Origin of the sequence: Bradyrhizobium sp. ISRA436 (assembly GCF_029910015.1) — a bacterium.
In the GTDB taxonomy this organism is placed as follows: domain Bacteria; phylum Pseudomonadota; class Alphaproteobacteria; order Rhizobiales; family Xanthobacteraceae; genus Bradyrhizobium.
This window is the reverse complement of the sequence record NZ_CP094519.1, coordinates 4364589-4477839: the sequence shown is the minus strand read 5'-3', so window position 1 is coordinate 4477839 and position 113251 is coordinate 4364589. Positions and strand designations below refer to the sequence as shown.

Annotated in this window: 105 protein-coding genes, 1 tRNA gene and 2 pseudogenes (1 of these 108 running past the window's edge); 70 read left to right on the top strand and 38 right to left on the bottom strand. The window is 64.4% G+C overall.

All coding sequences use genetic code 11. The features are described 5' to 3' along the window. The first annotated feature begins 105 nt into the window (after nt 1–105). Nucleotides 106–483, top strand: coding sequence for a VOC family protein (locus MTX23_RS21260; RefSeq protein ID WP_280972152.1), 378 nt, complete (start codon nt 106–108; stop codon nt 481–483). Between the two features lie 160 nt (nt 484–643). Here MTX23_RS21260 and MTX23_RS21255 read toward each other — a convergent pair whose 3' ends face one another. Next, nucleotides 644–1249 carry a TIGR00730 family Rossman fold protein gene (locus MTX23_RS21255; protein WP_280972151.1) on the bottom strand — a complete coding sequence of 202 codons (606 nt, stop codon included), beginning with the start codon at nt 1247–1249 and terminating at the stop codon, nt 644–646. A gap of 231 nt (nt 1250–1480) precedes the next feature. Between MTX23_RS21255 and MTX23_RS21250 the strand changes: the two genes are divergently transcribed. The 4 genes from MTX23_RS21250 to MTX23_RS21235 all read left to right on the top strand — a co-directional run bounded on the left by MTX23_RS21250 (nt 1481) and on the right by MTX23_RS21235 (nt 6129). Then, nucleotides 1481–3469 carry an ABC transporter ATP-binding protein/permease gene (locus MTX23_RS21250; RefSeq protein WP_280972150.1) on the top strand — a complete coding sequence of 663 codons (1989 nt, stop codon included), beginning with the start codon at nt 1481–1483 and terminating at the stop codon, nt 3467–3469. A gap of 54 nt (nt 3470–3523) precedes the next feature. After that, complete coding sequence (locus MTX23_RS21245) at nt 3524–4222, top strand: phosphatidylserine decarboxylase (RefSeq protein WP_280972149.1); 699 nt, start codon at nt 3524–3526, stop codon at nt 4220–4222. 79 nt (nt 4223–4301) lie between these two features. Further along, nucleotides 4302–5177, top strand: coding sequence for a CDP-diacylglycerol--serine O-phosphatidyltransferase (gene pssA, locus MTX23_RS21240; protein ID WP_280978136.1), 876 nt, complete (start codon nt 4302–4304; stop codon nt 5175–5177). 232 nt (nt 5178–5409) lie between these two features. Next, complete coding sequence (locus tag MTX23_RS21235) at nt 5410–6129, top strand: RraA family protein (RefSeq protein ID WP_280972148.1); 720 nt, start codon at nt 5410–5412, stop codon at nt 6127–6129. 105 nt (nt 6130–6234) lie between these two features. Here the strand turns inward: MTX23_RS21235 and MTX23_RS21230 are convergent, their stop codons facing one another. Further along, nucleotides 6235–6855, bottom strand: a complete 621-nt coding sequence (locus MTX23_RS21230) for a TerC family protein (RefSeq protein ID WP_280972147.1) — start codon at nt 6853–6855, stop codon at nt 6235–6237. A gap of 287 nt (nt 6856–7142) precedes the next feature. Further along, the gene (locus tag MTX23_RS21225) at nt 7143–7427 is read right to left on the bottom strand and encodes a hypothetical protein (protein ID WP_280972146.1); all 285 of its coding nucleotides are present in this window, start codon (nt 7425–7427) and stop codon (nt 7143–7145) included. A 372-nt stretch (nt 7428–7799) separates the two neighbouring features. Here MTX23_RS21225 and MTX23_RS21220 point away from each other — a divergent pair, with 372 nt between their 5' ends. Then, the gene (locus MTX23_RS21220; protein ID WP_280972145.1) at nt 7800–8630 is read left to right on the top strand and encodes an SDR family oxidoreductase; all 831 of its coding nucleotides are present in this window, start codon (nt 7800–7802) and stop codon (nt 8628–8630) included. A gap of 122 nt (nt 8631–8752) precedes the next feature. Here MTX23_RS21220 and MTX23_RS21215 read toward each other — a convergent pair whose 3' ends face one another. From MTX23_RS21215 to MTX23_RS21205, 3 genes are all read right to left on the bottom strand, one after another. After that, nucleotides 8753–9349, bottom strand: coding sequence for a DUF2889 domain-containing protein (locus MTX23_RS21215; protein WP_280972144.1), 597 nt, complete (start codon nt 9347–9349; stop codon nt 8753–8755). Nucleotides 9350–9441: 92 nt separating this feature from the next. Beyond that, nucleotides 9442–10998, bottom strand: a complete 1557-nt coding sequence (locus tag MTX23_RS21210; protein ID WP_280972143.1) for a long-chain fatty acid--CoA ligase — start codon at nt 10996–10998, stop codon at nt 9442–9444. Next, on the bottom strand, nt 10928–11689 hold the full coding sequence (locus MTX23_RS21205; RefSeq protein ID WP_280972142.1) for a TetR/AcrR family transcriptional regulator: 762 nt from the start codon (nt 11687–11689) through the stop codon (nt 10928–10930). Before MTX23_RS21205 ends, MTX23_RS21210 begins: the two co-directional genes overlap by 71 nt. A 95-nt stretch (nt 11690–11784) precedes the next feature. Between MTX23_RS21205 and MTX23_RS21200 the strand changes: the two genes are divergently transcribed. The 7 genes from MTX23_RS21200 to MTX23_RS21170 all read left to right on the top strand — a co-directional run bounded on the left by MTX23_RS21200 (nt 11785) and on the right by MTX23_RS21170 (nt 19377). Continuing rightward, nucleotides 11785–12969: a lipid-transfer protein gene (locus tag MTX23_RS21200; RefSeq protein WP_280972141.1), complete on the top strand. Its 1185-nt coding sequence runs from the start codon at nt 11785–11787 to the stop codon at nt 12967–12969. A gap of 8 nt (nt 12970–12977) precedes the next feature. Then, a complete protein-coding gene (locus MTX23_RS21195; protein ID WP_280972140.1) occupies nt 12978–13433 on the top strand; it encodes a MaoC family dehydratase N-terminal domain-containing protein in 456 nt (151 codons plus the stop codon). Beyond that, nucleotides 13430–13837 carry a MaoC family dehydratase gene (locus MTX23_RS21190; protein ID WP_280972139.1) on the top strand — a complete coding sequence of 136 codons (408 nt, stop codon included), beginning with the start codon at nt 13430–13432 and terminating at the stop codon, nt 13835–13837. The genes MTX23_RS21195 and MTX23_RS21190 overlap by 4 nt, the downstream gene beginning before the upstream one ends. 219 nt (nt 13838–14056) lie before the next feature. Then, nucleotides 14057–14884, top strand: a complete 828-nt coding sequence (locus MTX23_RS21185) for an SDR family oxidoreductase (protein ID WP_280972138.1) — start codon at nt 14057–14059, stop codon at nt 14882–14884. A 13-nt stretch (nt 14885–14897) separates the two neighbouring features. After that, a complete protein-coding gene (locus MTX23_RS21180; protein ID WP_280972137.1) occupies nt 14898–16043 on the top strand; it encodes an acyl-CoA dehydrogenase family protein in 1146 nt (381 codons plus the stop codon). A 398-nt stretch (nt 16044–16441) separates the two neighbouring features. Next, nucleotides 16442–18106 (top strand): thiamine pyrophosphate-binding protein, encoded by a 1665-nt coding sequence (locus MTX23_RS21175; RefSeq protein ID WP_280972136.1) that lies wholly within the window; start codon nt 16442–16444, stop codon nt 18104–18106. Continuing rightward, complete coding sequence (locus MTX23_RS21170; RefSeq protein WP_280972135.1) at nt 18106–19377, top strand: FAD-binding oxidoreductase; 1272 nt, start codon at nt 18106–18108, stop codon at nt 19375–19377. Before MTX23_RS21175 ends, MTX23_RS21170 begins: the two co-directional genes overlap by 1 nt. Before the next feature lie 14 nt (nt 19378–19391). Here MTX23_RS21170 and MTX23_RS21165 read toward each other — a convergent pair whose 3' ends face one another. After that, nucleotides 19392–19625, bottom strand: a complete 234-nt coding sequence (locus MTX23_RS21165; RefSeq protein WP_280972134.1) for a hypothetical protein — start codon at nt 19623–19625, stop codon at nt 19392–19394. 564 nt (nt 19626–20189) lie between these two features. On the opposite strand from MTX23_RS21165, the gene MTX23_RS21160 reads away from it, so the two are divergent. After that, the gene (locus MTX23_RS21160; protein WP_280972113.1) at nt 20190–21158 is read left to right on the top strand and encodes an IS481 family transposase; all 969 of its coding nucleotides are present in this window, start codon (nt 20190–20192) and stop codon (nt 21156–21158) included. A gap of 510 nt (nt 21159–21668) precedes the next feature. Here the strand turns inward: MTX23_RS21160 and MTX23_RS21155 are convergent. Next, nucleotides 21669–22646: an NADPH:quinone oxidoreductase family protein gene (locus tag MTX23_RS21155; RefSeq protein ID WP_280978135.1), complete on the bottom strand. Its 978-nt coding sequence runs from the start codon at nt 22644–22646 to the stop codon at nt 21669–21671. A gap of 277 nt (nt 22647–22923) precedes the next feature. On the opposite strand from MTX23_RS21155, the gene MTX23_RS21150 reads away from it, so the two are divergent. The 7 genes from MTX23_RS21150 (at nt 22924) to MTX23_RS21120 (ending at nt 31394) form a co-directional block, all read left to right on the top strand. After that, on the top strand, nt 22924–23697 hold the full coding sequence (locus tag MTX23_RS21150) for a MotA/TolQ/ExbB proton channel family protein (protein WP_280972133.1): 774 nt from the start codon (nt 22924–22926) through the stop codon (nt 23695–23697). Between the two features lie 32 nt (nt 23698–23729). Beyond that, a complete protein-coding gene (locus MTX23_RS21145; RefSeq protein ID WP_280972132.1) occupies nt 23730–24560 on the top strand; it encodes a flagellar motor protein MotB in 831 nt (276 codons plus the stop codon). A gap of 112 nt (nt 24561–24672) precedes the next feature. Next, nucleotides 24673–26571, top strand: coding sequence for a potassium transporter Kup (locus MTX23_RS21140; RefSeq protein WP_280972131.1), 1899 nt, complete (start codon nt 24673–24675; stop codon nt 26569–26571). Between the two features lie 153 nt (nt 26572–26724). Continuing rightward, a complete protein-coding gene (locus MTX23_RS21135) occupies nt 26725–28650 on the top strand; it encodes a potassium transporter Kup (protein WP_280972130.1) in 1926 nt (641 codons plus the stop codon). 119 nt (nt 28651–28769) lie between these two features. Further along, nucleotides 28770–29099 (top strand): rhodanese-like domain-containing protein, encoded by a 330-nt coding sequence (locus MTX23_RS21130; protein WP_280972129.1) that lies wholly within the window; start codon nt 28770–28772, stop codon nt 29097–29099. Between the two features lie 8 nt (nt 29100–29107). After that, on the top strand, nt 29108–30277 hold the full coding sequence (locus tag MTX23_RS21125; RefSeq protein ID WP_280972128.1) for an aminotransferase: 1170 nt from the start codon (nt 29108–29110) through the stop codon (nt 30275–30277). A gap of 7 nt (nt 30278–30284) precedes the next feature. After that, entirely contained in the window at nt 30285–31394 is a 1110-nt protein-coding gene (locus tag MTX23_RS21120) for a polyamine ABC transporter substrate-binding protein (RefSeq protein ID WP_280972127.1), read from the top strand. A 136-nt stretch (nt 31395–31530) separates the two neighbouring features. On the opposite strand, the gene MTX23_RS21115 is transcribed toward MTX23_RS21120, so the two are convergent. From MTX23_RS21115 to MTX23_RS21085, 7 genes are all read right to left on the bottom strand, one after another. Then, complete coding sequence (locus MTX23_RS21115; RefSeq protein ID WP_280972126.1) at nt 31531–32466, bottom strand: lipid A biosynthesis lauroyl acyltransferase; 936 nt, start codon at nt 32464–32466, stop codon at nt 31531–31533. Nucleotides 32467–32488: 22 nt separating this feature from the next. Beyond that, entirely contained in the window at nt 32489–33766 is a 1278-nt protein-coding gene (locus tag MTX23_RS21110) for a beta-ketoacyl-ACP synthase (RefSeq protein ID WP_280972125.1), read from the bottom strand. Nucleotides 33767–33793: 27 nt separating this feature from the next. Continuing rightward, a complete protein-coding gene (locus tag MTX23_RS21105) occupies nt 33794–34981 on the bottom strand; it encodes a beta-ketoacyl-ACP synthase (protein ID WP_280972124.1) in 1188 nt (395 codons plus the stop codon). Further along, nucleotides 34974–35447 (bottom strand): 3-hydroxyacyl-ACP dehydratase FabZ family protein, encoded by a 474-nt coding sequence (locus tag MTX23_RS21100; RefSeq protein ID WP_280972123.1) that lies wholly within the window; start codon nt 35445–35447, stop codon nt 34974–34976. Before MTX23_RS21100 ends, MTX23_RS21105 begins: the two co-directional genes overlap by 8 nt. A gap of 9 nt (nt 35448–35456) precedes the next feature. Next, a complete protein-coding gene (locus MTX23_RS21095) occupies nt 35457–35756 on the bottom strand; it encodes an acyl carrier protein (RefSeq protein ID WP_195789506.1) in 300 nt (99 codons plus the stop codon). A gap of 180 nt (nt 35757–35936) precedes the next feature. Then, the gene (locus tag MTX23_RS21090; protein WP_280978134.1) at nt 35937–36278 is read right to left on the bottom strand and encodes a hypothetical protein; all 342 of its coding nucleotides are present in this window, start codon (nt 36276–36278) and stop codon (nt 35937–35939) included. Between the two features lie 87 nt (nt 36279–36365). Then, nucleotides 36366–36557 carry a hypothetical protein gene (locus MTX23_RS21085; protein ID WP_280972122.1) on the bottom strand — a complete coding sequence of 64 codons (192 nt, stop codon included), beginning with the start codon at nt 36555–36557 and terminating at the stop codon, nt 36366–36368. Nucleotides 36558–36884: 327 nt separating this feature from the next. Here MTX23_RS21085 and MTX23_RS21080 point away from each other — a divergent pair, with 327 nt between their 5' ends. Further along, nucleotides 36885–37511 (top strand): ParB-like protein, encoded by a 627-nt coding sequence (locus MTX23_RS21080; RefSeq protein WP_280972121.1) that lies wholly within the window; start codon nt 36885–36887, stop codon nt 37509–37511. 132 nt (nt 37512–37643) lie between these two features. Here MTX23_RS21080 and MTX23_RS21075 read toward each other — a convergent pair whose 3' ends face one another. Beyond that, on the bottom strand, nt 37644–38222 hold the full coding sequence (locus MTX23_RS21075; RefSeq protein WP_280972120.1) for a peroxidase-related enzyme: 579 nt from the start codon (nt 38220–38222) through the stop codon (nt 37644–37646). A gap of 118 nt (nt 38223–38340) precedes the next feature. Next, on the bottom strand, nt 38341–40029 hold the full coding sequence (locus MTX23_RS21070) for a DUF87 domain-containing protein (protein ID WP_280978133.1): 1689 nt from the start codon (nt 40027–40029) through the stop codon (nt 38341–38343). Between MTX23_RS21070 and MTX23_RS21065 the strand changes: the two genes are divergently transcribed. The 7 genes from MTX23_RS21065 (at nt 39932) to MTX23_RS21035 (ending at nt 47149) form a co-directional block, all read left to right on the top strand. Further along, on the top strand, nt 39932–40159 hold the full coding sequence (locus MTX23_RS21065) for a hypothetical protein (protein ID WP_280978353.1): 228 nt from the start codon (nt 39932–39934) through the stop codon (nt 40157–40159). The two genes, MTX23_RS21070 and MTX23_RS21065, sit on opposite strands and share 98 nt — an antisense overlap. Nucleotides 40160–40479: 320 nt before the next feature. Continuing rightward, nucleotides 40480–40929: a PAS-domain containing protein gene (locus MTX23_RS21060; protein WP_280972119.1), complete on the top strand. Its 450-nt coding sequence runs from the start codon at nt 40480–40482 to the stop codon at nt 40927–40929. A 357-nt stretch (nt 40930–41286) separates the two neighbouring features. Beyond that, nucleotides 41287–42243 carry a catechol 2,3-dioxygenase gene (locus MTX23_RS21055; protein WP_280972118.1) on the top strand — a complete coding sequence of 319 codons (957 nt, stop codon included), beginning with the start codon at nt 41287–41289 and terminating at the stop codon, nt 42241–42243. Between the two features lie 126 nt (nt 42244–42369). Continuing rightward, on the top strand, nt 42370–43578 hold the full coding sequence (locus MTX23_RS21050; RefSeq protein WP_280972117.1) for a cytochrome P450: 1209 nt from the start codon (nt 42370–42372) through the stop codon (nt 43576–43578). Nucleotides 43579–43662: 84 nt separating this feature from the next. Continuing rightward, nucleotides 43663–44940: a sulfite dehydrogenase gene (gene soxC, locus MTX23_RS21045; RefSeq protein ID WP_280972116.1), complete on the top strand. Its 1278-nt coding sequence runs from the start codon at nt 43663–43665 to the stop codon at nt 44938–44940. Then, on the top strand, nt 44927–45472 hold the full coding sequence (locus MTX23_RS21040; protein ID WP_280972115.1) for a cytochrome c: 546 nt from the start codon (nt 44927–44929) through the stop codon (nt 45470–45472). The genes soxC and MTX23_RS21040 overlap by 14 nt, the downstream gene beginning before the upstream one ends. A gap of 189 nt (nt 45473–45661) precedes the next feature. Beyond that, nucleotides 45662–47149, top strand: a complete 1488-nt coding sequence (locus MTX23_RS21035) for an amino acid permease (RefSeq protein ID WP_280972114.1) — start codon at nt 45662–45664, stop codon at nt 47147–47149. 560 nt (nt 47150–47709) lie between these two features. Here MTX23_RS21035 and MTX23_RS21030 read toward each other — a convergent pair. Beyond that, nucleotides 47710–48678: an IS481 family transposase gene (locus tag MTX23_RS21030; RefSeq protein ID WP_280972113.1), complete on the bottom strand. Its 969-nt coding sequence runs from the start codon at nt 48676–48678 to the stop codon at nt 47710–47712. Nucleotides 48679–48898: 220 nt separating this feature from the next. Continuing rightward, a complete protein-coding gene (locus MTX23_RS21025) occupies nt 48899–49225 on the bottom strand; it encodes a hypothetical protein (RefSeq protein WP_280972112.1) in 327 nt (108 codons plus the stop codon). A gap of 296 nt (nt 49226–49521) precedes the next feature. Here MTX23_RS21025 and MTX23_RS21020 point away from each other — a divergent pair, with 296 nt between their 5' ends. Further along, the gene (locus tag MTX23_RS21020; RefSeq protein ID WP_280972111.1) at nt 49522–49800 is read left to right on the top strand and encodes a hypothetical protein; all 279 of its coding nucleotides are present in this window, start codon (nt 49522–49524) and stop codon (nt 49798–49800) included. A gap of 171 nt (nt 49801–49971) precedes the next feature. Further along, complete coding sequence (locus tag MTX23_RS21015; RefSeq protein ID WP_280972110.1) at nt 49972–50499, top strand: DUF4269 domain-containing protein; 528 nt, start codon at nt 49972–49974, stop codon at nt 50497–50499. Nucleotides 50500–50778: 279 nt separating this feature from the next. On the opposite strand, the gene MTX23_RS21010 is transcribed toward MTX23_RS21015, so the two are convergent. Then, entirely contained in the window at nt 50779–51207 is a 429-nt protein-coding gene (locus MTX23_RS21010) for a hypothetical protein (RefSeq protein WP_280972109.1), read from the bottom strand. A gap of 524 nt (nt 51208–51731) precedes the next feature. On the opposite strand from MTX23_RS21010, the gene MTX23_RS21005 reads away from it, so the two are divergent. Further along, nucleotides 51732–54218, top strand: coding sequence for a penicillin-binding protein 1A (locus MTX23_RS21005; RefSeq protein WP_280972108.1), 2487 nt, complete (start codon nt 51732–51734; stop codon nt 54216–54218). Nucleotides 54219–54286: 68 nt separating this feature from the next. On the opposite strand, the gene MTX23_RS21000 is transcribed toward MTX23_RS21005, so the two are convergent. Beyond that, complete coding sequence (locus MTX23_RS21000) at nt 54287–55498, bottom strand: MFS transporter (RefSeq protein ID WP_280972107.1); 1212 nt, start codon at nt 55496–55498, stop codon at nt 54287–54289. A gap of 368 nt (nt 55499–55866) precedes the next feature. Between MTX23_RS21000 and MTX23_RS20995 the strand changes: the two genes are divergently transcribed. The 6 genes and pseudogenes from MTX23_RS20995 to MTX23_RS20970 form a co-directional block, all read left to right on the top strand. Further along, nucleotides 55867–56148, top strand: a complete 282-nt coding sequence (locus tag MTX23_RS20995; protein ID WP_280972106.1) for a hypothetical protein — start codon at nt 55867–55869, stop codon at nt 56146–56148. Nucleotides 56149–56196: 48 nt separating this feature from the next. Further along, nucleotides 56197–56670: a DUF2231 domain-containing protein gene (locus MTX23_RS20990; protein ID WP_280972105.1), complete on the top strand. Its 474-nt coding sequence runs from the start codon at nt 56197–56199 to the stop codon at nt 56668–56670. Further along, on the top strand, nt 56670–58037 hold the full coding sequence (locus MTX23_RS20985) for a sorbosone dehydrogenase family protein (RefSeq protein ID WP_280972104.1): 1368 nt from the start codon (nt 56670–56672) through the stop codon (nt 58035–58037). Before MTX23_RS20990 ends, MTX23_RS20985 begins: the two co-directional genes overlap by 1 nt. Nucleotides 58038–58118: 81 nt before the next feature. Continuing rightward, nucleotides 58119–58331: a hypothetical protein gene (locus tag MTX23_RS20980; RefSeq protein WP_280972103.1), complete on the top strand. Its 213-nt coding sequence runs from the start codon at nt 58119–58121 to the stop codon at nt 58329–58331. Between the two features lie 34 nt (nt 58332–58365). After that, a complete protein-coding gene (locus tag MTX23_RS20975) occupies nt 58366–58815 on the top strand; it encodes a PPC domain-containing DNA-binding protein (protein WP_280972102.1) in 450 nt (149 codons plus the stop codon). A gap of 52 nt (nt 58816–58867) precedes the next feature. Continuing rightward, nucleotides 58868–59064: pseudogene (locus MTX23_RS20970) on the top strand (cytochrome C oxidase subunit IV family protein); the annotation flags it as partial. A gap of 108 nt (nt 59065–59172) precedes the next feature. Here the strand turns inward: MTX23_RS20970 and MTX23_RS20965 are convergent. Then, nucleotides 59173–59246: transfer RNA gene (locus MTX23_RS20965), tRNA-Gln, on the bottom strand. A 502-nt stretch (nt 59247–59748) separates the two neighbouring features. Here MTX23_RS20965 and MTX23_RS20960 point away from each other — a divergent pair. The 5 genes from MTX23_RS20960 to MTX23_RS20940 all read left to right on the top strand — a co-directional run bounded on the left by MTX23_RS20960 (nt 59749) and on the right by MTX23_RS20940 (nt 64620). Continuing rightward, nucleotides 59749–61002 (top strand): ABC transporter substrate-binding protein, encoded by a 1254-nt coding sequence (locus tag MTX23_RS20960; protein ID WP_280972101.1) that lies wholly within the window; start codon nt 59749–59751, stop codon nt 61000–61002. A 298-nt stretch (nt 61003–61300) separates the two neighbouring features. Beyond that, the gene (locus MTX23_RS20955; protein ID WP_280972100.1) at nt 61301–62164 is read left to right on the top strand and encodes a branched-chain amino acid ABC transporter permease; all 864 of its coding nucleotides are present in this window, start codon (nt 61301–61303) and stop codon (nt 62162–62164) included. Then, on the top strand, nt 62164–63147 hold the full coding sequence (locus MTX23_RS20950) for a branched-chain amino acid ABC transporter permease (protein ID WP_280972099.1): 984 nt from the start codon (nt 62164–62166) through the stop codon (nt 63145–63147). Before MTX23_RS20955 ends, MTX23_RS20950 begins: the two co-directional genes overlap by 1 nt. Next, nucleotides 63137–63907, top strand: a complete 771-nt coding sequence (locus MTX23_RS20945) for an ABC transporter ATP-binding protein (protein ID WP_280972098.1) — start codon at nt 63137–63139, stop codon at nt 63905–63907. The genes MTX23_RS20950 and MTX23_RS20945 overlap by 11 nt, the downstream gene beginning before the upstream one ends. Then, nucleotides 63904–64620, top strand: coding sequence for an ABC transporter ATP-binding protein (locus tag MTX23_RS20940; RefSeq protein WP_280972097.1), 717 nt, complete (start codon nt 63904–63906; stop codon nt 64618–64620). The genes MTX23_RS20945 and MTX23_RS20940 overlap by 4 nt, the downstream gene beginning before the upstream one ends. 205 nt (nt 64621–64825) lie before the next feature. On the opposite strand, the gene MTX23_RS20935 is transcribed toward MTX23_RS20940, so the two are convergent. From MTX23_RS20935 to MTX23_RS20925, 3 genes are all read right to left on the bottom strand, one after another. Beyond that, nucleotides 64826–65335, bottom strand: a complete 510-nt coding sequence (locus tag MTX23_RS20935) for an invasion associated locus B family protein (RefSeq protein WP_280972096.1) — start codon at nt 65333–65335, stop codon at nt 64826–64828. A gap of 97 nt (nt 65336–65432) precedes the next feature. Further along, nucleotides 65433–68579: a multidrug efflux RND transporter permease subunit gene (locus tag MTX23_RS20930; RefSeq protein WP_280972095.1), complete on the bottom strand. Its 3147-nt coding sequence runs from the start codon at nt 68577–68579 to the stop codon at nt 65433–65435. After that, nucleotides 68576–69745 carry an efflux RND transporter periplasmic adaptor subunit gene (locus tag MTX23_RS20925; RefSeq protein WP_280972094.1) on the bottom strand — a complete coding sequence of 390 codons (1170 nt, stop codon included), beginning with the start codon at nt 69743–69745 and terminating at the stop codon, nt 68576–68578. Before MTX23_RS20925 ends, MTX23_RS20930 begins: the two co-directional genes overlap by 4 nt. Before the next feature lie 208 nt (nt 69746–69953). Between MTX23_RS20925 and MTX23_RS20920 the strand changes: the two genes are divergently transcribed. The 7 genes from MTX23_RS20920 (at nt 69954) to MTX23_RS20890 (ending at nt 76645) form a co-directional block, all read left to right on the top strand. Then, nucleotides 69954–70415: a MarR family transcriptional regulator gene (locus MTX23_RS20920; protein ID WP_280972093.1), complete on the top strand. Its 462-nt coding sequence runs from the start codon at nt 69954–69956 to the stop codon at nt 70413–70415. 116 nt (nt 70416–70531) lie between these two features. After that, nucleotides 70532–70771 (top strand): hypothetical protein, encoded by a 240-nt coding sequence (locus tag MTX23_RS20915; protein WP_280972092.1) that lies wholly within the window; start codon nt 70532–70534, stop codon nt 70769–70771. 255 nt (nt 70772–71026) lie between these two features. Then, nucleotides 71027–73606 carry a TonB-dependent receptor gene (locus MTX23_RS20910; RefSeq protein WP_280972091.1) on the top strand — a complete coding sequence of 860 codons (2580 nt, stop codon included), beginning with the start codon at nt 71027–71029 and terminating at the stop codon, nt 73604–73606. A 21-nt stretch (nt 73607–73627) separates the two neighbouring features. Then, nucleotides 73628–74317, top strand: coding sequence for a Fe2+-dependent dioxygenase (locus tag MTX23_RS20905; RefSeq protein WP_280972090.1), 690 nt, complete (start codon nt 73628–73630; stop codon nt 74315–74317). A gap of 14 nt (nt 74318–74331) precedes the next feature. Continuing rightward, nucleotides 74332–75369 (top strand): tonB-system energizer ExbB, encoded by a 1038-nt coding sequence (gene exbB / locus MTX23_RS20900; protein ID WP_280972089.1) that lies wholly within the window; start codon nt 74332–74334, stop codon nt 75367–75369. Between the two features lie 3 nt (nt 75370–75372). Next, on the top strand, nt 75373–75840 hold the full coding sequence (gene exbD / locus MTX23_RS20895; protein WP_280972088.1) for a TonB system transport protein ExbD: 468 nt from the start codon (nt 75373–75375) through the stop codon (nt 75838–75840). 16 nt (nt 75841–75856) lie between these two features. Further along, nucleotides 75857–76645, top strand: coding sequence for an energy transducer TonB (locus MTX23_RS20890; protein WP_280972087.1), 789 nt, complete (start codon nt 75857–75859; stop codon nt 76643–76645). Nucleotides 76646–76899: 254 nt separating this feature from the next. Here the strand turns inward: MTX23_RS20890 and MTX23_RS20885 are convergent. From MTX23_RS20885 to MTX23_RS20870, 4 genes and pseudogenes are all read right to left on the bottom strand, one after another. After that, nucleotides 76900–78120 (bottom strand): annotated as a pseudogene (locus MTX23_RS20885) (ABC transporter substrate-binding protein). A gap of 386 nt (nt 78121–78506) precedes the next feature. Next, complete coding sequence (locus MTX23_RS20880) at nt 78507–78917, bottom strand: hypothetical protein (RefSeq protein WP_280978132.1); 411 nt, start codon at nt 78915–78917, stop codon at nt 78507–78509. Nucleotides 78918–78968: 51 nt separating this feature from the next. Then, the gene (locus MTX23_RS20875) at nt 78969–79649 is read right to left on the bottom strand and encodes a site-2 protease family protein (protein WP_280972086.1); all 681 of its coding nucleotides are present in this window, start codon (nt 79647–79649) and stop codon (nt 78969–78971) included. A 96-nt stretch (nt 79650–79745) separates the two neighbouring features. Then, nucleotides 79746–80660, bottom strand: a complete 915-nt coding sequence (locus MTX23_RS20870) for a DMT family transporter (protein ID WP_280972085.1) — start codon at nt 80658–80660, stop codon at nt 79746–79748. Nucleotides 80661–80753: 93 nt separating this feature from the next. Between MTX23_RS20870 and MTX23_RS20865 the strand changes: the two genes are divergently transcribed. Both MTX23_RS20865 and MTX23_RS20860 read left to right on the top strand, forming a co-directional pair. Further along, the gene (locus tag MTX23_RS20865; RefSeq protein ID WP_280972084.1) at nt 80754–81623 is read left to right on the top strand and encodes a LysR substrate-binding domain-containing protein; all 870 of its coding nucleotides are present in this window, start codon (nt 80754–80756) and stop codon (nt 81621–81623) included. 65 nt (nt 81624–81688) lie between these two features. After that, nucleotides 81689–82449, top strand: a protein-coding gene (locus tag MTX23_RS20860; RefSeq protein WP_280972083.1) for an IS5 family transposase whose coding sequence is annotated in 2 segments (ribosomal slippage) — nt 81689–82022 and nt 82022–82449 — 762 coding nt in all. Because the reading frame shifts where the segments join, the coding sequence is not laid out codon by codon here. A gap of 9 nt (nt 82450–82458) precedes the next feature. Here the strand turns inward: MTX23_RS20860 and MTX23_RS20855 are convergent. The 4 genes from MTX23_RS20855 to MTX23_RS20840 all read right to left on the bottom strand — a co-directional run bounded on the left by MTX23_RS20855 (nt 82459) and on the right by MTX23_RS20840 (nt 87238). Next, on the bottom strand, nt 82459–83205 hold the full coding sequence (locus MTX23_RS20855; protein ID WP_280972082.1) for an SDR family NAD(P)-dependent oxidoreductase: 747 nt from the start codon (nt 83203–83205) through the stop codon (nt 82459–82461). Nucleotides 83206–83291: 86 nt separating this feature from the next. Then, nucleotides 83292–84026, bottom strand: a complete 735-nt coding sequence (locus tag MTX23_RS20850; RefSeq protein ID WP_280972081.1) for an SDR family oxidoreductase — start codon at nt 84024–84026, stop codon at nt 83292–83294. 132 nt (nt 84027–84158) lie between these two features. Beyond that, nucleotides 84159–85997 carry an IlvD/Edd family dehydratase gene (locus tag MTX23_RS20845; RefSeq protein WP_280972080.1) on the bottom strand — a complete coding sequence of 613 codons (1839 nt, stop codon included), beginning with the start codon at nt 85995–85997 and terminating at the stop codon, nt 84159–84161. Between the two features lie 212 nt (nt 85998–86209). After that, the gene (locus MTX23_RS20840) at nt 86210–87238 is read right to left on the bottom strand and encodes a LacI family DNA-binding transcriptional regulator (protein WP_280972079.1); all 1029 of its coding nucleotides are present in this window, start codon (nt 87236–87238) and stop codon (nt 86210–86212) included. A gap of 206 nt (nt 87239–87444) precedes the next feature. Here MTX23_RS20840 and ugpC point away from each other — a divergent pair, with 206 nt between their 5' ends. From ugpC to MTX23_RS20765, 15 genes are all read left to right on the top strand, one after another. Further along, a complete protein-coding gene (gene ugpC, locus MTX23_RS20835; RefSeq protein ID WP_280972078.1) occupies nt 87445–88512 on the top strand; it encodes a sn-glycerol-3-phosphate ABC transporter ATP-binding protein UgpC in 1068 nt (355 codons plus the stop codon). Between the two features lie 176 nt (nt 88513–88688). Beyond that, the gene (locus MTX23_RS20830) at nt 88689–90011 is read left to right on the top strand and encodes an ABC transporter substrate-binding protein (RefSeq protein ID WP_280972077.1); all 1323 of its coding nucleotides are present in this window, start codon (nt 88689–88691) and stop codon (nt 90009–90011) included. A gap of 63 nt (nt 90012–90074) precedes the next feature. After that, the gene (locus MTX23_RS20825) at nt 90075–91022 is read left to right on the top strand and encodes a sugar ABC transporter permease (RefSeq protein WP_280972076.1); all 948 of its coding nucleotides are present in this window, start codon (nt 90075–90077) and stop codon (nt 91020–91022) included. Nucleotides 91023–91088: 66 nt separating this feature from the next. After that, on the top strand, nt 91089–92012 hold the full coding sequence (locus tag MTX23_RS20820) for a carbohydrate ABC transporter permease (RefSeq protein WP_280972075.1): 924 nt from the start codon (nt 91089–91091) through the stop codon (nt 92010–92012). 47 nt (nt 92013–92059) lie between these two features. Continuing rightward, nucleotides 92060–93046 carry a D-erythronate dehydrogenase gene (denD, locus tag MTX23_RS20815; RefSeq protein WP_280972074.1) on the top strand — a complete coding sequence of 329 codons (987 nt, stop codon included), beginning with the start codon at nt 92060–92062 and terminating at the stop codon, nt 93044–93046. Between the two features lie 30 nt (nt 93047–93076). Beyond that, nucleotides 93077–94033 (top strand): sugar kinase, encoded by a 957-nt coding sequence (locus MTX23_RS20810; RefSeq protein WP_280972073.1) that lies wholly within the window; start codon nt 93077–93079, stop codon nt 94031–94033. Continuing rightward, nucleotides 94030–94680 (top strand): bifunctional 4-hydroxy-2-oxoglutarate aldolase/2-dehydro-3-deoxy-phosphogluconate aldolase, encoded by a 651-nt coding sequence (eda, locus tag MTX23_RS20805; protein ID WP_280972072.1) that lies wholly within the window; start codon nt 94030–94032, stop codon nt 94678–94680. The genes MTX23_RS20810 and eda overlap by 4 nt, the downstream gene beginning before the upstream one ends. 43 nt (nt 94681–94723) lie before the next feature. Then, nucleotides 94724–95893 carry an acetyl-CoA acetyltransferase gene (locus MTX23_RS20800; RefSeq protein WP_280972071.1) on the top strand — a complete coding sequence of 390 codons (1170 nt, stop codon included), beginning with the start codon at nt 94724–94726 and terminating at the stop codon, nt 95891–95893. Nucleotides 95894–95953: 60 nt separating this feature from the next. Beyond that, nucleotides 95954–97483 carry an AMP-binding protein gene (locus MTX23_RS20795; protein ID WP_280972070.1) on the top strand — a complete coding sequence of 510 codons (1530 nt, stop codon included), beginning with the start codon at nt 95954–95956 and terminating at the stop codon, nt 97481–97483. Between the two features lie 94 nt (nt 97484–97577). After that, nucleotides 97578–97778, top strand: a complete 201-nt coding sequence (locus tag MTX23_RS20790) for a hypothetical protein (RefSeq protein WP_280972069.1) — start codon at nt 97578–97580, stop codon at nt 97776–97778. Nucleotides 97779–97919: 141 nt separating this feature from the next. Beyond that, the gene (locus tag MTX23_RS20785; protein WP_280972068.1) at nt 97920–99122 is read left to right on the top strand and encodes a CoA transferase; all 1203 of its coding nucleotides are present in this window, start codon (nt 97920–97922) and stop codon (nt 99120–99122) included. Nucleotides 99123–99133: 11 nt separating this feature from the next. Continuing rightward, nucleotides 99134–100300 (top strand): acyl-CoA dehydrogenase family protein, encoded by a 1167-nt coding sequence (locus MTX23_RS20780; RefSeq protein WP_280972067.1) that lies wholly within the window; start codon nt 99134–99136, stop codon nt 100298–100300. A gap of 162 nt (nt 100301–100462) precedes the next feature. Continuing rightward, the gene (locus tag MTX23_RS20775; RefSeq protein ID WP_280972066.1) at nt 100463–101599 is read left to right on the top strand and encodes a thiolase family protein; all 1137 of its coding nucleotides are present in this window, start codon (nt 100463–100465) and stop codon (nt 101597–101599) included. Further along, on the top strand, nt 101596–101955 hold the full coding sequence (locus MTX23_RS20770) for an OB-fold domain-containing protein (protein ID WP_280972065.1): 360 nt from the start codon (nt 101596–101598) through the stop codon (nt 101953–101955). Before MTX23_RS20775 ends, MTX23_RS20770 begins: the two co-directional genes overlap by 4 nt. Before the next feature lie 418 nt (nt 101956–102373). Then, a complete protein-coding gene (locus MTX23_RS20765) occupies nt 102374–102901 on the top strand; it encodes a carboxymuconolactone decarboxylase family protein (protein ID WP_280972064.1) in 528 nt (175 codons plus the stop codon). A 205-nt stretch (nt 102902–103106) separates the two neighbouring features. Here the strand turns inward: MTX23_RS20765 and glsA are convergent, their stop codons facing one another. Then, entirely contained in the window at nt 103107–104966 is a 1860-nt protein-coding gene (gene glsA, locus MTX23_RS20760) for a glutaminase A (RefSeq protein WP_280972063.1), read from the bottom strand. 713 nt (nt 104967–105679) lie between these two features. On the opposite strand from glsA, the gene MTX23_RS20755 reads away from it, so the two are divergent. Next, entirely contained in the window at nt 105680–106006 is a 327-nt protein-coding gene (locus MTX23_RS20755) for a YMGG-like glycine zipper-containing protein (protein WP_280972062.1), read from the top strand. A gap of 226 nt (nt 106007–106232) precedes the next feature. Here MTX23_RS20755 and MTX23_RS20750 read toward each other — a convergent pair whose 3' ends face one another. The 3 genes from MTX23_RS20750 to MTX23_RS20740 all read right to left on the bottom strand — a co-directional run bounded on the left by MTX23_RS20750 (nt 106233) and on the right by MTX23_RS20740 (nt 109881). After that, nucleotides 106233–108290, bottom strand: coding sequence for a TRAP transporter permease (locus MTX23_RS20750; protein WP_280972061.1), 2058 nt, complete (start codon nt 108288–108290; stop codon nt 106233–106235). A gap of 52 nt (nt 108291–108342) precedes the next feature. Then, nucleotides 108343–109506, bottom strand: a complete 1164-nt coding sequence (locus MTX23_RS20745; RefSeq protein WP_280972060.1) for a TAXI family TRAP transporter solute-binding subunit — start codon at nt 109504–109506, stop codon at nt 108343–108345. 153 nt (nt 109507–109659) lie between these two features. Then, entirely contained in the window at nt 109660–109881 is a 222-nt protein-coding gene (locus MTX23_RS20740) for an acetyl-CoA carboxylase biotin carboxyl carrier protein subunit (protein ID WP_280972059.1), read from the bottom strand. Nucleotides 109882–110011: 130 nt separating this feature from the next. Here MTX23_RS20740 and MTX23_RS20735 point away from each other — a divergent pair, with 130 nt between their 5' ends. Then, nucleotides 110012–110983 (top strand): IclR family transcriptional regulator, encoded by a 972-nt coding sequence (locus tag MTX23_RS20735; RefSeq protein WP_280978131.1) that lies wholly within the window; start codon nt 110012–110014, stop codon nt 110981–110983. After that, the gene (locus MTX23_RS20730; protein WP_280972058.1) at nt 110913–112472 is read left to right on the top strand and encodes a carboxyl transferase domain-containing protein; all 1560 of its coding nucleotides are present in this window, start codon (nt 110913–110915) and stop codon (nt 112470–112472) included. Before MTX23_RS20735 ends, MTX23_RS20730 begins: the two co-directional genes overlap by 71 nt. 42 nt (nt 112473–112514) lie before the next feature. Here MTX23_RS20730 and MTX23_RS20725 read toward each other — a convergent pair whose 3' ends face one another. Next, on the bottom strand, nt 112515–113251 hold the 3' portion of the coding sequence (locus MTX23_RS20725; RefSeq protein WP_280972057.1) for an MFS transporter. Its footprint extends 574 nt past the window's final position; 737 of the gene's 1311 nt are visible here — the last part of the coding sequence; the start codon falls outside the window, past its right edge; the stop codon is at nt 112515–112517.

The following is a 113251-nucleotide window of genomic DNA, read 5'->3' as shown; positions in this document are numbered from 1 at the left end:
CGTCATTGCGAGCGAAGCGAAGCAATCCATCCCTCCGCGCACGCTGCGGCATGGACTGCTTGGTCGCTTCGCTCCTGGCAATGACGGGGGGAGGGAGAGACTTTCATGATCGACCACATCTCCGTCGGCGTCCGCGATCTCGAACGCGCGGCGCGGTTCTATGAGCCGACATTGGCCGCGCTCGGGCTGACGCGCCTGGTCACCCGGCCGGCGACGATCGGCTTCGGCAAGGCCTATCCCGAGTTCTGGATCAATCTGCGCACCGGCATGCCGCCGGTGCCGCACGAGAGCGGCGTGCATATCTGCCTGCGCGCGAAGACGACCGCCGAGGTCGATGCGTTCCATGCCGCCGCGCTTGCCGCCGGCGGCCGCTCCGACGGCGCACCGGGCCTGCGCCCGCATGATCGCGCCCGCTACTACGCGGCTTTCGTGCTCGATCCCGACGGCAACCGCGTCGAGGCAGTGACGTTTCCGAGCGAGTGAGGTCCGTTGGACCCGCGCTTCTCTCGACCCGTCATCCTGAGGGAGCGCGGCACGCGCGTCTCGAAGGATGCACGGCCACCAGCCGGGCCGTCGTGCTTCGAGACGGCCGCTATGCGGCCTCCTCAGCATGACGAGGAGAGAGGAGAGTGCGCCCTCAAGCCTACAGCCGCCGCGCCACGTCCGGTGCGAGCTCCTTGGCGCTTTCCGGGGTCCGCGCCACCGCGGAGCGCAACCGCGGCAGGATGTCCTCGACGCGGTCGGTCATCAGCACGTTGACGGCCAGCGTCGGGCGGATGAACTCGGTGGTACGCATGTGGTTCAGAAGCGAGAGCAGCGGCTCCCAGAAATTGTCGATGTTGGCGAGCAGCACCGGCTTCGAATGCCGGCCGAGCTGCTGCCAGGTCAATTGCTCGACCAATTCCTCCAGCGTGCCGACGCCGCCGGGCAGGGCGACGAACGCATCCGAGCGCTCGAACATCAGCCGCTTGCGCTCATGCATGTCGGGCGTGACGATCATTTCCTGAACCGATGTCAGCGCGTTCTCGCGCGCCCGCAAGAATTCCGGAATGATGCCGGTGACGGAGCCACCGTGCTGAAGCGTGGATTTGGCAACCGCGCCCATCAGGCCGATCGATCCGCCGCCATAGACCAGGCGGACGTTGTTCTCGGCAAAGGTCTTACCGAGCGCGACGGCAGCTTCAATGAAGCGGGGATTGTTACCGGGGCCGGAGCCACAATAGACACAGACAGTCTTGATTTGGTTCATGCGATCCTTGTGGCACTGCAGCGTAAAAAGGGTCAAGGGCAGGATAAAGGGTCAAGGATAGGATATGGGGATTGAGAACGAAAAATCCCGTAAATTCCCGCGAATCGCGAAAGATTTTCGCCACACGTCTGTACGCTGCAATCAAACGGTCTATATGACCGCCAGAATGTCAAACCGTGAAAAAGATGTGACGGCAAGAGGGCGCGCCGCCCTAGCCCGGGCGGGCTCCTGATGGCGCCCCCGCACCCGCATGCGCCTGCCGTCGAGGCGCCCGCAGCCGCGACGCAGGCGGCCGAAAAGGCGACGCTGATCGGCACGCTCGTTCATCTCTGGCCCTATATCTGGCCGGGCGATCGCGCCGATCTGAAGATGCGCGTGGTCTGGTCGGTGGTGGTGCTGCTGTTCGCGAAACTTGCGACGCTGTCGGTGCCGTTCACCTTCAAATGGGCGATCGATGCGCTGAACGGCGCCGGCTCGGCGCCCGTCGCTCCGTCCAACTGGATGATGTGGCTGATCGCCTCGCCGCTTTTGATGACGATCGGCTACGGCGCGGTGCGCATCATCATGGCGGTGCTGACGCAATGGCGCGACGGCATCTTCGCGCACGTCGCCATGCACGCGGTGCGGCGGCTCGCCTACATCACCTTCGTGCACATGCACGAGCTGTCGCTGCGCTTTCATCTCGAGCGCAAGACCGGCGGCCTGACCCGCATCCTCGAGCGCGGCCGCACCGGCATCGAGACCATCGTGCGGATGGTGATCCTGCAACTCATCCCGACCATCGTCGAGGTCACGCTGCTGGCGGCGGTGCTGCTCTGGCAGTTCGACTGGCGCTACGTGCTGGCGGTGCTGCTCACCGTCGTCGTGTTCATGTATTTCACCTACATCGCGACCGAGTGGCGGATCGAGATCCGCCGCAAGATGAACGATTCCGACACCGAGGCGAACACCAAGGCGATCGATTCGCTGCTCAACTACGAGACGGTGAAATATTTCGGCGCCGAGGAGCGCGAGGCAAAGCGCTACGACCGCTCGATGGAGCGTTACGAGCAGGCCAGCGTAAAGACGTATACCTCGCTCGCGGTGCTCAACACCGGGCAGGCGATCATTTTCACCGTGGGCCTGACCGCGACGATGCTGATGTGCGCGCTCGGCATCCGCAAGGGCACCCATACCGTCGGCGATTTCGTGCTGATCAACTCCATGATGATCCAGCTCTACCAGCCGCTCAATTTCATGGGCATGGTATATCGCGAGATCAAGCAGGCGATCATCGACATCGAGAAGATGTTCGATGTGCTGGCGCGCAATCCGGAAGTGAAGGACATGCCGGACGCCAGGCCGCTCGCCGTGTCCGCCGGCAGCGTGCGCTTCGAGGATGTCCGCTTCGCCTACGAACCCGACCGGCCGATCCTCAAGGGCCTCAGCTTCGAAGTGCCCGCCGGCAAGACGGTCGCGGTCGTCGGTCCTTCGGGCGCCGGCAAATCGACGATCTCGCGGCTGCTGTTCCGGCTCTATGACGTCTCCAGCGGCCGCATCCTGATCGACGGCCAGGACATCAGGTCGGTGACGCAGGCGTCGCTGCGTGCTTCGATCGGCATGGTGCCGCAGGACACCGTGCTGTTCAACGACACCATCCGCTACAACATCCGCTACGGCCGCTGGGACGCCAGCGATGCGGAAGTGGAGGAGGCGGCGCGGCTGGCGCAGATCGACCATTTCATCCGGATGTCACCCAAGGGTTATGAGACCCAGGTCGGCGAGCGCGGGCTGAAACTCTCCGGCGGCGAAAAGCAGCGCGTCGCGATCGCACGCACGGTGCTGAAAGCGCCGCCGATCCTGGTGCTGGACGAGGCGACCTCCGCGCTCGACAGCCACACCGAGGCCGAGATCCAGGACGCGCTGGAGCGCGTCTCGCGCAACCGGACCTCGCTCGTGATCGCGCACCGCCTGTCGACCATTGTCGGCGCCGACGAGATCATCGTGCTGGATCAGGGCCGGATCGCCGAGCGCGGCACCCATGCCCGGCTGCTGGCCGCGGGCGGGCTGTATGCCGGCATGTGGAACCGGCAGCGCGAGGCCGAGGCGGCCCGCGAACGGCTCGCGCAGATTGACGACGACAGCGAGGCGCCCAACCGCCTGCCGCCGCCGGTCGCCGAGCCGGCCCAGGATTCCGCCCCCGTCACGGTCGAGAAGCCCTTGCCGACCGCCGCGGAATAGAGGAAGTAGAGCGCCGATCTCCCGCCGAAGGAGCGGGGAACCCAGCGAGCTCTGATGTCCATCGCCAATTCCATCCGTGCGCAGGTCCCGCCGATCCACCCGGAGGGCTATCCCTTCATCGGCGGCTTCGCACTCGCGAGCTTGATCCTGTTCTGGATCTGGACCCCGCTGGGGTGGATCGGGACGCTGCTCACCATCTGGTGCGCGCTGTTCTTCCGCGATCCGGTGCGCGTGACGCCGGTGCGCGACGGCATCGTGGTGTCGCCGGCCGACGGCCGCGTCTCCATGGTGGGGCAGGCATTGCCGCCGGCCGAGCTAGGTCTCGGCGACAAGCCGCTGCCGCGGGTCTCCATCTTCATGAGCGTGTTCAACTGCCACGTGAACCGCAGCCCGGTGGCCGGCCGTATCGACCGCATCGCCTATCGGCCGGGCGCCTTCATCAATGCCGAGCTCGACAAGGCGAGCGAGGACAATGAGCGCAATTCGCTGGTGATCTCGACGCCGAACGGCCGGATCGGCGTGATCCAGATTGCGGGGCTGGTGGCGCGGCGGATCGTCTGCTTCGTCAAGGAAGGGCAGTCGATCGGCGCCGGCGAGCGCTTCGGCCTGATCCGCTTCGGTTCGCGGCTCGATGTCTATCTGCCCGAGGGCACCAAGGCGCTGGTCTCGGAAGGGCAGACCGCGATCGCGGGCGAGACGATTTTGGCGGATTTCCGGGGTGGCGATCCCGGCCGGACGTTCCGCGCCGATTAACTCTGTTTTGTCGGCCCAATCAGCCGGTTCCTGCCGCATTGGCGGAGCGGGCGCGTGCTTGCTATATTAGTAAGCCATGGTGCCATTCGACCCAGACTCTCCCGAGTTTCGCCGCCGGCGGTTCCGCCCGATCCCGGTGCGAATGCTTGTGCCGAACATGATCACGCTGCTGGCGATCTGCGCCGGCCTGACCGCGATCCGCCTCTCGACGGAAGGGCGGATGGAGCTTGCGGTTGCCGCGATTGTGTTCGCCGCGATCCTCGACGGCATCGATGGCCGCGTCGCGCGCATGATCAAGGGCCAGTCGAAATTCGGCGCCGAGCTCGACAGCCTCGCCGACTTCGTCAATTTCGGCGTCGCGCCGGGCCTGATCCTGTATTTCTGGCAGCTGCACGAGCTGAACAATGGCGGCTGGATCGCCGCGATGGTGTTCGCGATCTCCGGCGGCCTGCGCCTGGCGCGGTTCAACGCCTCGATCGACGATCCGAACAAGCCTGCCTTCGCCGCCAATTACTTCACCGGCGTGCCGGCGCCGGCCGGCGCGATTACCGTGCTGCTGCCGATCTATCTCGCCTTCCTCGGCGTGCCGATGCCGCCGGCGACGCTGACGGCGTTCTATACGCTGCTGATCGCGTTCCTGATGGTGTCGCGGCTGCCGGTGTTCTCCGGCAAGACGGTGAAGATGCGCGTGCCGCCGGAAATGGTGCTGCCGGTGTTCGTCGCGGTGGTGTTCTTCGTCGCGCTCTTGATCGGCTATCCCTGGCACATCCTGTCGGCGGGCTCGGTGCTCTATTTGATCAGCCTGCCCTGGGGCTGGAAGTCGTATCGCGACCAGGAGCGCAGTCTTGCCGCGCAAACGCAGGCGGCGAGCGCACCGGCGCCGACAGCGGCACCGGCCTACACGCCGCCAGCCGCGAGCACCGACCAGGACAACCGTCCGGCAAGGTTGAACTGAGGCCGGCCAAACATCTTCAGTCCCTCATGGTGAGAAGCGCGGCACGCGCGTCTCGAACCATGAGGCCCCGCTGGTGGCCTCATCCTTCGAGACGCGGCTTCGCCGCTCCTCAGGATGAGAAAGAGCACTTCCCAAATATCAGCCATGAGCGTTCGCTCGGTTGGGTTCGCGCCCGATCTCGGCTATAGGCTGAGACCGGCCTGCGCATGCCAAAAATCAGGAGAGAAACGCCGTGACGACATCTGCTTCCGCCCCGCTTCCCGCCTCCGTCCTCGAAGCGTTGGCGCGCTACGACACGCCGACGATCTGCAACGCGATGGAGATCGTGGCGCCGGAGCGCCGGCTGATCGGCTACACGGTGAAGCCGCTGGTCTGCCCGTTTCCGACGCTGCCGCCGATCGTCGGCTTTGCCCGCACCGCGACGATCCGCTCGGTGCTGAAATCCGGCCTCTCCGCCGAGGAGCAGTCGAAGCGCCGCATCGAATACTACGAATATGTCGGGACCGGTGCCGGGCCGCGCATCTCCGTGATCCAGGACATCGACGGCCCCGACGTCGGCTACGGCGCGTTCTGGGGTGAGGTGCAGAGCAACGTCCACAAGGCGCTGGGCTGCCTCGGCGTCATCACCGACGGCTCGATCCGCGATATCCCGCAGTGGGCGCCGGGCTTCCAGGCGCTGGCGGGCTCGATCGGCCCGTCGCATGCCTGGGTGCATGCGGAAAGCTTCGGCGGTGAGGTCCGCGTCGCCGGCATGACGGTGCGCTCCAACGACCTGATCCACGCCGACAGCCACGGCGCCATCGTGATCCCCTATGAGGTCGCGGCAAAGTTGCCTGAAGCCGCCGAACTGTGCGGCCGCCGCGAGACGCCGATCCTGGAGATCGCGCGATCGAAGGATTTTTCGCTCGAGAAGCTGAAGGACGCGCTGAAGCGCTCGGCGGAGATCCACTGAGATCATTGAGATTGAAGTGGCGCGGTAGCGCAAGTTCACCTCTCCCCGCTGGGAGAGGTGAAGGTTTGCGGCACGACCAACGTTCTGACGCTCTACATTCCGTGGTCAGGCCGGGGCGATCCTGGCGACGTCGGAGATGCCGCGAACGGTCATGTCGATGGCGACATAGAGGATCACCAGCAGGCCGACATAGGCGATCCAGCGGTGGGTCTGCAGCAGCCGCGCGATGAACGAGGCCGCCGCGCCCATCAGCGCGATCGAGAGGATCAGGCCGAACACCAGCACGATCGGCTGCTCGCGCGCGGCACCTGCGACCGCGAGCACATTGTCGAGCGACATCGAGACGTCGGCGACGATGATCTGCGTGGTGGCCTGAAGCAGCGTCTTGCGTGGCGCCTCCGCATCGTCAGCACCGTGCCCCGCCGTTTCGTCCGCTGCCGACGCGCGCAACTCGCGCCACATCTTCCAGCACACCCAGAGCAGCAGGATGCCGCCCGCGAGCAGCAGGCCAACGATCTGCATGAGCTGCGTCGCGGCGATGGCGAACAGGATGCGCAGCAGCGTCGCGGCGCCGATGCCGATCAGGATCGCCTTGGTGCGTTGCCGCTCGGGCAGTCCCGCGGCGGCCAGGCCGATGACGACGGCATTGTCGCCGGCCAGCACGAGGTCGATGAGGATGACCTGCAGCAATGCGCTGAAAGTTTCGAGTGTGAGAAGTTCGGACATGGGTCATGCTCCCCTTGAGGTCGGGGAGTGGACCGGTTTCGACGTGTTGGCTGTCGCCATCGGGCGGATGGCGAATCCACCACGACGCGGAGCCGCGTCGCGGGTCGAAGCAGGGCCACTCCAATGTTCCAGTCCGACATCGCAGCTTGTGGCTGCCAGAGGGGCCCGGCCTGGGATTTACGGTCGCTCAATCATGATGCGATTAGATTGAAGCGCATCATGATCTCATCTTTTTGTTTGAGCATGATCTTTTCGGAAAACCGGTTTCCACTTTTCCGGATCATGCTCTAGTCCGGACGCAGCGCGGCCTGCTCCTCGAAGAACAGCGCCGCCTGATCCGGCTCACCGAGGATCGCCGCTGCACACCCCATCAGGGTGAACGCACCGGCAAAATCCCAAAGGTTCAAGTGCGCCGAAGTTGTCCGCACGCGGATTGCGTACGCCACGACCGCGGCGATTGCGGCCTGTGCGAACAGCAGGATGCTGAGCACGGGCAGGACCAGTCCGGGCTCGATCAGGCGGATCGCTGCGATCGCCGGCAGTGCGGTCAGCACGCCGAGCAGGAGCAGCATGCCGAATGGCTCCGGTGATGGAGCATTCCGCGTGATCCTGTTTGGAGCCGATCGGAACATCCTGTGCCCGTTCGCGCATGCCCGGCAGCAACCGCGCGCCATGGCTTCGTCGACTTGCGCCGACGATACCAGAACCGGCTCATGTCGAGACGTGGCGTGGCGCCGCAGGAGAGGGTTGTCCGTGCGGCGATGCGACGCGCGCCAGACTACGCGGGCAGCGGCCGGAATTGAGATCGAGATGCAACCTAAAAATGTCGTGATGTCGACCAGCAGTTACGGGGATGTGCTGGCGCGACGGCCGCACGCCATGGCAAAGTTGATATCGCCAATTATCTTTGATGCTGGTGCAGGGACGACCGAAGGACGATGGCAATGAACATGGAAGGCAAGACGGTGTTGATCACCGGCTCCACCGATGGCGTCGGTCGCTACGTGGCGATGAAGCTCGCCGCCGCCGGCGCCCGGGTCCTGATCCATGGCCGCGACACGACGCGGGCGCAGACACTCGCCGACGAGATCAAGCGGGTGAGCGGCCGCGAGCCGATGTTCTATCAGGCCGATCTTTCCTCGCTCGCGGAGGTCCGCGAGTTCGCCCAGCTCGTGCTCGACGATCAGGAGAGGCTCGACGTCTTCGTCAGCAACGCCGGCATCGGCTCGCAGAACGAGGGGCCGGCGCGGCAGACCAGCAAGGACGGGCACGAGCTGCGCTTCGCGGTGAACTATCTCGCCGGCTTCCTGCTCACGCACATGCTCCTGCCGCGGCTGAAGGCGAGCGCCCCTTCGCGTATCGTCCAGGTCGCCTCGCTCGGCCAGCATCCGATCGATTTCGACGACGTGATGATCACGAGGAATTACAGCGGCGGGCGCGCCTATGCGCAGAGCAAGCTGTCGCAGATCATGTTCACGATCGATCTCGCGGCGGAGTTGCAGGGAACCGGCGTAACCGTGAACGCGCTGCATCCGGCGACCTACATGAACACCACGATGGTGCGCGCCAGCGGCACCACGCCAATGTCGACCGTAGAGCAGGGCGGCGACGCCATCCTGCATCTGGTCCACGGCGACGACGTTGCCGACCGAAGCGGGTTGTTCTTCGACGGCATGCGCGAAGCCCGCCCCCATTCGCAGGCTTATGACGCCGAGGCGCGAAGGCGGCTGCGGGCGTTGAGCCTGAAATTGGCGGGATTGTCGGGTAACCCGTAAGGTGGGTTAGCGAAGCGTAACCCACCATCACGCGGATCGGACGGAAGGTGGGTTACGCCTTCTGCCTTCGCTCGTTGAGCTACGGCGAACGTCGTCGGCTAACCCACCCCGCGACCACGGCTCTATGATTCCTGCGTCGCCCCGACAGCTTTCTTCGCGAACTGCGGAAACATCTCGGCCACCACGGGCCCGTCCAGACGCCAAGAGTAGCAGCCGCCGACGAAGAACGGCGGTTCCTTGAGCTCCTGCTGTTGGTCGAGCGAGTCGCGGCCCTGCGGGTTCTTGCCTGACGTTGCCGTCTGGAACAGCGTCGTCACCGCCGGGCCCAGCAGCTCCGCGAGATGCGTGCAGGTCTCCAGCCGGCCGATCTTGCGCCTGATAATCTCGCGCCAGCCCTTGCCGATGCGTTCGCCGACCAGGCGTTGCAGAATGCCTTCGACATCGAGGCAGGACGGGTAGGGCGTCGAGGCCATCGTCGTGCCGGTCTCGCGGATCGTGAAGCTGTCGTCGACCGCGAGCCGCAGACGGATGTCGTGCACGGGATCGTCGGGCTGCTGCAGGCCGCGATGGCGGTCGTGCCGCGCATAGGGTTTTGTGTCGACCAGCCGCGCCTCGACCTCCCACAGCCCGTCGTCTCTGAGATAGCCGAGACATTCGACGGAGCGGCGGTGCATCAGGCGGCGCGGCTTGCCGTCGGCATTCGTATCGGGTGCGGACATCGGAACTCGCTGGATTGAATCTAACCGATCCAATCGGCCGCTTGCTCCGATGTCAACGCTTGCTGCTGAAACCACGCCATGCAACGCGCGCGTCAGCTGACGCGCCGGTCGCGGTTCTCCCAGTACGGCCGGCGCAGCTCGCGCTTCAGGATCTTGCCGGCGCCGGAGAGCGGCAGCGGTGTCGAGGTAATGTCGACGCTGCGCGGACATTTGTAGCCGGCGATCAGCGTCTTGCAGTGCTCCATCAGTTCTTCCGGCGTGGCGCTGGCGCCGCTCTTCATGACGACGACGGCGTGAACCTGCTCGCCCCAGCGCTCGCTCGGGATGCCGATCACCGCGCATTGCGCCACCGCCGGATGCTGCGCCAGCGCATTCTCGACCTCCGCCGAATAGACGTTCTCGCCGCCGGAGATGATCATGTCCTTGACGCGGTCGACGACATAGACGAAGCCGTCCTCGTCCATGTAGCCGCCGTCGCCGGTGTGCATCCAGCCGTCGATCACCGCGCGCGCGGTTTCCTCCGGACGCTCCCAATAGCCCATCATCACGACGTTGCCGCGCACCGCGATCTCGCCCACGGTGCCTGATGGCACCACCTTGTCGTCGGCATCGACGATCTTGACCTCGCAGCCGAGCGTGGCGCGGCCGGCGGCGCGATGCCGGCCCTTGGCGCGGCCTTCGCCGATATGCTCCTTCCAGTGCAGCAGCGTTGCGATCGGTGACAGCTCGGTCATGCCGTAGGCCTGCGTGAACTCGACATGCGGCAGCGCCTTCATCGCGCGCATCAGCACGGCGTCGCTGATCGGCGAGGCGCCATAGGCGATCCGTCGCAGCGACGACAGGTCGTAATTGCCGAGCGTGGGATGATCGACGAACATCTGGATCATGGTCGGCACCAGCAGGACGTCGGTGACGCGCTCCTTCTGCATGGCGGCGGCGACGCCATCGGGCGTGAAGCCCTGGATCACGACGTTCGAGCCGCCCGACAGCAGCACCGAATACATCGCCGCGCCATTGGCGAGGTGAAACATCGGCGCCGCATGCAGGTAGGTCGACGTGCCCGGCCACAGGCCTTCGCCGAGCGCGTTCAGCGCGTTGGCCATCAGGTTGCCGTGGCTCAGCATCACGCCCTTGGAGCGGCCGGTGGTGCCGCCGGTGTAGAAGATGCCCGCGAGGTCGCTCGCGCCGCGCATCGCGTCCGGGATGCGCTGGTGGCGCGCAATCAGCGTCTCGTAATTCTCCATGCCGTCAGGCGTCGCGCCATCGTCGGCATAGACGAGCTTCAGCCCAGGAATGGCCTTCGCCAGCGTCGCGCCGACCGGCGCAAACGCCTTGTCGACGAACAGGATCTCGGCACGGCAGTCGCGCAGCGCGTCCTCGTTCTCCAGCTGAGACCAGCGGATGTTGAGCGGCACGATCACCGCGCCCGCCCAGCCGACGGCGAGATAAAGCTCGAGATAGCGATCGGAATTCAGCGACAGGATCGCGACGCGATCGCCATCTCTGGCGCCGAGGCCGCGAATGCCGGCGGCGAGGCGGGCGACGCGGTCGCCGACCTCGCGCCAGTTGCGGCGCCGCTCACCGCAGACGACCGCGAGTCCGTTTGGATTGACCTGCAGCGCGCGCCGCAGTCCGTGCGTGATGTTCACTCCTGTCCTCCCTTGATGCGTTTCCCGTGCGAGGCAGTTTGTCCGCCTTCTTGCGCGTCGTTGTGGCGATCCCTTCAGTCAGGCGGATCGCGAATTCCTCGGCCACGGCCTTGCCGGTCATCGAGCCGCCGGGCTGAAACCAATGGCCGATCCAGTTCAGCGAGCCCGCGATCGCGAAGGCCGAGAGTTTCGGATCGCACGGCCTGATCGAGCCGTCGTCGACGCCCTCGGCGATATAGCTGCGGAAGGCGCGGTCGATCCGCCTTTTCGCCATCTGGACGATCTTGCGGTTGTTCTCGTTGAGATCGCGGATGTCGAAGCGGACGAGGCTCTTGCCGTAGTCGGTGGTCATCAGCTCGGCATATCTGACAGTGAGCTTGCGCAGCTTATCAAGGCCGGTGCCGCCGCCGGCCGAGGTCTCGGCGATGCAATCGTCGACCAGCTCGTTGCCGAGCGACCAGCACTCGAACAGGATCTCGTCCTTGCCGCGGAAGTAATTGTAGAGCGCCGGCTTGGTGATGTTCAGCCGCTTGGCGACGTCGTTGAGCGTGGCGCGGTGATAACCCTGTTCCAGGAACAGCGCGACCGCCGCGCGCAACACCGCCTCGCGCTTCTCGTCGCGGGCGCGCCGGCGGCTTTCGAATGGCAGCCAGGGCGACTGGGGGGTGGAGGAGGGGGCGTGGGCGTCCATGGCGTGCGCTGGGTGTCGCATTGACTCCGGGAGGTTGCCCGTATATTACCCATCGGTAATATATAGTCCAGTGGGTAATTTTCGGGAGGACAATAATGACGTCACGCGCCTACGTTGCCGGGGTCGGCATGATCCCGTTCGTCAAGCCCGGCGCCAACGCGCCGTATCACGTGATGGGCGCGGAAGCCGCCAGGCTCGCGCTGGCCGATGCCGGGCTCGACTACGGCCGTGTGCAGCAGGCCTATGTCGGCTACGTCTATGGCGACTCCACCTGCGGGCAGCGCGCGCTGTATCCGGTTGGCATGACCGGCATCCCGATCGTCAACGTCAACAACAACTGCTCGACCGGGTCGACCGCGCTGTTCCTGGCGCGGCAGGCGATTGAATCAGGCGCCGCGGACTGCGTGATGGCGCTCGGCTTCGAGCAGATGAAGCCCGGCGCGCTCGGTGCGGTCTTCACCGATCGCCCCAGCGCGTTCGACGATTTCGATGCCGCCGCAGACAAGCTTGTCGACGCGCCCGGCGTGCCGCTGGCGCTGCGCTATTTCGGCGGCGCGGGCCTCAGCCACATGAAGAAATACGGCACGCCGCTCAATGCCTTCGCCAAGGTGCGCGCAAAGGCGAGCCGCCATGCCAAGAACAATCCGCTGGCGCTGTTTCGCAAGGAGGTCACCGCCGACGACGTGATGAACGACCAGGTGATCTGGCCCGGCGTGATGACGCGGCTGATGGCATGTCCGCCGACCTGCGGCGGCGCCGCGGCGATCCTGGTCTCGGAAAAGTTCGCCGACCAGCACGGCCTCAACAGGCAGGTCCGCATCGCAGCCCAGGCGATGACGACGGACACGCCGTCGACCTTCGCGGCCGGCGACATGATGCAGGTGGTCGGCTACGACATGGCGCGCGATGCCGCGAAGAAGGTCTACGAGGCCGCCGGCATCGGCCCGGAGGATCTCGACGTCGTCGAGCTGCACGATTGCTTCGCCCATAACGAGCTGATCACCTATGAGGGGCTTGGCCTGTGCGGCGAGGGCGAGGCGGCGCGCTTCATCGACGACGGCGACAACACCTATGGCGGCAGGATCGTCACCAATCCGTCCGGCGGCCTGTTGTCGAAGGGCCATCCGCTTGGCGCCACCGGCCTTGCGCAATGCTATGAGCTGACGCGGCAGCTGCGCGGCACCGCGGCGGCCACGCAAGTGGAAGGCGCGCGGATCGGCCTGCAGCACAATCTCGGCCTCGGCGGCGCCTGCGTCGTGACGCTCTACGAGCGCGCCTGAGGTCACGCATGGTCGATCAATCCGCCGTCGGGCGCACCTTCACGCCGGTGACCGCGCGCGTCGAGCCCGGGCGGCTGCGCTTCTTCCTCGATACGCTCGGCGAGCGCAATCCGCTCTATCGCGCCGACAAGGCCGCGCGGGCGGCCGGCTACACGGCGGCCCCGGTGCCGCCGACCTATCTGTTCTGCCTTGAAATGATGGACGCACCCGATCCGTTCGAGTTCCTTAACGCGCTCGATATCGATCTCGCCCGCGTGCTGCATGGCGAGCAGCGCTTCGACTATCACGCGCCTGTGGTCGTCGGCGACACGCTGACCTTCAAATCCCGGGTCGCTGACGTCACCGACAAGAAGGGCGGGGCGATGACGCTGATCGTCGTCGTCACCGAGGTCACCAATCAGAACGGCGTCCATGTCGCCGATACTTCGCGCACCGTGGTGGTACGCAATGTGGTGCCGTTATGAGCGCAAAGCTTCCGTCGGTCGGCGACCGTCTCGTCCACAAGGAGTTTCCGCCGGTCACCCGCCATCGCCTCGCGCTGTATTGCGGCGCCTCCGGCGATCACAATCCGATCCATGTCGACATCGACTTCGCGAAGGCGGCCGGTTTCCCCGACGTGTTCTCGCACGGCATGCTTGTCATGGGCTATCTCGGCCAGGCGCTGACGGACGCGGTCGCGCCGTCGCGCATCCGCTCGTTCTCCACGCGCTTTGCCGCGATCACCCAGCTCGGCGCCAAGCTGACCTGCGAGGGCACCGTGACCGAGCTGATGGAGCAGGATGGTGAGAAGCGAGCGAAGCTTGCGCTCACCACGAAAGACCAGAACGGCGAGATCAAGCTCGCCGGGGAAGCCGTGATTGCGCTGTAGAGGGATGAGGTGAGCTGCGGCGACGAAGGGATAGCTCTCCCTCGCCCCGCTCTTGCGGGAGAGGGTTGGGGTGAGGGGATGCTTCCGCGAGCTCCGCAGGCCCGTGAGACCTGCACCCCTCACCCGGAACGCATCTGGCGATGCGTTCCGACCTCTCCCCGTAGGCGGGGCGAGGTGAAGCGGCACCCACGGAAATCATGTTGCTTGAGGGAGGTTTGAATGTCGAAACTGCAAGGCAAAGTCGCGCTCGTCTCCGGTTCGGGCCGTGGCATCGGGCGCGCGATCGCGTTGAAGCTTGCGAGCGAGGGCGCGCGCGTCGTGGTCAATGACCTTGATGCCGAGCCGGGCGATGCGGTCGCGGCCGAGATCAAGGCCATGGGCGGCGAGGCGATCGCGGTCAACGGCAGCGTGACCGAGGCGGGCTTCGCCGATCGCTTCGTGGGTAGCGCGATGGAGCGCTTCGGCGGTCTCGACATCATCGTCAACAATGCCGGCTACACCTGGGACTCGACGATCCAGAAGATGACCGACGAGCAGTTCCAGGCGATGCTCGACGTCCACCTCGTCGCCCCGTTCCGCATCCTGCGCGCCGCGTCCGAGCCGATCCGCGTGATGGCGAAGCGGGAGGCGGAGGCCGGCCGCGAGGTGTTCCGCAAGGTCGTCAACATCTCCTCGATCGCGGGCCTTTACGGCAATGCCGGGCAGGCGAGCTATTCGTCGGCGAAGGCGTCGCTGATCGGGCTGACGCGGACGATGTGCAAGGAGTGGGGCCGCTACAAGGTCAACGTCAATTGCGTCGCCTTCGGCCTGATCAACACCCGCCTGACCCAGCCGATCGAGGCGCAGCAGAAGACCATCGACGTCGCCGGCCGCGACATCAAGGTTGGCGTGCAGCCGCAGATGCTGGAGGCGATGGGCCGGATGATCCCGCTCGGCCGCGGCGGCACGCCCGAGGAGGCGGCGGACGCGGTCTATCTGTTCTGCTCGCCGGAATCGAACTACATCAGCGGCCAAGTGATCGTCGCCGGCGGCGGTCTGCTGATTTAATTGCGAGGGCATGATGCAATACCGATCGTCCTGGATGACCGAGGAGCTGGACACCTTCCGTGACCAGTTCCGCAAATTCCTCGCCAAGGATCTGGCGCCGCACGCCGAGACATGGCGCGCGCAGAAGCTGGTCGACCGCTCAGCCTGGCGCGCGCTCGGCGAGATGGGCGCGCTGCTGCCGAGCGTGCCGGAGGCCTATGGCGGCCTCGGCACCAGCTTCGCCTATGACGCCGCCGTGCTCGACGACCTCGAGAGCACCGTGCCGGAGCTGACGACCGGCGTCTCCGTGCACAGCGCGATCGTCGCGCACTACATCCTCAATTACGGCTCGGAGGAGCAGAAGAAGCGCTGGCTGCCGAAGATGGCGTCGGGCGAGATGGTCGGCGCCATCGCGATGACCGAGCCCGGCACCGGCTCCGATCTGCAGAGCGTCAAGACCACGGCAAAGAAGCAGGGCAATTCCTACGTCATCAACGGCCAGAAGACCTTCATCACCAACGGCCAGGCCGCCGACCTCGTCATCGTGGTCGCGCGCACCGGCGGTCCGGGCGCCAAGGGCCTCTCGCTGATCGTGGTCGAGACCGCAGGCGCCGAGGGCTACCGGCGCGGCCGCAACCTCGACAAGATCGGCCTGCACGCCTCGGATACCTCGGAATTGTTCTTCGACAATGTCGTGGTGCCGCCGGAAAACCTGCTCGGCGCCGAGGAGGGCAACGGCTTCGTGCAACTGATGCAGCAATTGCCGCAGGAGCGGCTGGCGCTCGCGATCGGCGCCGTCGCCTCGATGGAGCGCGCGGTCAGGATCACGGCCGAGTACACCAAGGAGCGCAACGCGTTCGGCAAGCCGCTGATCGAGTTCCAGAACACCGCTTTCAAGCTCGCCGAGCGCAAGACCGAAGCAATGATCGCCCGCGTGTTCGTCGACTGGTGCGTGGAGCGCCTGGTCGCCGGCGATCTCGATACGGTGACGGCCTCGATGGCGAAATGGTGGTGCTCGCAGAAGCAGGTCGAGACCGCGGACGAGTGCCTCCAGCTCCACGGCGGCTACGGCTACATGCAGGAATATCCGATCTCGCGGATGTTCATTGATTCCCGCATCCAGAAGATCTATGGCGGCACCAACGAGATTATGAAGCTGTTGATCGCGCGCTCGCTGTAGGTGGGCAATCGTCCCTCTGCGTCACAAGCGCCATAACCCCTCATCCTGAGGAGCCGCGAAGCGGCGTCCCGAAGGATGTAGGCCAAAGGCGAGGCCTCATGGTTCGCCTCGCGAGGCGAAGCATCGTCGAGACGCGCGTTCCGCGCTCCTCACCATGAGGGGCAATACGGCGCCCGCAGGCGGGACGCGGCCCGTGCTGGGCCGATCGGGCAGCAACCGCCCGTTCTGCGGAAATCGGCGGCGCCGCCGCGCTGTCCTTCCCCTGCCGCATGGCTCGTCGTCGCCCTGGTATGCCGAGGCGACTTCGGCCTTGCGCCGTATTCCTGTCTATCATACCCCGGTTCGGACCAGATCCGCGCGAAGCCTCGACACGCGTCAATGTCCGTTAGGGAGCCCTCATGACCAAAAGCAATGCCCGCACCGGAGGCCAGATCCTGATCGACCAGCTGGTCGCGCAAGGGGTGGAGCGCGTCACCTGCGTGCCGGGCGAGAGCTATCTGGCGGCGCTGGACGCCCTGCATGACAGCCCCATCGATGTGGTGGTCTGTCGCGCCGAAGGCGGTGCGGCGATGATGGCGGAGGCCTACGGCAAGCTCACCGGATGTCCGGGCATCTGCTTCGTGACCCGCGGCCCCGGCTCGACCAATGCCGCCCATGGCGTGCACATCGCGATGCAGGACTCGACCCCGATGATCCTGTTCGTCGGCCAGGTCGACACCGGCATGCGCGAGCGCGAGGCGTTCCAGGAACTCGACTACAAGGCGGTATTCGGCACCATGGCGAAATGGGCCGTCGAGATCGATCGCCCTGACCGCATTCCAGAACTGGTCGCACGTGCCTTCCGCGTCGCGTTGCAGGGCCGCCCCGGTCCTGTCGTGATCGCGCTGCCCGAGAACATGCTCACCGAGACGGCTGCGGTTGCCGATGCGCCGCGCGTCGAGCCCGCGGCAACCTGGCCCGCGCCGTCAGATCTCGAGCGCCTCGGCGCGATGCTGGCGACCGCCAAGGCGCCGATCGTCGTGCTCGGCGGCTCCGCCTGGACGGCGGACGCGGCCAAGGGGATCGCGCGCTTTGCCGAGCGGTTCGATCTGCCGGTTGCGACCTCGTTCCGCCGCGCCTCGCTGTTTGACGCCGATCACTCGCATTATGCCGGCGACCTCGGCATCGGCCCGAGCCCGAAACTAAAGGATCGCATCACCGGCGCCGACGTCATCCTGCTGATCGGCGGCCGCATGTCGGAAATGCCGTCATCGTCCTACACGCTGCTCGACATTCCGGTTCCGCAGCAGAAGCTCATTCACGTCCATCCCGGCTCCGAAGAGCTCGGCCGCGTCTATCAGCCGGCGCTCGCGATCCAGGCGACGCCCGCCGCCTTCGTCGCCGCCGTCGAGACCATGAAGCCAGGAGCAACGCCGGCCTGGAATGGTGAGGCAGCGAAGGCGCATGCCGACTACGTCGCGTGGACCGAGAAGCCGCGCGAATTGCCGGGCAACTTCCAGTACGGCCAGGTCGTCACATGGCTGCGCGACCGGCTGCCGAAGGACGCGATCGTCTGCAACGGCGCCGGCAATTACGCCGGCTGGCTGCATCGCCACCATCGTTTCCACGCGTTCGCGGCCCAGCTTGCACCGACCTCGGGCTCGATGGGCTACGGCGTGCCGGCCGCCGTGATGGCCAAGCGGCACTTTCCGGATCGCGTCGTCGTGGCGTTTGCCGGCGACGGCTGCTTCCTGATGAACGGGCAGGAGTTCGCCACCGCGGTCCAGTATGATGCGCCGCTGATCGTCGTCATCATCGACAACGCGCAATACGGCACCATCCGGATGCATCAGGAGCGCGACTATCCCGGCCGCGTCGTCGGCACGCAGCTGAAGAATCCGGACTTCGCGCTTTACGCCAGGGCGTTTGGCGGTCATGGCGAACGGGTCGAGCGCACCGAAGACTTCGCGCCGGCGTTCGAGCGCGCGCTGGCCTCCGGCAAGCCGGCGATCCTGCATTGCCTGGTTGATCAGCGCGCGCTGTCGGTCGGCAAGGACTTTGTGCCGCAGCAGGCCGCGCACTGATGGCCCAGCCCGCGGGCCGTCACGTTGCGATCATCGGTGCCGGCGCGGTCGGCGTGATCAGCGCCATCGAGGCGCTGCGCGAAGGCCACCGCGTCACGCTGATCGATCCGGGCGAGCCCGGCGGCACGCAGGCGGCGAGCTATGGCAATGCCGGCTGGCTGTCGTCGCATTCGGTGATCCCGCCGGCCGAGCCCGGCACCTGGAAGAAGGTTCCGGGCTATCTGATGGATCCGCTCGGGCCGCTGGCCATTCGCTGGTCCTATCTGCCGAAGGCCTTGCCCTGGCTGGTCAAGTATCTGCTGTCGAGCTGGACCGAGGCGCAGGTCGAAGCCACCGCGCGGGCGATGCGCGATCTCTTGAAGGACGCGCCGCTGCTGCACAGGCAGCTCGCGGAGGAAGCCGGTGTTCCCGAACTGATCGAGCGGCGAGGGGTGATGCACGTGTTCCCCGCACGCGCGCCGTTCGACCGCGATCTCGGTTGGCGCATCCGCAAGCGCGTCGGCATCGAATGGCTGGAGCTCAATGAAGATGAGATGCGCCAGCGCGAGCCCGATCTCGACCCGCGCTACAAGTTCGGCGTCGTGGTGGAGGAGGCCGGGCGCTGCCGCGATCCCGGCGCTTACGTCGCAGCGCTCGCCAGCCATGCGATTGCGAACGGCGCCGTCCGCGTTCCGGCCAAGGCGACCGGCCTGAAGCTCCAGGGCGGCAAGCTCGTCGCCGTCGTCACCGAGCGCGGCGAGATCGCCTGCGATGCCGCGGTCGTCGCCGCCGGCGCGCGTTCGAAGCAGCTCACCGCATCAATCGGCGATCCGCTGCCGCTGGAAACCGAGCGCGGCTATCACGTCATGATTGAGAACCCGGAGTCAGGACCGCGCAATTCGATGATGGCCTCCGACGCCAAGATGGTCGTCAACTGGACTGACAAGGGCTTGCGTGCCGCCGGCACCGTCGAGATCGCAGGGTTGGACGCCGAGCCAAACTGGAAGCGCGCCGAGATCCTACGCGACAATCTGCTCAGCATGTTTCCGAAACTGCCCAGGAATATTCCCGCATCGCGCATCAAGACCTGGTTCGGCCACCGCCCGAGCATGCCCGACGGGCGGCCCTGCATCGGTTATGCGCGCGCCTCCCGCGACGTCGTCTACGCGTTCGGCCACGGCCATGTCGGTTTGGTCGGCTCGGCGCGCACCGGCCGGCTCGTCGCGCAATTGTTGAGCGGCAAGCAGCCAGAGATCCGGCTCGCGCCGTTTGCACCGTCACGATTCCTGTAGCCGCGGCGCCCGCCTCAGATATTGCCGACCCACGCGGCGATGGCGGCCGGCGCGATCACGCGTCTTGGCTGGTGCGGGTTGATCGTCCCGGCGCTGACGTCTTCCGTTTGATCGAGCAAGCTGCCGGCAAAAACCTTGGCATCACGCTCGCTTGAGAACGTGCGTGTCTGGCGCGGGAAACGTTGTTGCCCGGCGTTGGGGTCGCGCAGAGCGTACGAAACGTACCAGATGGCCTTCTCGGTATTCATCGCGTCGTCCCTCGCGGCAGCGACAGAATCGTCTTGCCGAATATCGGATATGGGACTCGCGTTAGGATAGCTCGTGTAGCGAATATTGGACCGGACGATGGTGCATGTGCGCTGTGCAGCGGGCAGAGAGGTAACTGAATATGGTGCAGGGCCTGTCCACGCGGCGCCTGTAGTTGCCCCTCAACCGAAGGGCGAAATGACAATGCGCAGTTGCAGTGTTGGTTCCTGTGCCCGTCAGAGGTCACGGGGACGCGACCGCGCACGCCAATCACTGAGTTGCCCGACGGCGCAAGACCCTCACGCAAAAATATTTCTGTTTTCCAGAAGCTCAACTCAGTGTATGAATAACCCGTCTCACCCGCTTGAGGGGCGCTTCGCGATCGTCACGAGTGTTGGGTCGGGATGCGGTGGACGCCGCTGTCACGGCTGACGAGCGTGGCAGATTGCGGACGGCGAAGTCGTGCAGGCCTGACGCCCTAGTTGTGAGCTTTCAGGAGGTTGTCCATCTGGTCTGAACCGAGGAAGCTGAGGCTGCGACGCTTCAGGGTTCCCCGGAGAGACCAGATGAACATCCACAAGAATGCGCCTTTGACGCCAAAAGGTCGAGCGGCGATGGCGCGGAGCGTGATCGAGAGCGGCCTGACGAAGGCCGCCGCCGCGCGCCAATTCAATGTTACGGCGAAGACAGTCGCCAAATGGGTCAAGCGCTTCCGCGCAGAAGGCGTCGATGGTTTGCAGGATCGGTCCTCACGGCCGCATTCCTTGCCAAGCCAAACCCCGGCCGCCACATGCGCCGCTGTCGAGACGTTCCGCCGGCAGCGCCACACCGGCAAGCAGATCGCGCGCGAGGTCGGGGTCTCAGCAGCAACCGTCAGCCGGATCCTGCGCCGGCTCGGTTTGAACCGGCTGGCTGCGCTGGAGCCGGCTGAGCCGATCCGGCGCTATGAGCGCCAGCATCCTGGTGAGCTGATCCACATCGACATCAAAAAGCTCGGCAAGTTCAATCGGATCGGCCATCGGATCACCGGCGATCGACGTGGGGCGAGCAACCTGCGTTCTCGCCGTCAAGGACCAGGTTGGGAATACGTCCATGTTTGCATCGACGATGCGTCGCGGATCGCCTTCAGCCAGGTCATGAAGAACGCGCGAAAGGGCTGTGCCGTCGCCTTCCTCAAGGCGGCGGTGGCCTACTACGTGAGCCTGGGCGTGAAGGTCGAGCGCGTCATGACCGACAACGGCGCGTGCTACAAATCCGCCGCCTTCCGAAAGGCATGTCAGCGCCTCGGCCTCAAGCACATCCGCACCAAGCCCTATACGCCCAAAACCAATGGCAAGGCCGAACGCTTCATTCAGACCAGCCTGCGAGAATGGGCCTACGCGCAGGCCTACAACACCTCAACAGAAAGAGCCGCGGAGCTGCCACGATGGCTTCACCGCTACAACTGGCATCGTCCTCATGGCAGTATCGGCTCAAAGCCGCCGATCAGCAGGCTCGGATTAACCGGGAACAACCTCTTGAGGCTCCACACCTAGTGGCAGGTGTCTCACCAGCAGGAGACAAATTCTCTCGCTGATGACGGTGACAACAAAGCCCAGTCTCGCCGGGGAGAGCACGTATAAGCCGTAAACCATCGCGCAGGGAAAGCCGGAGTGTTATTCGGTCTCACCTGTGGTCCTACCTCCCGCGTTTTTTACTGCGCGGGACCCATGGGTGCGATCGGCACCCGGCTTTCCCTGCGCCCTCTGCTTCGAGCGAGGGCGGAACGAAGCGCAAAACTCGGACAAATCATGTCGCGAGAAGGCGAACTTGCGTCCTCGAAGCTGCCTAGCAATTGAACCGCAGGGCCAACCACGTCATTGCGAGCGGAGCGAAGCAATCCATTGTGGAGCATACGCGGGACGATGGATTGCTTCGTCGCTTCAGCGCAAAATTGCTTTGCAATTTTGTCGCGAGCTCCTCGCAATGACGGAGCGTGACGTTGGACCGCGCCACACTCTCGTTGTCGTCCCGTTGAAGGTGAGGCGACCGCAGTGCTTCTCTCGCTATCCGATCCGCACCACCATCTTCCCCAGCGCGGCGCGGGTCTGCATGGTCTTGAACGCCGCGCGGAAGTCGTCGAATGCGAACACCTTGCCGACCACCGGCGTCAGTTGTCCATTGTTCAGCCAGGCCGACAATTGCGTCATCACGCGCGCCTGTGCGTCCGGCTCGCGGCGGGCGATCTGGGCGGCGTCGACCCCGATCAAGAGGCCGCCCTTCAGGAGCGGCAGGTTGAAGGGCAGCGCAGGGATGTGGCCTGCGGCAAAGCCGACCACGAGATGACGGCCGTTCCAGGCGATCGAGCGGAAGGCCTGCACCGACACCTCGCCGCCGACCGGATCGAAGATCACGTCGGCACCGTGACCGGCGGTCGCGTCCTTCAGCGCATCGCGCCAGTCGGGCCTTGTGTAGTCGATCACTGCATCGGCGCCGAAGCTTGCGGCGAAGTTGCGCTTCTCCTCGGTCGAGGCCGCGGCGATGACGCGCGCCCCGAGCAGCTTGCCGATCTGGATCGCGGCAATCCCGGTGCCGCCGGCGGCGCCGAGCACGAGCAACTGCTCGCCGGCGCGGAGCGAGCCGCGCTCGCCGAGCGCGTAGAGCGCGGTGAGGTAGTTGGTGCGGAAGGCGGCGCCGGCCTCCATCGACAGCCCATCGGGCATGGTCTCGACCGCTGTGGCCGGTACGACGATTTGCTCGGCCAGTGCGCCCGAGCGCGCCGCGCCCATCACCCGCATGCCCGGCGCAAAGCCGGTGACGTCATCGGCGACGGCGTCCACCACACCGGCGAACTCCGCGCCGGGGGTGAAGGGCAGGGGATCCTTGGTCTGGTAACGGCCCTCGACCTTCAGTCCATCGACGAAGCCGATGCTCGCGGCACGCACCCGCACCCGGAGCTGGCCGGGGCCGGCCTCGGGTATCACGACGTCCTTCAGCCCGATCTGATCGATGGGCGCATATTGCTCGACGACAACGGCCTTCATCATGTCTTTCTCGCTGGTTCGCTTCCTCACAGACGCGAAGCTATCTCATGTCCGTTGTTCTACGGGGAGGGCTTTTGCGATGCCGCAGCGGGGGTCGCAGTGGAAAGCCTGCATCTTCAACGACATCCTGCGGAGGAAGGTGTTTACCCGTTGTTATGCCTACCGAATTCGGTAACGCGTCCTTAATCGCACTAACGTTAGGGTTTTTCCACGTGGCCCGCCCTGGGCCGCGCACCGCCCAGGACAGGCGGGTGTCGCGTTCGCGTTGGAGTTCCTCATGGATATCATGACAGGCGCCGGGCTGTTGGCTGGCATCATCGTCATCTCGGTGATGATGATCATGGGTGGCGACCTGCATATGTTCATCTCCGAGCACGCCATGATCATCATCTTCGGCGGGTCGATCGCGGCGACGATGATCCGCTTTCCGCTCGGCGTGATGCTGCATGGCCTGCCGCTCGGTGCGAAATACGCATTCACGATGAGCCGGCTGTCGGCCCGCGACCTCGTTGACGAGCTCGCCCGCGTCGCCGAGATCGCCCGCAAGCAGGGCCCGGTCGGGCTCGAAAAGGTGGAGACCGACGAGCCGTTCCTTGCCAAGGGTATCCGTTATGTCGCCGACGGTTACGACCTCGAGTTCATCCGCGATAACATGGAGCGCGACCGCGACAATTTCCTGATGCATCTCGACGAGGGCAGCAAGATCTACCGCGCGATCGGCGACTGCGCGCCGGCCTTTGGCATGATCGGCACGCTGATCGGCATGGTGCAGATGTTCGCCAACATGACCGACCCCTCCAAGCTCGGTCCGTTCATGGCGACCGCGCTGCTCGCGACCCTGTACGGCGCATTGGTCGCCAACCTGTTCTGCCTGCCGATCGCCGACAAGCTGCACGGCAAGCTGCTCGACGAGGAGACCAACCGCACGCTGATCATCGACGGCATCCTGATGATCCGCGACTCCAAGAGCCCGGCGCTGGTTCGGGAAATGCTGCTGGCCTATCTGCCGGAGAAGCATCGCCAGGAGGAGGGTGAGCCCGTTCCGGCCTGACGGCCCGGACCGGCGCTCTCGGGACAGCAGCGATGGCCAAGAAGAAGCGCGGCGACGCCCATACCGGAGGTCACGGCTGGTTCGTGACGTTCGCCGACCTGATGGGACTGATGATGAGCTTCTTCGTGATGCTCGTCGCCTTCTCCACCATGGACAACAACAAGCTGAAGATCGTCGCCGGCTCGATGCGCGATGCCTTCGGCGTGCAGACCAGTGTACGCTATTCCGGCATCGTCGAATCCGACGGCCTGCCGACGCGGCCGAGGCTGAAGAATGTCGACCACATCTCGCCGGATGAATCCTCGGCCAATCCGACGCCGGACGAGAAGGAGCGCAGCCAGACCAACGGCGCGCGGCTGAAGATCGACCGCGAGTTCGCGCTGGCCTCCGCCTCGCTCAGACAGGCGCTGCAGGACATGCCGGAGCTGACCGAGATCTCCAAGAACATCATGTTCGAGGAGACCAAGGAGGGGCTCAACCTCGAGATCGTCGACCAGGACGGCCGCTCGATGTTCGCCGACGGCTCCAAGGAGCCGTATGACCGCACCCGCCGGCTGATCCAGAAGCTCGCCGCGCCACTGAAGGCGACGCCGCTCCGGATCGCGATCGTCGGACATACTGCCGCAGGTTTCGTGCCGGCGCACAACGATTACGACGGCTTCGACCTGTCCGCGGACCGCGCCAATGTGGTGCGCCAGATCCTGGAACGGGAGGGACTGCCGCCGTCGCATATCTTCGCGGTGTCCGGCAAAGCCGACGGCGAGCCGCTGTTTCCCGACGATCCGACGCTTCCCGCGAACCGTCGCGTGACCATCACGTTGATGCGCGAAAATCCGCCATTGCCGCCGGACTTGAAGCCTTAAGCTCTAGTTACCATGTTACCGTCGATCTGGCCGTGTTGCTCGGTTGACACGCACGGCCGAAGCGTCGATAGCCGCACGGATCAAATCAACCGATCGAGCGTTCCAACTCGTCATGGCTGTTAGCGTCTCATCCACCGAGGCCCAGGAGGGGCAAGCCACCTCGGGCTTCTGGGCCCTGACGTTGGGCAGCATCGGCGTGGTGTTCGGCGATATCGGAACTTCGCCGCTTTACGCATTCCGCGAGGCGGTCGGCGGCGCCGCGCACGGCCAGCCGGTCACCCGCATCATGGTGCTCGGCGTGCTCAGCCTGATCCTGTGGGCGCTGTTCACCGTCGTCACCGCGAAATACGTGCTGCTGCTGCTGCGCGCCGACAACAATGGCGAGGGCGGCACATTGTCCTTGATGGCGCTCGGCCAGCGCGCGATCGGACGCCGCAGCTGGCCGCTGCTGGTGCTCGGCGTAATCGGCGCCTCGATGTTCATCGGCGATTCGATGATCACGCCGGCGATCTCGGTGCTATCGGCGGTCGAAGGCCTCAAGCTCGCCACCCCGCATCTCGAGCACTACGTTGTACCGCTGACGATCCTGATTCTCGTCTTGCTGTTCTCGGTGCAGAGCAGCGGCACCGCGCGAGTCGCCTCGGCCTTCGGGCCGGTGATGGTGGTGTGGTTCGCCACGCTGGCGGCGATGGGGCTCGCGCATATCTCCGACAATCCGTCGGTGCTGGCGGCGATCAATCCGTATTACGCGGTCCAGTTCATGCTGACCCACGGCACCATCGGCCTGGTGACGCTGGGCGCGGTGTTCCTTGCGGTGACCGGCGGAGAGGCGCTGTATGCCGATCTCGGGCATTTCGGGCGCAAGCCGATCCAGTCCGGTTGGCTGTTCTTCGTGTTGCCGGCGCTGCTGCTGAACTATTTCGGGCAGGGCGCGCTGGTGCTGTCCGATCCGGCGGCGATCGAGAACTCATTCTACCGCATGGTTCCGGATGTGCTGCTGCTGCCGCTCGTGGTGCTGGCAACGGTTGCGACCGTGATCGCAAGCCAGGCCGTCATCACCGGCGCCTATTCGCTGATCAGCCAGGCGGTGCAGCTCGGGCTGCTGCCGCGCTTCGAGGTCCGCTACACCTCGGAGACCCATGCCGGCCAGATCTATCTGCCGCGCGTCAACCGGCTGCTGCTGGTCGGCGTGCTGCTGCTGGTGCTGCTGTTCCGCACCTCGAGTGGGCTCGCCTCGGCTTACGGCATCGCGGTGTCCACGACCATGGTCGCCGACGGCATCATGGGCTTCATCGTGATCTGGAAATTGTGGAACTGGCGTGTGGCGTCGGCGGCGGTCGTGATCCTGCCGTTCGTGATCGTCGACATGACCTTCTTCAGCGCCAATCTCTTGAAGCTGCTCGAGGGTGCCTGGGTGCCGCTGCTGTTCGGCGCGACCGTGGCGATCATGATCTGGACCTGGCTGCGCGGCGCTGCGATCCTGGTTGCGAAGACCCGCCGCACTGAGGTGCCGCTGCGTGATCTGATCCAGAGCCTGGAGAAGCGGCCGCCGCACATCGTGAAGGGCACTGCGGTGTTCCTCACCAGTGATCCAAACTTCGTGCCGACCGCGCTGTTGCATAATCTCAAGCACAACAAGGTGCTGCATGAGCACAACGTGGTCCTGACCATCGAGACGGCGCCGACGCCGCGCGTCGATCTCTCCGAGCGGGTGCACATGGCGAAGATCAGCGACAAGTTTTCCACCGTGCGGCTGCGCTTCGGTTACATGGAATCGCCGAATGTGCCGAAGGCGCTGGCGATCGCGCGCAAGCTCGGCTGGCAGTTCGACATCATGGCGACGTCATTCTTCGTCTCGCGCCGGTCGTTGAAGCCGGCTGCGCAGTCCGGCATGCCGCAATGGCAGGATCACCTTTTCATCGCGATGAGCCGGTCGGCCAACGATGCGATCGACTATTTTCAGATCCCGACCGGGCGGGTCGTTGAAGTCGGTACTCAGGTAACTATCTGATGCGGCTAGAGGAATCAGAAATGTACGCGCGCCGACCCATGCGCGAAATGCATAGCTGGGGCCTGAATGCGCGCTAACCTATGCATTCCGGCCGGGAGTATAGCCCCCGCCTTGTATTGTGCGGTGCGGTAAAAGATAGAGGCGCAGCTTCCCATGTCATTCGAGAGCGCGATCACCGCGGCGGAAACGCCCGCGGCCAATGGGCATGGCGAGGCGCATTCCACTGCGGGCTTCAAGGCCCTGATGCTCGGCAGCATCGGTGTCGTCTATGGCGACATCGGCACCAGCCCGCTATACGCGCTGCGCGAGGCCGTCGTCGCTGCGAGCGGCGGTGAAGCGGGCGTGACCGCCCACGCCGTGCTCGGCGTGATCTCGCTGATCCTGTGGGCGCTGATCATCGTCGTCACGCTGAAATATGTCGTGATCCTGCTTCGCGCCGACAACAACGGCGAGGGCGGTACGCTGGCGCTGATGGCGCTGGCGCAGCGCGCCGCGACCAAGGGCGCCGCCGCGATCGTGCTGCTCGGCATCATCAGCGGCGCATTGTTCTACGGCGACGCCGTCATCACCCCGGCGCTGTCGGTGCTATCGGCGATCGAAGGTATCAAGCTGGTCACGGCGACCTTCGATCCCTACGTCGTCCCGATCACGGTGATCATCCTGGTCCTGCTGTTCTCGGTGCAGTCGCGCGGCACGGCGCGCGTCGCAGCCTTCTTTGGCCCCGTGATGGGCGTGTGGTTCGCGGTGATCGCGATCGCAGCGCTGCCGCAGATCGCGCGGCATCCCGAAGTCTTGTACGCGTTCAATCCGGTCCTGGCGGTGTCGTTCATGCTGCATCACGGCGTGATCGGTTTCATCACGCTCGGTGCGGTCTTCCTTGCCGTGACCGGCGCCGAGGCGCTCTATGCCGACCTCGGCCATTTCGGCAAGCGCCCGATCCAGACCGCATGGTTGTTCATCGTGCTGCCTTCGCTGGCGCTGAACTATCTGGGGCAGGGGGCGCTCCTGATCGGCGATCCCAGGGGAGTCGAGAACCCGTTCTTCCTGATGTTCCCGGACTGGGCGCTGATCCCGATGGTCGCGCTTGCGACGGTGGCGACCGTGATCGCGAGCCAGGCGGTCATCACCGGCGCCTATTCGCTGACGCGCCAGGCGATCCAGCTTGGCCTGCTGCCGCGGTTCGAGATCCGCCACACCTCGGAAGCGCATTCCGGGCAGATCTATATGCCGCGCATCAACCGCATGCTGTTCATCGCGGTCATCGTGCTGGTCCTGATGTTCCGCTCCTCGAGCGCGCTCGCCTCGGCCTACGGCATCTCCGTGACCGGCACCATGGTGGTGACGGCGATGATGGGCTTCGTCGTGATCTGGCGGGTCTGGAGATGGTCGCCGATCGCGGCCGCCGCGCTGGTTGCGCCGTTCCTGTTCCTCGATCTCATCTTCCTTGCCGCCAATCTCCTGAAGGTCTTCGAGGGCGGCTGGGTGCCGCTTGCGCTCGGCGGCGCCATGATCGTCTTGATGTACACTTGGCGCCACGGCAGCCGGCTGCTGTTCGAGAAGTCACGCAAGCTGGAATTCCCGCTCGCCGATCTTGTCGCCATGCTGGAGAAGCGGCCGCCGCAGCGGGTCTCCGGCACCGCGGTATTCCTGACTAGCGATCCCGTCAGCGCGCCGACCGCGCTGATGCACAGCCTCAAGCACTACAAGGTGCTGCACGAGAAGAACGTCATCCTTACCATCGAAACCGCGCCCACGCCGCGCATCGATCCCTCTGAACGCGTCCGGATGGAGCAGCTCAGCGAGACCTTCTCCAAGGTGACGCTGAAGTTCGGCTTCATGGAATCGCCGAACGTACCGAAGACGCTGGCGATCGCCCGCAAGCTCGGCTGGCAGTTCGACATCATGTCGACGTCGTTCTTCCTGTCCCGCCGCGCGCTGAAGCCGGCCGCCCATTCCGGGATGCCGCGCTGGCAGGACCATCTGTTCATCGCCTTGAGCCGCGCGTCCAACGACGCCACCGACTATTTCCAGATCCCGACCGGGCGGGTGGTTGAGGTCGGCACCCAGGTCACGATCTAGCTCAAAGCAAGGCCGTAACCCGTTTCGGACGCTTGATTTTCTCCGCGCAAGAGGCGACTTTGCGGCCCGGACCGGCGGGGGCGCGCAGCCGGCCAAACTGATTTCGGGAGGATTTTTCCGTGGCGGACCACAAGGTGCAAGATTTGCTTCCGGACGAGGTATCAAAGGGAATAGCGGATGGACGCTATCTCCTGGTCGACGTCCGCGAGCCGAATGAGGTCGCTGTCGAGGCCTATCCCGATGGCGTTGTTGTGCCGCTGTCGACCTTCGACCCGGCAGCGATTCCCGATCCAAAGGGCAAGCAGGTCGTGTTCGCCTGCCGCTCCGGCAAGCGCTCGGTGACGGCCTCGCTGGCCGCCCAGGCCGCGGGCCTGCCGTACGACAAGCATCTGGCGGGCGGCATCATCGGCTGGAAGGCTGCCGGATTGCCCACCAGGACGGGCGGCTGATCTCCGAGATGATTTCCATGAACAAGGTCTTCGCGGACCTTCCGGTCACGATCTTCGAGGCGATGTCGCAGGCCGCGCGCGACAACAACGCCATCAATCTTGGACAGGGTTTTCCCGACGATCCAGGACCGGAGGACATCCGCCGCGCCGCCGCGGACGCCTCGGTCAACGGCTACAACCAGTATCCGTCGATGATGGGCATTCCGGAGCTTCGCCAGGCGATCGCCTCGCACTACGGCCGCTGGCATGGCCTCACGCTCGATCCGATGACCGAGGTGATGGTGACGTCGGGCGGCACCGAGGCGCTGACCTCCGCGATCCTCGCCGTCGTCGAGCCCGGCGACGAAGTGATCGTGTTTCAGCCGGTGTATGATTCCTATCTGCCGATCATCCGTCAGGCCGGCGGCATTCCGCGACTGTTGCGTCTCGAGCCGCCGCACTGGCGGCTCAACGAGGAGATGTTGAGGGGCGCCTTCAATCACAAGACCAAGGCGGTGCTGTTCAACAATCCGCTCAATCCGGCAGCGGTGGTCTACCCGCGCGAGGACCTCGAACTGCTTGCGCGGTTCTGCCAGGAATTCGACAGCGTTGCGATCTGCGACGAGGTCTGGGAGCACGTGGTGTTCGACGGCCGCGAGCACATCCCGCTGATCACGATCCCGGGCATGCGCGACCGCACCATCAAGATCGGCAGCGCCGGCAAGATCTTCTCGCTGACGGGATGGAAGATCGGCTTCGTCTGCGCCGCGCCGCCGCTGTTGCGGGTCGCCGCGAAGGTGCATCAGTTCCTCACTTTCACGACGGCGCCCAATCTGCAGGCCGCCGTCGCCTACGGCCTCAACAAGCCGGACGATTACTTCCTGAACATGCGCAACGATATGGCGCGGAGCCGGGACCGCCTGACCAAGGGGCTCGAAAGCCTCGGCTTTCCCGTGCTGAAGTCGCAGGGGACCTACTTCCTCACCGTGGACCTGTCGCCGCTCGGCCTCAACGAGACCGATGCGGAGTTCTGCTGGCGCATCGTCAGGGACTACAAGGTCGCGGCGATACCGGTGTCGGCGTTCTACGAGCAGGACGCGGTGCCGTCGGTCGTGCGTTTTTGTTTCGCCAAGAAGGATGCCACGCTGGACACCGCGTTGGAGCGTCTGTCGGACGCGGTCCAACGCCGCAGGAGGTAAGCCCGGAATGCGAGAGCTGAGCCGCCGTCACTTGTACCTGATCGGTGCCGTCGCCGCGGCTTTGCTGGTGTCCGTCTCCGCCCATGCGCAAGAGCGCACGGTCAATTTCTACAACTGGTCGAACTACATGGCGCCGGGAGTCCTGGAGGACTTCACCAAGGAGACCGGCATCAAGGTCGTCTACGACACGTTCGACGCCAACGAGACGCTGGAGACGCGACTGCTCGCGGGCAAATCGGGCTACGACGTCGTCGTGCCGACCGGCTATTTCCTGCAGCGTCAGATCACTGCCAAGGTGTTCTTGCCGCTCGACAAGTCGAAACTGCCGAACCTCGCCAATGCATGGCCCGTGGTGACCAAGCAGCTCGCGACCTACGACCCCGGCAATACGTACGGCGCCAACTACATGTGGGGCACCACCGGCATCGGCTACAACGTCAGGAAAGCGCAGCAGATCCTGGGGCCCGATGCGAAGATCGACAGCTGGGACATGGTGTTCAAGCCGGAGAACCTCGCCAAGTTCAAGGATTGCGGGATCCACATGTTGGACTCGCCCGACGATATCCTGCCGGCGGCCCTGAACTATCTCGGGCTCGATCCGAATTCGACCAAGCAGGCAGACCTCGAGAAGGCCGCCGAGCTCGTCATGAAGATCCGGCCCTATGTGCGCAAATTCCATTCGTCCGAATATCTCAGCGCGCTTGCTTCGGGCGAGATCTGCTTCGTGGTTGGATGGTCGGGCGACATCATGCAGGCGCGCAGCCGCGCCGCGGAGGCCAAGACCGGCGTCGAGATCGGCTACACGATCCCAAAGGAGGGGGCGCAGATGTTCTTCGACAATCTCGCGATCCCTGCGGACGCGAAGAATGTCGAGGAGGCCTATGCGCTGATCAACTACCTCTACCGTCCCGATGTCGCCGCGAAGAATTCGAATTTCCTTTCCTACGCCAACGGCAATCTGGCGAGCCAGAAGCTGATCGATCCGAAGATCTTCAACGACAAGAACATCTATCCCGACGAGGCAATGCAGAAGAAGCTGTTCGTGATCACCGCGCGCGATCCCGCCACGCAGCGGATCATCAACCGGCTGTGGACCCGGGTGAAGACGGGGCGGTGACGCGAAGCGTCATGGCTGCAGGGGGGGTCATTGCATTGCGAGCGCAGCGAAGCAATCCATCCCGCCACACGGGTTGAAGCATGGATTGTTTCGTCGCTTCGCTCCTCGCAATGACTCGGTGAGGTTTGCCGCAGGACTACCGCCAGCGCCGGTGCAGCCAGAGCCACTGATCCGGATATTCGCGGATCCAGCTCTCGACGACATCGGTGACCGCCTGCATCGTGCCCTGGATGTCGACCTGGCCGGATGCATCGAACACCGGCTTCACTTCCTCGGACAGTTCGGCGCGGAAGCGGCCGTTGGGCAGGCGGATGATGCGCGTGCCGTGGATCGGGCAGTCGACCTGGCGGCGCAGACGCGCCAGCAGCGGATTGGCGGTGGTCTTGCGGCCGAAGAAGGTGACTGGAACGCCGTTGGTCAGATATTGGTCGACCAGCATCGCGACATGCTGGCCGTTCTGCAGGGCCTGTCCGAGCCGCAGCGGTGCGTTGCGGCCGGCTGGGATCAGCGTTCCCATCTTGACCGCGCGGATGCGTTCGATGGCGCGGTCAGCGGATTCGATGTTCGGTCTGCGAAACAGGATCGCGGCATCGAGCCCATGGGCGACCGCGGCGAGCGCGGGAAGCTCCCAATTGCCGAGATGCGCGGCGAAGAACAGCGCCGGCTTGCCGTCGTCGCGGAGTTGGTCGAACAGCTCCTTGCTGCGGGGCGAGAATTCGACCCGGCTGGGCTTTTCCGGATGGTCGAGGTCGTAGTCCCAGATGTGATCGAGATGGGCAAACTCGGCACCGAGGCGGCCGAGATTGTTCCAGACGCCAGCGAGGATTGTCTCGATCTCCTCCGGCGACTTTTCCGGGAAGGCGGCCCTGAGATTCTCACGGCCGATGCGGTCCTCGCGCAACCGGCGGCCGATGAAATGCGCGGCCCGGCCGAAGAAGTCCGCCGTTTTGTCCGGATCGAAATAGCGCGTGGTTCGCAACAGGCCGATCGTCAGCGCGCCGATCGCAGCCTCGGTCACAGGTTTCGCGGCGTCGCGAAGACGCGCCCTGGTGCGAAGGAGCAGGCGATTCATCGCGCGAAGCGAGAGCGTCAGCTCAGGCGGGTTCGCGCGTCAGGATCAGCGAGGCATTTTGCCCGCCGAAACCGAACGAGTTCGACATTACGGCAGTGACACGCGCATCGCGTGCCTTGTTGCCGACCACGTCGAACGGAATTGCCGGATCCGGCACTTCGTAATTGATGGTCGGCGGAATCCGTTGATGCTCGAGCGTCAGCAGCGAGAAGATCGCCTCGACCGCGCCGGCCGCCGAGATGGTGTGGCCGACCATCGATTTGTTCGACGACACCGGGATATTGGGAGTGTGTTCGCCGAACACCGCCGAGGTCGCAAGATATTCCATCTTGTCGTTCTCCGGCGTCGATGTGCCGTGCGCGTTGATGTGGTCGATCTGGTTCGGCTCCATGCCTGCGTCGGCAAGCGTCTTGCGTACGCAGCCGATCGCGGGCTTGCCGTCCGGGCTCGAGCGCGTGCGGTGGAAGGAGTCGGTGAGCTCGCCGCAGCCGGCGACGACGCCGAGGATGCGTGCGCCGCGGGCCATTGCCGCCTCGTAGCTCTCGAGCACCAGCGCGCCGGCGCCCTCGGCCATCACGAAACCGTCGCGGTTCTTCGAGAATGGCTTCGAGGCGCCCTGTGGCGGATCGTTCTGGGTCGAGAGGGCCGACAGCAGCGAGAAGCGCACCATGGCTTCCGGATTGACCGAGCCGTCGGTCGCGATGCACAGCGCCGCATCGGCTTCACCGCGGCGGATCGCCTCGACGCCGAGCTGTATCGCAGTCGCGCCTGACGCGCAGGCCGTCGACAGCGAGATCGGCGACCCCTTGGTGCCGAAGGTCTCCGCGAGCTGGAGCGCGACCGAGCCGAAGGTGAAACGGCGATGAAAGCGGGTGAAGTTACCGCTGCCGCAGGCCGCCAGATACTCGACTATTCCGAAATCCTTTGTCTCGACGGCGCGCGCCACCTCCAGCCGTTGCGGCCATTCGGTCTCGATCGGAGCAACGGCCAGAAACAGCGGACCGGGAAAATCGCCCTTGCTGCCGATCGCGGATTGCCCGAGCGCTTCCTCGGTGGCCATCACCGCGAGGCGCTCGGAAAGACTGGTCGACGAGAACGGGTCGACCGTGACGAAATCAACCGCGCCGGCCATCGTTGTCTTCATGCCGTCGATCGGGAAGCGCGTCACCGTCTTGATGCCGGACTCGCCGGCAGTCAGACGCTTCCAGTTGTCCGTCTTGCCCGCGCCGAGCGAGGTCACGATTCCCATGCCGGTCACGACAACGATCGGCCGGCCGAATTTATCGCGTGGTGCTGTCATGGTTTCCCCGTCGGTGCTGCGCCAGACCTACTTGACGGCCTCGACAAGGGCCATGCCTTCGCCCTGCCAGTGACCGGCTCCCATGACGACAATCTGGGTTGGAGCACCGGCCTTTTCAACCTCGAACCCGGTCGGGTCGTTGGCCGGGTAGAGTGCCCCGCGCGAAATCGACAATGCGGCCAGCGCCAGTCCAAGCGGAAACTGCGCTTCCACCGTATGGCCGAAGGTCGTCCCGGTGGCCCGCACAGCGAGGCCGGGATGTTCGCCCAGGAAGGTGCGCTCTTCCGCGGTGGCGGGTTCGGCGCCGGACGCGCCCGTGATCAGGGCCGTCTCCTCGTCGCTCACGCCGAGCTTCGTCCACATCGCCTGCAGCGATTTCGTCAGGGCGCCGGGCTGCTGGCGTCGGGCCAGATCGGCAACCACCTTGGTCAGCTTGGCGTAGGGCTTCGCACCGCGGGCTTCGGCATGCTCGCGCGATTCCATCACCAGGAATGCGCCAGCCGAGCCGAGTGCGAAGCCCGGCTCGTCCTTGCGAGCCCAGACCGGCACATACTGGTCCTTCAGGCTGAAACCGCCGAATTGATAGAGCATCAGCAGATCACCGCGATCGCCATTGTGGGCGGCACCGACCAATGCGATGTCGCTCTGGCCCGCTCCGATGCGGGCGACCGCGTTGCGCGCCGCGTCGATGCTCGAGGCTTCCTCGCCCATGAAAGTGCGCGAAGTGCCGCACACGCCGTGAACGATCGCGATATTGCCGGCGAGCAGGTTGGAGAGCTGCGCCAAGAACAGCGTCGGACGCAGTTCGTTCATCAGCTTCTCGTTGATGGCGCCGGACGGCAAGTTGCCCTGCGCGTCGGCATTCATGATCGCCAGGTCGACCTTGAGATCGCGTTCGCCGCCGCCGGCCGCGATGATCATGTCCATCCGCGACAGGATTTCCTGATTGCCTTTGACGCCGGCGGAGTCGAGCGCAAGGCCGGCCGCATAGGTGCCGATGCGCTGCCACATCTCCATCTGACGTTGGTCGCCCTTCTTGGGGATCTGCGAGTCGAAGGTGACCGGGGCGATCGGATGGATCACGTAAGGCGCCAGGCGCTGCTTGTCGACGTTGACGCGCTTGGCGGCGAGCGCCTCCCAATGGGTGTCAAGTCCCTCGCCGAGCGAGGAGAGTAGACCGATTCCGGTGATCCAGACTTCTTTCGGCTCAGCCATGGGTCATTCCCTCGAGCGGGAAGCCGATCTTGTTGGCCATCGCATCCATGTACACACGCAAGTCCGGACTGGGGAAGGGGATCGTGCGGAAGGTCAGGTCGGCATTGCACTTGAGGTCCTTGCCGACCCGTATCTTTGCTGACGTGACCGCGAAACCGGAGCCCTCGTGTTCGAGCTTGGCCTCGATCGTCAGGAGGTCGCCTGGATTGACGAAGCCACGCATCTTCGCTTCCCGGATCATCGCCAGAAACGGCATGCGCTCAAACTTCATCAGGCCGAGCAGCAACCAGCCCGAACTCTGCGCCATCGCTTCGGTCAGAAGTACGCCTGGCATGATCGGGTAGCCCGGAAAGTGTCCCTCGAAGATCGTGTTCGCGGTCGGAACCTGGGCTTCGACCATGATCGTCTTGGCGTCGAGGTTGAGGTCGACGATCCGATCAATCAGCTGAAAATATTCAAGCTGCATGGCGGGCGATTACGAGCCCGTGCCCGCGCCCGCGTTCTTGGCCGCGACCAGCTCGTCGATGCGATCGGCGAGGTTCTTCAGCACGAAGTACTGCTCGGTCGTCGCCTTGCCGTCGTTGACCTCCTGGGTCCACTTCTCGAGCGGCATCTTGATTCCGAACGCCTTGTCGATGGCAAAGGCGATGTCCAGGAAGTCGAGGCTGTCGATTCCCAGATCGTCGATGGCATGGCTCTCCGGCTTGATCGTGTCGCGCGGAATATCGCAGGTCTCCGCGATAATGTTGGCGATCTGCTCGAATGTGGAAGACATCATTAAGCCTTTGATATATTGGGGTAATTTAGGAGCGGCTTCGAAGGAAACGGACGCGTCGCCCCAGCATCCCCGAGTTCTGTTGCCGGAGTCGTGTGCCCGTATATCGGAGCGGGGCCGTTAGTTCAATGGAGCTTGGCCGGCTGGGTAGGGGGCTTCCGGGCAGGGGTTCCGGCCGGCCTAGCTTCGCGGCATTACCGAAATCTTCGCGCAGTCGCGCCGGCCCATCAGCACGCAGTCCTGGGTCTTGCGCAGGTCGGCGATGCTCATGGCGAGCCAGATACCGATCGCGGTGAGCGCCACGGTGAAGGCGAAGGCGGCGATGTTGGCAAGCATGCGCTGGCGGAAGTCGTCCGGCTCCTCGCGCGGCTTCTCGTAGCGGGACAGGTCATTGGCGACGGGCGCCGGACGGCCCGACCGGGTTGAATCCTCGCGCTTGCCGGGCGGTTGCGTAGAGGTACGCGGCCGGAATTTGAGCACCACATGCTCATCATCCGAGGTGATTGGCCGCTGCGTTTTCACTGCTGTCAGTCCGGTCGCGTCGCAACCAATATGTAGCATGTTCGCCGCGCTCCTCATCTAAAATCTTAGTGCGCGCGGAGGTGGTATTCATGCCTCATCGTGTGGGAACCGGCCGTTGTCGATCTTGAGCCGTCCATCGTCGGTGGCGCGGAGAATCTCGGCGTAGCGATCGCCGATGCGGATGCTGGAACGTTCGTACGACTTTCGCGCATGCACAGTTTGCGGTGCAACGTCGTCATACTTTGAACCGATGGGGCCGAGCCCTTCCAGGTCCCCCACGTTGAGACCATGGAGCAGGCTGTCCTTAGTTGACGACGTGGATCGTAGTCCAGCCCGCCGGGGTCTCGCTGCGGACAAGCGGCAGTTCATATAGAGCCGGCGACACGCGCATGCCTTCCTCGCTGACGCCATTCTTGAACGGGTACAGCCGTGCGGGTGATGTTGCGCCACTCGTCGGCGTCTGCAGGCCCTTTCAGTCCGAGATCGCGGGATTTCCAGGCGGTTGTCCGGCCGCGAAAATCGCGCGAAGCTGGGTCTTTTACCGGCCTGAGACATCATGTCATAATGGAACCCGTTGCAGATGCCGGCCACAGGGGAGCATAGATCATGGCTCATACGCGCGAACCCTACGTCAAGCCGGTGCCGATCATGTCGCTGCGGCCGACCCAGATGACGGTAGGCATGCACGAAGTGCAAGAGAAGCGGAAGCGCTGGCGCGAGCACGCCTCCGACAAAAAGCGCGCGGAACTGCTTGGCAAGCACATGATCCCGGTGGTCCATGGTCCCGACGACCACTATTACGTGGTCGATCACCATCACATGGCGCGCGCACTGCACGAGGAGGGTGTGAAGGACATCCTGGTGACCGTGATCGGCGACCTCACGATGGTCGAGCGCGATGTGTTCTGGGGCGTGATGGACAACAAGCGTTGGGTCTACCCCTACGACGCCAAGGGCGAGCGTTGTCACTTCAGGGACATACCGAAGTCGATCAAGGGTCTCAAGGACGATCCGTTCCGCAGCCTCGCCGGCGAAATGCGCCGGGCCGGCGGCTTCGCCAAGGACACGACGCCGTTCAGCGAATTCCTGTGGGCGGATTTCCTGCGCCGGCACATTCCGCGCAAGACGGTGGAGAACAACTTCGCCAAGGCGCTGGAGAAGGGCCTGGCGCTCGGGCGGAGCAAGGATGCGGTCTATCTGCCCGGCTGGTGCGGGCCGGCATCGGACGATTGATCAACCTGGGCGTGCGGCGGCGCCGGATCCGGCCGGCGTGGATCCTCCTTGCCGCCGAGTGCGCGGTGCAGCCTCCATTCCGCAGGGCTGCCGCAGGTCAGATGATCTCGTTCCAATCCGCCAACGCGCCCTCTACTTCGGCTGCCGCCCGAGCATGTAGAACTCGTCGTTCGGGCGCATCGCGGTGACATTCGCCATCCGGTTCGAGAGCGCGAAGAACGCCGCGACCGCGGCGATATCCCAGATGTCGTCGTCGCTGAAGCCGTGGACGGCGAGGGTGGTGAAGTCGGCCTCCGAGACCTCCTCGGCCGAACGGCTCACCTTCATCGCGAAATCGAGCATCGCGCGCTGCCGCGGCGTGATATCGGCCTTGCGGTAGTTGACCGCGATCTGGTCGGCGATCAGCGGATTCTTGGCGCGGATGCGCAGGATCGCGCCGTGGGCAATCACGCAATACTGGCACTGATTGGCGGCGCTGGTCGCCACCACGATCATTTCGCGCTCGGCCTTGGAGAGCCCGCTGTCCTTCTCCATCAGCGCGTCGTGATAGGCGAAGAACGCGCGAAACTCGTCTGGACGATAGGCCAGCGACAGGAAGACGTTCGGCACGAAGCCGGACTTCTCCTGCACCGCCAGGATGCGTGTGCGAATGTCGTCAGGGAGCTGGTCGAGAGCGGGCGTGGCGAAGCGTTTTGCGGTCGGCTGCGTCATGAGATGGTTCCGGCATGCCGCAGGAATGCGGCGTCGTCTGAAACCATAGTGGATGATGGCCTCGGTGCAAGGCGCATCAGCGCCCTGGCCATGGTCCTTATTGGCGCATCATCACGCGCTAGCGCAGCGGCTTCTTCAGGAGCGAGAAGCGATCCGGATCGAGTCCGAGCGAGGGCTGCAGCATCGGGGCTTCCGCCGGAGCCATCGAGCGCGACGGCGCCCGGTCGTTGGCGCCGGAATCGCCGAGCGCGTCGCGATGCGAGGTGGCGCCGCGCCAGCGTTCCAGCACGGCGGTGACGAAATGCATATCATGGCCGGCGGTGACCGACGGCACCGTGGCGATCGTGGCCTCGCCGCGCGGCACCTGGTGCGGCGGCACCTCCTTGAAGCGCAGGCGCGTCGGCAGCGCCACGCCTTCGCCGAACGCCAGCACCTCGCGGGTACCGAGCGAGGGCACGAACGACAGCAGATTGGCGGCGGCGTCCGAGACCGCGGAGCGCAGCAGCGCCTGGTCTCGGTCGTTGGCAAGGCGCATCGTGAACAGCGTATTGCACTGGGAGATGATGGTCGCGTCGAGTTCGGCCGGACGCTGGGTGATGAGGCCGAGATAAACGCCGTATTTGCGGCCTTCCTTGGCGATGCGCGACACCGCCTTGCGCGTCGGCCCAAATCCGATGTTGCGGTCGGCGGAGGCGTAGCGGTGCGCTTCCTCGCAGACGAACAGCATGGGCGAGACGCCGTCGCTCCACAGGCCGAAATCGAACGCCATGCGGCACAGCACCGACACCACGGAATCGACGACTTCGGCGGGGAAGCCGGCGAGCTGCATGATGGTCATCGGCTTGCCGTTGGCCGGCAGGCGGAACAAATGGCTGATCACTTCCGCCATGGTGTCGCCGCCGACGTTGGCGTTGTCGAACATGAAGGCGTAGCGCGGATCGTTGCGCACCGTGTCGATGCGCGAGATCAGCTTGTGATAGATGATGCGCGAGGAACGGTTCTCCAGCTTGCCCATGCGCTCGTCGATCAGCGAGATCAGGTCGACGAGGCGATAGGGCACCGGCGTATCCACGGTGTAGCCGATCTGCTTGGGGTCGACGCGCTTCAGCCCGAGGCCCACCCGGTCGGAGCTCTGGTATTGGGTGTAGATGCCCTTTGCGACCGGAATCACTTCGGCGAGGATGTCGAGCTCGTCGGGCACGCCCGGTCGGCCGCCGAACAGCACGTCGACGATCTCTTCGAAGTTGAACAGCCAGAACGGCAGCTTCAGGTTTCGCGGGTTGAGCACCTGTGCGCGCTCGCCGAAGCAGCGGCCATACTCGTTGTGGACGTCGAGCAGGAAGATGCGCAGGTTCGGCCGCGACCTCAGGATCTCGTTGAGCAGCAGCGACACGCCGGTCGACTTGCCGACGCCGGTCGAGCCGAGCACCGCGAAGTGCTTCGAGAGCATTTCCTCGACATCGACATAGGCAATCACCGAGCGATCCTGCTGCAGCGTGCCGACATTGATCTGGTCCGAGCCGCTCGGCGCGTAGACCGTGCGCAGCTCCTGGTTGGTGATCAGCTCGACGCTGTCACCGATGGTCGGATAGTGGGTGACGCCGCGCTGGAACTTGGGGCGCTCGCCGCCGAGGATCTCGCCGAGCAGGTCGACCGAGGCGGTCGCGATATAGGTGTCGGAAGGCGGCAGGTCCTCGCACGATACTTCCGTGATCATGGCAACGATGACCGAGCTGGCGCAACGGATGCTGACGAACCGGCCGACGGTCGCACGCATTTCCGAAAGCGGCATCTGGCCGGCGTCCATCAGCCCGACCCGGGCCTGCGAGCCGCGCACAGAGATCACACGTCCGAAGCATGTCACGGTTGAGGCCTGGTCGTTCCGAAAAATTAAATGCCCGGCCAATATGCCGGGGCGGGGCTGGAAAATCCGTTAAATCTCCACGGTTCCGGATCGGCTAAATCTACCGCGTTCCAGTGACGATTTGTTTTTGTAGCGCGGCAAGGCGCGAGGCCGCTGCTTGGTTTCCGCGGCGAAATCGTCGCTTTCCGGCACAGACGGCGATTGTTTCGCGGTGTTTCCGTTAAGGCGGGATTTACCATGTCCGAAGAGAGCTTCCTGCGGATCATGGTTTGTCGGTGCCTTGCACGATTTTGCCGCGTCTCTTCTCGGTATCGTGTAACCGATTGCTAACTGCGAGTTGTAACGCCCTCTCCATTTGTGCTGAGTAACGATGCGATCTCCGGGGAGACCAGCGTGAGCATCGAGGATCGCAATCCAACGTCTGGGAATGCCGAGGCCGGCTCGACCAAGGGGCTCGCGTTCTGCGCGGGCCTGTTGGTGGGCAGCCTGCTCGGAAGCGCGACGTCGAGCTGGAGCGTACGCGAAGGACTGCTGATGGCAGCGGTCGTGATCCTGACCGTCATCGTCGTCCTGATGCTGAAGCGACATCAGATCTCGGACCAGCGGCTCGCCGCCGAGCGCCGTAATCTCTCGACCGCCGTGAACAACATTCCGCAGGGACTCATTCTCTACGATGCGTCGGCCCGCATCATCATCTGCAACCGGCCTTACCTCGAGATGTTCGGCCTCTCGCCTGACATCGCGAAGCCGGGGCTGCACGATGCAGCGGCTGATCGCGCACCGCCAGGAGACCGGATCGTTCGATGGCGACGTCGACGAATTCTGCAATGCCATCATTCGTAGCGTGGCGCTCGGCGCAACATGCTCCACATCCTCGGCTGTACCGAAATGCAGGGCTATCTGTTCAGCCGCCCGGTGCCGGCGGCCGACATCCGCAAGCTGCTGTCGTCGTATCGCGAGAAGACCGCTTCGGTCGCCTGACCGAATTCCGGCCGCACCCGCCGGCGCCGGTGGTGATGTCGCGCGGCTGAGCGCCAGGCGCGCTGATCGATCCCTAAGCGGTGTCCCGCCGACGCCTACTATTTTGTTGACGAGACCTAATCCTTTGTACACTGGTACAAATAGTCCGCTGTCGCTTGTTCGGTCATAGCGATGACTCGCGAACGCGATCTGGCGTCGCCCGCGGAAGGAGGTCGCCTCATGCAGCCGGAACCGATCTTCGATCTCGCTCATCTCGGCCATATGGAGCTGCTGACGCCGAAACCGGACGAGAGTCTCAAATTCTTCGTCGACGTCATGGGCATGACCGTCAGCGGCCGGAAGGGCGAGTCGGTCTATCTGCGCGGCTGGGACGACTATGAACGCTACTCGCTCAAGCTCACGGCGTCGACGACCTCGGGCATGGAGCACATGGCGTTGCGCGCCCGCAGCCAGCAGGCGCTCGAGCGCCGCGTCGCGGCGCTGAAGGGCTCGGGCTTCGACATCGGCTGGGTCGATGGCGACATGGGGCAGGGACCGGCATTCCGCTGCCGTGATCCCGACGGCCACGTCATCGAGCTCTATTACGAGACCGAGTGGTACGAGGCGCCGGCCGAGCTGAAGCCGGCGCTGAAGAACCAGGCGCAGCGCTTTCCCGCGCGCGGCGTCAACGTCCGCCGGCTCGATCACCTCAACTGCCTCGCGGTCGACATCAAGGCCAACCGTCTGTTCTTCGAAAACTATCTCGGCTGCCGGACCACCGAGCAGATCGTGCTGAATGACGGCACCGAAGCCGCGATGTGGATGACGATGTCGAACAAGAGCTACGACTTCGCTTATACGCGCGATCATTACGGCTTCCACGGCCGCTTCCATCACGTCACCTACGCGCTCGACAGTCGCGAGGAGATCCTGCGCGCCGCCGACATCTTTCTCGAGAATGGCGTGCACATCGAGACCGGGCCGCACAAGCACGCGATACAGCAGACGTTCTTCCTCTACGTCTACGAGCCCGGCGGCAACCGTGTCGAGGTCGCCAATGCCGGTGCGCGCCTGATCCTCGCGCCGGACTGGAAGCCGATCGTGTGGACCGAGGAGGAGCGCAAGAAGGGGCAGGCCTGGGGTTTGAAGACGATCGAGTCGTTCCACACCCACGGCACCCCGCCAGTGACGCGCTGAAACGCCAGTCGGGAGGTTGCAACGCAAGTTCCGACAAGTTGATGCCGCACAGACGTCGGCCGGTCTTGCGCACGCGCCGTCACGCACCATGTTTCGGAGGCCGGAACGGCAGCATGAGGTGGCGCCATGGCGTCGCAACCCGATTTCTCCAGCGAAACCTTCAACCGAGATCCAGCCGCCGGCATCGCCGCGTTGCGCGCCCGCGGCGAGGTGGTCGACGTCAAGTTTCCGATCGTCGGACGGGTCTGGCTGACGATCACCTACGACACGGCCTCGGCGATGCTGAAGGACAGCGCGACCTTCACGCTGCGCAAGGAGGACGGCGAAGTCGCGGGCCTGCGCTGGTGGATGCTGAAGTCGATCGCGACCGTCGCCAACAACATGCTGACGATGGACGAGCCGGACCATACGCGGCTGCGCAGCATCGTCGACGAAGCATTCCGCCGCCGCGCCGTGCTCGGCATGGAGCCGCATATCCGCGCCATTGCCGATCGCCTGGCCGACGAGCTGTTCGCGGCAGGAAGCCCGGCCGATATCGTTCAGCGCTACGCACGGATCCTGCCGGTGTCGGTGATCTGTGAGCTGCTTGGCCTGCCGACGGCCGACCGGCCGAAATTCATCGCCTGGGCCAACGCGATGACACAGCTCAGGGGCCCGATCAGCTTTCTGCGCATGATGGGCTCGCTGTCGAAGATGCGACGATACCTTGCCCAGCAATTGCAGTCGGCGCGCGAGAAGAGCGGCGAGGGGTTGATCGCGGAACTGGTGCAGGTTGAAAAGGAGGGCGGCCGGATCACGGCGGACGAGATGGTCTCGATGATGTTCCTGTTGCTCGGCGCCGGCTCCGAGACCACGACGCATCTGATCAGCGGATCGGTGTTCGAATTGCTGAGGGATCCCGCGCGGCGCGATTGGCTCGCGGCCGATTGGGACCGCGTCCGTCTCGCGGTGGAGGAGTTCCTGCGCTTCGTGTCGCCGGTGCAGTTCACCGAGCCGCGCTATGTCAGGCGCGATGTCGAGCTCGGCGGCGTCAGGCTGAAGAAGGGCGATCGCGTGATGGCGATGATCGCGGCCGCCAACATCGATCCGATTGCGCATGAGCATCCGGAAAGGATGGATCTCGAGCGCAAGCCGAATCGGCACGTCTCGTTCGGGACCGGAATCCATTTTTGCCTCGGTCACCAGCTTGCGCGAATCGAGGCGGCCTGCGCGCTGCAATCCTTGTTCACGCGCTGGCCCCGCCTGCAGCTTGCGGTCAAGCCTGAGCAAATCCGCTGGCGCGGGCGGCCGGGTATCCGCGCGATCGACAAATTGCCGGTCGTCGCGGGCAGCTGATGGGGTATGCGCTGGATCGTTGCTTGACCTCCGGCGTTTGGTGTTAGGCTCGCACCGCGACATGAACGTCAGAGGAAAACGTCGATGAGCGAACAGACGACGGACAAGCGCGTGCGGGAGGCGTCCCGCAGGCATTTCCTTCAGGCGGGTGCGGCGTTGGCCGGCGGCTCTGCGGTGGCGGGGCTCGGCGGCTCGAGCGCGCTTGCCGAAGCCGGGAGCAATCTTCCACCCAACGTGCCCGAATGGATGAAGGCGCCGGGCGATCCGATGGGAAACCAGCCCTACGGCACGCCATCGGTCCATGAGAAGGGTGTCATCAAGAACATCTCGAAGACGCTGCCGCAATACATCTCGGCCTCGGGCCGCACGCCGTTGCAGGAACTCGACGGCATCATCACGCCGAACGGACTGTTCTACGAGCGTCACCATGGTGGCGTGCCGACCATCGATCCGGCCGAGCATCGGCTGATGCTGCATGGCATGGTCGATCGTCCGCTGGTGTTCACCATGGACGACATCCGCCGGTTTCCGTCGCAGTCGCGCATCCATTTCCTTGAGTGCTCCGGCAACCCTGTCTACACCAAGCCCTACGGCAAGACGGCGTCCGACCTTGTCGGTCTCCTGAGCTGCGCCGAATGGACCGGCGTGCCGCTGAAGACGGTGCTGAACGAGGCTGGCCTGCAACCGGGTGCCAAGTGGATCGTTGCCGAGGGCGCCGATGCCGCCGCGCTGACCCGCAGCATCCCGATCGAGAAATGCCTCGACGACGCCATGCTGGTCTACAGCCAGAACGGCGAGCGGCTGCGCCCGCAGCAAGGCTATCCGCTGCGCCTGCTGCTGCCCGGATTCGAAGGCAACATGAATGTGAAGTGGCTGCGCCGGCTGAAGGTGGTGGCGGAGCCCGCCTATTCGCGCGAGGAGACCTCGAAATACACCGATCCGATGCCCAACGGCACGGCGCGCGAATTCACCTTCTACATGGAAGCCAAATCGATCATCACGCGCCCGTCCGGCGGACAGAAGCTGACCACAAGGGGCTTTCACGAGATCACCGGATTGGCCTGGAGCGGCCATGGCAAGATCAAGCGCGTGGAGGTGTCGGTCGATGACGGCAAGAGCTGGCAGGATGCCGCGCTGCAGGAACCGGTACTGACGCGGGCGCTGACGCGCTTCCGCTTGCCCTGGCACTGGGACGGGACGCCCGCGGTGATCCAGAGCCGCGCCATCGACGAGACCGGCTACCTGCAGCCGACGCTTGCTGAGTTGGAGGCGGTGCGTGGCGTCAACTCCTTCTATCACAACAACGCGATCTGGGCCTGGCGGATCGACGCGAACGGCGAGGTGAGCAATGCGCAGGCTTGAGCTTAAAGCCGCGCTGCTTGCGAGCGCGATCGCGGCGATCGGTTTCGCTGCACAGGCCGAGGAGCGCTACGGCATCGGCCGGCCGGCGACGCCTGCCGAGATCGCCGGCTGGAATATCGATATCGGACGTGACGGCTCCAACCTGCCGCCGGGCAGCGGCAGCGTCGAGCGCGGCCGTGTGGTGTTCAGCGAGCAATGCGCCGCCTGTCATGGCGACAACGGGCAGGGCGGCATCGGCGACCGCCTGGTCGGCGGGCAGGGCACGCTTGCGACCCCCAAGCCGATCCGCACCGTCGGCAGCTACTGGCCTTACGCCCCGACGCTGTTCGACTACATCCGCCGCGCCATGCCGCAGAACGCCCCGCAGTCGCTGAGCAATGAGGATGTCTACGCGGTATCCGCCTACATCCTCAGCCTCAACGGCATCGTTCCGGCCAACGCCGTGCTCGATGCCAAGTCGCTTGCCGTGGTCAAGATGCCGAACCGCGATGGCTTCGTTAGCGATCCGCGGCCCGACGTGCATAACCACTGAAGGCCGCTTGCCTCTGCGCCCGGCGGCTTCGGCGGCCGCCGGCGCGCTTGGCAATAGTGCGGCGCCGCGATCCCGACAGTGGATAAAGCCGCCGTTCGTTGCCTGACGCTCGAACGTCTTCGCGCCCAACGCGTTATAGTTGCTGGCATCGTGTCGGGCTCGGTGGGGCCGACGGCGGAGGTGAGAGCTTTGGCCGACGTCTGGGTACGCAAATCGACCACCGAATTGTTGCAAGAAGCCGTTCAGGCGGTCGGCGACGCGGAAGCGCCGCGTTTGAAGCGCTCGCTCTCGGCGCTGCAACTGGTGAGCCTCGGCATCGGCGCCATCATCGGCGCCGGCATCTTCGTGCTGACCGGCCACGCGGCAGCCGCGAATGCCGGTCCCGCGGTCACCATCTCCTTCGTGCTCGGCGCTATCGCCTGCGCCCTTGCCGGGCTGTGCTACGCCGAGATGGCGTCGACCGTGCCGATCTGCGGCAGCGCCTATACCTATGCCTACGCGACGCTCGGCGAGCTGATCGCGTGGATCATCGGCTGGGACCTGATCCTCGAATACGCAGTCGGCGCGATCGCGGTCTCGGTTGGCTGGTCCGGTTATTTCGTGAGCTTCGTGCGCGATTTCGGCATCAACCTGCCGCAGCAATTCACCTCGGCGCCGCTCGCCTACGACGTCAACACCGGCGCTTGGTCGTCGACCGGTGCGATCATCAACATCCCCGCGATGGCGATCATCGTTTTCGTCACCACGCTGCTGGTGATCGGCATCCGCGAGTCCGCGCGCTTCACCAGCTTCATCGTCGCGCTCAAGCTGATCGTCATCGCGCTGTTCCTCGCCACCACCGCCTGGTCGGTGACGACGGCGAACTGGGTCACCGCAAGCAATCCGGACGGTTTGCTGATCCCGCCGAATGCCGGCCCGGGCGTCTACGGCTGGTCTGGCGTGATCCGCGGCGCGGCCGTGGTGTTCTTCGCCTATATCGGCTTCGACGCGGTCTCGACCACGGCGCAGGAGGCGAAGACGCCGGAGCGCGACATGCCGATCGGCATTCTCGGTTCGCTCGTGATCTGCGCCGCGCTCTATGTCGCCGTCGGCTTCGTGCTGACCGGCATCGTGCCGTACGACCGGCTGAACGTGCCCGATCCGATCGCGGTCGGCATCGACGCCGTCGGCGTCCGCTGGCTCGGTCCATTCATCAAGCTCGGAATCCTGTTCGGGCTGACGTCGGTGATCCTGGTCATGCTGCTGGCGCAGCCGCGGATCTTCCGCTCGATGGCATATGACGGCCTGCTGCCGGCCGTCGCCGCAAAAATCCATCCGCGCTTCCAGACGCCCTATGTCTCGACCATCGTGTCCGGTGTGGTCGCTGCCATCCTCGCCGGCCTGCTGCCGATCGGGCTGGTCGGCGAGCTCGTCAGCATCGGTACGCTGTTCGCATTCGCCGTGGTTTCGATCGGCACGCTAGTGCTGCGCCTGCGCGATCCCGACCTGCCGCGTCCATTCAGGGCGCCCGCAATCTGGCTGGTGGCGCCCGCCGGCGCCGCGGCCTCGCTGTTCCTGATGTTCGGTCTGCCGCTCGACACCTGGATCAGGCTGGTGGTGTGGCTCGTGGTCGGGCTCGTGATCTATGCGGTCTATGGCCGACGCCACAGCCGGCTGCGGACGAGTGGCGAGGGGTAGGCCCCACTCAATGCGCGGGATGGTGAAGAACCAACGGACCGCGTGAATCCACGTCCGAGGCCAAGGCCCAGCGACTAAGCTTCGCTCCGCCAGTTCCGTCATTCCCGTGCAAAGGCTGCGCCTTTGTCGCTGGAGGTGCGAGCCTTGCGGCGCAATCGCGCCGCTGGGCGAGCCTCGAAGGATGCGCGGCCTCGCTGGTGGCCGTGCTTCGAGACGGCCGCGATGCGGCCTCCTCAGCATGACGGAGCTGGCTTCGGATCGACTTGTCAAACAACGAGGACGGTATGTGTTCGCATTCTCGCGGCGCATTGCGTCCGAGCTTTGCATCTCGTTTCGCCCTTTCTTGATCAGAGGGCGCAGGGAAAGCCGGGTGCCGATCGCACCCATGGGCCCCGAGCAAATGGAAAGCTCGGGAGGTAGGACCACAGGTGAAACCGGAACGATCCCGGCTTTCCCTGCGCGATGGGTTACGGCTTATACGTGCTCGCCCCGGCGAGACTGGGCTTTGTTGTCACCGTCTTCGCAAAAGCGCTTCGCGCTTTGCAAGGAGACACCTGCCACTAGGTGTGGAGCCTCAAGAGGTTGTTCCCGGTTAATCCGAGCCTGCTGATCGGCGGCTTTGAGCCGATACTGCCATGAGGACGATGCCAGTTGTAGCGGTGAAGCCATCGTGGCAGCTCCGCGGCTCTTTCTGTTGAGGTGTTGTAGGCCTGCGCGTAGGCCCATTCTCGCAGGCTGGTCTGAATGAAGCGTTCGGCCTTGCCATTGGTTTTGGGCGTATAGGGCTTGGTGCGGATGTGCTTGAGGCCGAGGCGCTGACATGCCTTTCGGAAGGCGGCGGATTTGTAGCACGCGCCGTTGTCGGTCATGACGCGCTCGACCTTCACGCCCAGGCTCACGTAGTAGGCCACCGCCGCCTTGAGGAAGGCGACGGCACAGCCCTTTCGCGCGTTCTTCATGACCTGGCTGAAGGCGATCCGCGACGCATCGTCGATGCAAACATGGACGTATTCCCAACCTGGTCCTTGACGGCGAGAACGCAGGTTGCTCGCCCCACGTCGATCGCCGGTGATCCGATGGCCGATCCGATTGAACTTGCCGAGCTTTTTGATGTCGATGTGGATCAGCTCACCAGGATGCTGGCGCTCATAGCGCCGGATCGGCTCAGCCGGCTCCAGCGCAGCCAGCCGGTTCAAACCGAGCCGGCGCAGGATCCGGCTGACGGTTGCTGCTGAGACCCCGACCTCGCGCGCGATCTGCTTGCCGGTGTGGCGCTGCCGGCGGAACGTCTCGACAGCGGCGCATGTGGCGGCCGGGGTTTGGCTTGGCAAGGAATGCGGCCGTGAGGACCGATCCTGCAAACCATCGACGCCTTCTGCGCGGAAGCGCTTGACCCATTTGGCGACTGTCTTCGCCGTAACATTGAATTGGCGCGCGGCGGCGGCCTTCGTCAGGCCGCTCTCGATCACGCTCCGCGCCATCGCCGCTCGACCTTTTGGCGTCAAAGGCGCATTCTTGTGGATGTTCATCTGGTCTCTCCGGGGAACCCTGAAGCGTCGCAGCCTCAGCTTCCTCGGTTCAGACCAGATGGACAACCTCCTGAAAGCTCACAACTAGGGCGTCAGGCCTGCACGACTTCACCGTCCGCTATCTGCCACGCTCGTCAGCCGTGACAGCGGCGTCCACCGCATCTCGACCCAACACTCGTGACGATCGCGAAGCGCCCCTCAGGCGGGTGAGACGGGCGATTCATACATTGAGTTGCGCTTCTGGAAAACAGAAATATTTTGCGCGCGAGGGCTTGACGGGTTTTCGGTGAGTTGCCCGTCGGGTCGTTCTGTCGCACCCGTCACATGCAAAATTCCGTTGCCGGACCTCATTGCTGACCTGTGATCGCCGGCGCGGGTCGCTGTGCGTCATCACTTCAGGAAGTCCAGCAAATGCAACGGCAAGCGTCAGCATGGAGACGAGGAATGCGGACTTGGCGAATATCTTGCTCTTGCGCGCATCAGCCGCGCCCATCACCGCCTCGTGAGCACGGTTGAAGAGTTCTTTGTAGCGATCGTCGTCGGACATGCGAGCGGCCCAGGCGCGTTAGGTTGAGGCCATGTCTTGCATGGAAAAGGGCGCACATAAGGCGCGAGACACCGACCGATGGATCAATACAAGGTGCTGATATCTGCGGCTTGGAATCAGTTGCCGCAACTCGCGTCCCCGCGTCCCTGGCGCACAAGGAGCCAGACGTTCTTCGCTTGCAGCCTTGAGCGAAGCGCATGGCCGTGAGCAGCGCATAGCAGCTCCACCAGAACGTGGGTTAACCCACGGTGAGGAGATGCCACGTCGAGGCGCGGGCTGGCCCAAGGAGAAGAACAATGACAAAACGCAAGGAAGGCTTGGCGGCAACATTCCTGACGCTTGCTTCAGCATCTTTAGCATCCATGATGTTCACGTCTTCCGCATTCGCGCAGTGCGCGGAATGCGCGATCTATCCCAATCGCGATCCCTTCACCCAGGGTTTGGCGACACCGGCCCCGGCGCCGACCGTTGGGCAAAGCCGCGGCGCGTCATCTCGCTCGCCGTATAATGCGCGAGCTGAAATGCGCGGCTATCATGGCCGCTACGGCGGAAACGCGAGCCGTCGATATCGCTGACGGCGCCTGATCGCTGCGGCACTCGCCGAAGGGCCGGGCCCGGCGTGCCGGGGGGCTGGTCATAATATCGCGGCTGACGGGAGCGGCGCGCCAATCGGGGTGCGCCTAGCACAGACATCTCCGGCAAAGGCTGCTATTGCCACTGCTTCAGCAAGCGCGAGCATTTGTCGGATGAGCGTTCCCGACTACCTATCGGCCGTCATGAACTCGGCCGTGACCACAACGCTGAGGCCCTACGCTCCACGGGTCGTCGGCACGCTACCGCTTGGCCTCGCGGTATCGGGCAGCGACATCGACATCGTCTGCCACGCGCCTGACCTGAACGCCTTCGCGGCGGCGGTCTGGGAGCACTACCATCGGGCCGACGGCTTTGTGCTCTACCGCTGGACGTCGGGTACGCGGCCTGCGATTGTCCGGTTTCTGTGGGACGGCTGGCCGTTCGAACTGTTTGGCGACACGCGCCCAGTGGAGGAGCAGCCCGGCTGGCTCCATTTCGAGGTCGAGCGACGGCTGCTGGCACTCGGCGGTGGCCGGCTGCGGCAGGCCGTCAGCGCACAAAGAGCCGCCGGAATGAAGACCGAGCCGGCCTTCGCCGCCGTGCTTGGCATCGGCGGCGATCCCTATCGTGAATTGCTCGCGCTGGCCGCGGCGAGCGACGCGGAGTTGCGCGCGCTGCTCGCGACCGGGGATTTCGCCTGAACGTCAGGCGATCTCGTTCAGGGCGCGGCGGATCGCGGCGAAGATCGCCTCGATCTGCTCCTCGGTGATGATCAGTGGCGGCGAGATCATCAAGGCGCCGCAGCCCCCAATCACTTGGCGATGATCATCATCGGCGCGCCATCGCTGGGCGGCAAGCCGGTCGGCAACAATCGCTTCTATGGCGCGAACGACTCCCGCCTGAACACCGGGCTGGCCGCCGGCTACTGATTGGCATTGCGATGAGAACAGGGCCGAGCCGCTCGCGGAATCGGCGGCGTCTCAAGCGACGGCCGTCGACGTGTCGTGCATTGGCTCGGCCGTGAGGAGCAGCCGCCGGCGAATCGCATCCTCGACCAAAGCCAGGGTCTGGCGGGCTTCGCGTGCCTCGGCCTCGGCGGTCTGGGCACGAAACTCGATCGCCTCCAGTTGCTCCTGCTGGGCTTCGATGCGCTTCTGCGCCTCTTCAAGCGCCCGGGACGCCTCTCTCAGCTTGCATTCGGTCACATTGATGATCTCGAGCTGGGCCCGCTCGGCGGCCTCGGCGCGCGTCTCGGTCGCGCGGGCCCGATCCTCGATGCTGCGGAACAGGTCCGCGGCCTGGTAGACGAGGTCGAGGGCCTGGACGCCCACATTGGGGGCGGGCGACCTTGGAAGGCCGAGAATGTTTTCGCTGGTTACGAAAGGTCTTTTGAAACCGCGCAGTGCCATGGAGGTCAGCCCGTCGCGAGTCATTATGATATGGGACACGATGCGGCTGATATGGCTAACGAATGGTTAATTGCGGCCGATTTCTGGTTGTGCCGACGGGGACCTGAAGCCTTAGTTGGTGTAGTCACTGGAGCCGGCGGCGGCGCGAATCCATTCCCACAACAGGCTCGGCAACACAGGAGGAGGCTGTGAGCGGCGCGGGTCGGCGACATCGCGCGCATGTGATCGATGCGATGACCACAGGAATGTGACGGCAGTCGGACCGGTCACCTGTTCGACAACCTTTCGGAGCCGCCGCATCGGGCGACGGAGCGCCCGGTTCAGCCCACCGATTGCGGCTTCCCGGAACCTCACTGATTTGGCCGGGAGCGCGAACCGCGCTCTATGGCATAAGTTTGGCGCCCGATCCGCTATTTATTCTCCCGCATCGAATTGCAGGTACCGGGAGCGACCGATATACCGACCCCCTGTGTGGCTGGCAGCGGGCTCAGAATGAGCCGCGTATTCGCCACGGGACTTCGTCGATGAGATTGCTGTTACGGTTCTTTGGATTTCTGTTCACCGCAGGATCGATCCTGTTTCTGGCTGGCCTTGCCGCGGTCGCGGGCCTGTTCTGGCATTTTTCCAAGGATCTGCCCGACTATACGCAGCTTCAGAACTATGAGCCGCCAGTGATGACGCGCGTGCACGCGGCCGACGGCTCGCTGCTCGCCGAATACGCCAAGGAGCGCAGGCTTTACCTGCCGATCCAGGCGGTGCCGAAACTCGTGATCAACAGCTTCCTCGCCGCAGAGGACAAGAATTTCTACGAGCATGGCGGCGTCGATTATACCGGCATGGCGCGCGCCGGCCTGGCCTACATCCAGAACTACGGGTCCAACCGCCGTCCGCAGGGCGCCTCCACGATCACCCAGCAGGTCGCCAAGAACTTCCTGTTGACCAACGAGGTGTCGTTCTCCCGCAAGATCAAGGAAGCCTTGCTCGCGATGAAGATCGAGCGGGCCTATTCCAAGGACAAGATCCTCGAGCTCTACCTCAACGAAATCTATCTCGGCCTCGGCGCCTACGGGATCGCGGCGGCCTCGCTGGTCTATTTCGACAAGTCGGTGAACGAGCTCACCATCGCCGAAGCCGCGTATCTGGCGGCGCTGCCGAAAATGCCGGCCAGCCTGCATCCGGTGCGCAACCACGCACGCGCCGTCGAGCGGCGCAACTACGTGATCGACCGCCTGCAGGAGAACGGCTGGATCACCGCGGCCGATGCCGACAAGGCGCGCAAGGAGCCGCTGGTGGTGACCAACCGCGCCAGCGGCGCGCACACCTTCGCCGGCGAGTATTTCTCGGAAGAAGTTCGCCGCGACATCTTCGAGCGCTACGGCGAGAAGAAGCTCTATGAGGGCGGCCTGTCGGTCCGCACCACGCTGGATCCGAAGATCCAGGTGATGGCGCGCAAGACCATGGTGGCGGGGCTCGTGAAATACGACGAGCAGCAGGGCTATCGCGGCCCGATTCAAAGGCTCGACATTTCCGGCGACTGGGGCGTGCCGCTCGCGGAGATCAAGTCGCTTTCGGACATCTCGCCGTGGCGGATGGCGGTGGTGCTGGAGACCAGCCCGCAGTCGGCGCGGATCGGCTTCCAGCCGGGCCGCGAGCTCGGTGGCGCCGTCAGCAAGCAGCGCGAGACCGGCATTGTCACGCTCGATGGCGTGAGATGGGCGAAGGCGGCCTCCGGGCTTCTGAGAGGCAAGACGCCGGCCTCGGTGGCGCAGGTGCTGCAGCCCGGTGACGTGATCTACGCCGACCCGCTCTACAAGGACGGCCATCTCGTCGAAGGCCAGTATCGGCTGCGCCAGATCCCCGAGATTTCGGGCGCGATGGTGGCGATGGATCCGCGAACCGGCCGCGTGCTCGCGATGGTCGGCGGCTTCTCGTTCGACCAGAGCCAGTTCAACCGCGCGACGCAGGCCTACCGGCAGCCGGGTTCGACGTTCAAGCCGATCGTCTATTCGGCGGCGCTCGACAATGGCTACACGGGATCGACGATGATGATCGACGCGCCGATCGAGATCGATCTCGGGCAGGGCAACGTCTGGCGCCCGGAGAATTTCTCTACCGGCCGCTATCAGGGCCAGGTCACGCTGCGCAACGCGCTGCGACTGTCGCTCAACACCGTGACAGTGCGGCTCGCGCAGGAGATCGGCATGCCGCTGATCGGCGAGTACGCAAAGCGCTTCGGCGTCTATGACGAGCTGCCGAACTATCTCTCCTACGCGCTCGGCGCCGGCGAGACCACGGTCATGCGCATGGTCACGGCGTATTCGATGATCGCCAATGGTGGCCGCCGCGTGAAGCCGACGCTGATCGATCGCATCCAGGATCGTTACGGACACACCATCTTCAAGCACGACCAGCGCGAATGCATTGGCTGCGACGCGCCGGAGGGATGGAAGAACCAGCCCGAGCCGCAGCTGATCGACCGCCGTGAGCAGGTGCTCGACGCCATGACCGCCTATCAGATCACCTCGCTGATGGAGGGAGTGGTGCAGGCCGGCACCGGCACGGCGCTGAAGGAGGTCGGCAAGCCGATCGCCGGCAAGACCGGCACCTCCAACGAGGCCAAGGACCTGTGGTTCGTCGGCTTCTCGCCGGACCTCGTCGTCGGTCTGTATGTCGGCTACGACAAGCCGCGCTCGCTCGGCAGGACCGCTCAGGCCGGCCATACCGCAGCTCCGATCGCGCGCGACTTCATGAAGCTAGCGCTGGCCGACAAGCCGCCTGTTCCGTTCAAGATCCCGCCCGGCATCCGGCTGGTTCGCGTCGTGGCCAAGACCGGCGCGCGCGCTGGTCCAGGCGAGACGAGCGGCACGCTGCTCGAAGCCTTCAAACCGGGCCAGGCGCCACCGATCTATGACACCGTCCCGGGCACCGATGTGATCGACGGGACCCAGGCCGGAATCTCGCCGGACGCGGATCGCGCGATCGTGCGGTCGGGGACGGGCGGGCTGTACTGAGGGCTTGAGTGACCCGCTTGCGGGTCACACAGCACCGTGTGGTCACGCCCGGTTGGTCGCGGACGGCCTCAATAGTGCTTCACGACGCTTCGAAGCGAAATCCACAGTGCGACCGAGAGCAGGCCGAAGCCTGCGAGACACAGGAATGCGAGCTGGTAGCCGATCCATTGGGCGATCCAGCCGCCCAGCGCGGGGCTCAGCGAGGCGCCAATTCCCTGCACGGTGATGACCGCTCCCTGGCCGAGATTCACACGGCCGGTTCCGTTGAGCGTGCGCGCCACGATGCCGGGGACGGCCACGCTTTGCAGACCTGCGCCGATGCCGTCGAGGATCTGCACCGGAAACACGCCCCACCAGCCCGACAGGAAATACGCCAGCACGCCGCGCGCGGGCAGGGCCAGAAACGACGCAAGCAGGACCGGCCAGAAATTGCGGCGTTCGGCGGCGTGCATGCCGACGACGGACATGATCACCATGACACCCTGGGCAACCACGATCGTGGTCGCCACAACTCCGGCGCCATTCTTGAGACCGCTCGCGACCGCGGCCAACCCGTAGAGCGGCACGATCGCAGCGTTACCCAGATGGAAGATCGCGAGCGCGACGGCAAGCACCAACAGCGGCTTGTGCCTGATGAGAACGCGAAATCGGTGCGGCTCGCTTTCGGGATCGTCTTCCTTGCCGCGCGCTGCGTGATGATCGATGGCATCGGCGGGAATCAACATCACGCTTGCGATCGTCAGCACGCCGAACGCTGCTGCCAGCAGGAACACCGCGACATACCCGTAGCGCCAGCCGAGATAGCCTGAGGCTGCGGCGCCCAGCATGTTGCCTGCGTGGTTGAAGGCCTGGTTGCGGCCGTTCTGCCGGTTGAAGCCGCGTTGCCTGACCATGCCGAGCGTGATGCCGGTCACCGCCGGAACGATTGCGGCGCCCGCGACCGAGGTTGCGATCTGGGACAGCGCGACGGCCCAGAACGTTTGCGACACGAGGATGATGGCCGATGCCACGACGACCGCGACACCCGGAACGATGACCCACGCGCGCTTGTGGTTGGTCGTATCGATGCAGCCGCCGATCGGCGTGGTGATCAGCATGCCCGCGACGTTCCCGATCGTAAGCGCAGTTCCGATCAATCCGCTGGTCCAGCCGTGACTCTGCAGGAACACCCCGACGAACGGTCCGATCCCGGACTGCATATCCGCCATGAAGAAATTCAGTGCGAGCAGCGCCCACAGCGGCCCCGTCATGGCGAGTGTCTTGGCTTTTCGGCTGGTCATGATCTGATGCGCCCGTCGGTCTCGAGCAGAACTCCCCCGGTGCGCGCTTGTTGCGAAGCGGCAGGTCGGTGCGGTGCACAGGAACAAACGCGACAAGGCAGACTTGGGTCCGATCAACGTTCGAATGAAGGAACGGAACGAACAAAGACGCGCACGGCTCACGGCCATGTCGCGATGTATGATCGTGACCGCTATGCTATTCCCGATATGATGCGGCGTCCGGCCTGCAGCCAACGAATTTGAGCAACCTCAGCTCTGAGCTCCTTCCGCGATCTGCCGAAGGTGCGCCGATGCAACCGCCGCTGTCGTGCCGGTGGCAGCGAGCGAAAGCAGGCTTGGATGGGAAGTTGGGAAGAGGAGGCGGCGTCGTGGTGCTGCCCACAGCGCCTGAGGTCCTCTTGACCTATCTCAATATGATATATGCAACAACGACGATGACCGCTGCGATGATCAGCGAGGTGAGCAGCAGCCCGTACAGGCGCGCCTGCCTGGCTTCCGTGGTTTCTGCGGTGGAGGGTGGCGGCGGTTCAGCGGGACCTTCGCGGACCATGGTCGGCTTCCTGCGCGTGCTGCTGTGGTCTCGACGACAGGTCGACGTCGTTACTGCGCCTTCGTTCCTGCTGTTCCGGATCTGCCGTCGCGTGCCTTAGGAACATCGCCCCAGGCGAGTCGTTGGTGGCTCATCCTGGAGGCTCCGAATGTCAGAGGCAACGCAAGCCGCTACCCGCACAACAAATCCGGACTCGACGGCGCGGATCGCCATGCATCCCATCCATCCGATGTTGGTGCCATTTCCGATCGTGTGCTTCGTCGGCGCGCTGATCACCGACATCGCCTATTGGCAGACCGCCCAGATGATGTGGGCCGACTTCTCCGCATGGCTTCTGTTTGCCGGCCTGGTCCTTGGCGTGCTCGCGGCCATTGCCGGCCTGATTGATTTCCTGGCCAGCCGCCGCATCCGCGAGCTAGCGCCGGCCTGGCTTCACATGGTCGGCAATGCGGTGGTCCTGCTGCTCGCCTTGTTCAATTCGTTCGTTCACAGCCGCGATGCCTGGACTTCGGTCGTTCCTACCGGACTGGTGCTCTCCGTACTCACGGTGCTCGTGATGCTGTTCACGGGATGGCTGGGTTGGGAAATGGTCTATCGCCGCCACGTGGGAGTTGCGGATTGATGCCTGTGGTCAACTGTCCAATCGAGATAAGCCGCATCCGGCTTGCCGCGGTTCTCTCGGCCGCATTATGCCTTGCAGGGTGCAGTGAAACCGCGCCTGATCCCAAGACCCAGATCGGTGCGAAGCCCGATCTGCCGGCGCTGCAGCAGTACCTGATCCCGCCGATGCATGTCGCGCCGGTCGTGGGATGGCAGCAAGGCGAGAAGCCGACAGTGCCTGACGGCCTCCAGATCACCGCGCTTGCCACCGGTTTGCAGCATCCGCGCTCGCCTTATGTCCTGCCCAACGGAGACATTCTCGTCGTCGAGTCGAAGGCGCCTGGTATCGAGCCGATCAAGCGGCCGAAGGACTTCATCATGAAATGGGTGGAGTCGTGGGCGACATCGGGCGGCGATACCGGGGAAAGCAATCGCATCACGCTGTTGCGCGGCGCGAATGGCGACGGCAAGCCGGAACTGCAGAGCGTCTTCCTCGATCACCTCAACTCGCCGTTCGGCGTTGCGTTGGTCGGTAACGATCTGTACGTCGCCAATACCGACGCGATCGTCCGTTATCCCTATCATACCGGTGATACGAAGATCACGGCCCCCGGGCAGACGCTGACGCCGTTGCCGGGAGGGCCAATCGACCATCACTGGACCAAGAGTTTGGTGGCAAGCCCGGACGGCTCGTTGCTCTATGTCGGTGTGGGCTCGAACAGCAACATCACCGAGAACGGCATCGAGGCGGAAAAGAACCGCGCCGCGATCTTGGAGGTCGATCGCGCGACCGGCCGCTGGCGGATCTTCGCAAGCGGATTGCGCAATCCGAATGGCCTGACCTTCGAGCCGCAAAGCCACGCGCTGTGGACTGTCGTGAACGAGCGCGATGAGATCGGGCCCAATCTCGTCCCGGATTATCTGACGTCGGTCAAGGATGGTGCCTTTTACGGCTGGCCTTACAGCTATTTCGGCCAGCATGTCGATCCGCGCGTGCAGCCTCAACGGCCCGACCTCGTGGCGAAGGCGATCGCGCCCGACTATGCCTTGAGTTCGCACGTCGCGCCGTTGGGCCTCGCGTTCTACAACGGCGATGCGCTTCCGCAGCGCTATCGCGGCGGCGCTTTCGTCGGCGAACACGGCAGCTGGAACAGGCCGCAACTCAACGGCTACAAGGTCGTGTTCGTCCCGTTCGCCGACGGGCACCCCAATGGCCCGGCACAGGATGTCGTGACCGGCTTCCTGAACAAGGACGAGAGATCAGGCGGCCGCCCAGTCGGGCTGGCGATCGACAAGTCCGGCGGCCTTCTGATCGCGGATGACGTCGGCAACACCGTATGGCGTGTCACCGGCGCAAACCGGCAGCCGACGAACGCAAGCCTGCGATAGGCCCTGACCACAACGACGGCATCGCCGCTTTTGCGCCGTGCGCAACGTGCCGCAACGAATTGATGCGATGAGGAGATGACGATGGGATTGGCTCAGTACGCAGTGGTTCCGGTGCACGGCGAATGGGGAGTCCTGCACGACGGCAATCTGAACGGCGGATATGCCACCAAGGAGGCGGCGTTCGAGTCGGCGGCGGCCGCCGCGTCGCTGGCGATCCGGGAAGGCCATGAAGTCCACGTCAGCGTGCCCGCAAGGGAGGAGCGCGAGCCCGCTCTGGGCCAGCGCGCGCCATGAGCGTTCGCGAACGCGATCAGACAGAGGTGCTTTCATGAAAGCCAAGCTTGTAGCCGACGAGGCAGGGCAACGGATTCACGTCGCGGTTCTTGATTCCGGTGAAGAGGCGTTTGCAGCGCTCACCGACATCGCAAGGAAGCTGGAGATACCGGCTGCGTCACTGACCGCGATTGGCGCATTCCAGAAGGCGACGGTCGGGTGGTTTGATCTCGAGCGAAAGACGTACAAGAAGATCGAGGTGCGCGAGCAGTGCGAGGTCTTGAGTGCGATCGGCGACGTCGCGGTTGCCGACGACGGTCGGCCGAGCTTGCACATGCACGTCGTGCTTGGGCTGGCTGACGGTACGACCCGAGGCGGGCATCTTCTCGCGGCCACGGTGCGCCCGACGCTCGAGGTCGTGATGACGGAGACATCGGCCTCGTTGAGGCGCACCAAGCGGCCAGACCTGGGGATCGCGCTGATCGATCTCGCAGCGGGCAGCTAGGCGTGCCTCAGGGCTGGTTGGCGCCGCCCGGACATTGTTTTCCATGAACCGATCGATGCCCGTGGCGATCGTCATGCTCGCGATCGCACAGATGGGCGTGCATCTTGTGTTCTTCCTGCACATCACGACGGGGCCAGACAACACCAACAACGTGATGGCGTGTTCCTCGTGACCGGCGGATCGTTGTGGATCATGGCTAACCTCAGCCAGAACATGCCGATGGATCAGATCATGCAGATGCAGCGGTAGCGTCGGGGCGGCGGCATGAGAGGATGCGGTGGCGCCAATCGACGAAGACCGCCGAGCTGCTGCGCGCGCCGGTACCAATCAGGCGGACAGGGGATGGATTGCCAAATCTGGCTGGGGAACCTGGATTCGAACCAAGACAAACAGAGTCAGAGTCTGTTGTGCTACCGTTACACCATTCCCCAAAAATTGCTCAACAGAGTCAATAGCTTAGCTGAATGACTGGGCAATCTTTGCGGCGAAAGCGGCTGGCAAATCAGCGCCTCGCGCGAGTGGGGTCCTTCTACTCGGTTGGTCCCGGACTTGGCAAGCATTGATGACGCCTGATTGGCGTCAAAATACCCGCCTTTGGCGCCGGCTGGCATCGCGTGCGCCCGGCGCCGCCGCCGGTCCCGGTGCCCGCAGCGAAATGGTCGAGATACCGTGTGTCGCGCGGCGACGGCTCCACGCGCTCATTGCGCGTGGAGCCGGGCAAGATCTTCACGCGCCACACGCGCGAGGATCGCCGCTGCACATTCCGGTCGCAGCGACTTTAGTCGCAGGCGTTGGCTGTCGGCGACGCCTTAACTTGCCGGCTCATGGGGCCCGTGCGATGCTGGCACACCAAGAAAAAACAAAGAGGGAGGCGGTGGCAGTTTGCCCGAACGTTTCCCGCCAACACGGCCACGGGATCTCGGAGACGTTCAAATGAGATTGTCGAAACTTGTCGGGCCGCTTGCCGCGGCCGCGATCGCGATGGGTCTGGTTTCCGGCGCGATGGCGCAGCAGAAGACCGTCAAGATCGGCGCGGTGTTTCCCTTAAGTGGCAATGCTGCCAGCGCCGGCGTGCACGCCAAGGCCGCGATCGAGGTCGCGCTCGACATTATCAACAATGCGCATCCCGAGCTCGGCAATTTCCCGCTCGCCAAGAATGCCGGGCTCGCCGGCCTCGGCGGCGCCAAGCTCGAGGTGGTGTTCGCCGACAACCAGGGCAGCCCCGCGACCGGGCAGAACCAGGCTCTGCGGCTGATCACCGAAGAGAAGGTGGTGGCGCTTACCGGCGCCTACCAGTCCGGCATCACGCTGACGACAAGTGCAATCGCCGAGAAGTACGGCATTCCCTTCGTCAACGGCGAGTCGGTTGCGTCCAACCTGACCGAGCGCGGCTTCAAATGGTTCTTCCGCACCACGCCAATCGCGACCGATTTCGCCCAGGTCTATTACGACTTCTTCACCGAGATGAAGGCCTCCGGCGCCAAGACCGACACCATCGCGGTGGTGCATGACACCACCGAGTATGGCGTCTCGGTCGCCAACACCCTCGCCGCGACCTTCAAGGAGAAGGGGCATCCGATCGCGCAGGACGTCGCCTACACCACCAACGCGACCGACGTGCAGAGCCAGGTGTTGCAGCTCAAGGACAAGAAGCCCGACATCGTCATCATGATCTCCTACACGTCGGATGCGATCCTGTTCGCCAAGACCATGCAGGCGCTCGACTACAAGCCGCCGATGCTGCTCGCCGACGACTCCGGCTATTCCGATCCATCCTTCATCAAGGCGGTCGGCAAGATCTCGCAAGGCGTGTTCAACCGATCGTCCTGGAGCGCCGGCCCTGCCGGCTCGCCGACCGCGATCATCGCCAAGCTCTACAAGGAGAAGAGCGGCGACGAGATGGACGACACCGCGGCGCGCGAGATGCAGGCCTTCTTCGTGCTGGCCGATGCAATCGATCATGCGGGCTCGACGGAGCCCGCCAAGATCCAGGCCGCGCTGAAGGCGACCGACCTGAAGCCGGATCAACTGATGATCGGCTACAAGGGGGTCAAGTTCGACGACAAGGGCCAGAACATCCTGGCCTCCGGCCTGATCATCCAGTTGCAGGACGGCGAGAATTACGTCGCGGTGTTCCCGAAGGCGAATGCCGTGAAGCCGCCGGTCATGCCCTTCAAGGGCTGGTGATAATGTGGAGGGTGGGGCGCAGGCCTCCGCCTTGATCGTCTGCCGTCAATCGCGATGGCTTAAGGAAGCGGCACGCTTGAGCATAACGAAGCCCACCCAAATCGGTGCCGCACTGCGAGTGCGCACCTCTCCCATTGGGAGAGGTCGATTTGCGCGAGCAAATCGGGTGAGGGGTTTCGCTCTGTCGATGGATATGATCCCCTCACCCGGCGCTGCGCGCCGACCTCTCCCGATGGGAGAGGCGGTCGAAGCGCTGGCGGCCAGGATCATTCAACCGCTAGACATCGCACGCTGACCCATGTCCATTGTTCTTGTTCAGGTGATCGTGGGTGGCCTCCTGCTCGGGGCCGTCTATGCGCTGTTCTCCTCCGGCCTGACGCTGGTGTGGGGCATGATGAACGTGGTCAATTTCGCCCACGGCGATTTCGTCATGCTCGGCATGTACGTCGCCTATGTGGTCTACACGCTGCTCGGCGGCGGCCCGCTGGTCGGCGCGCCGCTGGCGACGCTGCTGCTCGCCACGCTCGGCATCGCCGTCTATTTCGGCCTGATCCGCGACGTCATGAAGGGGCCGATGCTGGCGCAGATCCTCGGCACGTTCGGGCTGGCGCTGCTGCTGCGCTATTCCGTATTCTGGTGGTTCGGCGCCAACTTCCTGTCGCTGCCGGGAGATCTCGTCGGCGGCACATTCGATGTCCTCGGCATCCGCATCGAGGCCTCGCGGCTGCTCGCCGGCGTCGTCGCGCTGTTGGTGACGCTCGGGCTGCATCTGCTGTTGACGCGCACGACGCTCGGTTCGCGGATGCTCGCGGTCGCCGAGGATTCGACGGCGGCGCAGTTGATGGGCATTCGTCCCGATAGCATGCAGGCAATCGCCTGGGCGATCGCGGCGGGCGCCACCGGGCTTGCTGGCGCGCTGATCGCGACCTTTTTCTATGTCGTGCCGACCGTCGGCGAGACGCTCGGCATCGTCGCCTTCGTCACGGTTTCGCTAGGCGGCTTCGGCAGCGTGCCGGGAGCGTTGATCGCGGGTCTTTTGATCGGCGTGATCGAGTCGCTGTCCGGCTATCTGATCGGCGCCGTCTACAAGGACATGGTGGTCTACGCCCTGTTCCTCGGCTTCCTCTGGTTCAGGCCGCAGGGCTTGATGGGCAAGACGTGATGCGGCGCACCTTCTGGCTCGCAATAGCGATCGTGCTGGTCGTGGCTTACCCCTGGGTGTTCTCCACGCCCTTCCAGCAGCGTCTCGGCGCGCTGGTCCTGCTCTATGCGATTGCGGCGTCGGCCTGGAACATCATCGGCGGCTACGCCGGCCAGGTCTCGGTCGGGCACGCGGTGTTTTTCGGCTGCGGCGCCTATGCCGCGATGGGGGCCTATGCGCATTATGCGCTGTCGCCGCTGGTCGGAATCCCCGTCGGGCTGGTCGCCAGCGTCGCGATCGCGGCCGTGATCGGTGCGCCGACGCTGCGGCTGTCGGGGCATTATTTCAGCATGGCGACGATCGCGGTCGCCGAGCTTGCCCGGCTGATCGTCACCAACACCGACTATCTCGGCGCCGCCGTCGGCCTGAGCGGCCCGACGGTGCCGCGCAACGTGTTCGATCTCTCCTTCATCTCGGCATTGCCGTACTACTATCTCTTCCTCGCCGTCCTCGCGATCACGCTCCTGATCACCTGGTGGATGGCGAGCAGCCGGATGGGATTCTATCTCCGCGCGGTCAAGGACTCCGAGCGTGCAGCGCGCTCGCTTGGCGCACCGGCAAGCCGCGTCAAGCTGTACGCCTACATGCTGAGCGCGGGGCTGACCAGCGTCGCCGGCGCGCTCTACGCGATGATGTTCGGCTTCGTCGATCCGGACTCCGGGCTCGGCCTGCTGATCTCGGTGAAGATCCTGATCATGGCTGCGCTCGGCGGCGCGGGGCTCCTGTTCGGGCCGCTGGTCGGCGCGGCGATCCTGGTGCCGCTGGAGGAGATCTCCAACAGCCTGCTCGGCGGCAAGGGCGCCGGCCTGACCTTCGTCGTCTACGGCGCGATCATCGTGCTGATCGCGCGTTTCCAGCCCGGCGGCATCTTGGCGCTGGTCAACCGCCTGCGAGCCAGGAAGGCGAAGGACGATTCCGCGAAGGGGGTCACCAATGCTCCTTGAAGCGCGCGACATCACCAAGGCGTTCGGCAGCTTCAAGGCCGTGGATGCGGCGAGCGTCACGCTCGAGCAGGGCGACATCCTCGGCCTGATCGGCCCGAACGGCGCCGGAAAATCCACCTTCTTCAACTGCCTGACCGGAGACCTCGCACTGACCTCCGGCAACGTGTTCCTCGAAGGTCACGACATCACCAGCATGCCGCCGGAGGCAAGGGCGCGGCTCGGGCTCGCGCGCACCTTCCAGGTGCCGCAGACCTTCGAGGGCATGACGGTGCTCGAGAACGTCATGATCGGCGCCTTCTTGCGCTCCAGCCATCGCGCCGAGGCCGAGTCCAGGGCGCGCGCCGTGCTTGCGCGGGTCGGCATGGAGCGGCTCGCCGATGCGCCGGCGCGCTCGCTCGGCACGCCGGGCCGCAAGCGGCTCGAGATCGCGCGTGCGCTCGCGACCGAACCCAGGATCCTGCTGCTCGACGAGGCCATGGCCGGGCTGACCCAGCGCGAGGTGCAGCTTGCGATCGACCTCGTCCGCGACATCCATCGCTCCGGCATCACGCTCGTGATCGTCGAGCACATCATGGAAGTGATCATGTCGCTGGCGAGCCGCGTCATGGTGTTTCATCAGGGCAGGGAGATCGCTCGCGGCACGCCGCAGCAGGTCACTTCCGATCCTTCGGTCATTGCGGCCTATCTCGGCACCCGCGCCGCCGCCAAGGTGGCGGCCGGCCACACCCCGATCGAGCTGATGGGTGGGCCAACGACATGACCGGACCGCTGCTGAAGATCGAGCATCTGGAGGTCCGCTACGGCGATCTGATCGGCGTGTCCGATGTCTCGCTCGAGGTGCCGGCGGGCAGCGTCGTCGCGCTGCTCGGCTCCAATGGCGGCGGCAAGACCACGACGCTGAACGCGATCGCGGGCCTGATTCCCGTGCATTCCGGAACGATCAGCTTTGCCGGGGAACAGCTTGCGGGGCAAAGCGCGTTCGCGATCGTGCGCAAGGGGCTCGCACTGTCACCGGAGGGCTGGCGGCTGTTCGTGCAGCAGAGCGTCGAGAACAATCTCTTGCTTGGTGCTACCCCGCTGCGCGACAAGAGCCGCATCAGGAGGCTGCTGGAACGCGTCTACGACATCTTTCCGCGACTGAAGGAGCGCCGCGTCCAGCGCGCCGGCACCATGTCCGGCGGCGAGCGGCAGATGCTCGCGGTCGGCCGCGCGCTGATGAGCGATCCAAAGCTCCTGATGCTGGACGAGCCGTCGCTGGGGCTGGCGCCCGCGGTGGTCGAATCCATGTACGAGACGTTCGGTCGCCTGCACCGCGAGGGGCTGACCATCTTGCTCGCCGAACAATCGATCGAGCTCGCGCTTGAAGTCTCCGACTTCGCGACCGTGCTCCAGGTCGGCAAGAGCGTGCTGTCGGGAACCGCGGCGGCGCTCGCTGACGATCCGCAGGTGCAGAAGGTGTACCTCGGCACGTAGGCGATCATCGTAGGATGGGCAGGGCGCAGCGAAACCCATCACCTTCACGCGGCACGATTGATGGGTATCATCGCTTCGCTTCACCCATCCCACGAATGGCGAGCTACGTCTCCGCTCTCAGCAACAGGCAATCGGCCAGCCGAATTCAACGGCAAGCTTCCGCAGGTGACGGTCGTGATGCATGACGACCGGGAGCTCGTTGTCGCTACTTGATCTTGTCGTACACCGCCGCGAAGTCGGTTAGCGACATCGGGATGGTGATCGTTTCCTTGGCGAGATTCTGGAACGAGACTTTCAGCTGCTTGCCCGATCTCAGAGCATTCAGGATGTCGGCGGCGATCGGGGTGTTGACGTAGCAGCCGCGCGCCTCGCAGGCCTGGATCGCCACGTCGGCGGTCTTGCCATCGTCGATCTGCAGCCTGGCGCCAACCGGAAGGTTGAGCCCGAGCGGCAGCTGGATCAGCGCGACAGGTGTGCGGGTGTCGCCCGGCACGCGAATATTGACCAGCACGACGAGCTGGCCGGTCTTGCTGAGCACGGCCGTCTGCTCCATCGCGCATTCGAGCGGAGCGTCGCGGCTTGCGCTGGTGCAGCGTGCGACCCAGCCGGGATTGTTCGCAGGGGCGGCGTCGGCATGTGGCGCGGCGGGAGCAGGGGCTGGCGCATTCTTGCCCTTGGGAGCCTCGGCGTGGCCGAGGCCGGCCAAGCCGAACACGGTAAACTAGACCAACAGCGACTTTGCGACAATCTTCACGGCACCGGCTCCGAAATGAACGTCTTTCCGGATGTGCCGGGAGGAGTGCAAAGTCAAGTCACTCGGCCGCCTCCTTGACCGATCCATCCCTGCCGTCGTGGGCGTCGTCGCCTGGCCGCTGCGAGCGGCCCCAGTTCGCGAAGGCATTGGAGAGCCGGTCGAGATAGAGATAGACCACGGGCGTCGTGAACAGCGTCAGCGCCTGGCTGACGATCAGACCGCCGACCATGGCGTAGCCGAGCGGCTGGCGGATTTCCGAGCCGGTACCGGTGCCAAGCATCAGCGGCACGCCGCCGAGCAGTGCGGCCATCGTCGTCATCATGATCGGGCGGAAGCGGAGCAGGGCGGCCTGGCGGATCGCCGCCGCCGGCTCCATGTGCTCGTCGCGTTCGGCGGCGATCGCGAAGTCGACCATCATGATGCCGTTCTTCTTCACGATGCCGATCAGCAGGATGATGCCGATCAGCGCGATCAGGCTGAAGTCGAAGCCGGCCGCCATCAGGATCGCCAGCGCGCCGACGCCTGCGGACGGCAGTGTCGACAGAATGGTGATCGGGTGGATGTAGCTCTCGTAGAGAATGCCGAGGATCAGGTAGACCACCACGAGCGCGGCGAGGATCAACAGCGGCACGGTCGACAGCGATTGCTGGAACGCCTGCGCCGTACCCTGGAAGCTCGAGCTCAAGGTCGGCGGCGCGCCGAGTTCGACCATCGCCCTCTGCACCGCCTGCGTCGCCTGGCCGAGCGCCACGCCCTGGGCCAGGTTGAACGAGATGGTGATTGCCGGGAACTGGCCCTGGTGGCTGATCGAGAGCGGCCGGACCGGCACGCTGGTCCATTTCGCGAAGGTCGACAGCGGCACCTGGTCGCCGGTCAACGGCGACTTGACGTAGATCTTGTTCAGCGTGTCGATCGCGCCCTGCAACTCCGGCAGCACCTCGAGGATGACGTGGTAGCTGTTAAGCTGGGTGAAGTATTGCGTCACCTGGCGCTGGCCGAAGGCGTCGTAGAGCGTGTCGTCGATCAGCTGCGGCTGGATGCCGTAGCGCGAGGCGGTGTCGCGGTTGATCTGTAGCTCGAGCGTGGTGCCTTTGGTCTGCTGGTCGGTCGCAACGTCGCGCAGCTCGGGCAACGTCTGCATCTTGGCCAGGATCTTGGGCGCCCATTCGTTCAGCTCGGTCAGATTGGCGTCCTGCAGCGTGAATTCGAACTGGGTGCGGGTCGGGCGGCCGCCGAGACGGACGTCCTGCGCCGCCTGCATGAACAGCCGGGCGCCTTCGACCTTCTCGAGCTTCGGCCGCAGGCGGGCGATGATCTGCTGGGCGTTCGCGTCACGGTCCTTCAAGGGCTTCAGCGTGATGAACAGGTTGCCGTTGTTGCCGGCGCGGCCGCTGCCGCCGATCGCCATCGCCACCGACGCCACGGCCGGATCCTGCAACACGATGTTGCCGAGCGCCTCCTGCTTGCGCTTCATGTCGGCGAAGGAGATGTCCTGGCTGGCTTCCGAAGTCGCCGTGATCAGCCCATTGTCCTGCTGCGGGAAGAAGCCCTTCGGGATGACCGCAAAAAGGTAGATCGACAGCGCCAGCGTTGCGAAGAACACCATCAACGTCGTGAACTTCCAGCGCAGTGCGACGTCGAGCCCGGCCCGGTAGGCGTTGAGCATCGCGTCGAAACCGCGCTCGCTGAGCTGGTATAACCGGCCGTGCCGCTCCTCGCTGTGGACGCGGAGGAACCGCGAGGCCATCATCGGCGTCAGGGTCAGCGACACGAACATCGAGACGAAGATCGTCATCGCCAGCACGACCGCGAATTCGCGGAACAGGCGGCCGATAATGCCGCCCATCAGCAGCAGCGGGATCAGCACCGCGACCAGCGAGACGCTGATCGAAACGATGGTGAAGCCGATCTCGCTCGACCCCTTGAAGGCGGCGGCCAATGGCCTTTCGCCGTCCTCGATGTAGCGGCTGATATTCTCCAGCATCACGATGGCGTCGTCGACCACGAAGCCGACCGCGATCGTCAGAGCCATCAGCGACAGGTTGTCGAGCGTGTAGCCGAAAATCCACATCAGCGCGCAGGCGCCGAGCAGGGCGAGCGGCACGGTCACCGCGGGGATCACGGTTGCCCAGAAGCTGCGCAGGAAGAGGAAGATCACCATCACGACCAGGAAAATGGTCAGGAGCAGGGTGAACTGGACGTCCTCGACCGCGGCGCGGATCGTCGTGGTGCGGTCGCTGATGACGTCGATCTTGATCGCCGGCGGGATCGCCGCGACCAGGCGTGGCAGCGCCTCCTTGATCTTGTCGACGGTGTCGATGACGTTGGCGCCCGGCTGCTTGAAGATGACGAGGAACACGCCGCGCTTGCCGTTCGCCCAGGCGGCCTGCTTGGCGTCTTCGGGACCGTCAATCGCCTGACCAATATCTCGGATCCGCAGCGGTCCGCCGTTGCGGTAAGCGATGATGACGTCGTTCCAGGGGTCTGCCTTGAGCAACTGGTCGTTGGCGTAGATGGTGTAGGCGCGACTGTCGCCGTCGATGTTGCCCTTGGGGCTGTCGACAGTCGCGCTCGCGATCGCGGTGCGGACGTCTTCCAGCGACAGGCCCTTCGCGACCAGCTTGGCCGGATCGATCTGGACGCGGACCGACGGCTTCTGCTGCCCGCCGATGATGACCTGCGCGACGCCGGAGATCTGGCTGATCTGCTGGGCCAGCTGCGCGTCGACGGCGTCGCTGACCCGGATCAGCGGCAGCGTGTCCGAGGTGGCCGACAGCAGCATGATCGGCGCGTCCGCAGGGTTCACCTTGCGGTAGGTCGGCGGCGAGGGCAGGCTCTTGGGCAACTGGCCGCTTGCCGCGTTGATCGCGCCCTGCACGTCATTGGCCGCGCCATCGATGCTGCGGTTGAGGTCGAACTGGATCGTAACCGACGCGGTACCCAGATAGCTCGTCGAGGTCATCTGGGCGATGCCCGGGATCTGGGCGAACTGGCGCTCCAGCGGCTGGGCGACCGAGGTCGCCATGGTCTCAGGACTGGCGCCCGGCAGGCTCGCGGTGATCTGGATGGTCGGGAAGTCGACCTGCGGCAGCGGCGCCACCGGCAGCAGTGGATAGGCGACGAGACCGACGAAGAGGATGCCGGCCATCAGCAGCGAGGTGCCGATGGGGTAGCGAATGAATGGTGCGGAAATTCCGTCGTTCATTCGTCTTTAACCTTCGACTGAGTCTGGTCCGAGCTCGCCACCGCCGTCGTCACCACGGTTCCCGGTGAGACCTTGTACTGGCCTGCGACGATCACCTGCTGGCCCGGCGACAGACCCTCGTCGATCACCGACTTGCCGTCGATCGATTGGCTGACCTTGATCTTGCGGAGCTCGGCCTTGTTGTCCTGATTCACCGAAAACGCATAAAGGCCGTCAGTGCCGTGTTGCACTGCGTCATCTGGGACGACGGTCGCATCTTTCAAGGTTCGGACCAGCAGCCGGGTCGAGACTGACTGGCCCGGCCACAGCGCATGGTCCTTGTTGTCGAACACCGCCTTCAGCCGGATCGTCCCGCTGGTGGTGTCGACCTGGTTGTTGATCAGCGCCAGGGTTCCCGTCGACAAGACCCGCTTGCCGTCGGTCGACAGCGCGATGGTCTTCGGCGGCGCCACGGCCAGCGCGGCCTTGATGTCAGGGAGCTGGTCTTCGGGGGCGGTGAAAATCACGGCAATCGGCTCGATCTGGGTGATCGACACGATCGCAGTCTGGGCCGCAGCGTTGACGATGTTGCCGACATCGACCAGTCGCAGGCCCACGATCCCGTCGATCGGGGACTTCACCGTTGCGTAATCGACCTGCGTCTGCGCGTTGAAGATGGCGGCGTCATCGGCGGCGATCTGGGCGGTCAGCTGCGCCACCGTGGAACGCTGCGTGTCGGTCTGCTGGCGCGTGGCGAATTCGCCGAGCCTGGTGTAGCGCTGCAGGTCCAGATTGGCATTGGCGAGGTTGGCCTCGTCCTGCGCCTTCTTGGCCTTGGCCTGGTCAAGTGCTGCCTGATACGGTCGCGGATCGATCTCGACCAGCGTGTCGCCCGCCTTGACGAACTGGCCTTCCTTGAAGTGGATATTGGTGATCTGGCCGTCGATCCGGGTGCGGACCTGAACAGTGTTGAAGGCTTGCACAGTGCCGAGGCCGGTCAGATAGACCGGGAAATCGGCTTTCTCGACCGGCGCGACCTTGACCGGGACCGCCGGGCGCGTGGCGGCGCGCTTCTGCGCGGCCTCTGCCGCCAGCCTGTTGCCCTGGTATTTCTGCCAGCCAAAATAGCCCGCAGCGCCAATCGCGGCGATCAGTAAAACCCAACGAATTGTGCGTGACTTGGACATGTTGGCTCTTGGTTTGGGACGGCCAATCTTGAGTTGGACCAACAATCTTGGGTGGGACCAACAATAAAGGGTCATGGAAACGGTTCACAGAGCTTGCGGATATAATATGCGTGCACTTAATGTGTAAACACACTACGATTTGAGAATCCTAAACATTTGGAAAGGTTTAGGTCAGAAACAAACGGAAACGTCCCGGCTGGGAAGCGCCATGTCGTCCGATATCAAACGTCAATTTATTGCACAGCTTGTCGAGAGTTCGCGACTGCTACGCAACTACATCGATCACCGCGCCAAGGCGCGCGGCACCACCCGTGCGCAATGGATCGTGCTCTTCCGCCTGCGCGAGCAGGAGGGACTGTCCCAGGTCGATCTTGCCGACGTGCTCGAGTTGCAGCCGATCTCGCTGGTACGGCTGCTCGATCGCCTCGTCGAGCATGGCCTGCTCGAACGGCGGCCAGATCCGAGGGATCGTCGTGCCAATCGCTTGTTCCTGACCAAGCGCGGACGTCAGCTCGTGGATGATCTCGACAGTCTGCGCGACGCGATCGCAAGCGACGTGCTGCGCGACGTGTCGAACGCGCATGTCGAAAGCGGACTAGCCACGCTCCGCTCGGTCAAGGACCGTATCAAGGCTCTCGGCGAGGCGCCCGAGAGCATCGCCGCGAAATAGCCGCGGCGCAGCATTCGTCGAACAACTCGTTTGCATCGATCCATGCGCCTGGTTGAAACGCCGGGCGATGTCGTTCATATCGCGCGCGTCGATACTGCGAGACGGGGAGGGCCGTGATGGATGAATTGAACGGGCGCATGATGGCTTGTCAGATCCTGATCACGGGATTGATCGCGCGCGTCGCCAACGAGCAGCGTGATCCCCTGCGCTTCCTCACCGACTTCCGCGACGAGATCAAAGCCGTCGTCAACGGCGTCAACATCGCCGGCATGGACAACACCGATCGGGTGCGGCAGGTCGCGCAACGCACCGTCGATGAGCTGTTTTCGCTGATGAAGCCGCCAAGCACCGATTGATTGCTGCGCGCCGTCCGGTGCCAGCGACACTTTCGGCCGAAGAGTATCTTCGTACTTTTTAGAACGAATATTAGAACGCTTAGAATCTAGATTTAGAACGATTTCAGACTACAGATTAGAATCGCTTTGAATTGGGGCGATTCAAGCGCGTTGTTGCAGCGATCGCATTGACCCGAAAATTCACGCTCAGTAACCGAAAGAGAAAGTTCGTAGCAGTTCGGTCTCGCGATGAACTTGATTTTCGGGGCGTATGGAATGAGCAATGCAAAGGCGCCAAGGTCGCTGCGTTTCGATGCGGGGATTGGCTCGGCCGACGATAATGCGAGTTATTCGGGTACGAAGGTTTCCGCGGTCGCGGGCCTGATCGCGGTGGCATCATTTTCGGGTGCCGAAGCGCAGCAGGCCAACCTCCCGCCGGTTACGGTCGATGCGCCGGTCGCTCGCCCGCGTCCCGCTACATCCAAGCCTACACCGGACCAGGTCCGCGCCCGCACCGCGCTGCGCCGCGCCGCGCGCCGCAACCAGCAGGCGCAAGTTGCGCCGGTGCCGTTCCCGAATGCCGGCAGCCTTGCCGCCGACCGCAACCCCTACGCGGATGCAGCCGCGCCCTACAAGGTCGACCACCTGCAGGCGTCGGGCAAGTTTCCCGAGCCGATCCTGAACACGCCGAAGTCGGTGACGGTGCTGTCCAAGGAAGTGCTGGAGGACAAGAACGCCACCACGCTGAAGCAGGCCATCCTGAGCACGGCCGGCGTGACGCTCGGCACGGGCGAGGGCGGCAATGCGTTCGGCGACCGCTTCTTCATCCGCGGCTTCGACGCGCGCAACGACATTTTCATCGACGGCGTGCGCGATCCCGGCGTCAGCGTCCGCGAGAACTTCTTCACCGAGCAGGTCGAAATCCTGCGTGGCCCCGGCTCGTCCTTTGCCGGTCGCGGCACCACCGGCGGTGCGATCAACATCGTGACCAAGCAGGCCACTGCGGAGAAGAGCTTCTACAACATGGACACCACGTTTGGCACCGATCAGACCAAGCGTGTGACGCTCGACGTCAACCAGGCGATCAGCCCGACATTCGCGGTACGCGCCGGCGGCCTGTTCCAGGACGCCAACGTCGCCGGCCGCGACTACGTCACCGACGACCGTAACGGTGCGTTCGTCGCCACCAAGTGGACGCCGGTCGACGCGGTCAAGGTCACCGCGGACTACGTGCACACCTACCTGCACGGCATCCCGGATTTCGGCGTGCCGTATTACCGGCCGGGATCGCCGGCGCCGAGAAACATCTTCACCAGCACTGCAGGCGGTCCGTTCCCGGATTTCGGTTCGCCCCGCAACAATTTCTACGGCCTGGTCAATCGCGACTTTTTCAAGGTCCGGCAGGACATCGGTACGGTCAACACCGAAGTCCAGGTGACGCCCGACCTCGTGCTTAGCGACAAGATCAGGGCATCGCGCTCGCTCAACGACTACATCGGCACCCTCGCCGAATCGCCGGTCGTCACGAACCCGCTCTCGGCTTCGACGATCACGATGAATCCGCAGAGCCGCCATCAGGTCACCGATGTGCTCGCCAACCAGAGCGAGGCGACCTACAAGTTCGATACCGGCGGCTTCAGACATACCGCGGTGGGCGGCGTCGAGATCTCGCGCGAGACCTCGTATATCGACAAGTATACCGGGCTAAGTTCGGAATTGACGACCGGTACGCCGTTCACGGGCAGCGGATCGATCCCCGGCGTCAGTGTGTTCGCCCCGCAATACACCAATACGCCGTTCACCACGACGCCGACGCTTGCGGGCCTGCCGACCAATCTCTCGGTCGACACCAAGAGCGTCTATCTGCTCGACAGCGTCAATTACCACGACTTCGCGATCCTCAACGGCGGCATCCGCTACGACGACTACAACATCAGCACCAGCGGGTACGGCACTGTCAGCGGCGCGACGAGGTTCGGTGCGCAGAGCGCGGAGTTCGGCCTGCCGAACTTCAACCTCGGCCTGACGCTGAAGCCCGCGCCGAATGGCAGTGTCTACGCCGCCTACGCGACATCGTCGAATCCGATTGGCGCCGAATTCGACGGCACCAGCACGGCCTATGGCGGCCTTGCTCCTGTGATCAACGGCAATTCGAACCAGATCTTCGGGCCGGAAAAGAACAAGGCGATCGAAGTCGGCACCAAGTGGGAGCTGTTCGACCGTCATCTGCTGGTGACGGCAGCGCTGTTCCAGACCGAAAAGGAGAATGCGCGCGAGGCACAGAACATTACGCCGACGACCGGCACCGCGACATGTCCTTATCCAGTCACCAATCCGCCGACGACCGGCACCGTCTCCTGCATCACGGCTGGCGCTGCCTACCGCATCCGCGGCATCGATCTTGGCGTCGGCGGCAAGATCACCGATAAATGGAGCGTGTTCGGCGGCCTCGTGCTGATGCAGTCCGAGGTGACGAAGTCGCTGGCGCCGTCGCCGCAGCCGCTGCTCTATCCGACCAATGTCGGGCGGCCGCTTGCCAACGTGGCGCACCAGTCGTTCAGCGTGCTCTCGAAATACCAGCTCACCGACATGTGGGAGATCGGCGGGCAGGCGGTCTATCGCTCTAAGGTCTATGGCGGCACGCTGCTCGCGGCGAACCAGGGTACCTCGATCCCGAGCTACTGGCGCTTCGACGCCTTTGCGGAAGCGAAGGTCGACAAGCACTGGACCGTGAAGCTGTTCGTCAACAACATCTTCGACAAGCGTTACTACGATGCGCTCTACCAGAGCGCGACACCCTTCGTGCTGGAAGCGCCGGGACGCGCCGCGTATCTGGTTGTTTCAGCGCGTTACTGAGGGAGGTTTCAAAGCGTCGCGATGCTGGTCTGTGTTCCCAATGTTCTGAGTAAAGCCGATGTGGCGGACTTCCGCCGCATCATGGATGCCAGCGATTGGGAAGACGGCCGCTCGACGGCCGGAGCAGCCTCCGCGCTGGTGAAGCGCAACGAGCAGCTGCCGCCCGACAGCGAGGTCGCGCGGCAGCTCGGCAACCGCATCCTGACCGCGCTGTCGGCGAGCCCGCGCTTCATCTCGGCGGCGATCCCGCTTAGAATCTTTCCACCCTTGTTCAATCGGTACGCCGCAAGCGATAGGCACCATTTCGGCCTGCACGTCGACAATGCGGTGCGCGGCGACCGATTCACCGGCATACGGATCCGCACCGACCTGTCGGTCACGTTGTTTTTATCTGAGCCGGAAGATTACGATGGCGGCGAGCTCGTCATCGAAGACCTTTACGGCTCGCATGAAATCAAGTTGCCGGCAGGCGATCTGGTACTTTATCCTGCGTCCAGCTTGCATCTGGTCACGCCGGTCACCAGGGGGACGCGGCTTGCGTCTTTTTTCTGGTTGCAGAGCATGGTACGGGATGCGCACGCGCGCAGCCTGATCTTTGATCTCGATACGGCAATACAGGCCCTGGTGGAACGGCTGGGGCGCGACGACCCTGAAACGGTCAAATTGACCGGCATTTATCACAACCTGATCCGCCACTGGGCTGAAGTGTAACTATGAAAACATCCATGTTCCGCGCTGCATCCGCCATGGTCGCCTCGCTGGCGATGCTGATGCTGGCTGCCCCGGCCTCGGCGCAGCAGCAGACGGCGCCTGCCGCGCAAGCTGCGCCGGCGGCCAAGCCTCAGGCGGCACCGGTGGCCCAGCCCCAGCCGGTACCGGCGGCCCAGCAGCCCACGCCGGTGGCCCAGCCGGCCCCGGCCGTGCCGCAAGCGCAGGCCGCCCCGGCTCCGGTCGCAACCACCCCGGCGCAGACGTCCGGACCGTCCGCGACCGATGCGCCATCGGCTGCGCCTGCGGGGGGCGAGAGCAGGCCGCTGAAGACGACCGCCACCGGTCTGCACGAATTGTCGCCGTGGACCATGTTCCTGAATGCCGACATCATCGTGAAGGCGGTGATGGTCGGCCTGGCCTTCGCCTCGCTGGTCACCTGGACGGTGTTCATCGCCAAGATGATCGAGCTGACCGTGGCCCAGAGCAAGCTGCGCGGCGCGCTCGCGAAGATCGGTGAATCGCGCTCGCTGGCGGAAGCGCAGTTCGCGCTCGGCGCTAAGGGCAATGTGCTGTCATCCTTCATCGCGGCCGCGATGCGCGAGGGACGGCTGTCTGCCGGGATCTCCAGCGACAGCGGCGTCAAGGAACGCGCCGCGTCGAGCTTCTCCGAGATCGTCCGCGCCGAGGCCCGTCGCATCCGGCTCGGGATGGGCCTGCTCGCAACCATCGGTGCGACGTCGCCCTTCGTCGGCCTGTTCGGCACGGTCTGGGGCATCATGAACAGCTTCATCGGCATTTCGAAGTCGCAGACCACCAACCTCGCGGTGGTGGCGCCGGGCATCGCGGAGGCGCTGCTTGCCACCGCGATCGGTCTGGTCGCAGCGATTCCCGCGGTCATCATCTACAACCACTTCTCGCGCGTGACGAAGAGCTACCTCGAGCTGGTCAACCGCGCCTCGGGCGCCGCGGCACGGCTGCTGTCGCGCGATCTCGACCGCACCCATGGCAGCCTTCCGCAGGGTTCGCACGCGCGCGCCGCGGCGGCGGAGTAGGCGATGGCTTTCTCGGTCGCAGAGAACGATACTGACGACGATTTCGCGGAATCGCACGAGATCAATGTCACGCCGTTCATCGACGTGATGCTGGTGCTCCTGATCATCTTCATGGTGGCGGCGCCGCTCTCGACCGTCGACCTGCCGATCGACTTGCCGACCTCGACCGCGTCGCCGACCAAGAAGCCGGACAAGCCGACCTATGTCAGCATCAAGCCGGACCTCTCGCTCGCGATCGGCGAGACCTTCGTCAAGCGGGTCGATCTGGTGAGTGCGCTCGATGCCATACCAGACATGAGCAAGGACAAGTACATTTTCGTGCGCGCCGATCGGGCGGTCCCCTATGGCGAACTGATGGACGTGCTGGAATTCCTGCGCAAGGGCGGTTATTCCAAGATCAAGCTGGTCGCGCTGGAAGGGGTTCCGGATGCGGCGGCGCAGCAGGGTGCGCCGACGACACAGAACCCATGACGAAGGCCTGACGCCGATGTCCGATCTCGAACAGAAGCCGTCCCGGACGCTGTGGGTGTCGGCCGCGGTGATCGCCCTGGTGCTGCATGTCGGCGGCGCCGCGCTTGCGCTCACCAATCTGCATGGGGAGGAGCCGGAGGACGTCTCCGGCGTGTCGGCCATCGAGGTCGGGGTCGAGTTGGCGGCGCCAAATCGCGAGGTCACCGATTTGCCGGCCGGTCCGGATGCGGATGCGTCCGTGGCTTCGCCGCAGGTCAACGAGCAAAAGGCCGAGGTCAAGGAAACCGACCTGCCGAAGGACACGCCGAACGAGATTGAAGATGCCGATCGGGTGGTGACCGAGAACGACAACAAGAAGCCGACCGAAGAAGAGCAGAAGGTCGCCGCCGTCCAGACCGCGGCATCGCAGGAGTCGGTCGCTGCCGAGGCCACCGCGATGCCGACCGTGGAAGCCGCGCCCGAAGCGCCGCGCTCGGTTGCGCCGGTCATCGGCAATGGCAACGCCCTGCGGCGCGCGCGTGAGACCTGGCAGAAGCGGCTGATGGCGCATCTCGACAAGCACAAGAAGTACCCCGCTGGTGGCGCGCTGAAGTCGGCCGAGATCTATGTCAGCTTCACCCTTGACCGGCTCGGGCATGTGCTCGACATGGCGATCGAGAAGGGGTCGGGTGATGCGGCGTTCGATCAGGCTGCGCTTGCGATGATCAAGCGCTCCGATCCCGTCCCCGCACCGCCACCGCTGGTCGCCGACGAAGGCCTGAAGTTCACGCTCCCGGTGGTCTTCCGCGTCAAAGGCAAGGGCTGACGCATCTACGGTCGTTGGAATACGAGGCCGCTCCGCACCGTGACTGAGCGTATCGCCGCAATCGTCGCGTGATCCAGTGGCGCGCGCCGCAGCCCTCATATGTTCTTTTCCGCAAGGGCTGCTCTATCACCGCGGCGACGAACGCCGCAGATAGAGATTGTTCGGGATCAGGGCGCCGCCGGTGATGCACGCCTTATGTTGCGGAGACGACGGATGGCGCTTTTCCCATCCGCCGTACGCGTCGCGCGAACCAATCAGTTCTTCTTCACCAGCGGGCAGGCGCTCTTGTCCAGCGGCAGGAAGGCTTCATCGGCAGGAATGGTCGCGACCAGCTTGTAATAGTCCCACGGATACTTCGACTCCGACGGCTTCTTCACCTCGAACAGGTAGACGGGATGGATCTTGCGGCCGTCGGCGCGGATCGAGCCCTTGCCGAACAGCGGATCGTCGGTCGGCAGCTCCTTCATCTTGGCGACGACAGCGCGGCCGTCGTGCGGATTGCCGCCCAGCGCCTCCAGCGCCTTGAAGTAATGGATCAGCGATGCGTAGACGCCGGCCTGCACCATGGTCGGCGGATTCTTCTTGAAGCGCTCCATGAAGCGCTTGGAGAAGGCGCGGGTCTGGTCGTTCATGTCCCAGTAGAAGCTTTCCGTGAAGTTCAGGCCCTGCGCGACGTTGAGGCCGAGCGAGTGCACGTCGGTGATGAACATCAGCATGCCTGCAAGCTTCTGGCCGCCCGAGACGATGCCGAATTCAGCCGCCTGCTTGATCGCGTTGGTGGTGTCGCCGCCGGCATTGGCAAGGCCGATGACCTTGGCCTTCGAACTCTGCGCCTGCAGCAGGAACGAGGAGAAGTCGGCGGTATTGAGCGGATGCTTGACGCTGCCGAGCACCTTGCCGCCGCCCGCGGTGACGGCCGCCGTCGTGTCGCGCTCCAGCGCCTAGCCGAACGCATAGTCCGCGGTGATGAAGAACCAGCTGTCGCCGCCGGATTTCACCAGCGCCTTGCCGGTGCCGTTGGCAAGCATATAGGTGTCGTAGGGCCAGTGCACCGTATTGGGCGTACACTGCGAGCCGGTGAGACCGGAGGAGCCCGAGCCGGAGTTCAAATTGACGACATTCTTCTCCTTGGAGAGGTTGGCGATGGCGAGCCCGACGTTGGAGGCTGCGAGGTCGACGAACACGTCGACCTTCTCGACGTCGATCCACTGTTTGCCGATGTTGACGGCGACGTCGGGCTTGTTCTGGTGATCGGCCGAGATCAGGTCGATCTTCCAGCCCTTTGCCAGCAGCCCGGAATCCTCGATCGCCATCTGCGCCGCCACTGTCGAGCCCGGTCCGCCGATATCCTGGTAGAGCCCGGACTGATCGCCGAGGGCGCCCACCTTGACGACCTTGTCCATGGTCCGGGCCAGCGCGCTGCCGCTGATCACCAGACTCGTGGTCACGACAAGGGCTGCAATGGATCGCTTCATCTATCCTCCAGTATGATTTTGTTTTTTGAGTTCCTCATTATGCCCGGCCGCGATGGCGCCGCCTAGGCGTGCGACACAATCGGCCGCGCGCGATATTCCACGGCGCGGCGAATTAGCCGGGTCGATGGCTCGACGCTGTGCTTCTGCAGTCAGCGGCGCCTCGCATGAACGCGATCGGCTCGCTGTCCACGACCAGGGCGCGCAGGATCGACAACGCCATTGCGTCGTCTGATGAGAACAAACGGCCGATCACCGTCTGCCGCGGGAGCCGCGCGCCTTTGACGCAAATGTGGGGCAGGTTACAGCGCTATCGGTCGAGCGCTTTCACGCGAAGCGGATACCGGTTCGCGTGAGGAAACCGAGCCAAACCGAAATAGCTCGTGGTGCTAGCGCCAGTAATAGCGGATCGCGACGTAGACCACGACCAGACAGCAGAAGATCAGCGCGACCGGTAGCGGACGCTGGGCGTTCGGGCCGGATGCGCCGGGCCTCGGCTTGGCGGGCAGGCGGCGGAAGGCGGTGACGTTTCCGCTGTCGGAGACCGGCTCGCGCGAGCGGGCGGGAACCTCAGGCGCTGCGCCGGCCCCGCCCATCTCGGCATAATAGGTCCGGTACATTAGCTGGATGGTGGCTTCGCTCGCCTTGGCGTCGTCCATCTGTTCCAGCAGCTTCTTGTAGCAGGCCAGGAAATTTTGCGCCTCCGGGGGCAGGGCGGACGTGCCGTTCAGCTTGGCCATCATCTTCCAGGTTGCAAAGTCGGCGCGCGCACGCGTATCGGCGCGTCGTGCAATCAGCATATCGGCGGCTTTGATCACCATGGCCTCGAAGCGTTCCTGCCTGAAATCAAGTTATGTGTTCCCGGTTATAAGGAGAAGGGCCTGGATTACATAGCCGGTCAGTGTTCGCAGTATCGTGGAAATAACATCAAGATTTAGGCCGAGGCGGGCGCCGATCATGGGCAGCAGGATCAGGAGCCCGATCAGGATCAGTATGCCAAACGGCTCCAGTCGCGACAGCGGGATCGCCAGCGGGCGCGGCAGCAACCCGACTGCGACCCGGCCGCCATCCAGCGGCGGAATCGGCATCATGTTGAAGATCGCAAGCACGATGTTGATCAGGAACGCGTTTTTCAGGTTGTCTGCGGTCCATTGCGCCGCGTTCGCCGGCACGAAAGGGAGGGCGTGGAATGCCAGCGCGGCCGCGGTCGCAAGGATGATGTTGGTCATGGGGCCTGCCAGCGCCACCCACACCATGTCGAGCTTCGGGTGGTTGAGCTTGCGGAAGTTCACCGGCACCGGCTTGGCGTAGCCGAACAGGAACGGCGAATGCGCCATGAGCAGCACGGCCGGCAAGATCAGCGTGCCGAACGGGTCGATGTGCTTCAGCGGGTTGAAGGTGACGCGGCCGAGCTGCCAGGCGGTGTTGTCGCCGAGCTGGTGCGCGACGAATCCGTGCGCGGCCTCGTGGAAGGTGATGGCGATGACCAGCGGCAGCACCCAGACCGAGACGCTATAAAGGGAGATGTTCAAATGCGCGCCGCCTTGGTTCGCGAGGGATCCAACCATCAGGCTAGCACGATTTGCTAACGTCTGTGCTGGCCGACGCGGCGGCGGTTCCGGGCTCCGTCAACGCGCATCCGGCGCGACGGCGGCTGCATCCGCCTTCCTCGCGCGCGGCTGGGTGGTGGCGATCCAGATGCCGGCGAAGACGGTCACGATCCCGGCCACCACGTTCCAGCGCAGCGGTTCGCCGAGGAATGCGGCGCCGACCAGCGAGGCAGCGATTGGATTGACGGTGACCGATATTGCGACGCGGGTCGGAGTTGTCCGCTCCAGCGCGAAGGACCAGAGGTAGAAGGTCAGGGCGGCGCCGAAGGCACCGAGATAGATCACGCCGAACCATTGCGGTGCGCCGAAATCCGCAATCGGTGCGAAGCTGCCGCGCACCAGCGAGGCCGTGATGAGGAAGGCGCCGCCGGCCGTCATCGCCAGCGTGGTGAAGGGAATCGGACCGGAGCGGCGGATGAAGGGTTTTGACCAGATGCTGTAGAGCGCCATGCAAAGCGCAGCCGCGACCATCAGAAGGTCGCCGCGCCAGGCGCCGGGCGGCGCCGTGGCAAGCCCGGAGAGCAGGGCGAGCGCGACCCCGAGGATCGTGACCAGGACGCCGGTGGTCTTCCGTGCGGTGAGCGGCTCGCTGCCGAGCGCAGCGCCGACCACCATCGTCAGCAGCGGGAGCGTGGAGAGCGCAAGCGCTCCGCGTGCCGCCGTGGTGAAGATCAGCGATGCGTTGAACAGGATCGGAAACACCGCGAAGAACAACAGGCCGAGGCCGGCAACCCCAGGCCAGTCACGCCGCGGCGGCCACGCCCGGAGCTGCAGCAATGTCAGCGGCAGCAACAGCAGAACGCCGATGCCGAACCGGAACGAACCGATCGCCAGCGGATCGATCGAGCCAACCAGAAATCGCGTCGCCCCGATCGAGGTGCCGCCGAGCGCACTCGACAGCACAGCCGCCAACACTCCCCAAGCCTCGCCCATCCCATTCGATCCTTCTGTTTTGCTTGCGTAATCTACGGAAGGGACGATAATCAGAAAATCGAATATATCTGATAGAATGAATCACGGTTTGTTATGAGTGCTCCGGTTCTGGACCCGGATCTGCTGCGGGCCTTCGTCGCGGTGGCGGACCATCGGTCGTTCACCCGCGCGGCCTCCGCGCTGAACCGGACGCAATCAGCCATCAGCATGCAGGTGAAGCGGCTGGAGGAACGGCTGCAGGCGGAGCTGTTTCACCGCACCACGTCCAATGTCGACCTGAGCGCAGCCGGCGAGGGACTGCTTGGCTACGCAAGGCGCATTCTCAGCCTGAACGACGAAGCGGTCGGCCGGGTGCGCGCGCACGGAATGGACGGGCGCGTTCGCCTCGGGGTGATGGACGACTATGGGACACTGATCGTCCCGCCGCTGCTCGCGGGCTTTGTCGCCAACTATCCGCTGATCCATGTTGAGATGGAAACCGGCCTGACATCGTCAATGACCGACCGGCTCGGGGAAGCCTACGACCTCGTCATCGCCATGCATCCGGAAGGCCGCGGCGAGGGCGAGTTACTGAGAACCGAGCAGGCGGTCTGGGCCGCGAGCGCGGAGCATCGCGTCGAGCAGCGCGAGCCGCTCCCGGTCGCGCTTTATCCGCAGGGCTGTCTGTTCCGGAGCTGGGCGATGCAGGCGCTCGACGACGCGCATCGGCCGTGGCGGCTCGCTTTTGTCAGCCACAGCCTGGCCGCGGTCGAGGCCATCGCGGCGCAGGGCCTCGCGGTGACCGTGGTCAAGTCGGGTACGTTTCCGCCGACGCTGCGACGGCTGACCACGCGCGACGGCCTGCCGCCTCTGCCGCGGGCGGAGATCCGCCTGCATCGCGCGGCGAACCTGTCGCGCGCCGCGTCACTGCTGGCCGATTATCTCGCCGCGGCCCTGCGGCAGCCGGCGAGGCGGGGGAGCTAGGGTCTGTACCTAATTAGCGATTTCTGATTCCCTCGCGTTGGATTGATTCGGCACGGGGGAGTTAGGTGCGCAAGGGGCTGTTCTGGCTGAACGACAAGCAGTGGGCTCAGATTAAGCCGCATCTGCCAACGAACCAGACTGGCCCGGCGCGCGATGACGATCGACGCATTATCAGCGGTATCATTCACATGCTTCAGTGCGGCGCACGCTGGCGCGATTGTCCGCCCGACTATGGTCCTTACACGACGATCTACAATCGCTTTAATCGCTGGGCCAAGCGCGGACATTGGCAGGCGATCTTTGAAGCGCTCGCCCGCTGCGGAAAGGATGGCGTGACTTTGTCCATCGATTCCACCTCGATCAAAGCGCATCGCTCGGCGAGCGGCGGAAAAGGGGGGAGCATGAACAGGCGATCGGCTCCTCGCGCGGCGGGCGGACCACGAAAATCCACGCGCTGAGCGACCCTGATTGCAGACCTTGCGCATTTCATCTCACTCCAGGCCAGGACGCAGATATTGCCGCCGCGCCGGCCCTTTTGGAACTCGCGCCACCCATGTCTGCCCTCATCGGCGACAAAGGATACGACGGCGACGGCTTTCGCGCCGAAATCGTCGATCGTGGTGCCAAGCCCGTCATTCCAAACAAATCCAACAGGGTCATCCTCCACAGCTTCAACAAACGCGCCTATAAGGGACGCAACGTCATCGAGCGCTGTTTCTGCCGCCTCAAGGACTTCAGGCGTGTCGCAACTCGCTACGACAAACTTGCCAGAAACTTCTTGGCTGCCGTGCACCTCGCCGCCATCGTCGCCTATTGGATCAATTGAGTCTGAACCCTAGTAGGTCGCGCGGCCGCCGGAGATGTCGAACACCGCGCCGGTCGAGAAGGCGCAGTCTTCGGAGGCCAGCCACGCCACCATCGAGGCGAGCTCCTCGACCAGCACGAAGCGGCCCTTCGGGATCTTCGACAGCATGAAGTCGATGTGCTGCTGGGTCATCTGGTCGAAGATCGCGGTTTTCGCCGCGGCCGGCGTCACCGCATTGACCAGGATGTCGTGCTGCGCGAGCTCCTTGCCAAGCGACTTGGTCAGCGCGATCAGGCCGGCCTTCGACGACGAATAATGCGCGGCGTTCGGGTTGCCTTCCTTGCCGGCGATCGAGGCGATGTTGACGATGCGGCCGTATTTCTGGCCGATCATGGCCGGCACGACCGACTTGCAGCAGATGAAGGGACCGTCGAGATTGATGCGCAGCACCTTGCGCCATTCGTCGAGGTCGGTTTCCCACACCGGCTTGTTGACGCCGGCAATGCCGGCATTGTTGACGAGGATGTCGATCCTGCCGAACGCCTTCAGCGTTGCGTCGCGCGCGGCGTCGACGGCGGCGGGATCGGTGACGTCGGTCTTGATCGCGATCACGCTGTCGCCGATCGCTTTCGCGGTCTTCTCGGCCAGCGGTTGGTCGAAATCCCAGATCGCGACCTTGGCGCCGGACGTGACAAAGCGCTCGGTGATCGCGCGGCCGAAGCCTTGCGCGCCTCCGGTGACGACGGCGCAGCGGCCGTTGAGATCGATCTTGTTCATCGGTTGGATCCTTTGACGTTTGCCTCAGTGCAGCGGCGCTGGAAATCAGCTCCCTCGCCCCGCTCTTCGCGGGGAGAGGTTGGAAACTAAAGCGTCCAACCGCCGTCGATCACATGTGCGACGCCGGTGGTGAACGAGCTCTCGTCGCTGGCGAGATACACCGCGAGCGCGGCGATCTCGTCGGCGGTGCCGAGCCGGCCCATCGGCTGACGCGCGACGAACATCTCAAGGCCATTCGGGCCGGCGGTGGCCGCGCGCTGCAGCATCGAAGGCGTCTCGATGGTGCCGGGGCAGATGCAGTTGCAGCGGATGCCTCCGGTGATGAAATCGGCCGCGACCGACCGCGTCAGCGCTGCCACCGCGGCCTTGGTCGCGCTGTAGACATAGCGGTTCGGCGCCGCCTTCACCGCGCCCGCGGCGGAGGCGATGTTGACGATGGCGCCGCCGCCTTGCGCCAGCATGCCGGGCAGGAAGGCGCGGGTGGTGCGGTGCATCGACTTGACGTTGAGGTCGAAGGAGAAGTCCCAGTCCGCGTCCGAGCAGTCGAGCGCGGTGCCGTGATGCACGAAGCCCGCGGCATTGAGCAGGATGTCGGTCCGGCCGGCTCGTTTGGCCATCGCCTCCACCGCCGCCGTGTCGCGCACGTCGAGCTTCGCCACCTCTGCGACGCCATCCTTCTTGAGTTGGGCGAGCTTGTCCTCGTCGATATCGGTCGCGAACACGGTTGCGCCCTCGCGGGCAAAGGCCAGCGCGCAGGCGCGGCCGATGCCGACGGCCGCCGCCGTCACGAATGCGCGTTTGCCCTTCAGGCGGTCTGACATGCAAGTCTCCTCGAAGTCTTATTGATTGGATTTGTTGCCGCCGTCATTGCGAGGAGCGAAGCGACGAAGCAATCCATGCTGCCGCGATGGAGAAACAGATTGCTTCGCTGCGCTCGCAATGACGATGCGGAGCTAGTGATTATCCCGCGCGACGCCGACCTTGCCGGCGATGTCGTGGTAGCGCGTCGCGAGCTCGAGGCAGGCGCCGGTCGCGTGCTGGCCGACGGTCTGCCGGTAAAGCTCCTGCCACGGCGTCTGGTTCGCCGGATGGGGGAAGCCGCCCTTGGCCTTCAGTTCGGCACGGCGCGTCCGCAGCTCATCCTCTGATATCAGGATGTTGGCGCTGCCCTTGTTGAGGTCGATGCGGACCTTGTCACCGGTCCTGAGGATCGCCAACCCGCCGTCGGCAGCTGCTTCCGGGGAGGCGTTGAGGATCGAGGGCGAGCCCGAGGTGCCGGACTGCCGGCCGTCGCCGATGCAGGGCAGGGACAGGATGCCCCGTTTGATCAGCGCCGCCGGCGGCTGCATGTTCACCACCTCGGCGCCGCCGGGATAACCGATCGGACCGGTGCCGCGGATGAACAGGACGCAGTGCTCGTCGATATCCAGCGCGGGATCCTCAATCCGCTCGTGATAATCCTCCGGGCCCTCGAACACGATGGCGCGGCCTTCGAAGGCGTTCGGGTCCTTCGGGTTGGAGAGGTAGCGTTCGCGGAACTCCTTGGAGATCACGCTGGTCTTCATGATCGCGGAATCGAACAGGTTGCCGCGCAGCACGATGAAGCCGGCGTCCTTCACGAGCGGCTTGTCGTAGCTCCAGATCACGTCGCCATCGGGAGCCGGCGCATCCTTGCAGTTCTCGCCCATGGTGCGGCCGTTGACGGTAATGGCGTTCTCATGGATGCGCTTGTGCTTCATCAATTCGCGCACCACGGAGGGCACGCCGCCGGCGCGGTGATATTCCTCGCCGAGATAGAAGCCGGCCGGCTGCATGTTCACGAGCAACGGCACGTCGTGACCGTATTTCTGCCAGTCGTCGATCGACAGCTCGACGCCGACGTGACGCGCCAGCGCGTTGATGTGGATCGGCGCGTTGGTCGAGCCGCCGATCGCGGAGTTGACCACGATGCAGTTCTCGAACGCCTGCCGCGTCAGGATGTCCGAGGGTTTCAGATCCTCCCAGACCATGTCGACGATGCGTTTTCCCGTCTCGTAGGCGATCTGGCCGCGCTCGCGATAGGGCGCCGGGATTGCCGCACAGCCCGGCAGCGAGAATCCGAGCGCTTCCGCGAGCGAGTTCATGGTCGAGGCCGTGCCCATGGTGTTGCAATGGCCGATCGACGGTGCCGAGGAGGCCACGATCTCGATGAACTGCTCATAATTGATCTCGCCCGCCGCCAGCCGCTCGCGCGCCTTCCAGACCACGGTGCCGGAGCCGGTGCGCTGGCCGTCGTGCCAGCCGTTCAGCATCGGCCCGCCTGACAGCACGATCGCGGGCAGGTTGACGGTCGCCGCTGCCATCATGCAGGCCGGCGTGGTCTTGTCGCAGCCGGTGGTCAGCACTACGCCGTCGAGCGGATAGCCGAAGAGGACCTCGACCAGGCCGAGATAGGCGAGGTTGCGGTCGAGCGCTGCTGTCGGGCGCTTGCCGGTTTCCTGGATCGGATGGGTCGGAAACTCCATCGCGATGCCGCCGGCGGCGCGGATGCCCTCGCGCACCCGATGCGCAAGCTCGAGGTGATGCCGGTTGCAGGGCGACAGGTCGTTGCCGGTCTGGGCGATGCCGATGATCGGCTTGCCCGACTGAAGTTCCTCACGCGTCAGCCCGTAATTGAGGTAGCGCTCGAGATAGAGCGCGGTCATGCCCGGATTGTGCGGATTGTTGAACCATTCCTGCGAGCGGAGTTTGCGGCCTTTGCCTTTGCCGGCCTGGCTCGCGGCGCCGTTCCCGTTGGTGTGGGGTTTTGTCATTGGTTTCTCCCGCAATGCAACTCGTATCGGCCCGTTCTAAGGGCTCTGATTTCGACGTCGCTTCTACCTTGCGCAAATTGTCGCGCATTACAAACCCGGCGATCACGAGCAGATGTGATCGCCGGCGGAATTGGACCTTAGTTGAAGAGTTTTGGTTGCGCTATCATTTTGTCATTCTTGCCGGCCCGTGACGAATCAGTGTCGGGCAGATGTCAGCTGCGGCGCGCCGAGCTTTGCCGCTCGATGATGCTGAAGCCGAGATCGACCACCGGCTCGGCGGGGCGGCGGCCTTCCAGCGCCTCGAGCACCATCGTGGCTGCGTTCCTGCCCATTTCGTAGCGGTTGGTGCGCACGCTGCTCAGTGTCGGCACGCTCGAGGCCATGAATTCGAGATCGTTGAAGCCGACGATCGCCATCTGATCCGGGACCGCCATGTGCCGGCGCTTGCATTCGAACAGCGCGCCGAGCGCGAGGTCGTCATTGACGCAGAATACGGCATCGATCTCCGGGGCCTTCGCGAGCAGGTCGGCGAACAGCGTGCCGCCTAATGTCACCGAGGTCGGCACCGCCGTGGTGACAATCAGCTGCGGATCGAACAACTCGGCCTCGCTCATGGCGGATCGATAGCCGTCGAGCCGCCGCTGCACCCGCGGATCCATCCGCGCGCCGAGAAAGCCGATCCGCCGGTAGCCCCGCTCGAGAAGATGGGAGATGGCGGCTTTCGCCGCGTCAAAATGTGAGAATCCGATCATCATGTCGATCGGCGCCGGACCGGTCTCCATGATCTGGACGATCGGGCAATCGACCGATTCCATGATGGTGCGGGACTCCGCGGTCTGATTGATGCCTGTCACGATCAGTCCGGCGGGCTTCTGTGCCAGGAAGAGACGCAGCAGTCGCTCCTCCTGCAGGATGCTGTAGCGGGTGTTGGCGAGCTGAATGCTGTAACGACTGCCGTCGAGCGCGTCATAGATGCCGCGCAGCACGTCGGCGAACACGTTGTTGGTCAGGGACGGGATCAGGACACCGATCACCTCGGTGCGCTGCGAAGCGAGCGCCCGCGCGGCCAGATTGGGTACATAGCCGAGTTCCTTTGCCGCACTCTCGACCCGAGCGCGCTTTCCGACCGAAAGTGCTTCGGGATTTCTGAAGAAGCGCGAGGCCGTGATCGGGCTGACGCCGGCAAGCTTGGCGACTTCGGTGAGCCGGATTTTGCCTGGCGTGATGCGCTTTCGGGTCATTTATCGCTCATATCACAGGCCTTGCCGCGGACAAACCGATATTGACAGCGCTACCAAGCTGTTGCTAATCGAATGATTGCCAAACCCGGACAAACTGCGGACAATAACGCCAGTCCAATCGGGCCTCGTGAAAGCGAAGCCGGTCGAAAAAAGCAGAGCGGTCGCGGCTCCGTCGTACGCCGCCGGGAACTTGAGGAGGGTAGTGGATGTCGTCGGTCCAGATTCGCGACGTGCGGAAATCTTTTGGCAATTTTGAAGTCCTGCACGGCGTGACGATCCCGATCGAGGACGGCGAATTCGTCGTTCTGGTCGGCCCCTCCGGCTGCGGCAAGTCGACCCTGCTGCGCATGCTGGCCGGGCTTGAGAACATCACCTCTGGCACGATCTCGATCGGCGACCGCGTCGTCAACAATGTCCAGCCCAAAGAGCGCGACATTGCGATGGTGTTCCAGAACTACGCGCTCTATCCGCACATGACCGTCGCCGACAATATGGGCTTCTCGCTCAAGCTGCGCGGCGCCAAGCCCGATGAGATCACAACCGGCGTCAAGCGCGCCGCGGAAATCCTGGCGCTGACGCCGCTGCTCGATCGCTATCCCCGACAGCTGTCCGGCGGCCAGCGCCAGCGTGTCGCCATGGGCCGCGCCATCGTGCGCGATCCGCAGGTGTTCCTGTTCGACGAGCCGCTGTCGAATCTCGACGCCAAGCTGCGCGTTGCGATGCGCACCGAGATCAAGGAACTGCATCAGCGTCTGCGCACCACGACCGTCTATGTCACCCACGACCAGATCGAGGCCATGACCATGGCCGACAAGATTGTTGTGATGCATGACGGCATCGTCGAGCAGATGGGTTCGCCGCTCGAGCTCTACGACACGCCGGCGAACCAGTTCGTTGCCGGATTCATCGGCTCGCCCGCGATGAATTTCCTCAAGGGCAACGTCAAGGTGAACGGCGCAGCCTATTTCGAGGGGCCGAACGGCGTCCAACTGCCGTTGAAAACGGCGCCGGCGAATTCCGACGGCAAGCCCGCGGTCTACGGCGTGCGGCCGGAGCATTTCACCATCGCCGATGACGGCGCGGAGGCCGAGATCGTCGTGGTCGAGCCGACCGGCTCGGAGACGCAGGTGTTCGCCAAGCTCGGCGGCGAGCAGGTGGTCGCGGTGTTCCGCGAGCGGCATATGTTCAATCCGGGCGACAAGGTTCGGCTCAAGCCGGATCCGACGCTCGTTCATCTGTTCGATGATGGAACGGGGAAGCGGCTCGATGGCTGACTGACCTGGAGCTTCGGTTCTGATCGATCAGAACCGAAGCTTCAGATTCTAGCTTTGACGCGTTTTCTTTGCGCGAACCGGTAACCACTTCGCTCGAAAAGCGCTCTAATGATCTCAATGGCCGGCTAACAGGCCAGATCAAAAAACAAAAACACTGTCATAAGGGAGGAAGGACGATGCACGATTTGACTCGCCGCTCGCTGCTTTTGGGCGGCACTGCGCTGGCCGCGGCCGGCACGTTGACCGGGCCGGCGCTGCTCGATTTCGCCAAGGCCTGGGCGCAGACCGCGCCCTGGAAGGCGGAGCCCGGCGCCAAGCTCACCCTGATGCGCTGGAAGCGCTTCGTGCCGGCGGAGGATGACGCCTTCAATGCCATCGTGGCCGCGTTCGAGGGGGCGACCGGCGCCGAGATGAGCGTGTTCAGCGAGTCGTTCGAGGACGTGCAGCCAAAGGCCTCGGTGGCCGCGAATACCGGCTCCGGCCTCGACATGGTCTGGGGCCTGCACGCGCTGCCTCAGCTGTTTCCGACCAAGGTCCTGAAGATGAACGACGTTGCCGATTACCTCGGCAAGAAGTACGGCGGATGGGCCGACGGACCGGCAACGACCTGCAAGCATGGAGATGACTGGCTCGGCATCCCCATTGCGACCGTGGGCGGCTACATGACCTACCGCAAGTCGGCCGTCGAGAAGGCCGGCTTCAAGGAATTCCCAAAGGATTTCCCGGGCTTCCTCGAGATGTGCAAGGCGCTCAAGAAGAACAACACGCCGGCCGGCTTCGCGCTCGGACATGCAACCGGCGACGCCAATTCCTGGTTGCACTGGGTGCTTTGGGGACACGGCGCCTATACGGTCGACAAGAACGACAAGGTCATCATCAATTCGCCGGAGACCATGAAGGCGCTGGACTATGCCAAGGCGCTTTCTGAGACTTTCATTCCCGGCGTCGCGTCCTGGAACGATTCCTCCAACAACAAGGCCTTCCTGGCCGGTGACCTCTATTGCAGCTCGAACGGCATCTCGATCTATGTCGCGGCCAAGGACGATCCAGCGAAGAAGGATCTCGCCGAAGATACATATCACGCGCTGTGGCCGGTTGGTCCGGTTGGCAAGCCGGCCGAAATGCAGCTGCTGACCCCGATGCTGACGTTCAACTTCACCAAGTACCCGAATGCGGCGAAGGCGTTCATCGCGTTCATGCTTGAGAAGGAGCAGTACGACAAATGGCTCACGGGTGCGCGGGGCTATCTGACCGAGACGCTGAACGCCTATGACAACTCGCCGATCTGGACTGCAGATCCGAAGAACCAGGTCTTCTCCCAGGCGAGCAAGCGCATGCTGCCGATCTCGGGCATCGGGACCCCCGGTGAAAAGGCGGAAGCAGCGATCGCCGACTTCATCGTCGTCGACATGTTCGCCAACTACTGCACCGGCGCCAAGGATGCCAAGGCGGCCATGACGGAGGCCGAACGGCAATTGAAGCGCGTCTATCGCGCCTGAGCCTGCATAAGTCGAGCGGACGGCGGTGCCGCCGTCCGCGCTTCCTGGATTCGAGACATCACCATGGCTGATATCGCACTTGCCAAGCCGCAGATTCGCGAGGCGACGACTTGGCAGCAGTTGAAGCACAACCGGAACTGGCTCGGCTTCTGGTTCATGCTGCCGGCCATGGCCTTCCTGATCCTGTTCCTGGCCTATCCGCTCGGTCTCGGCGTTTGGCTGTCCTTCACCGACGCGCGTATTGGCCGCGCCGGCATATTCATCGGGCTCGAGAATTACGAGTGGCTGTGGGACGACGGGATATTCTGGCTCTCGGTATTCAACACGCTGCTTTACACCTTCGTCGCGAGTACCCTGAAATTCGCCATCGGTCTCTATCTGGCGCTGCTGCTCAACGAGCGAATGCCGTTCAAGGCGCTGTTGCGCGCCGCGGTGCTGATCCCCTTCATCGTGCCGACGGTGCTGTCGGCATTGGCCTTCTGGTGGATCTTCGATTCCCAGTTCTCGATCATCTCCTGGTCGTTGAGGCATCTCGGGCTGATCAGCCAGAACATCAACTTCCTTGGTGATCCCACATGGGCGCGCATCTGCGTGATCTTCGCCAATATCTGGCGCGGCGTGCCGTTTGTCGCGATCACGCTTCTGGCAGGTCTGCAAACGGTCTCGCCGTCGCTCTACGAAGCGGCGACCCTGGACGGTGCGAGCTCCTGGCAGATGTTCCGCCACATCACCTACCCGCTGCTCACGCCGATCATCGCCGTCGTGATGACGTTCTCGGTGCTGTTCACCTTCACCGATTTCCAGCTTATCTGGGCGATGACGCGCGGTGGCCCTGTCAATGCGACGCACCTGATGGCGACCTTGTCCTATCAACGCGCGATCATCGGAGGCCAGCTGGGCGAGGGTGCCGCGATCTCGAGCGCCATGATCCCGTTCCTGCTCGGCGCGATCATGATCTCGTGGTTCGGACTGCAACGCAGGAAGTGGCAACAGGGAGAGAACAATGATTGATCCCTGCCGTATTGCGCGTTTGTTTGCGCGAACGGGGCAGGCCCCGCGCGCGCTCGGGAGAGAACAATGACTGATCTCCCTGCATCGAAGTTCGATCTCAAGACCATCCTGTCGACGCCTTCCCGTGTCGACAACAGCGAGGGCATGAGCTACCTGCAGTCGGTGCCGCGGCGCATCGTGACGCTCTACCTCCCGCTGTCGATCATCGTCGTTATCCTGCTGTTTCCGTTCTACTGGATGGCTCTGACGGCGGTGAAGCCGGACGACCAGCTGCTCGACCTCGACAAGTACAATCCGTTCTGGACCTGGAATCCGACCTTCAAGCACATCCACAAGCTCCTGTTCGAGAGCTACTATCCGCACTGGTTGTGGAACACGATGTATGTTGCGGTCGGCGCCACGGTGCTCTCGATCATCGCGAGCGTGCTTGCGGCCTATGCGATCGTGCGGCTGCGCTACAAGGGCGCGAACATTGTCGGCGGCCTGATCTTCCTGGCCTATCTGGTGCCGCCGTCGATCCTGTTCATTCCGCTGGCGACCGTCGTATTCCAGTACGGCCTGTTCGATTCGCCCCTGGCGTTGATCCTGACCTACCCGACGATCCTGATTCCGTTCTCGACCTGGCTGCTGATGGGCTACTTCAAAACCATCCCGTTCGAGCTTGAGGAATGCGCGCTGATCGACGGCGCCAGCCGCTGGCAGATCCTGATCAAGATCGTGCTGCCGCTCGCCGTTCCCGGCCTGATCTCGGCCTTCATCTTCTGCTTCACGCTGTGCTGGAACGAGTTCATCTACGCGCTGACTTTCCTGCAATCGACCCCGAACAAGACGGTGCCGGTTGCCATCGTCAACGAATTCGTCGACGGGGACGTCTATCGCTGGGGTTCCCTGATGGCAGGGGCGCTATGCGGGTCGCTGCCGCTGGTTATCCTTTACGCGTTCTTCGTTGAGCATTATGTCTCCGCGATGACGGGAGCCGTGAAAGAGTGAGCACCTAAGGCCTCGCGTCTGAAGTCCAGGTCAACAGGAGTTGGGTCTTGCATATTCTGATCCTAGGCGCCGCCGGCATGGTCGGCCGCAAACTGACGGAACGTCTGCTGCGCGAAGGCCGCCTCGGCAAGCAAGACATCACCAGGATGACGCTGCAGGACGTGGTGGCGCCGGCCAAGCCGGCGAACGCCCAGATTCCGGTCAACGTCGTCGCCTCCGATTTCGCCGATGCCGGCGCAGCGGCGCCGTTGATCGCCGAGCGGCCCGAGGTGATCTTCCATCTCGCCGCGATCGTGTCCGGCGAGGCGGAGGCCGAGTTCGACAAGGGCTATCGGATCAACCTCGACGGCACCCGCCATTTGATCGATGCGATCCGCGCCGTCGGCGGCGGCTACAAGCCGCGGCTGGTGTTCACGTCCTCGATCGCCGTGTTCGGCGCGCCGTTCCCAGAGAAGATCGGCGACGAATTCTTCCACACGCCGCTGACGAGCTACGGCACCCAGAAGTCGATCTGTGAGCTCCTGATCAACGACTACACCCGCAAGGGCCTGCTTGACGGCATCTCGATCCGCCTGCCGACGATTTGCGTGCGGCCGGGCAGGCCGAACAAGGCGGCGTCCGGCTTCTTCTCCAATATCATCCGCGAGCCGCTCGCGGGCGAGGAGGCGATCCTGCCGGTCTCCGAGGACGTGCGGCATTGGTACGCCTCGCCGAAATCGGCGGTCGGCTTCCTGATCCATGCCGGCACCATGGACCTCAACGCGATGGGCCCGCGCCGCAATCTCAGTATGCCGGGCCTGTCAGCCACCGTCGGTCAGCAGATCGCGGCGCTGGAGCGCGTTGCCGGCAAGAACGTCACCGCGCGCATCAAGCGGGTGCCCGATCCGACCATCATCAGCATCGTCTCGGGATGGCCGCTCGATTTCGCCACGGAGCGTGCGCTCAAGCTCGGCTTCACCACGGCCGAGAAGACGTTCGACGATATCATTCGCATCCACATCGAGGACGAGCTTGGCGGCAAATTTGCCGCCTAAGGCGTTGTTCAGGCGAGCGCGGCTTTCGAGATGACCCGGGTTGCCTGTATCGGCGAATGCATGATCGAGCTGCGCCAGGCCCAGGGCGGTCCGGGCGGCGGCCTGTATTCGCGCGGCTACGGCGGTGACACGCTCAACACCGCCGTCTATTTGTCCCGGCTCGGCGTCGACGTCGACTACATCACGGTGCTCGGCGACGACGCGCTGAGCGACGAGATGATTGCGGGCTGGACGGCGGAGGGCATCGGCACCAAGCGGGTCGCGCGGCTGCCCGGAAAATTGCCGGGACTGTATCTGATCCAGACCGACGGCAAGGGCGAGCGGCGCTTCTTCCATTGGCGCGACGGCGCGGCCGCGCGCAGCCTGATGGACCTACCGGAGACCGAAGACATTCTGAACTCGCTCGCGAGCTATGACGTGGTCTATCTCTCGGCGATCACGCTCTCCATCCTGCACGACGCCGGGCGAGAGCGCCTGATGGCGGCGTTGAAGCGCGCGCGGCTGCTGGGCACCCGGTTTGCGTTCGACACCAATTTCCGGGCCCGCGGCTGGCCCGACCTCAATGTCGCCCGCAAGGTGTTCAGCAGCGCGTTCGAAGGCGCGGATATCGTGCTCGCATCGACCGAAGATCTGGCGCCGCTGTATCCTGGCGAGAGCACTGCGGCGCTGCTTGCCGGCATCTCCAGCCCCGAGGTGGTGCTGAAGCTCGCGGAACCGGCCTGCATCCTGCGCTCTGCCGGCGGATCAGGCGAGGTGAGGGCGGAGCCGCTGACCAAGCCGGTGGTCGACACCACGGCAGCCGGTGACAGCTTTGCCGCCGCCTACCTCGCGGCGCGTCTCGGCGGTGCCGGACCCGAGGACGCGGCCCGCGCGGGTCATCGCCTCGCCGGCGTCGTGGTGTGCTATCCAGGCGCGATCATTCCACGCTACGCCATGCCGCCCAAGCGGGCGCCACGGCCCTCAACATCCCGCAAGGCCTCCTCATGACAGCGACATCAAAGCAGGGCCAGATCGCGGAGCTGATCCGGCAAGCCACCGTGATTCCGGTGCTAACCATCGAGCGGCTGGAGGATGCCGTGCCGCTTGCGAAGGCTCTGGTCGCCGGCGGCGTGCGAACGCTCGAGGTAACGCTGCGCACCGCGGTCGCGGTCGAGGCGGCCAAGGCGATCATTGCGGACGTGCCTGAGGCGATCGTCGGCATCGGCACCATCCTCAATGGCGACGACCTGGCGCGCGCTGAGGCGCTCGGCGCCAGATTCGGCATCAGCCCGGGCGCGACGCCTGAACTGTTGAAGGCGGCCACCGCCAGCCGGCTGCCGTTCGCGCCGGGGATCGCCACCGCCTCCGAGCTGATGCTGGCTCTGGCGCACGGTTTTGACGTCGTCAAATTCTTCCCGGCCGAGCAGGCTGGCGGTATTAAGGCACTGCGGGCGCTGGCCGGCCCGTTCCCCAATGTCAGGGTGTGCCCGACCGGCGGAATCGGCGAGGCCAACGCGGCGACCTGGCTCGCCGAGACCAACGTGCTGGCCGTCGGTGGCTCCTGGCTGTGCCCGGCCTCCGACATCCGCGCCGGCAACTGGTCCGGCATAACCGCCATGTGCGCGCGGACGATGAAATCGCTGAAAGCGGCCTGAAGATAGGTTACATAAATTCCGAACAGGAACAGGGAGATCGGCCATGACAGCCAGCATCGTGGGTTGGGCGCACACGCCATTCGGCAAATTCGACGCGGAGACGGTTGAGAGCCTCGTCGTCAAGGTCGCCAACGAGGCGCTCGCCGATGCCGGCGTTGCCGCCGCCGACGTCGACGAGATCATGCTCGGCCATTTCAACGCCGGCTTCTCGCCGCAGGACTTCACGGCCTCGCTGGTGCTGCAGGCCGATCCGCAGCTCCGCTTCAAGCCAACCACCCGCGTTGAGAATGCCTGCGCCACGGGATCCGCCGCTGTGCACCAGGGCATTCGCGCCATCGAAGCCGGAGCGGCGAAGTTCGTGCTGGTGGTCGGCGTCGAGCAGATGACGCGGACTCCGGGCCCGGAGATCGGCAAGAACCTCTTGAAGGCGTCGTACCTGCCGGAAGACGGCGACACGGTCGGCGGCTTTGCCGGCGTATTCGGCAAGATCGCGCAGGCCTATTTCCAGAAATACGGCGATCAGTCGGACGCGCTGGCGATGATCGCCGCCAAGAACCACAAGAACGGCGTCGCCAATCCCTATGCCCAGATGCGCAAGGATTTCGGCTTCGAGTTCTGCCGCTCGGAGAGCGAGAAGAATCCGTATGTCGCAGGTCCCTTGAAGCGCACCGACTGCTCGCTGGTGTCGGATGGCGCCGCGGCGCTGGTGCTGACCGACGCCGAGACCGCGAAGAAGATGGGCAAGGCGGTGAACGTCCGCGCTACCGCGCATGCGCAGGATTTCCTGCCGATGTCCAAGCGCGACATCCTGCAGTTCGAAGGCTGCACCGTCGCCTGGCAGCGTGCGCTGCAGAAGGGCGGCCTGCAGCTCTCCGATCTCTCCTTTGTCGAGACCCATGACTGCTTCACGGTCGCCGAGCTGATCGAATATGAAGCGATGGGCCTTGCGCCGAAGGGGCAAGGCGCGCGCGCTATCCAGGAGGGCTGGACCCAGAAGGACGGCAAGCTGCCGGTCAATCCGTCCGGCGGCCTCAAGGCCAAGGGCCATCCGATCGGCGCGACCGGCGTCTCGATGCATGTCATGACCGCGATGCAGCTCACCGGGCAGGCGCCCGAGGGCATGCAGCTCAAGAACGCGCAGCTTGGTGGCATCTTCAACATGGGCGGTGCCGCGGTCGCCAACTACGTCTCGATCCTCGAGCCCGCCAAGTAGGCGCTGGAGCATGATCCGGTTTTCCGAAGAGATCATGCTCAAACAAGAAAGTCTTCGGTGATGAACATTGCCGAATGGTTGGCAGCAACCGCGCGGGCGCGTCCCGATGCGCCGGCGCTTTTGACCGGCTTCGACCTCGACGCCGATTATGCCACCTTTGCGCGCCGCGCCGCCTCGATCGGGGCGGCGCTGGCGCGCGATTACGGCATCGCCGAAGGCGACCGCGTCGCGCTGTTTGCCAGCAATTGCACGCAATATCTCGAATGCCTCTACGGCATCTGGTGGATCGGCGCGGCCGCGATCCCGATCAATGCCAAGCTGCATGGCCGCGAGGCCGCGTGGATCTGCGGCAATGGCGGCGCCAAGCTCGCCTTCGTATCCGACGACACGATCGCGGCGCTGACGGAGGCGAAGGACGATTGTCCCGCCGGCATGACCATGCTGTCGGTCGACAGCGACGCCTACCTCGCCATGCGCGGCGGCGAGGGCGCGCCCGCGCCGCTGCCGCGCGAGACCGACGATCTCGCCTGGCTGTTCTACACCTCCGGCACCACCGGCCGGCCCAAGGGTGTGATGCTCAGCCACGGCAATCTGGTCGCGATGTCGCTGTGCTATCTCGCCGACGTCGATCCGGCGACGCCGAACGATGCCTCGCTCTATGCCGCGCCGATCTCGCACGGCGCCGGCCTCTACAATTTCCCGCATGTTCGCATGGGCGGCCGGCACGTCGTTCCACAATCCGGCGGCTTCGATCCGGACGAGGTGCTCAATCTCGGCCGCCAGCTCGACAATGTCGTGATGTTCGCGGCGCCCACCATGGTGCGCCGCCTGGTCGATGCCGCGAAGCGGCGCGGCGAGAACGGCGAGGGGCTGCGCACCATCATCTATGGCGGCGGGCCGATGTATCTTGCCGACATCAGGGACGCGATCGCGACCATGGGCCAGCGCTTCGTGCAGATCTACGGCCAGGGTGAATCGCCGATGACCATCACCGCGCTCTCGCGTGACTGGCACCGGCGCAGCGACCATCCACGCTATCTCGAACGGCTGGCCTCCGTGGGTACCGCGCAGAGCGTCGTCACCGTGCGGATCACCGACAAGGACAGCAAACCCTTGCCCGCCGGCGAGACCGGCGAGATCGAGGTCAAGGGCTTAACCGTGATGCTCGGCTACTGGAACAATCCGAAGGCCAATGCGGAAACGCTGAAGGACGGCTGGCTGCGCACCGGCGATGTCGGCCGCCTCGACGCGGACGGCTTCCTCACGCTGTCGGATCGCTCCAAGGACGTGATCATCTCCGGCGGAACCAACATCTATCCGCGCGAGGTCGAGGAAGCCCTGCTGACCCATCCCGATGTCCGCGAGGTCTCGGCCATTGGTGTGCCAGATCCGGAATGGGGCGAGATCGTCGTCGCCTGCGTTGTACTACAGGACGGCGCCGTGGCCGATGACGGCAAGCTCGATGCGCATTGCCTGGCCTCGATCGCGCGGTTCAAGCGGCCGAAGCGCTATATCTATCTCGATGCGCTGCCGAAGAACAATTACGGCAAGGTGCTGAAGACCACGCTGCGGGATATGATGGCGAAGTAGGCGGGCCTGCCCGCCGCGGACATTTGCGATGGCTATAGGCGGCTGCGCCCCGTCGCGCTAACCTCATGGGCGCCTGTCACCCGGAGAATGAGCCATGGGAATTGAAACCTCTATGTCGCTTTCGGAACTGAACGACCGCATCGCGATCCTCCGGGACAATATCAGGCAGCTGATCGAGCAGGCCGCCGGCGCGGCGGGTGCCGAAGTCGAGGAGCGCATTTCCGAGCGGATCGAGCACCAGAATGCGGAGCTGGAGAAGCTCGTGAAGGCGCGCGATGCGATGATCGGCAAATAGTTCGGGATCTCCGTCTGGCTCGCCCCGGCCGGCGCGGCTGGCGCCGGCACGCATACGCCCATACGCCCGGCGCAGCTTGATCTTGGCAAAAACCTCCCGTTACTAGGTTTCAATCCAGAACAGCCGGGAGCGAACGGAACGATGGGACCACTGCAGGGCATCAAGGTCGTTGACATGACGACCGTGCTGATGGGGCCCTATGCCACCCAGATGCTCGGCGATTACGGCGCCGACGTCATCAAGGTGGAATCGCCCGACGGCGACGTGACACGGCAGATCGGTCCGACGCGGCATCCCGGCATGGGGCCGGTGTTCCTCAATACCAATCGCAGCAAGCGCTCGATCTGTCTCGACCTGAAGAAGCCGGCCGGGCGCGAGGCCGTGCTGCGGCTGATCGCGAAGGCCGACGTGCTCGTCTACAATGTGCGCCCGCAGGCGATGGCCCGGCTGCAGCTCGGCTACGACGTGGTCGCGAAGATCAATCCGCGGCTGGTCTATGCCGGCGTGTTCGGCTTCGGCCAGGAAGGGCCGTATGCCGCCAAGCCTGCCTATGACGATCTGATCCAGGGCGCCACCGCCTTGCCGGCGTTGATGGCGCAGACATCCGACGGCGTGCCGCGTTACGTGCCGAACGCGCTGGTCGATCGCATCGTCGGCCTCACCGCGGTCGGCGCGATCTGCGCGAGCCTCGTGCACCGCGACCGGACCGGACAGGGCCAGCGCGTCGACATTCCGATGTTCGAGACCATGGCCGGCTTCGTCATGGGCGATCACATGGGAGGGCTGACCTACGATCCGCCGCTCGACAAGGGCGGCTATGCGCGCCACCTCTCGCCGGACCGGCGGCCGTACAAGACGTCCGACGGCTACATCTGCGTGATCGTCTATAACGACAAGCAGTGGGAGAACTTCTTCAAGGCGACCGGCCGCGACGACCTGCGCAGCAATCCGAAGTTCGCCACCTTCGCCGGCCGCGCCACCAATATCGACACGGTCTATGCGGAGCTGGCGCGCATCCTGCTGACCAAGACGACCGCCGAATGGAACAAGATTCTCGAAAAGGCCGACGTGCCTGTGATGCCGATGCATGATCTCGAGAGCTTGCTGCAGGATCCGCATATGGTCGCAACCGGCATGTTTCCGGTCGCCGAGCATCCGACCGAAGGCCGCATCCGCAGCATGAAGGTGTCGGCGCGCTGGTCGGAGACCAAGGCGGAGCCGCAGCGGCTGGCGCCGCGGCTCGGCCAGCACGGCGAGGAGATCCTGCGGGAAGCGGGCTACGCCGGCGACGAGATCGCCGCGATGGTGCGCGACGGCGTCACCAAGCTTGCGCACAACACTTAAGGACAGCACCCATGGATTTCGCACTCTCGGCCAACCAGGAATCGATCCGCGACGCCATCGGGAAGATCTGCTCGCGCTTCGACGATGCCTACTGGTTGAAGAAGGACAAGGAGGGCGGCTATCCGGTTGACTTCCACCGCGCGCTGGCCGATGCCGGCTGGCTCGGCATCTGCATCCCCGAGGAATATGGCGGCTCCGGCCTCGGCATCACTGACGCTGCGATCATGATGCGCACGATCTCGGAATCGGGTGCCGGGATGTCCGGCGCATCGGCCGTGCATATGAACGTGTTCGGGCTCAACCCAGTGGTGGTGTTCGGCACCAAGGAGCAGTGCCAGCGCATGCTGCCGCCGATCATCGACGGCCGCGACAAGTCCTGCTTTGCGGTGACCGAGCCAAACACCGGCCTCAACACCACGCAGCTCAAGACCCGCGCGGTGCGCCAGGGCGACAAATATGTCGTCAACGGCCAGAAGGTGTGGATCTCGACCGCGCAGGTCGCCAACAGGATCCTGCTGCTCGCGCGCACCACGCCTCTGGAGGAGGTGCGGAGCCCGACCCACGGCCTCAGCCTGTTCTACACCGACTTCGACCGCAAGCGCGTCACGGTGCACGAGATCGAGAAGATGGGGCGCAAGCCCGTCGATTCCAACGAATTGTTCTTCGAGAACTTTGAAATCCCGGTCGAGGACCGCATCGGCGAGGAGGGCCGCGGCTTCGAATACATCCTGCACGGCATGAACCCCGAGCGTATTCTGATCGCGGCCGAAGCCGTCGGCCTCGGCCAGATCGCGCTGAAGCGGGCGTCGGAATATGCAAAAGGCCGCATCGTGTTTAACCGCCCGATCGGCATGAACCAGGCGATCCAGCATCCGCTGGCGAAATGCTGGATGGAGCTCGAGGCTGCCTGGCTGATGGTGCTGCGCGCCGGCTGGCAGTACGACCAGAATCTGCCGTGCGGCCCCGCGGCGAACTCCGCCAAGTATCTCGCAGCCGAAGCCGGTTTCCATGCCTGCGAACAGGCGGTGATGACCCATGGCGGCTTCGGCTACGCCAAGGAGTATCATGTCGAGCGCTATTTGCGGGAATCCCTGATCCCGCGCATCGCGCCGATCAGCCCGCAGCTCATCCTCAGCTTCATCGGCGAGAAGGTGCTCGGCCTTCCGAAGTCGTATTGAGATGATGCGCTCACGCAGACGCATCGCTCTCGTCGCCCTCCCCCTGAAAGGGGGAGGGCGGGGTGGGGGTCAGCCACGGGTGAGAGCACATGGGGCGGAGACGGATCCCCACCCGGCTTGCTTGCGTAAGCCGACCTCCCCTTTGCAAGGGGAGGTGAACAGATGAGCTTCGTCACCGGCGTCGGCCTCACGTCCTATGGCAAGCATGAAGGCTCGTCCTCGCTCGACCTGATGAGCAAGGCTGCGGAGTTGGCTGTTGCTGATGCAGGCCTGAAGCGCTCCGATATCGACGGCATCCTTTGCGGCTACTCCACGGTCTCGCCGCACATCATGCTGGCCACCGTGTTCGCCGAGCATTTCGGCATTCGCCCGTCCTATGCCCATGCGGTGCAGGTCGGTGGCGCCACGGGCCTGGCGATGACCATGCTGGCGCATCATCTCGTCGATGCCGGTGTTGCCAAGCACGTGCTGGTGGTCGGCGGCGAGAACCGCCTGACCGGGCAGAGCCGCGACGCCTCGATCCAGGCGTTGGCCCAGGTCGGCCATCCCGATTACGAGGTGACGCTGGGGCCGACGATCCCGGCCTATTACGGCCTCGTCGCGACGCGCTACATGCATGAATACGGCGTGACGCAGGAGGACCTCGCCGAGATCGCGGTGCTGATGCGCAAGCATGCGCTGACGCATCCCGGCGCGCAGTTCCACGAGCCGATCACGGTTGCCGACGTGATGGCGTCGAAGCCGGTGGCGATGCCGCTGAAGCTCCTGGATTGCTGCCCGGTGTCCGACGGCGGCGCGGCATTCGTCATCAGCCGCGAAGCGACCGGCGACAGGCAGGTGCGGGTGCGCGGCTGCGCGCAGGCCCACACCCATCAGCATGTCACGGTCGCGCCTGCGCTCAGCGAACTCGGCGCGGAGATTTCGATTGCGAAGGCGAAGCAGGCGGCCGGCCTCGCGATTTCGGACGTCCGCTATGCTGCGGTCTACGACAGCTTCACCATCACGCTTGCGATGCTGCTGGAGGATCTTGGCTTCGCCAGGCGCGGCGAGGCGGCGGCGCGGGTCCGCGCAGGATACTTCGACCAGAGCGGCGAGATGCCGCTCAACACCCATGGCGGCCTGCTCAGCTACGGCCATTGCGGCGTCGGCGGTGCGATGGCGCATCTGGTCGAGACCCATCTGCAGATGACCGGCCGCGCCGGCAACCGCCAGGTCCGCGATGCCTCGGTCGCGCTGCTCCATGGCGATGGCGGCGTGCTGTCATCGCATGTCAGCATGTTCCTGGAGCGCGTACGATGAGCGGGCAGATCGCCGACTGGACCGAGGGCGCGGAAGCTATCGTCTATCAGACCTGCACCGCGTGCGGCGCTCGGCAATATTTCCGCCGCAGCTTCTGCGCTGCCTGCGGCTCTCCCGATCTGACCGAGCATCGCGCCGGCGGGGCAGGGACGGTGTATGCGACCTCGCTGGTCTGCCGCGCCGCCACGCCGGAGACGCGGGCGCATGTGCCCTACAACATCGTGCTCGTCGATACTGATGAAGGATTCCGCATCATGGCTCACGGCGACAACGCCCTTGCCATCGGCGACAAAGTCACAGCCCGCTTCACGCAATTCGCGGGACGGCTGGTTCCCTATTTCGAGAAGGCAAGGTGAGGGACGAGAGCGAGCCCACCAGGACGCGATACCTGCCTGAGTGTTCGCCTTCGCCCTCCAAGTCACGGATACTATCGCCAGTAGAAAATGACACTGGCGATGACGAGCATCGCCGTCACCGCCAGCACTTGCGCAAGCACCTCCGAGGCCGCCCTCTTGGTGGCTTCCTTCATGCGTTCTCCCTAGACCCGGGCATGACTCATCGTTGCGCAGATAGCGCGCAAGACGGCCAGATTTATGTACTCGGAACACCCCGCGACGAGTATTCGCTTTTGACGAGTCCCCACTCAGCGAATATCGACTGCGTCAGGGTTGAACAGCATTGCGGCCGCAATTTGGCTCGGGCGTGTTGCTCGCGCGACGGCCCGCAGATAGTGTTTTGGAACTCGAAAAAGCGACAACGTCACAAGGTTAGGAAATGGCCCGTATCGATTACTCCGATCCCGCAAAGGCAAGCCCGCGCACCCGTGAGATCCTCGACAAGAACCGCAACGCCAACATCTTTCGCATGATGGCGCATTCACCGAGCTATTTTGAGCAGTATTGCCGGCTCGGTGGCGCGATCCGCCACAGGGGCGAGCTTGATCCCGTCGTGCGCGAGCTTGCGATCACGCGCACCGGCATCCTGTGCGAAGCGCCCTACGAGATCGTCGCCCACAAGCGGATCGGCAAGAATGTCGGCGTCACCGACGAGCAGAATGCGGCGCTGGAGAACTGGCAGGCTGCGACTTGTTTCAACGAGGTGCAGCGCGCCGCGCTCGCCTTCACCGATGAGATCGTCAAGCTCAAGAAGCCGACGGACGCCACCTTCGAGGCGATCGCCTCGAAGCTGACGCCGGCGGCGTTGATCGAGCTGCAGCTCTCGGTCGGCTTCTACATCATGACCTCAAAGTTCCTGGAGACGTTCGAGATCGACATGCAGCCGGTGACCGAAGTGGTGAGCTGAGGATTCGAGCAATCGAGCTGTTCCCAAGCGCGTCGTTGTTAGCGTTTGGTGCCGCGCTTTCACACATCATGGCCGGGCTTGACCCGGCCATCCACGTCTTTCTTCATGAACGGCGCCAAGACGTGGATGCCCGGGTCAAGCCTGGTCAAGCCCGGGCATGACGAGATTGTCGAACTGGCAATATCGCCGCATGCGGTGAGGGAATCTAGCCCGACGTCAGCAGTTCGACCTTCGCATTCGCGACGATCAACCGCTCGGCGAGGATCTTTGCCAGGTTGCGCATGATCTGCTCGCCGGCATGGGGGTGCTGCTCGCGGAATCGCTCGAAGTCCTTGATCGCCACCTCATATGTGGTCGCCGACATGTCGGCGAGCACATCGGCGGAACGCCGCGGCTCCAGCAGCGCCATCTCGCCGAATGCCATGCCGGCCGTCAGCGTCGCAAGGCGGATGCCGTCAGGTAGCGTAACATGGACCACGCCGCTGCGCAGGAAGAATAGCGAGGCTGCCTCGTCGCCGGCAGCGATGATCTTCTCGTTCGGCTGGTAGGTCCTGATCGTGCAGAGCGCGGCGAGGCCGGCGAGCTCTTGCTCGCTCAATCCGGCGAGCAGCGGCTGCTCGGAGAGTTCGGTGGTCTCGAGGAAGTCGATCGAGCCGCCATAGCGGTAGACGATTTGGTCCTCGGCCCATTCGATCGCGGTGTCGAGCAGGTAGAAGTCCCTTATATTGCCGAGCCTGCTGGTCCACTCGCTGATCGTCGCCCATTCCCGCGAGGTCCGCTTGATGCCGGAGAGGATCACGATGACGCCGAGCTCGGCCAGCTCCTTGAAGGCTTCCGCCACCAGCCGCGCGCCGGCACGCGTCGTCGCGGTGACGCGGCGCAGGTCGAAGATCACGAACTGCGGACGCGGCCCGCCGGCGAGGCGGCGCGAGACATAGTCGACATTGGAGAGCGACAGCGTGCCGACCAGCTCGATCACGCGCACTTCCTGGAAATGTTTGGCTAGGATCTCCTGTTCCTGTGGCCGGCGCACCCGCCGCGACGGGTTCTTGCCGATGTTGTAATCGGCGATGATGCTGTGGCGCGCATCGTCGCTGCGGTTGAGCATGTGCAGGTCATAATGCGCCGACAGCGCCTCGCACACCTTGATGCCGCGTACGCTGTTGCCGTGCTTGTCGAGCTTCGGCGAATAGCTGCCGAGCCCGAGCCGTGCCGGCAGCGCCGCCAGGATGCCGCCGCCGACGCCGCTTTTGGCGGGGATGCCGACGCGGTAGATCCATTCGCCGGCATAGTCATACATGCCCGACGACGTCATCACCGAGAGCGTGCGCGAGATCGCGTAGGGCGTCACCACCTGCTCGCCGGTCAGCGGATTGACGCCGTGATTGGCGAGCGTTGCCGCCATCACGGCGGTGTCGCGCGCGGTGACCAGGATCGCGCATTGCCGGAAATAGACGTCGAGTACATCAGGCACCTTGTCGACGATCACGCCATTGGTGCGCAGCAAGTAACCGATCGCCCGGTTGCGGTCGCCGGTCGCACTCTCGGATGAGTAGACCGCCTCGTCGACGTTGAGCTCGCGGCCGGCGAAGCGGCCGAGCGCTTGGCGGATGTACGCGAACGCGCCGTCGCCCTTGGCGGCGTGGATCAGGCCGGTGCAGGCGATCGCACCGGCATTGACCATCGGGTTGAAGGGGTGGTTTTCCGCGTTGAGCCGGATCGAGTTGAAGGGATCGCCCGACGGCTCGACGCCGATCACGCTCTCCACCCGTTCGGCACCGAGCGTGTCCAGCGCCAGCGCGAACACGAACGGCTTCGACATCGACTGGATCGTAAAGGTGATCTGGGTGTCGCCGACCTCGTAGACATGGCCGTCGAGGGTTGCGAGGCTGATGCCAAAATGGGCAGCGTCGGCCTTGCCGAGCTCGGGAATGTAGTCGGCGACCGCGCCGCCGGTCTCGGTCAGGAAATCTGCGTAACAAGTGTGCAGAAACCGGAGCAGCGGTGGCTTCGAACTGGACCAGGCCGTGGTGGTGGCGGTGACGGGAGGAGGCGATCGTTTCATCGCCTCCTGTTGTGCAACGCAATCAAGGCGCGCGCAACTGGTCCGGAACGAGATCGTCAAGATCTTGATATTGCTTCAGCCTGCATTGTCGCAACTCGATTTTATTGATCAGTTCTTTCTCGATCGGAAGATACTGAGCGAGGATAGAACTCCGCAGAAATTGGCTCGATGGCTAGCGGGTGCCGACGCCGCGTTAAAGATCGCGGTCGACACTCGGGAAAGGGTTGAAGGCCTCGCGGCCAAATTCGGCCCCCGGGGCGCGCATAATCGGCTGAGGTCTCGCGCGGTCGTATCAGTAGACGTGAATTGTGGTGAACCATGATCGCGCCATCGTCTAGCCAGTGCACCGCCATGATGGCTCGCCACGGTCACAACACCAGCGCGAGTCGTGCGGTCCCGGTTAGTTGCCCCTCAGCCAGCCCCGGCCGGGACCGTACCCTCTCGCTGCCACGGCCCGGCGATTCAAACAGGACTTCCCCAAAGCCCTAGGCGCCGGGCCGTCTTTCGTTCTGTCGCCCTGATGCAGGAAGGCGCGCGCGGCTCGGAGAAACCGCAAGCACTTGTTAACCGATCATCGCAACAGTGTGCTCAGCGGGAGTGCGTAGCGTATAACGCCCGCAAACTTCTGGAAACTCACTCGCAATGAGAAGCCGTCGCGCCGGTCCTCAACCCGGCGCGGCGGCCCTTCATATTCGTCAACGCAAAGGATCATCATGAACATTCTAAAGATCGCCGCCGTCGGCATGGTGGCCCTTAGCACTTTGCTTGCCGGCTGCGCGCAAACCCCGCAAGACCAACGCACATTGGCTGGCGCAGGCTTGGGCGCGGCCAGCGGGGCGCTGATTGGTCAAGCCATCGGCAGAAACACCGCCGGCACGGTTCTCGGCGCGGGTGCGGGCGCCTTGCTTGGTGTCGCTGTCGCCAATTCGACGCAGCAGCAACAGCAGTACGGCGGTCGCACCATGTGCCGCTATCGCGCTCCGGACGGCAGCATCTATGTCGCCGAGTGCGATGAGCGCTATTATCGGGGCCAATACTGAGTGCCGACCAGGAAACAAAGAGGCCCACCATCGGGGCGGGCCTGTGGTGGTGAGCGCGGCTAGTTGACCGACGCTGCCCGCACGTCGTCACCGGCGATCCTAAGTCGCTCGACCGCGCTGAAATTGGATGTTGCCGTGGACAACGGAAAGATACGATCAGCGATAAAGACAAGGATATTAAGTCTGTCGCGCAACAGTTCGCACCAGTTGAAAACTGAAAGAAATCCTACCGGGCTTGGTTCGGAACCAAGGCCTGACGGCGGATTAGCAGCAGCGCGATCAGGGCCGTCGGGACGAGGATCGCGAGCCCCAGCAGTGTCACCTGGACTTGCGACAGCGGGTTGATGCCGCCGCCGGGCGTCGCCACCACGAAGCCGCCGATCACCAGCAGCACGCGCAGCGGCCACTCCAGGGACCCCGTGCCGCGGAGATCGCCGACGAAGGCGAGATAGCCCTGGATACCGCCGCAGATGAACAGCGTGCCGAAGGCGGCGAGCGCCATCAGGCCGAGGCCGGCGAGATAGGGGCTCGGCCCCTGCAGCACCAGCGCCGGATTGAGCACGAAGAAGAATGGGATGAAGTAGATGATGCTGCCGACCCACATCGATTCCCATCCGGTCTTCATCGCAGGCGAGCCGGCGATGCCGGCCGCGGCGAAGGAGGCGATCGCCACCGGCGGCGTGATCGACGACAGCATGCCCCAGTAGAAGATGAACATGTGAACCGCCATCCGGTTAAGCCCGAGCTTCTCCAGCGCCGGCGCAATCAGGATGGCAAGGAAGATGTAGCAGGCCGTCGTCGTCAGCCCGAGGCCGAGGATCAGGCTGGTAAAGGCGCACATCACGAGCAGCAGGAACGCGTTGTTGCCGGCGAGCGTCAGCAGGTCGTTGGCGAGGCTCGACACCACGCCGGTCATCGAGAAGGCGCCGATCAAGAGGCCGCAGCCGGCGAGGATGCCGACCAGCTCGACAAAGGTGCGGCCGTTGACCTCGAGGAACTTGCCGACGGTCGCGAGCGTCCAGCGCGTGTCCTTGGAGAAGATCTGGTTCAGCACCAATAGCAGCGCGGTCGCGTAGAACGGCGCGTGGCTCTCGCGCTTGAAATAGAGCAGCATTACGATCAGCAGCGCGATCACGAAGACGTAGTACCAGCCGTCCTTGATCGTATCCATCACGCGCGGCAGCTCGGCGCGCGGAATGCCCTTCAGCCCGTGGCGCGCGGCGTAGGAATCGACCTGCATGAACAGGCCGACATAGTAGAGCACGGCGGGGATGATGGCGGCGACCGCGACCTCGGCGTAGCTGACATTGAGGAACTGCGCGATCACGAACGCGGTCGCGCCCATCACCGGCGGCGCCAGCACCGCGCCGGTCGAGGCGCAGGCCTCGATCGCGCCGGAATAGGAGGCGCGGAAGCCGCTCTTCTTCATGACGGGAATCGTCATGGTGCCGGCGGTCAACACGTTGGAGACGATCGAGCCTGACATCATGCCGAGCAGGCCTGAGGCGAAGATACACACCTTGGCCGCGCCGCCGCGAAACGTGCCGCAGAGCGCGAAGGCCAGGTTGATGAAGAACTTTCCGGCTCCGGTCATCATCAGCGCGGTGCCGAACACCAGAAAGCCGATCACGGTGTCGGCGAAGGCCTGGATCGGAATGCCGAGCAGGCTCTCGCCCGACAGCACGTGATAGGCCGTGGTCTGGTCGAGCGTGAGCTGAGAGCCCCTGAACGGCCCAAGCCAGCTCGCCTCGGCGAACAAGGGATAGACGGTGAAGGGAAGCACGCAGAGCAGCAGGCTCCAGCCGCCGGTGCGGCGCAGCGCCTCCATCAGCGCGATCCACATCACGAGTCCCGCGACGATGACATTCTGGGGCGCGCCGTCCGACTCCCAGCCGAATTGTGCCGCCTTGCGCACGTTCAGCATCAGCCAGATCGCGGCGGCGAATGTCAGGAGCGATAGCGCGACGTCGTACCAGGGAATACGGTTCAGCGGCGCGCTCTCCGCTCCTGGAAATATCAGGAACGTGAAGGGGAGCATCAGCGCGATCAGCAGATAGAAATACTCGGTGTTGAGCTGGGTGTAGTCGATGAAGAAGCGCAGCGAGAATTGCTGGTTGATACAGAGCAGGATGGTGGCGGCGGTCGCCATGACCAGCGACCAGCGCCAGCCGCCGCGCAGGGTGCGCACGCGGGTGACCTCGGCCTCCTGGAGGTTGCCGAGGCCGGCATGAGGATCTTCAAACTCGATCTTCTTGGCCGACGCAGCCGCGGCGCTATCGGACATCGCAGTCCCCCCAGAATCCTGATTGCCTTGTGCGGTGAGCGGCGTTCGGTCGCTACTCGAAGCCGTCCGGCATGTTGGCCTTGGTGAGCGCCGACGCGCGCGCCTTCATCCAGCCGTCGAGAAAGGCCTTGTCGTCGGAGGGCGGGTTGGATTTGCCGTACTCCGTCCAGGCCGCGGCCAGCACTTCCTGGCGCTTGTAAAGCGCGTTGTTGTGAGCGTCCTGCTCGTCGCTCCAGTGCCCGGTTTCCTTCAGCGCCTTCACCGCGCCGGGATGCACCGGCACGACCCAGTTCTTGGTCTGCCTGTCGGCGCCGAGCCCCGCGGCACCGGGCGCGGAATCCTTGTAGGCGTCGTAGTTCACGATCATCGCCTTGGTGATGGCGTAGATCTGATCGACCGGCTGCGACGCGTAGGCGACGAAGATCGGGTAGGGGTAGTTGCCGAGCTCGATCGGCTTGTCGGGGGAAATGCCGGCGCCGCAGGTCGCAAGCTGCGGGAAGAAGAACGAGCCGACCTTCTGCACCCGCGCCCAGCCTTCCTTGTCGCTGGCAGGCAGCGGCGGCCAGATCAGGCCGCGCGGCGAAGTCTCGGCCTCCTTGGCGGGGCCGGTGATCGTGGTGCCGAAGGCTGCGTCGGCGTCGTTGTTGATCAGGCCTTTCCACATCGCGCCGTAGCTTGCGAATTCGACGATCTTGACGTCCTTCTGAGTAAGGCCGCCGAAGGCGAGCATCGCGAGCGAGTTCTGGTTCAGCGCCGGCGAGCCGACCACGAAGCCGACGCGCTTGCCGCGGAGGTCCTTGATCTCCTTGACGCCGGTGTCGGCGGCCACGCCGAGCGCGCCGCAATTGCAGTCGACCGACGACAGCAGCAATTGCAACGGCTGCGGGCCCCATTCCTTGGCGCCGAATTCGAACACGCCTTCCTGCGCGAAATAGGTACCCGATCCCATCGCCGAGGAGATCGCGCGCTTGGCGCGCAGCGGCGCCAATCGCGCGACGTCGTTGCCGGCCGGCAGCACGCGGACGTCGGTGCCGTATTTGTCCTTCAGCATCTTGCCGACGCCGACCGCGATGTTGAAGCCGGCGGTGCCAGTGTCATAGGCGGTCACAGCCATGGTGGGCGGCAGCTTGATGTCCTCGGCCGAGGCGGGCAGCGCTGCAATTAGAGAAAGGCCGGCAAGAGCGGCAGGCGCGAGCGCCATCAGCCGATGAATCATGGTTCCTCCCAATGTTTCGCTGTGCGAAACTTTTCTTGAAAGAAATGATTGCATCGCGAACTTGCGATGGCAACGCTGGCTCGGGAGCAAGCTGGCGATTTTGCCACGGCATCACCAGACAGATTGTCGCGGGTGAGGTGCGGGCGGCCGCGCTCAGGCCTCGACGATCGCGACGGCCTGACCTTCGGCGATCACATCGTCAATCTTGACCAGAATCGACTTGATTTTCCCTGTCGTTGTCGATGTGACCGGTATTTCCATCTTCATGGCTTCGACGAACGCGATCTCGTCGCCGTCGCCGATGCTGCTGCCGGCCTCAACAGGAAGGGCGCAAATGCGCCCGGCGACTTCGGTCACGATCTTGATGTCTGGCATTCCACTCTCCGATACCGTCTTGCGGAAATTTCATCCGGCGAACGGCTTTTTGTTGTGGCCGCACATTGCCTGAGGTAGCTTGTTCTGCAAGTGGAATTTTATTCCGTGAGACGGAATGGGAGCCAAGAATATGGGACGGCGCTCGGAACGGCTTAGCAGGCAGGGAATGCTCGCCGGCGAGACAGGCGATGGCGATGTCATTCAGGTGGTGTCGCGCGCCTTTGATGTGTTGCGATGTTTCGAGGGCCACGAGTCTCGATTGGGCAATCTCGAGATCTCAAATCGCTGCGGCCTGCCGCGCTCGACGGTGTCGCGCTTGACGCACACGCTGACGCGGATGGGACAACTCGTCTATCTGCCGCGCGATCAGAAGTATCGCATCGGGCCGAGCGCGGTGGCGATGGGCACGACGATGATGAAGGGATTGCAGCTCCGCAATCTGATCCGGCTGCGTTTGCAGGATGTCGCCGAGCAATTGCCCGGCACGGTCGGCTTCGTCATCCCGGATCGCTTTCATCTGGTCTATCTCGAATTCGCGCGCGCGGCCAACGCGCTTGGGCTGCACGAGACCACCGGCAGTCGCATCTCGATGGCGACGACGGCCGCCGGCCATGCCTATACCGCGGCGCTCGATCCCGAGGTTGGTGACGCGCTGATCGCGGAGATGGAGCGCGAGATGCCCGATGGCGCGAAGCTGCTGACGCCGCGCATCGAGGCCAATCGCCGTCATCTGCGCGAACATGGCTATGTCGTCGCCTGCGGCCTCTGGAGCCCGCACATCAATGGCGTCGCGGTGCCGCTGTGGTCGCCGCAATATCAGACCTACGTCGTGACCACGATCGGCCTGCTCTCGGCGATGTATGACGAGAAGCGGCTGCATGCCGAAGTCGCGCCGCAGATGGTCGAACTCGGCGCCGCGGTGGGCAGCCTGCTCGAAGGCGCCGACGGCGACATCTTCTCTAACCGGCTCGATCGTAAATCGCTTCCGGTGACCGCCCATAACAACAAGATGATCAAGACGGAGGCAATGAATGAACTGGAAGCCGGAACTCGACGACCTCGCCCGGCGCGAAGCGTTCGCGCGGGAGATGGGAGGCGTTGACAAGGTCAAGCGACAACGTGACCAGGGCCGGCTGACCGTCCGCGAACGCATCGACAAGCTCGTCGATCCGAGCAGCTTCCACGAGATCGGTGCCATCTCCGGCATCGCCGAATATGACGAGAACAACGAGCTCAAGCATCTGACTCCGGCGAACTGCGTGTTCGGCCGCGCCAGGGTCGACGGCCGCACCGTGGTTGTGGTCGGCGACGACTTTACCGTGCGCGGCGGCTCGGCCGACGCGTCGATTTCCGCCAAGCCGCTGATGGCGGAGGAGATGGCGCATGACTTCCGGCTGCCGATCATCCGCGTGATCGAAGGCTCGGGCGGTGGCGGCTCGGTGAAGACCATCGAGACCAGAGGCGCCGCCAATCTGCCCGGCGGCGTGGGCGGCACGCGCGCGTACTGGTTCACGCTCGCCAATCTGGCGCGCGTGCCCGTGGTCGGGCTCGGGCTCGGCTCGGTCGCCGGCCTCGGCGCCGCGCGGCTGGCGGCGACGCATTATTCGGTGATGACGAACAGCTCCGCGATGTTTGTCGCCGGTCCCCCGGTCGTGAAGCGGCTGGGTCAGGATCTGACCAAGCAGGAGCTCGGCGGCGCCGATATTCAGACCCGCGCCGGCGGGATTGACCAGGCCGTCGAGACGGAGGAGGAGGCGTTCGAATACGCCAGGCGCTTCCTGTCCTATCTGCCGTCGTCGGTCTACGAGCTGCCGCCCACGATTCCCTGCACCGACGATCCTGAGCGCGCCGAGGAGTCGCTGCTGAAGGCGGTGCCGCGCAATCGCCGGCAGGTCTATAAGATGCGGCCGATCATCGAGGCGGTCGTCGACAAGGGCTCGTTCTTCGAGGTCAGCGCCAATTTCGGCCGGCCCATCATCACGGGTCTGGCGCGGATCGAAGGCCGGGCGGTGCTGCTGCTGGCGAGCGATCCGTTCCACTACGGCGGCTCTTGGACGGCGGATGCCTGCCAGAAGGTGGTGCGCTGGGTCGACTTCGCCGAGACCTTCCATCTGCCGGTGGTCTATTTGATGGATTGCCCCGGCTTCATGATCGGGCTCGATGCGGAGAAGTCGGCGACCATCCGCCACGGCGTGCGGGCGATGGCGGCGGTCAACCAGAGCACGGTGCCCTGGTGCACCATCATCATCCGCAACGCGTTCGGCGTCGCCGGCGTGGTGCACCAGCCGGCCAACCGCTTCTCGATGCGCTATGCCTGGCCGTCGGCCTATTGGGGCTCGCTGCCGCTTGAGGGCGGCATCGAGGCGGCCTATCGCGCCGAGATCGAGGCCGCGGCTGATCCCGCCGCCAAGCTGCGCGAGATCGAGGACCGTCTCAACAAGCTGCGCTCGCCGTTCCGCTCCGCCGAGAAGTTCTGGGTGGAGGAGGTGATCGACCCGCGCAAGACGCGCTCGCTGCTCTGCGAGTTCGCGCGCCTGGCCGAACCGATCCGCACGCCGGGCCCGCCCGGCAACATGGCGACGAGGCCGTAGCGGTTGTCCTGGTCTTGGCGCGGATAGCACGACCCAGCCTGATCAGGCCGCGGCTGGCTTGACCGCCGGTTTCACCTCAGGCTGGGTCTTCTGCCGTGCGATCGCCAGCACGATCAGCGAGGCCATCACGCAGAGCGCGCCTGCGATGAAGAAGGCCGGCAGGTAGGTCTGATAGACCGTCCGCGACAGGCCGGCGCCGAACGCGGCGGCGCCGGCGCCGAGTTGGTGGCCGGCGAAGATCCAGCCGAACACCAGATTGGCGCGCTCGGCGCCGAAGCGCTGCGCCGTCAGGCGCACCGTCGGCGGCACGGTCGCGATCCAGTCCAGCCCGTAGAACATCGCAAACAGCGACAGGCTGTAGAACGAGAAATCCGAGAACGGCAGGTACACCAGCGACAGCCCGCGCAGGCCGTAATACCAGAACAGCAAGTAACGATTGTCGTAACGGTCCGATAGCCAGCCGGAGATGATGGTGCCGAAGAAATCGAAGATGCCCATCGCGCCGAGCAGGCTCGCGGCCTGCACCTGCGGAATGCCGTAGTCGAGGCACATCGGGATCAGATGCACCTGCACGAGACCGTTGGTCGAGGCGCCGCAGACGAAGAAAGTCGCGAACAGGATCCAGAATGCCGGTGACTTGGAGGAGTCGCGCAGCGTGCCGAGCGCGGCCGCCAGGATCGGTGCGTTGGCCGGCGGCGGCGCGGGGACGGGCGCGATGCCGTCGTCGCCGAACGGACGCAGGCCGACATCGCTCGGCCGGTCGCGCATCACCATCAGCA

What these genes read in the sequence shown, in the direction of transcription:
- MTX23_RS20730 (WP_280972058.1), top strand. Translation starts at nt 110,913, where the DNA reads ATGAACTGGAAGCCGGAACTCGACGACCTCGCCCGGCGCGAAGCGTTC.
- MTX23_RS21080 (WP_280972121.1), top strand. Translation starts at nt 36,885, where the DNA reads ATGGCTCATACGCGCGAACCCTACGTCAAGCCGGTGCCGATCATGTCG.
- MTX23_RS20865 (WP_280972084.1), top strand. Translation starts at nt 80,754, where the DNA reads ATGAGTGCTCCGGTTCTGGACCCGGATCTGCTGCGGGCCTTCGTCGCG.
- MTX23_RS20840 (WP_280972079.1), bottom strand. Translation starts at nt 87,238, where the DNA reads ATGACCCGAAAGCGCATCACGCCAGGCAAAATCCGGCTCACCGAAGTC.
- MTX23_RS21215 (WP_280972144.1), bottom strand. Translation starts at nt 9,349, where the DNA reads ATGTCCGCACCCGATACGAATGCCGACGGCAAGCCGCGCCGCCTGATG.
- soxC (WP_280972116.1), top strand. Translation starts at nt 43,663, where the DNA reads ATGAGCGAACAGACGACGGACAAGCGCGTGCGGGAGGCGTCCCGCAGG.
- MTX23_RS21030 (WP_280972113.1), bottom strand. Translation starts at nt 48,678, where the DNA reads ATGAACATCCACAAGAATGCGCCTTTGACGCCAAAAGGTCGAGCGGCG.
- MTX23_RS21000 (WP_280972107.1), bottom strand. Translation starts at nt 55,498, where the DNA reads ATGACCAGCCGAAAAGCCAAGACACTCGCCATGACGGGGCCGCTGTGG.
- MTX23_RS20795 (WP_280972070.1), top strand. Translation starts at nt 95,954, where the DNA reads ATGAACATTGCCGAATGGTTGGCAGCAACCGCGCGGGCGCGTCCCGAT.
- MTX23_RS21055 (WP_280972118.1), top strand. Translation starts at nt 41,287, where the DNA reads ATGCAGCCGGAACCGATCTTCGATCTCGCTCATCTCGGCCATATGGAG.
- MTX23_RS21015 (WP_280972110.1), top strand. Translation starts at nt 49,972, where the DNA reads ATGAGCGTTCCCGACTACCTATCGGCCGTCATGAACTCGGCCGTGACC.
- MTX23_RS21010 (WP_280972109.1), bottom strand. Translation starts at nt 51,207, where the DNA reads ATGGCACTGCGCGGTTTCAAAAGACCTTTCGTAACCAGCGAAAACATT.
- MTX23_RS21005 (WP_280972108.1), top strand. Translation starts at nt 51,732, where the DNA reads ATGAGATTGCTGTTACGGTTCTTTGGATTTCTGTTCACCGCAGGATCG.
- MTX23_RS20950 (WP_280972099.1), top strand. Translation starts at nt 62,164, where the DNA reads ATGCGGCGCACCTTCTGGCTCGCAATAGCGATCGTGCTGGTCGTGGCT.
- MTX23_RS21040 (WP_280972115.1), top strand. Translation starts at nt 44,927, where the DNA reads ATGCGCAGGCTTGAGCTTAAAGCCGCGCTGCTTGCGAGCGCGATCGCG.
- MTX23_RS21020 (WP_280972111.1), top strand. Translation starts at nt 49,522, where the DNA reads ATGACAAAACGCAAGGAAGGCTTGGCGGCAACATTCCTGACGCTTGCT.
- MTX23_RS20770 (WP_280972065.1), top strand. Translation starts at nt 101,596, where the DNA reads ATGAGCGGGCAGATCGCCGACTGGACCGAGGGCGCGGAAGCTATCGTC.
- MTX23_RS21190 (WP_280972139.1), top strand. Translation starts at nt 13,430, where the DNA reads ATGAGCGCAAAGCTTCCGTCGGTCGGCGACCGTCTCGTCCACAAGGAG.
- MTX23_RS20955 (WP_280972100.1), top strand. Translation starts at nt 61,301, where the DNA reads ATGTCCATTGTTCTTGTTCAGGTGATCGTGGGTGGCCTCCTGCTCGGG.
- MTX23_RS21075 (WP_280972120.1), bottom strand. Translation starts at nt 38,222, where the DNA reads ATGACGCAGCCGACCGCAAAACGCTTCGCCACGCCCGCTCTCGACCAG.
- MTX23_RS20850 (WP_280972081.1), bottom strand. Translation starts at nt 84,026, where the DNA reads ATGTCAGACCGCCTGAAGGGCAAACGCGCATTCGTGACGGCGGCGGCC.
- MTX23_RS21070 (WP_280978133.1), bottom strand. Translation starts at nt 40,029, where the DNA reads ATGGACGCCGGCCAGATGCCGCTTTCGGAAATGCGTGCGACCGTCGGC.
- MTX23_RS21260 (WP_280972152.1), top strand. Translation starts at nt 106, where the DNA reads ATGATCGACCACATCTCCGTCGGCGTCCGCGATCTCGAACGCGCGGCG.
- MTX23_RS21165 (WP_280972134.1), bottom strand. Translation starts at nt 19,625, where the DNA reads ATGAATACCGAGAAGGCCATCTGGTACGTTTCGTACGCTCTGCGCGAC.
- MTX23_RS21245 (WP_280972149.1), top strand. Translation starts at nt 3,524, where the DNA reads ATGTCCATCGCCAATTCCATCCGTGCGCAGGTCCCGCCGATCCACCCG.
- MTX23_RS20790 (WP_280972069.1), top strand. Translation starts at nt 97,578, where the DNA reads ATGGGAATTGAAACCTCTATGTCGCTTTCGGAACTGAACGACCGCATC.
- MTX23_RS20735 (WP_280978131.1), top strand. Translation starts at nt 110,012, where the DNA reads ATGGGACGGCGCTCGGAACGGCTTAGCAGGCAGGGAATGCTCGCCGGC.
- MTX23_RS20910 (WP_280972091.1), top strand. Translation starts at nt 71,027, where the DNA reads ATGAGCAATGCAAAGGCGCCAAGGTCGCTGCGTTTCGATGCGGGGATT.
- MTX23_RS20855 (WP_280972082.1), bottom strand. Translation starts at nt 83,205, where the DNA reads ATGAACAAGATCGATCTCAACGGCCGCTGCGCCGTCGTCACCGGAGGC.
- MTX23_RS21195 (WP_280972140.1), top strand. Translation starts at nt 12,978, where the DNA reads ATGGTCGATCAATCCGCCGTCGGGCGCACCTTCACGCCGGTGACCGCG.
- MTX23_RS20925 (WP_280972094.1), bottom strand. Translation starts at nt 69,745, where the DNA reads ATGTCCAAGTCACGCACAATTCGTTGGGTTTTACTGATCGCCGCGATT.
- MTX23_RS20820 (WP_280972075.1), top strand. Translation starts at nt 91,089, where the DNA reads ATGACTGATCTCCCTGCATCGAAGTTCGATCTCAAGACCATCCTGTCG.
- MTX23_RS21250 (WP_280972150.1), top strand. Translation starts at nt 1,481, where the DNA reads ATGGCGCCCCCGCACCCGCATGCGCCTGCCGTCGAGGCGCCCGCAGCC.
- glsA (WP_280972063.1), bottom strand. Translation starts at nt 104,966, where the DNA reads ATGAAACGATCGCCTCCTCCCGTCACCGCCACCACCACGGCCTGGTCC.
- MTX23_RS21120 (WP_280972127.1), top strand. Translation starts at nt 30,285, where the DNA reads ATGCGAGAGCTGAGCCGCCGTCACTTGTACCTGATCGGTGCCGTCGCC.
- MTX23_RS21050 (WP_280972117.1), top strand. Translation starts at nt 42,370, where the DNA reads ATGGCGTCGCAACCCGATTTCTCCAGCGAAACCTTCAACCGAGATCCA.
- MTX23_RS21140 (WP_280972131.1), top strand. Translation starts at nt 24,673, where the DNA reads ATGGCTGTTAGCGTCTCATCCACCGAGGCCCAGGAGGGGCAAGCCACC.
- MTX23_RS21125 (WP_280972128.1), top strand. Translation starts at nt 29,108, where the DNA reads ATGATTTCCATGAACAAGGTCTTCGCGGACCTTCCGGTCACGATCTTC.
- MTX23_RS21150 (WP_280972133.1), top strand. Translation starts at nt 22,924, where the DNA reads ATGGATATCATGACAGGCGCCGGGCTGTTGGCTGGCATCATCGTCATC.
- MTX23_RS21255 (WP_280972151.1), bottom strand. Translation starts at nt 1,249, where the DNA reads ATGAACCAAATCAAGACTGTCTGTGTCTATTGTGGCTCCGGCCCCGGT.
- MTX23_RS20800 (WP_280972071.1), top strand. Translation starts at nt 94,724, where the DNA reads ATGACAGCCAGCATCGTGGGTTGGGCGCACACGCCATTCGGCAAATTC.
- MTX23_RS20755 (WP_280972062.1), top strand. Translation starts at nt 105,680, where the DNA reads ATGAACATTCTAAAGATCGCCGCCGTCGGCATGGTGGCCCTTAGCACT.
- MTX23_RS20945 (WP_280972098.1), top strand. Translation starts at nt 63,137, where the DNA reads ATGCTCCTTGAAGCGCGCGACATCACCAAGGCGTTCGGCAGCTTCAAG.
- exbD (WP_280972088.1), top strand. Translation starts at nt 75,373, where the DNA reads ATGGCTTTCTCGGTCGCAGAGAACGATACTGACGACGATTTCGCGGAA.
- MTX23_RS20845 (WP_280972080.1), bottom strand. Translation starts at nt 85,997, where the DNA reads ATGACAAAACCCCACACCAACGGGAACGGCGCCGCGAGCCAGGCCGGC.
- MTX23_RS20985 (WP_280972104.1), top strand. Translation starts at nt 56,670, where the DNA reads ATGCCTGTGGTCAACTGTCCAATCGAGATAAGCCGCATCCGGCTTGCC.
- MTX23_RS21220 (WP_280972145.1), top strand. Translation starts at nt 7,800, where the DNA reads ATGAACATGGAAGGCAAGACGGTGTTGATCACCGGCTCCACCGATGGC.
- MTX23_RS20905 (WP_280972090.1), top strand. Translation starts at nt 73,628, where the DNA reads ATGCTGGTCTGTGTTCCCAATGTTCTGAGTAAAGCCGATGTGGCGGAC.
- MTX23_RS21110 (WP_280972125.1), bottom strand. Translation starts at nt 33,766, where the DNA reads ATGACAGCACCACGCGATAAATTCGGCCGGCCGATCGTTGTCGTGACC.
- MTX23_RS20830 (WP_280972077.1), top strand. Translation starts at nt 88,689, where the DNA reads ATGCACGATTTGACTCGCCGCTCGCTGCTTTTGGGCGGCACTGCGCTG.
- MTX23_RS20775 (WP_280972066.1), top strand. Translation starts at nt 100,463, where the DNA reads ATGAGCTTCGTCACCGGCGTCGGCCTCACGTCCTATGGCAAGCATGAA.
- eda (WP_280972072.1), top strand. Translation starts at nt 94,030, where the DNA reads ATGACAGCGACATCAAAGCAGGGCCAGATCGCGGAGCTGATCCGGCAA.
- MTX23_RS21100 (WP_280972123.1), bottom strand. Translation starts at nt 35,447, where the DNA reads ATGCAGCTTGAATATTTTCAGCTGATTGATCGGATCGTCGACCTCAAC.
- MTX23_RS21105 (WP_280972124.1), bottom strand. Translation starts at nt 34,981, where the DNA reads ATGGCTGAGCCGAAAGAAGTCTGGATCACCGGAATCGGTCTACTCTCC.
- MTX23_RS20930 (WP_280972095.1), bottom strand. Translation starts at nt 68,579, where the DNA reads ATGAACGACGGAATTTCCGCACCATTCATTCGCTACCCCATCGGCACC.
- MTX23_RS20745 (WP_280972060.1), bottom strand. Translation starts at nt 109,506, where the DNA reads ATGATTCATCGGCTGATGGCGCTCGCGCCTGCCGCTCTTGCCGGCCTT.
- MTX23_RS21175 (WP_280972136.1), top strand. Translation starts at nt 16,442, where the DNA reads ATGACCAAAAGCAATGCCCGCACCGGAGGCCAGATCCTGATCGACCAG.
- MTX23_RS21205 (WP_280972142.1), bottom strand. Translation starts at nt 11,689, where the DNA reads ATGGACGCCCACGCCCCCTCCTCCACCCCCCAGTCGCCCTGGCTGCCA.
- ugpC (WP_280972078.1), top strand. Translation starts at nt 87,445, where the DNA reads ATGTCGTCGGTCCAGATTCGCGACGTGCGGAAATCTTTTGGCAATTTT.
- MTX23_RS21025 (WP_280972112.1), bottom strand. Translation starts at nt 49,225, where the DNA reads ATGTCCGACGACGATCGCTACAAAGAACTCTTCAACCGTGCTCACGAG.
- MTX23_RS21225 (WP_280972146.1), bottom strand. Translation starts at nt 7,427, where the DNA reads ATGCTGCTCCTGCTCGGCGTGCTGACCGCACTGCCGGCGATCGCAGCG.
- MTX23_RS20960 (WP_280972101.1), top strand. Translation starts at nt 59,749, where the DNA reads ATGAGATTGTCGAAACTTGTCGGGCCGCTTGCCGCGGCCGCGATCGCG.
- MTX23_RS20740 (WP_280972059.1), bottom strand. Translation starts at nt 109,881, where the DNA reads ATGCCAGACATCAAGATCGTGACCGAAGTCGCCGGGCGCATTTGCGCC.
- MTX23_RS20785 (WP_280972068.1), top strand. Translation starts at nt 97,920, where the DNA reads ATGGGACCACTGCAGGGCATCAAGGTCGTTGACATGACGACCGTGCTG.
- MTX23_RS20750 (WP_280972061.1), bottom strand. Translation starts at nt 108,290, where the DNA reads ATGTCCGATAGCGCCGCGGCTGCGTCGGCCAAGAAGATCGAGTTTGAA.
- MTX23_RS21200 (WP_280972141.1), top strand. Translation starts at nt 11,785, where the DNA reads ATGACGTCACGCGCCTACGTTGCCGGGGTCGGCATGATCCCGTTCGTC.
- MTX23_RS21155 (WP_280978135.1), bottom strand. Translation starts at nt 22,646, where the DNA reads ATGAAGGCCGTTGTCGTCGAGCAATATGCGCCCATCGATCAGATCGGG.
- MTX23_RS21095 (WP_195789506.1), bottom strand. Translation starts at nt 35,756, where the DNA reads ATGTCTTCCACATTCGAGCAGATCGCCAACATTATCGCGGAGACCTGC.
- MTX23_RS20920 (WP_280972093.1), top strand. Translation starts at nt 69,954, where the DNA reads ATGTCGTCCGATATCAAACGTCAATTTATTGCACAGCTTGTCGAGAGT.
- MTX23_RS21185 (WP_280972138.1), top strand. Translation starts at nt 14,057, where the DNA reads ATGTCGAAACTGCAAGGCAAAGTCGCGCTCGTCTCCGGTTCGGGCCGT.
- MTX23_RS21135 (WP_280972130.1), top strand. Translation starts at nt 26,725, where the DNA reads ATGTCATTCGAGAGCGCGATCACCGCGGCGGAAACGCCCGCGGCCAAT.
- MTX23_RS20980 (WP_280972103.1), top strand. Translation starts at nt 58,119, where the DNA reads ATGGGATTGGCTCAGTACGCAGTGGTTCCGGTGCACGGCGAATGGGGA.
- MTX23_RS20915 (WP_280972092.1), top strand. Translation starts at nt 70,532, where the DNA reads ATGGATGAATTGAACGGGCGCATGATGGCTTGTCAGATCCTGATCACG.
- MTX23_RS20975 (WP_280972102.1), top strand. Translation starts at nt 58,366, where the DNA reads ATGAAAGCCAAGCTTGTAGCCGACGAGGCAGGGCAACGGATTCACGTC.
- MTX23_RS20890 (WP_280972087.1), top strand. Translation starts at nt 75,857, where the DNA reads ATGTCCGATCTCGAACAGAAGCCGTCCCGGACGCTGTGGGTGTCGGCC.
- MTX23_RS21180 (WP_280972137.1), top strand. Translation starts at nt 14,898, where the DNA reads ATGCAATACCGATCGTCCTGGATGACCGAGGAGCTGGACACCTTCCGT.
- MTX23_RS20940 (WP_280972097.1), top strand. Translation starts at nt 63,904, where the DNA reads ATGACCGGACCGCTGCTGAAGATCGAGCATCTGGAGGTCCGCTACGGC.
- MTX23_RS20990 (WP_280972105.1), top strand. Translation starts at nt 56,197, where the DNA reads ATGTCAGAGGCAACGCAAGCCGCTACCCGCACAACAAATCCGGACTCG.
- MTX23_RS21230 (WP_280972147.1), bottom strand. Translation starts at nt 6,855, where the DNA reads ATGTCCGAACTTCTCACACTCGAAACTTTCAGCGCATTGCTGCAGGTC.
- MTX23_RS20825 (WP_280972076.1), top strand. Translation starts at nt 90,075, where the DNA reads ATGGCTGATATCGCACTTGCCAAGCCGCAGATTCGCGAGGCGACGACT.
- MTX23_RS20880 (WP_280978132.1), bottom strand. Translation starts at nt 78,917, where the DNA reads ATGCTGATTGCACGACGCGCCGATACGCGTGCGCGCGCCGACTTTGCA.
- MTX23_RS21170 (WP_280972135.1), top strand. Translation starts at nt 18,106, where the DNA reads ATGGCCCAGCCCGCGGGCCGTCACGTTGCGATCATCGGTGCCGGCGCG.
- MTX23_RS20765 (WP_280972064.1), top strand. Translation starts at nt 102,374, where the DNA reads ATGGCCCGTATCGATTACTCCGATCCCGCAAAGGCAAGCCCGCGCACC.
- exbB (WP_280972089.1), top strand. Translation starts at nt 74,332, where the DNA reads ATGTTCCGCGCTGCATCCGCCATGGTCGCCTCGCTGGCGATGCTGATG.
- MTX23_RS21145 (WP_280972132.1), top strand. Translation starts at nt 23,730, where the DNA reads ATGGCCAAGAAGAAGCGCGGCGACGCCCATACCGGAGGTCACGGCTGG.
- MTX23_RS20810 (WP_280972073.1), top strand. Translation starts at nt 93,077, where the DNA reads ATGACCCGGGTTGCCTGTATCGGCGAATGCATGATCGAGCTGCGCCAG.
- MTX23_RS21115 (WP_280972126.1), bottom strand. Translation starts at nt 32,466, where the DNA reads ATGAATCGCCTGCTCCTTCGCACCAGGGCGCGTCTTCGCGACGCCGCG.
- MTX23_RS20870 (WP_280972085.1), bottom strand. Translation starts at nt 80,660, where the DNA reads ATGGGCGAGGCTTGGGGAGTGTTGGCGGCTGTGCTGTCGAGTGCGCTC.
- MTX23_RS20780 (WP_280972067.1), top strand. Translation starts at nt 99,134, where the DNA reads ATGGATTTCGCACTCTCGGCCAACCAGGAATCGATCCGCGACGCCATC.
- MTX23_RS21160 (WP_280972113.1), top strand. Translation starts at nt 20,190, where the DNA reads ATGAACATCCACAAGAATGCGCCTTTGACGCCAAAAGGTCGAGCGGCG.